The 115,343-nt window shown below is 47.2% G+C and carries 107 protein-coding genes and 2 tRNA genes (1 of these 109 running past the window's edge); 80 read left to right on the top strand and 29 right to left on the bottom strand.

Annotation, left to right across the window (positions count from 1 at the left end; all coding sequences use genetic code 11):
• The 13 genes from Q0323_RS01785 to Q0323_RS01725 all read left to right on the top strand — a co-directional run.
• Positions 1-2,922, top strand: the 3' portion of a protein-coding gene (locus Q0323_RS01785) for a diguanylate cyclase (RefSeq protein ID WP_298050882.1). It extends 1,146 nt beyond the left edge of the window; only the last 2,922 of its 4,068 coding nucleotides appear in the window; its start codon lies off the left edge, out of view; it ends in the stop codon at positions 2,920-2,922.
• Positions 2,919-3,782, top strand: a complete 864-nt coding sequence (locus tag Q0323_RS01780) for an ATP phosphoribosyltransferase regulatory subunit (protein ID WP_298050880.1) — start codon at positions 2,919-2,921, stop codon at positions 3,780-3,782. The genes Q0323_RS01785 and Q0323_RS01780 overlap by 4 nt, the downstream gene beginning before the upstream one ends.
• Positions 3,779-5,029: an adenylosuccinate synthase gene (locus tag Q0323_RS01775; RefSeq protein ID WP_297924678.1), complete on the top strand. Its 1,251-nt coding sequence runs from the start codon at positions 3,779-3,781 to the stop codon at positions 5,027-5,029. Before Q0323_RS01780 ends, Q0323_RS01775 begins: the two co-directional genes overlap by 4 nt.
• Positions 5,030-5,104: 75 nt before the next feature.
• Positions 5,105-5,656, top strand: a complete 552-nt coding sequence (locus Q0323_RS01770; RefSeq protein ID WP_291938351.1) for a DUF507 family protein — start codon at positions 5,105-5,107, stop codon at positions 5,654-5,656.
• Positions 5,656-6,774, top strand: coding sequence for a glutamine-hydrolyzing carbamoyl-phosphate synthase small subunit (carA, locus tag Q0323_RS01765; RefSeq protein WP_298050877.1), 1,119 nt, complete (start codon positions 5,656-5,658; stop codon positions 6,772-6,774). Before Q0323_RS01770 ends, carA begins: the two co-directional genes overlap by 1 nt.
• Positions 6,775-7,580: 806 nt before the next feature.
• Positions 7,581-8,306, top strand: coding sequence for a response regulator transcription factor (locus Q0323_RS01760; protein WP_297894445.1), 726 nt, complete (start codon positions 7,581-7,583; stop codon positions 8,304-8,306).
• Positions 8,307-8,580: 274 nt separating this feature from the next.
• Positions 8,581-11,490 carry a PD-(D/E)XK nuclease family protein gene (locus tag Q0323_RS01755; protein WP_298050874.1) on the top strand — a complete coding sequence of 970 codons (2,910 nt, stop codon included), beginning with the start codon at positions 8,581-8,583 and terminating at the stop codon, positions 11,488-11,490.
• Entirely contained in the window at positions 11,477-14,395 is a 2,919-nt protein-coding gene (locus Q0323_RS01750; RefSeq protein WP_298050871.1) for a RecB-like helicase, read from the top strand. The genes Q0323_RS01755 and Q0323_RS01750 overlap by 14 nt, the downstream gene beginning before the upstream one ends.
• A gap of 115 nt (positions 14,396-14,510) precedes the next feature.
• Positions 14,511-14,936 carry a 50S ribosomal protein L13 gene (gene rplM / locus Q0323_RS01745; protein WP_005869672.1) on the top strand — a complete coding sequence of 142 codons (426 nt, stop codon included), beginning with the start codon at positions 14,511-14,513 and terminating at the stop codon, positions 14,934-14,936.
• 2 nt (positions 14,937-14,938) lie between these two features.
• Entirely contained in the window at positions 14,939-15,328 is a 390-nt protein-coding gene (gene rpsI, locus Q0323_RS01740) for a 30S ribosomal protein S9 (RefSeq protein ID WP_005869670.1), read from the top strand.
• A gap of 99 nt (positions 15,329-15,427) precedes the next feature.
• The gene (locus Q0323_RS01735) at positions 15,428-16,450 is read left to right on the top strand and encodes an OmpA family protein (RefSeq protein ID WP_297941712.1); all 1,023 of its coding nucleotides are present in this window, start codon (positions 15,428-15,430) and stop codon (positions 16,448-16,450) included.
• Positions 16,451-16,515: 65 nt separating this feature from the next.
• The gene (locus tag Q0323_RS01730; protein ID WP_298050869.1) at positions 16,516-17,574 is read left to right on the top strand and encodes an HAD family hydrolase; all 1,059 of its coding nucleotides are present in this window, start codon (positions 16,516-16,518) and stop codon (positions 17,572-17,574) included.
• A 974-nt stretch (positions 17,575-18,548) separates the two neighbouring features.
• Positions 18,549-18,622, top strand: a tRNA-Gln gene (locus tag Q0323_RS01725).
• Between the two features lie 165 nt (positions 18,623-18,787).
• On the opposite strand, the gene Q0323_RS01720 is transcribed toward Q0323_RS01725, so the two are convergent.
• The gene (locus Q0323_RS01720; RefSeq protein ID WP_298050866.1) at positions 18,788-19,249 is read right to left on the bottom strand and encodes a DUF411 domain-containing protein; all 462 of its coding nucleotides are present in this window, start codon (positions 19,247-19,249) and stop codon (positions 18,788-18,790) included.
• A gap of 159 nt (positions 19,250-19,408) precedes the next feature.
• Complete coding sequence (locus Q0323_RS01715) at positions 19,409-19,885, bottom strand: hypothetical protein (RefSeq protein ID WP_298050863.1); 477 nt, start codon at positions 19,883-19,885, stop codon at positions 19,409-19,411.
• Positions 19,886-20,065: 180 nt separating this feature from the next.
• Here Q0323_RS01715 and rplU point away from each other — a divergent pair, with 180 nt between their 5' ends.
• The 30 genes from rplU to Q0323_RS01565 all read left to right on the top strand — a co-directional run bounded on the left by rplU (position 20,066) and on the right by Q0323_RS01565 (position 46,768).
• The gene (gene rplU / locus Q0323_RS01710) at positions 20,066-20,374 is read left to right on the top strand and encodes a 50S ribosomal protein L21 (RefSeq protein ID WP_040303368.1); all 309 of its coding nucleotides are present in this window, start codon (positions 20,066-20,068) and stop codon (positions 20,372-20,374) included.
• A gap of 10 nt (positions 20,375-20,384) precedes the next feature.
• Positions 20,385-20,642 (top strand): 50S ribosomal protein L27, encoded by a 258-nt coding sequence (gene rpmA, locus Q0323_RS01705; protein WP_295151027.1) that lies wholly within the window; start codon positions 20,385-20,387, stop codon positions 20,640-20,642.
• Between the two features lie 108 nt (positions 20,643-20,750).
• Positions 20,751-21,806: a GTPase ObgE gene (gene obgE, locus Q0323_RS01700; RefSeq protein WP_298050861.1), complete on the top strand. Its 1,056-nt coding sequence runs from the start codon at positions 20,751-20,753 to the stop codon at positions 21,804-21,806.
• A 126-nt stretch (positions 21,807-21,932) separates the two neighbouring features.
• On the top strand, positions 21,933-22,274 hold the full coding sequence (locus tag Q0323_RS01695; protein WP_298050858.1) for a hypothetical protein: 342 nt from the start codon (positions 21,933-21,935) through the stop codon (positions 22,272-22,274).
• Between the two features lie 115 nt (positions 22,275-22,389).
• Complete coding sequence (gene fmt / locus Q0323_RS01690; RefSeq protein ID WP_298050855.1) at positions 22,390-23,310, top strand: methionyl-tRNA formyltransferase; 921 nt, start codon at positions 22,390-22,392, stop codon at positions 23,308-23,310.
• A 532-nt stretch (positions 23,311-23,842) separates the two neighbouring features.
• Positions 23,843-24,478 carry a biotin--[acetyl-CoA-carboxylase] ligase gene (locus tag Q0323_RS01685; protein WP_298050852.1) on the top strand — a complete coding sequence of 212 codons (636 nt, stop codon included), beginning with the start codon at positions 23,843-23,845 and terminating at the stop codon, positions 24,476-24,478.
• Complete coding sequence (locus Q0323_RS01680) at positions 24,475-25,266, top strand: AAA family ATPase (RefSeq protein ID WP_177389424.1); 792 nt, start codon at positions 24,475-24,477, stop codon at positions 25,264-25,266. The genes Q0323_RS01685 and Q0323_RS01680 overlap by 4 nt, the downstream gene beginning before the upstream one ends.
• The gene (locus Q0323_RS01675; RefSeq protein ID WP_297900598.1) at positions 25,254-26,117 is read left to right on the top strand and encodes a ParB/RepB/Spo0J family partition protein; all 864 of its coding nucleotides are present in this window, start codon (positions 25,254-25,256) and stop codon (positions 26,115-26,117) included. Before Q0323_RS01680 ends, Q0323_RS01675 begins: the two co-directional genes overlap by 13 nt.
• Before the next feature lie 74 nt (positions 26,118-26,191).
• Positions 26,192-26,614, top strand: coding sequence for a F0F1 ATP synthase subunit B' (locus Q0323_RS01670; protein ID WP_298050849.1), 423 nt, complete (start codon positions 26,192-26,194; stop codon positions 26,612-26,614).
• 10 nt (positions 26,615-26,624) lie between these two features.
• Positions 26,625-27,140 carry a F0F1 ATP synthase subunit B gene (locus tag Q0323_RS01665; protein ID WP_298050846.1) on the top strand — a complete coding sequence of 172 codons (516 nt, stop codon included), beginning with the start codon at positions 26,625-26,627 and terminating at the stop codon, positions 27,138-27,140.
• On the top strand, positions 27,140-27,670 hold the full coding sequence (locus Q0323_RS01660; protein WP_297881233.1) for a F0F1 ATP synthase subunit delta: 531 nt from the start codon (positions 27,140-27,142) through the stop codon (positions 27,668-27,670). Before Q0323_RS01665 ends, Q0323_RS01660 begins: the two co-directional genes overlap by 1 nt.
• 11 nt (positions 27,671-27,681) lie before the next feature.
• Positions 27,682-29,196, top strand: coding sequence for a F0F1 ATP synthase subunit alpha (gene atpA / locus Q0323_RS01655; protein WP_005869639.1), 1,515 nt, complete (start codon positions 27,682-27,684; stop codon positions 29,194-29,196).
• Between the two features lie 12 nt (positions 29,197-29,208).
• Positions 29,209-30,117 (top strand): ATP synthase F1 subunit gamma, encoded by a 909-nt coding sequence (gene atpG / locus Q0323_RS01650; RefSeq protein WP_297883338.1) that lies wholly within the window; start codon positions 29,209-29,211, stop codon positions 30,115-30,117.
• Between the two features lie 11 nt (positions 30,118-30,128).
• Positions 30,129-31,526 carry a F0F1 ATP synthase subunit beta gene (gene atpD / locus Q0323_RS01645; RefSeq protein ID WP_005869634.1) on the top strand — a complete coding sequence of 466 codons (1,398 nt, stop codon included), beginning with the start codon at positions 30,129-30,131 and terminating at the stop codon, positions 31,524-31,526.
• A 10-nt stretch (positions 31,527-31,536) separates the two neighbouring features.
• Positions 31,537-31,941 carry an ATP synthase F1 subunit epsilon gene (atpC, locus tag Q0323_RS01640; RefSeq protein ID WP_291938303.1) on the top strand — a complete coding sequence of 135 codons (405 nt, stop codon included), beginning with the start codon at positions 31,537-31,539 and terminating at the stop codon, positions 31,939-31,941.
• Between the two features lie 2 nt (positions 31,942-31,943).
• Positions 31,944-32,519, top strand: a complete 576-nt coding sequence (locus Q0323_RS01635) for a MotA/TolQ/ExbB proton channel family protein (RefSeq protein ID WP_291938301.1) — start codon at positions 31,944-31,946, stop codon at positions 32,517-32,519.
• Positions 32,519-32,917 (top strand): biopolymer transporter ExbD, encoded by a 399-nt coding sequence (locus tag Q0323_RS01630; protein ID WP_297943721.1) that lies wholly within the window; start codon positions 32,519-32,521, stop codon positions 32,915-32,917. Before Q0323_RS01635 ends, Q0323_RS01630 begins: the two co-directional genes overlap by 1 nt.
• Positions 32,910-33,878, top strand: a complete 969-nt coding sequence (locus tag Q0323_RS01625) for a TonB C-terminal domain-containing protein (RefSeq protein WP_298050842.1) — start codon at positions 32,910-32,912, stop codon at positions 33,876-33,878. Before Q0323_RS01630 ends, Q0323_RS01625 begins: the two co-directional genes overlap by 8 nt.
• 18 nt (positions 33,879-33,896) lie before the next feature.
• Complete coding sequence (locus Q0323_RS01620) at positions 33,897-34,292, top strand: TonB C-terminal domain-containing protein (RefSeq protein ID WP_298050839.1); 396 nt, start codon at positions 33,897-33,899, stop codon at positions 34,290-34,292.
• A gap of 15 nt (positions 34,293-34,307) precedes the next feature.
• A complete protein-coding gene (gene tolB / locus Q0323_RS01615; RefSeq protein ID WP_298050837.1) occupies positions 34,308-35,555 on the top strand; it encodes a Tol-Pal system protein TolB in 1,248 nt (415 codons plus the stop codon).
• 55 nt (positions 35,556-35,610) lie between these two features.
• Positions 35,611-36,084: an OmpA family protein gene (locus Q0323_RS01610; RefSeq protein ID WP_177389412.1), complete on the top strand. Its 474-nt coding sequence runs from the start codon at positions 35,611-35,613 to the stop codon at positions 36,082-36,084.
• A gap of 1 nt (position 36,085) precedes the next feature.
• Complete coding sequence (locus Q0323_RS01605; protein WP_298050836.1) at positions 36,086-36,904, top strand: tetratricopeptide repeat protein; 819 nt, start codon at positions 36,086-36,088, stop codon at positions 36,902-36,904.
• Between the two features lie 50 nt (positions 36,905-36,954).
• Positions 36,955-37,605: a peptidylprolyl isomerase gene (locus Q0323_RS01600; RefSeq protein WP_298050833.1), complete on the top strand. Its 651-nt coding sequence runs from the start codon at positions 36,955-36,957 to the stop codon at positions 37,603-37,605.
• A 9-nt stretch (positions 37,606-37,614) separates the two neighbouring features.
• Positions 37,615-38,559, top strand: a complete 945-nt coding sequence (fabD, locus tag Q0323_RS01595) for an ACP S-malonyltransferase (RefSeq protein ID WP_298050831.1) — start codon at positions 37,615-37,617, stop codon at positions 38,557-38,559.
• Positions 38,556-39,254, top strand: a complete 699-nt coding sequence (locus tag Q0323_RS01590; RefSeq protein ID WP_298050828.1) for a 5'-methylthioadenosine/adenosylhomocysteine nucleosidase — start codon at positions 38,556-38,558, stop codon at positions 39,252-39,254. The genes fabD and Q0323_RS01590 overlap by 4 nt, the downstream gene beginning before the upstream one ends.
• Positions 39,251-40,000 (top strand): ATP-binding protein, encoded by a 750-nt coding sequence (locus Q0323_RS01585; RefSeq protein WP_298050826.1) that lies wholly within the window; start codon positions 39,251-39,253, stop codon positions 39,998-40,000. Before Q0323_RS01590 ends, Q0323_RS01585 begins: the two co-directional genes overlap by 4 nt.
• Before the next feature lie 1,113 nt (positions 40,001-41,113).
• Positions 41,114-42,580, top strand: coding sequence for an aldehyde dehydrogenase family protein (locus tag Q0323_RS01580; RefSeq protein ID WP_298050823.1), 1,467 nt, complete (start codon positions 41,114-41,116; stop codon positions 42,578-42,580).
• 137 nt (positions 42,581-42,717) lie between these two features.
• Entirely contained in the window at positions 42,718-42,933 is a 216-nt protein-coding gene (locus Q0323_RS01575) for an EexN family lipoprotein (protein WP_298050821.1), read from the top strand.
• A 615-nt stretch (positions 42,934-43,548) separates the two neighbouring features.
• On the top strand, positions 43,549-44,913 hold the full coding sequence (locus Q0323_RS01570) for a hypothetical protein (protein WP_298050819.1): 1,365 nt from the start codon (positions 43,549-43,551) through the stop codon (positions 44,911-44,913).
• A gap of 661 nt (positions 44,914-45,574) precedes the next feature.
• The gene (locus Q0323_RS01565; protein WP_298050816.1) at positions 45,575-46,768 is read left to right on the top strand and encodes a thiamine-phosphate kinase; all 1,194 of its coding nucleotides are present in this window, start codon (positions 45,575-45,577) and stop codon (positions 46,766-46,768) included.
• Between the two features lie 239 nt (positions 46,769-47,007).
• On the opposite strand, the gene Q0323_RS01560 is transcribed toward Q0323_RS01565, so the two are convergent.
• The gene (locus tag Q0323_RS01560; RefSeq protein ID WP_298050814.1) at positions 47,008-48,114 is read right to left on the bottom strand and encodes a PQQ-binding-like beta-propeller repeat protein; all 1,107 of its coding nucleotides are present in this window, start codon (positions 48,112-48,114) and stop codon (positions 47,008-47,010) included.
• Positions 48,115-48,364: 250 nt separating this feature from the next.
• On the opposite strand from Q0323_RS01560, the gene Q0323_RS01555 reads away from it, so the two are divergent.
• The 4 genes from Q0323_RS01555 (at position 48,365) to Q0323_RS01540 (ending at position 52,981) form a co-directional block, all read left to right on the top strand.
• Positions 48,365-48,802, top strand: a complete 438-nt coding sequence (locus Q0323_RS01555; protein WP_298050812.1) for a DUF417 family protein — start codon at positions 48,365-48,367, stop codon at positions 48,800-48,802.
• Positions 48,803-49,216: 414 nt separating this feature from the next.
• A complete protein-coding gene (locus tag Q0323_RS01550; RefSeq protein ID WP_298050811.1) occupies positions 49,217-50,257 on the top strand; it encodes an isoaspartyl peptidase/L-asparaginase family protein in 1,041 nt (346 codons plus the stop codon).
• A gap of 549 nt (positions 50,258-50,806) precedes the next feature.
• The gene (locus tag Q0323_RS01545; protein ID WP_298050808.1) at positions 50,807-52,300 is read left to right on the top strand and encodes an RNA ligase; all 1,494 of its coding nucleotides are present in this window, start codon (positions 50,807-50,809) and stop codon (positions 52,298-52,300) included.
• Between the two features lie 84 nt (positions 52,301-52,384).
• Complete coding sequence (locus Q0323_RS01540) at positions 52,385-52,981, top strand: metallophosphoesterase (protein WP_298050805.1); 597 nt, start codon at positions 52,385-52,387, stop codon at positions 52,979-52,981.
• A gap of 578 nt (positions 52,982-53,559) precedes the next feature.
• On the opposite strand, the gene Q0323_RS01535 is transcribed toward Q0323_RS01540, so the two are convergent.
• The 15 genes from Q0323_RS01535 to Q0323_RS01465 form a co-directional block, all read right to left on the bottom strand.
• Entirely contained in the window at positions 53,560-53,760 is a 201-nt protein-coding gene (locus Q0323_RS01535; RefSeq protein WP_298029244.1) for a hypothetical protein, read from the bottom strand.
• A 33-nt stretch (positions 53,761-53,793) separates the two neighbouring features.
• Positions 53,794-54,225: a hypothetical protein gene (locus Q0323_RS01530; protein ID WP_298050801.1), complete on the bottom strand. Its 432-nt coding sequence runs from the start codon at positions 54,223-54,225 to the stop codon at positions 53,794-53,796.
• 293 nt (positions 54,226-54,518) lie between these two features.
• On the bottom strand, positions 54,519-55,616 hold the full coding sequence (locus Q0323_RS01525) for a HAMP domain-containing sensor histidine kinase (protein ID WP_298051018.1): 1,098 nt from the start codon (positions 55,614-55,616) through the stop codon (positions 54,519-54,521).
• A gap of 18 nt (positions 55,617-55,634) precedes the next feature.
• Positions 55,635-56,297, bottom strand: a complete 663-nt coding sequence (locus Q0323_RS01520; protein ID WP_298050798.1) for a response regulator transcription factor — start codon at positions 56,295-56,297, stop codon at positions 55,635-55,637.
• A gap of 460 nt (positions 56,298-56,757) precedes the next feature.
• Positions 56,758-57,291, bottom strand: coding sequence for a DUF1104 domain-containing protein (locus Q0323_RS01515; protein ID WP_298050796.1), 534 nt, complete (start codon positions 57,289-57,291; stop codon positions 56,758-56,760).
• 248 nt (positions 57,292-57,539) lie between these two features.
• Positions 57,540-57,668 (bottom strand): hypothetical protein, encoded by a 129-nt coding sequence (locus Q0323_RS01510; protein WP_298050794.1) that lies wholly within the window; start codon positions 57,666-57,668, stop codon positions 57,540-57,542.
• Between the two features lie 12 nt (positions 57,669-57,680).
• On the bottom strand, positions 57,681-58,226 hold the full coding sequence (locus Q0323_RS01505; protein ID WP_298050792.1) for a superoxide dismutase family protein: 546 nt from the start codon (positions 58,224-58,226) through the stop codon (positions 57,681-57,683).
• Positions 58,227-58,377: 151 nt separating this feature from the next.
• A complete protein-coding gene (locus Q0323_RS01500) occupies positions 58,378-58,959 on the bottom strand; it encodes an ABC transporter permease subunit (protein WP_366939536.1) in 582 nt (193 codons plus the stop codon).
• Positions 58,956-59,348, bottom strand: coding sequence for a substrate-binding domain-containing protein (locus Q0323_RS01495; RefSeq protein ID WP_298051015.1), 393 nt, complete (start codon positions 59,346-59,348; stop codon positions 58,956-58,958). The genes Q0323_RS01500 and Q0323_RS01495 overlap by 4 nt, the downstream gene beginning before the upstream one ends.
• Before the next feature lie 55 nt (positions 59,349-59,403).
• The gene (locus Q0323_RS01490) at positions 59,404-59,658 is read right to left on the bottom strand and encodes a hypothetical protein (RefSeq protein WP_298050790.1); all 255 of its coding nucleotides are present in this window, start codon (positions 59,656-59,658) and stop codon (positions 59,404-59,406) included.
• Between the two features lie 115 nt (positions 59,659-59,773).
• Positions 59,774-60,625: a ModD protein gene (modD, locus tag Q0323_RS01485; RefSeq protein WP_298050787.1), complete on the bottom strand. Its 852-nt coding sequence runs from the start codon at positions 60,623-60,625 to the stop codon at positions 59,774-59,776.
• 2 nt (positions 60,626-60,627) lie between these two features.
• Positions 60,628-61,125, bottom strand: coding sequence for a nitroreductase family protein (locus Q0323_RS01480; RefSeq protein ID WP_298050784.1), 498 nt, complete (start codon positions 61,123-61,125; stop codon positions 60,628-60,630).
• A 681-nt stretch (positions 61,126-61,806) separates the two neighbouring features.
• Entirely contained in the window at positions 61,807-62,475 is a 669-nt protein-coding gene (locus Q0323_RS01475; RefSeq protein ID WP_298050782.1) for a ThiF family adenylyltransferase, read from the bottom strand.
• Positions 62,468-63,247 (bottom strand): 5'/3'-nucleotidase SurE, encoded by a 780-nt coding sequence (gene surE / locus Q0323_RS01470; protein ID WP_298050780.1) that lies wholly within the window; start codon positions 63,245-63,247, stop codon positions 62,468-62,470. The genes Q0323_RS01475 and surE overlap by 8 nt, the downstream gene beginning before the upstream one ends.
• A 419-nt stretch (positions 63,248-63,666) precedes the next feature.
• Complete coding sequence (locus tag Q0323_RS01465) at positions 63,667-64,167, bottom strand: hypothetical protein (RefSeq protein WP_298050778.1); 501 nt, start codon at positions 64,165-64,167, stop codon at positions 63,667-63,669.
• A gap of 68 nt (positions 64,168-64,235) precedes the next feature.
• Here Q0323_RS01465 and Q0323_RS01460 point away from each other — a divergent pair, with 68 nt between their 5' ends.
• The 24 genes from Q0323_RS01460 to Q0323_RS01345 all read left to right on the top strand — a co-directional run bounded on the left by Q0323_RS01460 (position 64,236) and on the right by Q0323_RS01345 (position 87,318).
• Positions 64,236-65,423, top strand: a complete 1,188-nt coding sequence (locus Q0323_RS01460) for a DUF354 domain-containing protein (RefSeq protein ID WP_298050776.1) — start codon at positions 64,236-64,238, stop codon at positions 65,421-65,423.
• A gap of 48 nt (positions 65,424-65,471) precedes the next feature.
• Entirely contained in the window at positions 65,472-65,993 is a 522-nt protein-coding gene (gene greA / locus Q0323_RS01455) for a transcription elongation factor GreA (RefSeq protein WP_298050774.1), read from the top strand.
• Positions 65,965-66,972 (top strand): N-acetyl-gamma-glutamyl-phosphate reductase, encoded by a 1,008-nt coding sequence (gene argC, locus Q0323_RS01450; RefSeq protein WP_298050773.1) that lies wholly within the window; start codon positions 65,965-65,967, stop codon positions 66,970-66,972. Before greA ends, argC begins: the two co-directional genes overlap by 29 nt.
• 43 nt (positions 66,973-67,015) lie before the next feature.
• The gene (locus Q0323_RS01445) at positions 67,016-67,750 is read left to right on the top strand and encodes a UDP-2,3-diacylglucosamine diphosphatase (protein ID WP_298050772.1); all 735 of its coding nucleotides are present in this window, start codon (positions 67,016-67,018) and stop codon (positions 67,748-67,750) included.
• 31 nt (positions 67,751-67,781) lie between these two features.
• The gene (gene serB / locus Q0323_RS01440) at positions 67,782-68,405 is read left to right on the top strand and encodes a phosphoserine phosphatase SerB (protein WP_298050770.1); all 624 of its coding nucleotides are present in this window, start codon (positions 67,782-67,784) and stop codon (positions 68,403-68,405) included.
• On the top strand, positions 68,398-69,405 hold the full coding sequence (locus Q0323_RS01435; protein ID WP_298050768.1) for a transaldolase: 1,008 nt from the start codon (positions 68,398-68,400) through the stop codon (positions 69,403-69,405). Before serB ends, Q0323_RS01435 begins: the two co-directional genes overlap by 8 nt.
• Positions 69,405-70,622: a type IV pilus twitching motility protein PilT gene (locus tag Q0323_RS01430; RefSeq protein WP_298050766.1), complete on the top strand. Its 1,218-nt coding sequence runs from the start codon at positions 69,405-69,407 to the stop codon at positions 70,620-70,622. The genes Q0323_RS01435 and Q0323_RS01430 overlap by 1 nt, the downstream gene beginning before the upstream one ends.
• A gap of 514 nt (positions 70,623-71,136) precedes the next feature.
• A complete protein-coding gene (locus Q0323_RS01425; RefSeq protein WP_298050764.1) occupies positions 71,137-71,718 on the top strand; it encodes a hypothetical protein in 582 nt (193 codons plus the stop codon).
• Between the two features lies 1 nt (position 71,719).
• Positions 71,720-72,922, top strand: coding sequence for a PD-(D/E)XK nuclease family protein (locus tag Q0323_RS01420; protein ID WP_298050763.1), 1,203 nt, complete (start codon positions 71,720-71,722; stop codon positions 72,920-72,922).
• Positions 72,923-72,958: 36 nt separating this feature from the next.
• The gene (locus Q0323_RS01415) at positions 72,959-73,723 is read left to right on the top strand and encodes a hypothetical protein (protein ID WP_298050760.1); all 765 of its coding nucleotides are present in this window, start codon (positions 72,959-72,961) and stop codon (positions 73,721-73,723) included.
• 89 nt (positions 73,724-73,812) lie between these two features.
• Positions 73,813-74,349, top strand: coding sequence for a 50S ribosomal protein L25/general stress protein Ctc (locus Q0323_RS01410; protein ID WP_177388523.1), 537 nt, complete (start codon positions 73,813-73,815; stop codon positions 74,347-74,349).
• 8 nt (positions 74,350-74,357) lie between these two features.
• Positions 74,358-74,915 (top strand): aminoacyl-tRNA hydrolase, encoded by a 558-nt coding sequence (gene pth, locus Q0323_RS01405; protein ID WP_298050757.1) that lies wholly within the window; start codon positions 74,358-74,360, stop codon positions 74,913-74,915.
• Positions 74,912-75,958, top strand: coding sequence for an LptF/LptG family permease (locus tag Q0323_RS01400; protein WP_298050755.1), 1,047 nt, complete (start codon positions 74,912-74,914; stop codon positions 75,956-75,958). The genes pth and Q0323_RS01400 overlap by 4 nt, the downstream gene beginning before the upstream one ends.
• A gap of 45 nt (positions 75,959-76,003) precedes the next feature.
• On the top strand, positions 76,004-77,314 hold the full coding sequence (lysA, locus tag Q0323_RS01395; RefSeq protein WP_298050752.1) for a diaminopimelate decarboxylase: 1,311 nt from the start codon (positions 76,004-76,006) through the stop codon (positions 77,312-77,314).
• Positions 77,311-77,745: a hypothetical protein gene (locus tag Q0323_RS01390; protein ID WP_298050750.1), complete on the top strand. Its 435-nt coding sequence runs from the start codon at positions 77,311-77,313 to the stop codon at positions 77,743-77,745. The genes lysA and Q0323_RS01390 overlap by 4 nt, the downstream gene beginning before the upstream one ends.
• Positions 77,729-78,805 carry a prephenate dehydratase gene (pheA, locus tag Q0323_RS01385; protein WP_298051012.1) on the top strand — a complete coding sequence of 359 codons (1,077 nt, stop codon included), beginning with the start codon at positions 77,729-77,731 and terminating at the stop codon, positions 78,803-78,805. The genes Q0323_RS01390 and pheA overlap by 17 nt, the downstream gene beginning before the upstream one ends.
• On the top strand, positions 78,805-79,914 hold the full coding sequence (gene hisC / locus Q0323_RS01380; RefSeq protein WP_298050747.1) for a histidinol-phosphate transaminase: 1,110 nt from the start codon (positions 78,805-78,807) through the stop codon (positions 79,912-79,914). Before pheA ends, hisC begins: the two co-directional genes overlap by 1 nt.
• Positions 79,904-81,736: a 1-deoxy-D-xylulose-5-phosphate synthase gene (gene dxs / locus Q0323_RS01375; RefSeq protein WP_298050744.1), complete on the top strand. Its 1,833-nt coding sequence runs from the start codon at positions 79,904-79,906 to the stop codon at positions 81,734-81,736. The genes hisC and dxs overlap by 11 nt, the downstream gene beginning before the upstream one ends.
• A 64-nt stretch (positions 81,737-81,800) precedes the next feature.
• Entirely contained in the window at positions 81,801-82,211 is a 411-nt protein-coding gene (locus Q0323_RS01370; RefSeq protein WP_298050742.1) for a Fur family transcriptional regulator, read from the top strand.
• Between the two features lie 48 nt (positions 82,212-82,259).
• Positions 82,260-83,678, top strand: coding sequence for a CHAD domain-containing protein (locus Q0323_RS01365; RefSeq protein WP_298050739.1), 1,419 nt, complete (start codon positions 82,260-82,262; stop codon positions 83,676-83,678).
• Between the two features lie 9 nt (positions 83,679-83,687).
• Positions 83,688-84,416, top strand: coding sequence for a bifunctional demethylmenaquinone methyltransferase/2-methoxy-6-polyprenyl-1,4-benzoquinol methylase UbiE (gene ubiE, locus Q0323_RS01360; protein ID WP_298050737.1), 729 nt, complete (start codon positions 83,688-83,690; stop codon positions 84,414-84,416).
• Complete coding sequence (gene xseA, locus Q0323_RS01355) at positions 84,409-85,575, top strand: exodeoxyribonuclease VII large subunit (RefSeq protein ID WP_298050734.1); 1,167 nt, start codon at positions 84,409-84,411, stop codon at positions 85,573-85,575. The genes ubiE and xseA overlap by 8 nt, the downstream gene beginning before the upstream one ends.
• 10 nt (positions 85,576-85,585) lie before the next feature.
• Positions 85,586-86,662, top strand: a complete 1,077-nt coding sequence (serC, locus tag Q0323_RS01350; protein ID WP_298050731.1) for a phosphoserine transaminase — start codon at positions 85,586-85,588, stop codon at positions 86,660-86,662.
• A 416-nt stretch (positions 86,663-87,078) separates the two neighbouring features.
• Positions 87,079-87,318 carry a DUF333 domain-containing protein gene (locus Q0323_RS01345; protein WP_177388543.1) on the top strand — a complete coding sequence of 80 codons (240 nt, stop codon included), beginning with the start codon at positions 87,079-87,081 and terminating at the stop codon, positions 87,316-87,318.
• Between the two features lie 446 nt (positions 87,319-87,764).
• Here the strand turns inward: Q0323_RS01345 and Q0323_RS01340 are convergent, their stop codons facing one another.
• From Q0323_RS01340 to Q0323_RS01315, 6 genes are all read right to left on the bottom strand, one after another.
• Positions 87,765-88,451, bottom strand: a complete 687-nt coding sequence (locus Q0323_RS01340) for a hypothetical protein (RefSeq protein WP_298050728.1) — start codon at positions 88,449-88,451, stop codon at positions 87,765-87,767.
• Between the two features lie 661 nt (positions 88,452-89,112).
• Positions 89,113-89,616 (bottom strand): flavodoxin family protein, encoded by a 504-nt coding sequence (locus Q0323_RS01335; RefSeq protein WP_298050725.1) that lies wholly within the window; start codon positions 89,614-89,616, stop codon positions 89,113-89,115.
• On the bottom strand, positions 89,613-90,827 hold the full coding sequence (locus Q0323_RS01330) for a radical SAM protein (RefSeq protein ID WP_298050722.1): 1,215 nt from the start codon (positions 90,825-90,827) through the stop codon (positions 89,613-89,615). Before Q0323_RS01330 ends, Q0323_RS01335 begins: the two co-directional genes overlap by 4 nt.
• Complete coding sequence (locus Q0323_RS01325; RefSeq protein WP_298050720.1) at positions 90,828-91,610, bottom strand: ABC transporter substrate-binding protein; 783 nt, start codon at positions 91,608-91,610, stop codon at positions 90,828-90,830.
• Positions 91,607-92,380 (bottom strand): ABC transporter ATP-binding protein, encoded by a 774-nt coding sequence (locus tag Q0323_RS01320; protein ID WP_298050717.1) that lies wholly within the window; start codon positions 92,378-92,380, stop codon positions 91,607-91,609. Before Q0323_RS01320 ends, Q0323_RS01325 begins: the two co-directional genes overlap by 4 nt.
• Positions 92,377-93,345 (bottom strand): iron ABC transporter permease, encoded by a 969-nt coding sequence (locus tag Q0323_RS01315; protein ID WP_298050714.1) that lies wholly within the window; start codon positions 93,343-93,345, stop codon positions 92,377-92,379. The genes Q0323_RS01320 and Q0323_RS01315 overlap by 4 nt, the downstream gene beginning before the upstream one ends.
• 558 nt (positions 93,346-93,903) lie before the next feature.
• Between Q0323_RS01315 and Q0323_RS01310 the strand changes: the two genes are divergently transcribed.
• Both Q0323_RS01310 and kcuS read left to right on the top strand, forming a co-directional pair.
• Positions 93,904-95,985: a carbon starvation CstA family protein gene (locus Q0323_RS01310; protein WP_298050711.1), complete on the top strand. Its 2,082-nt coding sequence runs from the start codon at positions 93,904-93,906 to the stop codon at positions 95,983-95,985.
• Positions 95,972-96,187 (top strand): KCU-star family selenoprotein, encoded by a 216-nt coding sequence (gene kcuS, locus Q0323_RS01305; RefSeq protein ID WP_298050708.1) that lies wholly within the window; start codon positions 95,972-95,974, stop codon positions 96,185-96,187. The genes Q0323_RS01310 and kcuS overlap by 14 nt, the downstream gene beginning before the upstream one ends.
• Positions 96,188-96,578: 391 nt before the next feature.
• Here the strand turns inward: kcuS and Q0323_RS01300 are convergent, their stop codons facing one another.
• The 5 genes from Q0323_RS01300 to Q0323_RS01280 all read right to left on the bottom strand — a co-directional run bounded on the left by Q0323_RS01300 (position 96,579) and on the right by Q0323_RS01280 (position 100,895).
• The gene (locus tag Q0323_RS01300; protein WP_298050705.1) at positions 96,579-97,904 is read right to left on the bottom strand and encodes a hypothetical protein; all 1,326 of its coding nucleotides are present in this window, start codon (positions 97,902-97,904) and stop codon (positions 96,579-96,581) included.
• 265 nt (positions 97,905-98,169) lie between these two features.
• Entirely contained in the window at positions 98,170-98,370 is a 201-nt protein-coding gene (locus tag Q0323_RS01295) for a hypothetical protein (protein ID WP_298050703.1), read from the bottom strand.
• A 121-nt stretch (positions 98,371-98,491) separates the two neighbouring features.
• The gene (locus Q0323_RS01290; protein WP_298050701.1) at positions 98,492-99,103 is read right to left on the bottom strand and encodes an NAD(P)H-dependent oxidoreductase; all 612 of its coding nucleotides are present in this window, start codon (positions 99,101-99,103) and stop codon (positions 98,492-98,494) included.
• A gap of 1 nt (position 99,104) precedes the next feature.
• Positions 99,105-100,640 (bottom strand): glutamine-hydrolyzing GMP synthase, encoded by a 1,536-nt coding sequence (gene guaA, locus Q0323_RS01285; RefSeq protein WP_298050699.1) that lies wholly within the window; start codon positions 100,638-100,640, stop codon positions 99,105-99,107.
• Positions 100,641-100,694: 54 nt separating this feature from the next.
• Complete coding sequence (locus Q0323_RS01280) at positions 100,695-100,895, bottom strand: hypothetical protein (protein WP_298050696.1); 201 nt, start codon at positions 100,893-100,895, stop codon at positions 100,695-100,697.
• Between the two features lie 48 nt (positions 100,896-100,943).
• Here Q0323_RS01280 and Q0323_RS01275 point away from each other — a divergent pair, with 48 nt between their 5' ends.
• From Q0323_RS01275 to Q0323_RS01245, 7 genes are all read left to right on the top strand, one after another.
• Positions 100,944-101,333, top strand: a complete 390-nt coding sequence (locus Q0323_RS01275; protein ID WP_298050694.1) for a hypothetical protein — start codon at positions 100,944-100,946, stop codon at positions 101,331-101,333.
• The gene (gene uvrC / locus Q0323_RS01270) at positions 101,314-103,116 is read left to right on the top strand and encodes an excinuclease ABC subunit UvrC (RefSeq protein ID WP_298050692.1); all 1,803 of its coding nucleotides are present in this window, start codon (positions 101,314-101,316) and stop codon (positions 103,114-103,116) included. The genes Q0323_RS01275 and uvrC overlap by 20 nt, the downstream gene beginning before the upstream one ends.
• Before the next feature lie 165 nt (positions 103,117-103,281).
• Positions 103,282-107,823, top strand: a complete 4,542-nt coding sequence (locus tag Q0323_RS01265; RefSeq protein WP_298050689.1) for an ATP-binding protein — start codon at positions 103,282-103,284, stop codon at positions 107,821-107,823.
• A gap of 14 nt (positions 107,824-107,837) precedes the next feature.
• Positions 107,838-108,218, top strand: coding sequence for a response regulator (locus tag Q0323_RS01260; RefSeq protein ID WP_005869488.1), 381 nt, complete (start codon positions 107,838-107,840; stop codon positions 108,216-108,218).
• Positions 108,219-108,230: 12 nt separating this feature from the next.
• Positions 108,231-108,307 (top strand) — tRNA-Arg (locus Q0323_RS01255).
• Positions 108,308-109,142: 835 nt separating this feature from the next.
• The gene (locus tag Q0323_RS01250) at positions 109,143-111,155 is read left to right on the top strand and encodes a ShlB/FhaC/HecB family hemolysin secretion/activation protein (RefSeq protein WP_298050688.1); all 2,013 of its coding nucleotides are present in this window, start codon (positions 109,143-109,145) and stop codon (positions 111,153-111,155) included.
• 270 nt (positions 111,156-111,425) lie between these two features.
• The coding region (locus Q0323_RS01245; RefSeq protein WP_298050686.1) for a filamentous hemagglutinin N-terminal domain-containing protein at positions 111,426-115,343 on the top strand (3,918 nt) is incomplete at its 3' end.

Here is a 115,343-nt window from a genome sequence, read left to right as displayed (position 1 = left end):
TTCGCGCTGCAAGCAGGCTCGTTTTACGATCACGCCTATCAAACCCAGCGCGCAAACTATGTCAAAGAAAACTATGTCGTAACCCGCCAAGAGACCAAAAATGGCGTCAAAGACCTTTATGTAAAAAAATCTTATATCCGCGACGGAAGTAAAATCTCAACCCTTTTTGTGGTGCTTGACGCGTCAAAATATCGCAGATTTTATGATGAAACTAAGCAAAAATATGAGTATTTAAATCACGCGCCTATCGTTACGCTCGTGTTTGACTACACTTCGGGCAAGATCGTAGATGCGAATAAAAATATAAAAGAGCTTTGGGGCTACGAAGCGGCGCAGTTTTTAAGCGGCGAGATAAGGCTATGGGATTTGCTGGATGAAAAAGATGCGAATGAGGCTAAAAATGAAATTTTAAACCGCTTAGCCGATATGCCTTCAGAAGAGCTAAGCTTTTCTCAAAGCTATAAAATTCGCCATAATGATAATATCCGCTATAGCTACGAAGTGAGCATCTATGTCAAAAAGTCCGCCGCCAGGGCTGCGTTTTATTTTCAAAATATCGACGACGATGTTAAGGCGATCCGCGGCTTGCAGGAGGATTTGGACTTTTACCGCACCGTAATCGAGACTAGGAATTTTTGTACCTGCTTAATCGATCTTGACGCACAGACGCTGTCGTTTGATAAAAATTACTTTAAAATTTTAAAATATCGCGGCAAAAGGTTAAATACTGCGATGAGCTTTGGGGAGTTTAGTTATGAAATTTACTTCGCGGATTTAGAGAATTTCAATAAAATGATCCGCGAATGCACCGCCGGGCTTAGGAGCGATTTTAGCTGCGAATTTCGTCTGCGAAATGCCGCTAATGCCTATACTTGGATTAGTATGCAAGGCTACGTCACTGAAAAGCACGGCTCTCGCTCTCGCCTTGTAAAAACTACGCTCGAAGATATTAGCTCGCGCAAGCAGACGGAGCTGGAGTTAAATTTAAACGCCAACGTCTTTTCGCGCTCGCTAGAGGCGATCTTAATCACAGATGAGAGCGGTCGCGTGCTGCGCGCTAATAACGCCTTTTATGAAATCACCGGCTATAGCGAAAGCCAAACCATCGGCAAAATTCCAAATTTCTTCGCTCCTACAGAGGGCGGGGCAGACGTGATGGAGAGGATTAGAAAAAATCTCGTCGGCAAACAGACCTCCTATAAAGATGAAATTTACGGACTAAAAAGAGGTGGTGGCACCTTTCCTGCGCTATTTACGGCAATTGCGATAAAGGATGATTTTTCGCTTACTTCAAATTTCATCTTGATGTTTACCGAAATTTCGCAGATTAAGCAAAAAGAGAGCGAGCTAGCCAAGATCGCCCATCACGACGCGCTTACCGGGCTTCCGAATAGAGTGTATTTTATGAAGGCTGCGCAGAGATTTACCGCAAACTCGGGCGAAAATTCTAAGCTTATGGCGGTGCTTTTCATCGATTTTGACGGCTTTAAGGCGATCAACGACACCTACGGGCACGAGGTCGGCGATATGTTTTTGCAGGCTATCTCAAAGGCGATGAGTGGGCTACTGCGTAAAGGCGATATCTTGGCGCGCCTCGGCGGCGATGAGTTCGGCGCCATCATCGGCGATCTGCAAAGCAAGGATGCCGCGCATGTGCTATTAGATCGTCTGCTTGGAATTTCAAAGATGAAATTTAATCTTAAAGGCAATGAGATTAGCGCGAGCATCAGCGTAGGCGCGGCGTTTTACGACGGCAGCGAAAAGATCGATTTTCCAGGACTTTTATCGCGCGCCGATAGAGCGATGTATCGCGCCAAAACGAGCGGCAAAAACCGCTACTGCATCTTTGAGCGCGCCGAAGCAGACGAACCTAGCGAGGAAGGGATTGCTGCAGCGATCGAAGAGGGGGAGTTTTTCGTGCTCTATCAGCCGATCATTAGCGGCGCGCAGATTTATGGATATGAGCTGCTTTTACGCTGGGATCGCGGAAAGCGCGGAATTCTTGCCCCGCAGGATTTTGCGCAGATATTAAGCGAGCCTCGATTTGAGTTGCCGATCTCAAAATTTGCGTTTTCAAAGATGATGGAATTTAACGCTCAAACGGGCGCAAACTGCTCCATAAACGTAAGTTTAGCCGTGCTTACAAACGACGAATTTTACGATTTCGTAGCTCATAGCTTGCGAGACAGAGCTAATGCAAAAGGCGAGTTGATGTTTGAGATAACCGATTTTAGCGAGCAAAATTTTAAGGAATTCGCCCCTGCGCGTGGGCGTTATGCAGATCTTGGGGTTAAATTTGCTCTTAATAGCGCAAATAAAAATAATATCCCATTCCTGAATGCCCAGCCTTTTGATATCGTTAAAATCGACCGCGAGCTCTGTCTTGACATAGGCAAGAAAAAAAATGCTATCCGCGCGATGGTGGAGATCACGGGTAAGCTAAAGCGGGAGTTTGGATTCGCTCTCGGCGCTCAAGGGGTCGAAAACGCGCTGTCGCTGCGGCTTTTAAATAATTTGAAATTTAACTATCTGCAGGGAAATTTTATCGCCAAGGCTCTGGATCGCAAAGAGATAGACGCCTTTATCGCGCGCTTTAAAGACACGCCGAAGCTCGCAGCCATCGATAAAGATGAGTTTATCAGCTTCTTAAACGCGCTTGATTACAAAGAGCTTGCTTTAAGCTTCATCACGCGCGGTCAAACGGGCGAGCTTAGCCCGGGAGAATTTGAAAGCTTTAGAGCGAAATTCCGCGAAATTTTAAACAAAACTCAAAACGCCGGCAGCGAAAAATTTGCGCTAAATACAGAAATACGTAAGCAAATTTTAGATATTCTTTCGCTTGATTACCGCGTTTTGGCAAGCTTCATTCAGAGCTTTAAAACGCGGCTGGATCAGTTCATAAGCGATTTGGAGGCAGCATGATAGATAGCGTTAGCGCCGATTTCGATCACGAGATACCTAACGGCTCGAGGCTTTATTTCGGAAAGAGCGCGCAGCTCAAGCGCAAGCTGGAAAATAAAGCGAGCGAAATCCTCGCCAAAAACGGCTTTAGCGAAATTTTAACGCCATATTTTTCATATCATCAGCACCTAAGCGTCGCGCCGCAAAAGCTTCTTAAGCTCTCCGATCCCACGAACCACGAGCTCGCGCTTCGCGCAGACAGCACCGTGGACGTCGTGCGTATCGTGCGCAAGCGGCTGAAAGACGATAAGCTAAGGCGGCTATTTTACGTTCAGCCGACCTTCAAATACCCAAGCGACGAGTTTTATCAGATCGGCGCGGAGCTGATCGGGGAGAAAAATTTGCCTCTTGCGATTAAAATCGCGCAGGAATTTTTTAAAGAATTTGATCTTATGCCCGCGCTTCAGCTAAGCAATATCGAAATTCCGAAAAAAATTTGCGAAATTTTAAACCTGCCGCTTGAAATTTTTGAAAAAGGCAAGATTGAGACGCTGCTTGAGCAAAATTTGCCTTGGCTGGATGCTACGGCTCGCGCCACGTCGCTAAAGGACGTGCGGGCTCTGTGCGCGCAGGTGCCTGAAGAGCTCGTGCCGTGCCTAGATGAAATTTTAAGCCTGGGAGTGGATTACGAGCGCATCTGCGTTTCGCTGCTGTACTACTCTAAAATGCGCTATTACGACGCGCTATTTTTTAGATTTTTAGATGCGGGCGCGGTGTATTGCAACGGCGGAAATTACGAGATTGACGGGCTAAAATCCAGCGGCTTTGCGCTGTTAGTGGATGCTTTGATAGAAAAAATTATGCAAAAGGATGAAAAATGAGCAAAGTTGACGTAGTAATCGGCGCCCAGTGGGGCGATGAGGGCAAGGGTAAGATCGTAGATATGATAAGCGCGAATTATGATTTCGTATGCCGCAGCAGCGGCGGGCACAACGCAGGCCACACCATCGTCATAAACGGCGAGAAATTTGCGCTGCATCTGGTGCCTAGCGGCGTGCTTCATAAAAATATCATCAACATCATCGGAAACGGCGTCGTCATCAACCCCGATGTGCTGATTACCGAGATGGCGCAGTTTGAAAATTTAAAGGGCAGATTTTTCATAAGCGAGAAAGCGTTTTTAAATTTACAGTATCACTCACTGATCGATCAGGCACGCGAAAAGAGCAAGGGCGAGCTTGCGATCGGCACTACCGGCAAGGGCATAGGACCTGCGTATGCTGATAAGATCGCGCGCACGGGACACCGCGTAGTGGAGCTTTTAGAGCCTGAAAGGCTTGCCGAGGCGCTATCGCGCGATTTTGCTTCGCATGAGAGCGTTTTTGAAAAAGCTGGGGTTAAAATTCCTAGCAAGCTTGAAATTTACGATGAGCTAAAGCGCTATAAAAGCGCGCTCGAGCCATACATCGCCGATACCACGCACATGTTGTGGAAGGCGCTTGATTACGACAAGCGCGTGCTCGTAGAGGGTGCGCAAGGAAGCCTGCTTGATATCGATCACGGCACTTATCCTTATGTCACGAGCTCGACGACTATCGCGGGCGGAGCTTGCAGCGGGCTCGGGCTCGCTCCGAAAGATATCGGCACGGTAATGGGAATTTTAAAAGCCTACACCACTCGCGTGGGCAACGGCGCGTTTCCTACCGAGGATAAGGGCCCGCAAGGCGAGGCGATGCGCGAGATCGGCAAAGAGTACGGCACCACGACGGGACGGGCGCGCCGCTGCGGCTGGTTCGACGGAGTAGCTACGAAATACGCCGTGCGCCTTAGCGGCATCGACAAGCTCGCGCTTATGAAGCTTGACGTCCTAGACGGCTTTGAGAGCATTAAAATTTGCCGCGCGTATCGCTACAAGGGCGAGGAGATCGATTATTTTCCGATCGATTTGGAAGCTGCCGAGCCGGTTTATGAGCAGATGCCGGGCTGGGACAGCGTCAAGGGAATTTCAAAATTTGAGGATCTGCCGCAAAACGCGCAAAATTATATCCGCAAAATAGAGGAGCTAAGCGGCGCGAAGGTGGGCTTTATCTCTACCAGTCCCGAAAGAAGCGACACGATAATTTTATAAACCCGGTGAAATTTTAAAATTTCACCCGTTGCGGGCGGCGAGACCGCTCATAGAACTGAATTTAAAGGAACGATCATGCGAATACGACTACCACACGTGCCATATATCGCGCATAAAATAGCGCTAGATCTGCTAAACTCGGGCTGCGTTACGCTTAGTGCGGGCATAGAGCCCGTCGCCAAGGAAGCGGACGAGATCATAAGAGCCGATCTGCAAAAAGAAAGAGCGATAGACGAGCGCGCAAACGAGCTGATAGATGAGCGCATAAGCGAGCTAGATGAGATGAGCGTGAATAAAAAAGATATGTTTTGGCTCATCAAACGCCACATCGCAAACGACGAGAATTTTGAGCTAAATTTCGAGGATCGCTACGGCACCATATCGCATAAAATTTTAGAAACCGTTTGGAAGAAAAATTTGATCGATTACAAAGTCTCGGAAAACAGGCTAAAAACGATAATTTATAACGCGATCGACGAATATCTTAAAAATTATCAAAAGATTGAGGATGCGGTCTATGAAAAGATCGATGGCTACAAGCAAAAATTGATCCCCGGCACCGAAGAATACGAGCTGGTGTTTGAAAAGCTCTACGAAGAGGAGCTAAGAAAACGGGGCATGCTGTAATGAACGCATATATCTACATAGAAAACGGCATCTATCTGCAAGCCAAGGCGTTCGGCAAGGGCGGTAGCGCATTCGGCGAGCTCGTGTTTAACACCTCCGCCACCGGCTATGAAGAGATCATCTCAGATCCGAGCTACGCGGGGCAGTTCATCATCTTTACGATGCCCGAAATCGGCATCGTAGGGATCAACGAAAACGACAAAGAAAGCTCTAAAATCCACGCCAGCGGAATTTTCGTAAGAAATTTTAACAACGAGCCTTCAAATTTCCGCTCGCAGATGAGCTTGGAGGATTATTTTCTTCAAAATGGAAAATTCGGCGTTTACGACATTGACACTAGATTTTTAACCAAAATGCTGCGCGACGAGGGCAGCTTGCGCGCCTTCGTCTCTACCGAGATCAGCGATAAGGCGGCTCTTAAAAAGGCGCTTAGCGAATCTGCGCGCATAGAGGAGATCAACTACGTAAGCATCGTAAGCACGAAGGCGCCGTACAAGCACACATCGGGTCGTTGGGACGCCGCGCGCGGAAGCTACGCTCAGCCCGCAAGCTGCGGCAAAAAGATAGCCGTGATCGATTACGGCGTCAAGCGAAACATCCTAAACGAGCTTTGCGATTTGGGGCTCGGCGTCGAGGTTTTTCCGCACGACGTTAAAGCGGAAAGCCTGATTGCTAAGCTTAAAGAGGGGCAGATCGACGGCGTGTTTTTATCAAACGGCCCGGGCGAGCCTCGCATGCTTAAAGAGGAGATCGCGCAGATCAAAAAGATGGTCGAAGCGCGCGTGCCGATTTTTGGAATTTGCCTGGGTCATCAGCTACTAAGCAACGCGATGGGATATGAGACCTACAAGCTGAAATTCGGCCAGCACGGCGCAAACCACCCCGTGCAAAACCTGCGCACCAAATCGATCGAGATCACCGCGCAAAACCACAACTACAACGTCCCCGAAACGATCGCGCAGATCTGCGAGATCACGCATCGAAATCTTTTCGACGGCACGATCGAGGGCGTGCGCTACAGGGAATACCCCGTATTTTCGGTGCAGCACCACCCGGAAGCCAGCGCAGGGCCTACCGAGAGCAAATATATCTTTAAAGAATTTCTTGAAATTTTATGATTTTTGAAATTTTGCCTGCACTAAATTTTAACGCGACTGCGCGGTAAAATTTTAAATTTGCGGCAAGCTTTAAATTTTAATGCAGTCTTTGCGTCGTGAATTTAAGACTCGTCACAGCCTGGATAATTGCAGGCTGGAGCGGTACGCAAAGCACGCTTTTGCGAACTAAGGATTGCCGCAGTGATTTTGAGCTAAGCGGTTTTTGGATGAAGCGATCTGTGTCAGTCGTGATTTTAAATTTAAACCGGCTGCGCGCCGCATGCTTTTCATTCGTTCGATTATGCGTTCACGTAAGCTTCTAAGTGTGCGCGGCTAAATTCCATGCACTTTAAAGATCAGGCTTAGAGCGTTTAGCCCTTTCAAAACAGATCCTGCGGCACATTTTGCATGGCTTCAAGCCCTTTAAATTTGACGAACCGTTTTGTTGCCGTCAAAAGTTTCGCTAGCAAGCTGCCTTGCCGTTCGTAAAATTTTATCTAACGCCGTTTACCTACTAAAACCTTATCAGCGCTGTTTTTTATTTCTCTCTAAAAGCCATTTGCCTAAAATAAAATTCCACTCCGCCGCGTAGCGAAATTTTACCTACGATAGCTTTGAAATTTTACTTCCAGCCCCTTTTAAATCTCTTTCGCACTGATAAGATTTATCTCGCGTCACTTTAAATTTTGACCATCCCTATGCTGCGGTTTTTACTCACGCTTGTTTTTTTAATCCCGCCCATATTTGCACCTAAAATAAGAGTTGTGTTACTTTATGAAATTAAATTTTTAACTTAACATTATTTTAAGCTCAATAAAAGAGAAAATTTGAAAGAATTTCGTTTGAAATTTCGCCTTGAGGGGTCTGCTATGAGCTGCGCTTTAAAAGAGCTGGACGTCTTGCTAGTCGAGGATGATACTAAATTACTAGCCTCGCTGCATAAGGCGTTTGAGGGTATTTTTAACAACGTTTACAATGCCCAAAACGGGCTTGAAGGTGTAAAAAAATTCAAAAAATTTAGTCCTAATCTCGTCATTACCGACATTCTAATGCCGATCGAGGATGGGCTAGCGATGATACGTCAGATTAAGCAGATCTTTCCGCATGCCCCAATCGTGGTGCTTAGCGGCTTCAGTAGGGAGGAGCAGCTAAAAGGCGTTATGGAGATTGGCGTCGAGCGGTATTACTTTAAGCCGGTAGATATCGCCGCATTTGTGCTAGAGATAAGTGCGCTGATGAAGTCTAAGCTGGACTCTGTACGAGTCGTAAATATGGGCGCAGGCTACGTATTTGACGGGCTTCGCCGTATTTTGCTGAAGGATGGCGAGCAGATCGTGCTTACTAAAAAGGAGCTTTCTTTTGTCTCGCTGCTAGCCAGTCGTGTGGGCGAGCTGGTGCTTTACGAGGAGATCAAGCGTTATGTTTGGACAGAAGGAGCCGTGAGCGATACGGCGCTTCGCACCTTCGTCAAGCGTATCCGCGATAAAGTGGGTGGTGAAATCATAAAAAACGTCCCGAGCCTGGGATACAAGATCGAGCTTGAGCCCGCTTAAATTTGATCGCGTTTTTGCCGCTTTGTAATTTACGGAATCCACTCGTAAAATTTTGCGTTTAAATATGCCGCGATTAATGCGGAGCGAGGTAGAATTCCGCGCCAAAGCACCACAGATTAAAATTTGACGCTCATCCAACTTACTAAATTTGACTTGATAAAATTTAACCTCTCAAGCTTTTCAAAAACTTCTTTGCTTAAAAGCCCAAACTAAAAATTTCTTGCTAAAATATCGCAAAATTCCGCGTTCTGCGAATCGTTCTAAAGGATTTGTTTTGAAAAATTTGCCCTCTAAAAATCTCTTTGTCTACACTAGCTCGCGTGCGCTACGTGCGGCGCTGCAAAACGAGAACGGCGGCGTGCTGGCGCCTAGGATTACGTTGGCGGAATTCTACGAAAAGGCGCTTTTTGTGCCGGATCTTGTCGCTTGCGGTGAGATAGACCGCGCGCTTTTTATGAAGCAGGCGGTAAACGAGAGCAAGCGCGCAGGCGAGAGGCTTAAATTCCCTAACGAGCTTTACGAGTTTATGCGTAACCGCGAGTATCTTTTTGGCTTTTTCAAGGAGCTTGCGACGGAGCGCGTGAGTATCGATGCGCTCGATCTTAGCGACACCTATGCGTGGTACGCCGAGCATTTTGAAATTCTGCGAGAGCTAGCGAGGGCGTATGCAAGGATTTTGCGTGAGCATGGATTTTACGACGAGATCACGCTGCCCGTGCTTTATGAACTAAACGAATCCTATCTGCGCGGATTTGAACGGATAGAAATTAACATCGACGGCAATCCTAGCGCATTTGAGTTCGAGGTTTTTAAGCGCGTTGCAGAGCTTAGCGAGGTTGTGTTGAGCTTTAGAGCCACGACTTTAAATTCCAAGCCTGTGCGCGCGGTGGAGGAGCTTTGCGGCATAAGCCTAGACGCAGGTTTTGCCTACCGCGTAAATCTTGGTACGGGTGAAATTTTAAGCCGCGAGCCGCTAAGCATGGGCGGAGCGGTTGTGTGTAGAGGCTTTGAGCTGCGAAGCTTGCAGGCTAGCTACGTTTTTGAAAAAATTTCATCTTTCGTGCGCTCGGGCATCGCGCCGGAGCGCATCGCGGTAATTTTGCCCGACGAGAGCTTTGCCGGCACGCTGCGGCTTTACGACGAGCGCATCGCAAAGGCTCGCGGCTCGCACCGCATGCTAAATTTCGCGATGGGAGAGAAGCTTGAAGATAGCCTATTTTACGTAACGCTAGAGAAAATTTCGCAGTGCTTAAAAGAAGCGCGCACGCCGAAATTTGGCGTAGATTACCGCGCATTCAAAAGCCCAGGCGGAGGATTTTTGGATATGGAGGATTCCGCGGTACAGCAAAATTTAGCGCTTGGGAATTTCGCTTTGGAGAATTCTATTTCGCAAAATTTTGCACAGCAAAATTCCGCGTTTGATTGCGAAATTTTTTCAAATTCCAAAACGGATTTAAATTTTATGTCTGCGCGAGAGTTTGAAAATACGGAAAATTTTGAAATTCTGCGCGAAATTTCGGCGGAACGCACGAATAGCGCGGGAGAACAAAGCTTTTCTTTGGATTTTACGGAGTTTCAAGAGCCTTTGGAGTGTACGCAGCAGCGCGATTATTCAGCTCGTGCAAAACGGCAAGAGCTTTTAAAGCAGCAAGAGAGCCTAAAATACTCTATACAGCGGGAGCATATAGAGCTTGAGGAAGAAGATGGATATTCAAAAAGCCCTGAGCAGCGCGATCGCTTTAGGCGCTCTAAAATACGCGAGGGCACAGATGAGTATCCGCAGCGCCCAAACCCGCAGGAGCTTGATCTGTTTTTTGCGAGTGTGGGCGTGGATGAGGCGCTTTTTGGCGAGTTTGCGCGCGATTTTGCAAAGCAAGTAAGCTTCGAGCATTTTGAGGCACTAATTGCCAAGCTCGCCTGTTTACCTAAAATTAGCGACGCGCTGCTGCAAGAAAAACTAAAAGAGCCGCTATATCTAATTAAAATTTTGCTTCGAAAATTTAAGGACGAAAACCTAAGCTTGGGCAATCTGATCGATCTTTTTTTGTTAGAAATTTCGCGCATTAAGCTTGATGATGTTCGTGGCGGAAAGGTTACGGTAATGGGGCTTTTAGAGAGCCGTGGGCTACAATTTGACGGCGTGATAATCCCCGATTTTAACGATGATCTAGTGCCAAAGCGCAGTAGCGGAGAGATGTTTTTAAACTCCGCTTTGCGCGCTAGAGCAGGGCTCATCAGCCACGCAGATCGCGAAAATTTACAAAGATTTTACTACGACGGCTTGCTAAGAGGCGCTAAAAAAAGCGCGATTTGCTATCTGCAGAGCGTCGAGAAGTTGCCTTCGCGGTTTTTGAAAAGCTTTGAAGTGCAACAAGACGCGGAATTTTCGCAGGAAGATTATTTGCGGCTTTTTGGGAGAGAGGAATTTAAGCCCGCCTTATGCGGACAAGAAGATCCCGTGGCTCGCCATGATTTTTTTGCCGAGGAGCTGTCGTTTTCGCGGCTGGATACGTTTTTGGAATGCAAGAGGAAGTATTATTACCGCTACGTTTTCGGGCTGAGGGAGGGGCTAAAATTTGGCGAGGATAATGCGCTTTTAGGCAAAATTTTACATACGAGTTTTCAGCATTTATACGAGCGAGCGGGGATGAAATTTAGCATGGAAAAATTCCGCTCTATTTATTCGCAGCTTGCGCGAGAAGCGGGCATCGCGCGCTTTGATGCGGAGCTTGAGCTAAAAGCTGTAGAAAAGCTAGCTAGGCTTTTGGAAGGGCATGAGCAAATTTGGAGCTTTAGCGGTAGTGAAGTATCGCTAAAAGGCGAGCTTGACGGGGTGAGGCTGAGCGGGCGGATCGACCGCATTGACGAAGATAAGGCAGGGCGGAAGTTCATCATCGATTACAAACGTGGTTCAGCTAAAAAACATATGGAAAAATTTCAGCTTACGTTTTATCGCGCGCTTTTAGCCCGGGAGTGCGAATGCGCCTATCTGTCGCTAAAAGACTGCGCGTTTGCAACTCCTAGCGACAAAACGCCTAGCTTAGAAAATCTACGCGAGACGCTAAGCTCTATCGGCAAGGAATTCGCAAGCGAGGTTGCTTTTACGCGCACGGAAGTGGTGCAAAGCTGCGAATACTGCGAATATAAAATCATTTGCAAGGGACAGATCGATGGCAAAATTTGAAAATTATCTGGCGCTTGAAGCAAGCGCGGGCAGCGGTAAGACCTTCAATCTCGCAGTGAGGTTCATCGAGCTGGTTCTAAAAGGCGAGCCGATCAATGAAATTTTAGCGCTTACCTTTACTAAAAAAGCTGCTGCTGAGATGAAAACGCGCATCGTGGAGAAATTTCAAAATTTGCTTGTCGTGCGCGACGGCGCCCTTGTGCCAAGCCCCGAGCTGGAGCAGATTTGTGCTGATTTAGGGCTAAGTGCGGATGAGGTTTTGGCAGCGCAGCAGCGGCTACTGCCTAAATTTTTAAACGAGAGCCTAAATGTCTTTACCTTCGATGCGTTTTTTGCAAAGGCTCTGCGCTCGTTTGCGCTAAATAGCGGCATCGATCCAGGCTTTGAAAACGACGAAAGCATACTAGGCGTGCAGCAGGCGGCGTTTTTAGGCGCGATTTGTAAAAACGAAGCGCTATTAAGAGAGGTCGTGGATTATGTAAGCGACTCAGGAATGACAAAGGGCGAGTTCTTAAATAGCTTACAAAGCATTTGGAGAGGCGATATAAGCATAAATCCGCCCACGCTTCCTGCAAGCTCGGCGCTAGCAGAGATAAATGAAATTTTATCCTGCTTGCAAAAAGCGGCGAGAGATGCGGGCGTAAGCGCGGGAGCCGTAAATGGGCTGAGCCCTGTTAGTGATCTTTCAAAATTATCCTCTGGTTTCATTCTTTCGGCTCTTGCCAACGGCAGTTTCGATTATTCGCGCTCGCAGCTTAAAAAAATTTCGCATCTTGACGGCAAGTTAGCAAGGCTAAAAGACGCCATAGCTCGCGAAATAGCGTGGATGGATGCGACATATGCGGCTAAGCTGGCAGGACTAATTAAAATTTATGCCGAAGCGCTTAAATCGGTGCAGCGCAAAAGCGGCAAGCTCACGTTCGGTGATGTTACCGCAGCCGTGCACTCGCTGCTAAATCCAAGCGCAGAGGCGTTGCAGGGCAACCGCGAGCTTTTGTATTTCAGGCTTGATTCTAAAATCACTCATATTTTAATTGACGAATTCCAAGATACCGATATTTGCCAGTATGAAATCATGCTACCGCTAATCTCCGAGGCGCTTGCTGGCAAAGGGGTGGAAGAGCGCTGTGGCAGCTTTTTTTACGTAGGCGATAAAAAACAGAGCATCTATAAATTTCGCGGCGCGGAGAGAAAAATTTTTGATATATTGCGCGAGCAGTTTAGTCAAATCAAAACGCAGAGCCTGCCGCGCAATTATCGCAGCTTAAAACTTATCGTAAAATTTGTAAATGAGATCTTGCGCGATAAATTTGCGTCTTATGAAGATCAAGTCGCAGCAAATAAGCTAGATAGCGATCTGCCCGCTTCGGTGCTGCAAAAAATCAAGGACTATCCGCTTTCCCATCCACAAATGCCGCTATTTGAGGTGCAAAGCGACGATTACGGCTACGTAGCGGCATTTTCATACGACGACGTGCTAAAGGGGGCTGCGGAGCAAGCGCGCAGACTTGTTGAGGAGTGTGGCGTAAGAGCTGATGATATCGCGATTTTATGCTGGAAAAACGAGCATGTAAGCGCGCTAAAAGAGATGCTATCGGAATTTTGCGAGGTGTGTAGCGGCTCAAATAAGGCCCTGCGTTGCAACGAGCAGGTAAATGCCGTAATTCAGTACGCGAAATTTTGCGTAGGTGGCGATGAAATTTATCTGCGAAACGCCGAAGTGATTTTGGGTAGGCGGCTTAAAAAGATAGCGGTCGATTTGCATAAAAATGCGCAAAAAACGGCAGAATTTATAGCTAGCTCGCTGAAATTAAATTTTGTCGATCCGGATCTACTGCTATTTTTTGAGACGCTGGCAAAATTTAATAGTTTTAGCGAGTATCTGTTTGCAAACGACGAAACGGAGGTATTTGCCAAGGAACAAAGCGGCATTAAAATTATGACTGTGCATAAGTCCAAGGGGCTTCAGTTCCCGCACGTAATCGTTTGCGACCGCATCGGAGGAAAAGACCGGGGCGAGAGCTCAAAGCTCGCGACGGACTATGATTTCGCCACGCATAAGTGGAGGATTTTTTATAAATTTGTGAGCAGAAAGAGCCTGGATACGGAATTTGCAGTATTAATGGATGAAAACGATCGCTCTGCGCATGAAGAGGATATAAACAAGCTCTACGTGGCATTTACCCGCGCCGAACGCTCGCTCATCATCATAAAACGCTCCGAGGCCAAAATAGATCAATACAATTATAGCTTTTTTTCACCTTACGCCAAAAAGACCAAGGGCGCGGGTGTCGTGGAGTGGCTGGATATCCCGGATTTTCAATACGGCTACTTAATCCCAAGCTTCGTAAAATCAGAAGAGCAGTCGCCGCAAAAAAAGATCGCGCTCGTAGCGGGCGAGCCTCAAGGCGCGCAAGAAAAGGCTAGCGGCGGCGAAACGGAGGCGCTAAGCGCGATATATTTCGGCGAGGCGCTGCACTATGCTCTGGAGATGAGCGAAGGCTTTGGGCCGGATGAAATTTTGCGAGGAGTAAGCCTGGCAAGAGGCTGCTACGCTAAATTTTTAAATGACGCGGATTTTGAAAATATCGCGACGCGAGCGCTAGGACTAAGCAAAAACGAGGAATTTTTAGCTCTGATAAAGGGTGCTCAAACTTATAAAGAGATGCCGATTAAAAGCGCGGAGGGTGAACTTTTGCGCGTGGATCTGGCGTGCTTTGGGCAGGATGAAATTTTGCTTTTTGATTACAAAAGCTCCGAAAAATACCTCGCGCAAAACAAAGCTCAAGTGGCGCAGTATAAAAGCGTAATCCGCGAGTTTTATCCGCATGTGCGAGTGCGTGCCTTCGTGCTGGTTCTCGAAGCTGCGGGCGCTAGGCTAATCGAAGTGAATGAAGAAGGATAAAATTTTAAAGCTTAGATGAAATTTGAGCGCAGATAGATTAAAGATAGCTTAAATTAAGCTATACGTAAGGATATTTCTATATAATCACAGCTCAAATTTTAATAAGGCGGAAACCATGACAGAAATTACAAAGCCTAGCGAAGTTAAGCGCGACTGGGTCGTTATCGACGCGACCGACAAAAGATTCGGTAGGATGCTTACCGAAGTTGCGGTATTGCTACGCGGCAAACACAAACCAAGCTACACTCCAAACGTGGATTGCGGAGACTACGTCGTTATCATCAACGCTTCAAAAGCCGTATTTACCGGCAATAACAAAGGCGACGATAAACTTTATCACAGCTACTCGGGCTATTTCGGAAGCGTAAAGAGCGTGAAATTTCAAGACCTGCTTAAAAACAATCCCGCAAAGCTCTACAGACTTGCGGTTCGCGGCATGCTTCCTAAGACGAAGCTTGGCAAGGCGATGATCAAAAAGCTATTCGTATATGAAGGCGGCGAGCACCCTCATACTGCGCAAACAACTAAAAAAGGAAAATAATCATGGCGACAATTTATGCAACCGGAAAGAGAAAAACTGCCGTAGCTAAGGTTTGGGTAAAACCTGGAAGCGGCAAGATCGTAGTAAACGGTATGGATCTAAACACCTGGCTAGGCGGTCACGAAGCGATCAAACTAAGGGTCGTTCAGCCGCTTTTGGCGACTAAACAAGAGACCTCGATGGACATCACCGCGCAGACTTTAGGCGGCGGATATTCGGCTCAAGCGGATGCGCTAAAGCACGGAATTTCAAAAGCGCTTGCCGCGATGGATAAGGATTTTAGGGCGGCTCTCAAGCCAAAAGGTTTACTAACTCGCGATAGTCGCGTGGTCGAGCGAAAGAAATTCGGTCGCCGCAAAGCTCGCAGAAGCCCGCAGTTCTCTAAGAGATAATGTTTTTTACAAATTTGTGGCGAAATTGTCGCAAATTTGTAAATTCTTTAAAAATTTTATGGTAATATTGAATTATAACTTTATTTGAAAGGATGTTTAATGAAGAAAGTTCTACTTGCATTAAGCTTGTGTGCATCCGGCGCATTGTTCGCTAGCGATGCTGATTATCACTGGGAGATCACCCCTACTATTGGCGGAATGACTCATGAGGGCAATATGGATTTGGATTCGAATTTTATGTTCGGTCTACGTCTTGCCAAAAATCTACAAGATTCGTTTATCGATCAAGTAGAGGTTGGTTTTGATTACTCTCGCAATATCGGCGTAGAGGATTTAGCTCACAGAGTAGGCAACGATAAGCCTGACGCTAAATATTATCACATCAATGCTGTAAAAGACTTGGTAAATTTTACCGATAATTTCAAATTATACGGCTTGCTAGGTCTTGGATATATGGATTACACTAAAGACGTTTACAACGATGGCGATCAAGATAGCGGCTTCGGCCAATACGGCTTGGGTCTAAAATACTATATTACCGACAACTTTGCTACAAAACTTGAAGCACGCGATGCTATCAGATTTGACGACGGCAACCACGTATTATTCTATACTCTAGGCTTTGCCGTTGATTTTGGTAAGAGATATGCTGACGCAGCCCCAGCTGCCGCTCCGGCTCCTACAGGCTGCAAAGACGCAGATAACGACGGCGTATGCGATAATGTCGATAGATGTCCAGGCACACCTGCTGGCGTAGTTGTAGATGAATATGGTTGTGAGAAAGTTATTAGATTAAATTTGGGCGTAAATTTCGCTACAGATAGCTCAAAAATTTCCCCTGAGTTTATGAACCAGATCAAAAACGTAAGCGACGTGCTAGTAGCTCACCCTGATTACAAAGTAATTCTAGAGGGTCACACCGATAGCACCGGTTCGAATGCATATAATCAAAAGCTTTCCGAGCGCAGAGCTGCTGCAGTTGGAGGTGCGCTTAAGAGCTTCGGCGTAGATGCTAGCAGAATCACCACTGTAGGATACGGCGAGACTAAGCCTATCGCTACAAACGCTACTAAAGCAGGCCGCGCTCAAAATAGACGCGTAGATGCTAAATTTAGAAAATAATCTTTTCTAGATCCACATAAGCGGGGCTTCGGCTCCGCTTTTTTATATCCAAACTAAATTTTAAAATGCCAAAATTTCAAACCACTCTGCTTTTTGATCTCGATGGTACACTCATAGATTCCACGCCCGCGATATTAGATGGTTTTCATTATGCATTTGCGCATTTGGGCGCCGTAGACCCTAGCGACGAAGCGATTAAAAAGCTCATCGGGCATCCGTTAGAGGTAATGTTTGAGCGTCTAGGTGTGACGCGCGATGTGCAGAATTTCGTGCTCGCCTACAAACAGCGATACGCGCAGACTTTTTTGGATCAGACCGTTCTGCTAAGCGGTGCGTTCGAGACGGTTCGTACGGCGAGCGAGTTTGCAAATTTAGGCGTCGTGACGACCAAGACGTCGAAATTTTCTAAAATTTTATTGCAGCATCTGGGTATTGCGAAATTTTTTGGCACCATCGTCGGGCGAGAGGATGTGCAAAACCCCAAACCAAGCGCCGAACCGATCTTAAAGGCGCTCGAAAATTTAGGAATTTGCGGCGCGACTACTAGCAAAAGCCCGCATGCGGCTTGCGGTAAAACTCACGACGCGACTGCCGATGAAAATACAAGCGCTGCTAGCAGGAGCGCGATTTTGAGTGAAATTTCAGCGCCTGATTTAAAGAGCCTTCCTGCGCTTGATCCTGATCCTAGCAAAGTTTACGAGCAAAATTTAAGCAGCATCGCGAGTCAAAATTCTGATACAATTTTGTTTAAAAATTTAAGCGAAGCAAAGAGCGATAGACATGGGGTTGGCGACAAGAGCCAGAAGAGCGGTGTGGGCATAGATGGCGAGAGCGATAAAGGCGGAGTGCGCGGCAGTAAAATTTATGATGCACATGAGCTAAATTCCACTCCTTGTTATGACAAAATTTGCAGTGACGAAATTCTGCCTTCTGTAAGCCAAAATATCTTTATGATCGGCGATACGCTACTTGACGCCATCGCGGCAAAGTCGGCAGCGGTGCGAAGCGTGGGCGTAAGCTGCGGCTACGGCAGTACCTCGGAGCTACGGGCGCATTTCGAGTTCGTATGCGCGGACGCAAAAGAGGCGGTTGAGCTGATACGCGGAATTTCATCGAAATTTTAGGCGCGACGGAGCGAAATTTTTATAGCTTCGATGCGCTATTTTTACAAATATTTAAGCGAATTCGCGCTCGAGATTTAAAATTCCAATTAATTCGCTTTTTAAACAGCACGCGATATAAATGTCCGCGCTATTTAGCTGGAGAGCAAGACGCTTTCTAAGTGTTCAAACGATACGCGGAGTTAAATTCGCATATTTCTACTCTGGTCTAGCAATAGCCCGTGCCGTATCAACGATGTATGAGAGATTTCACTCTATCCTTCGTGCTTGATCTGGTTCGTCGAATGTTCGGTATTAACGACGTATGGGAAAATTTTGCTACCTCGAGTAATTGTGTTTTATTCATTTTCGGTTTGTATTAACACCAATGTATGAGAAAATTTCACCGCAGTCAAATTTTACGCAATTTCGCAATATCTTTTGAGTTTGCGAACGGATTTTGCAAGAAATTTAATGCAAGCTTCGCACTCAAATTCTGGCTTTGATTTTAGTTTATACTCCACCTTATCGTGATAAATTTTACACTCCGCTTTAGGTGAGCATTTGGTAGGACTTTTGTGCGATCCTATCGCAAGTCTATTTGACGCTTATTTAGGGCGCTGCATTCCGGGTTTTGTCGCAATTATGTTCGCTGCGGATTTTCGGTGCGATTTATATCATTTAAGGCCGCGCCCGCGCCCAGCGAGCACTAAACATATATGTTTTGAAGACAGGCTTATATGCTAAAATTTCATCCTGCGACAAATAGCTCGCAAAGGCGCGGATATAGGATAAACTAGCCAAATTTTAAAATTTAGCTCCGCGGCGAGCAGCCCTTTTATCGGAGCCGATGAAAGCAGCGTTAGTTTTTGCGTTTTAATTTTATCGTTTCGGCGCAGTAGGGCTTTAAATTTAATCTAAAATTTTGCAAAATTTTAAAATTTTGCCCGCTCTTATGCTTTTTTAAAGCAAAATTCTATAAAATACCGCTTCCGCAATGGGCTATCGTCTAATGGCAGGACAACAAACTCTGGATTTGTGAATATAGGTTCGACCCCTATTAGCCCATCCACTTAAATTTTTAATCCCTTTTATCATAGCTAGCGTTTGAAATTAATTTGCGCATCATTTTTGCAGATCATGGCAGCATTTGCCGGCTAAAACAAATTGCGTTGAGCCATAAAATACGCAAAATTTTAGCGAGCTAATAAGTAAGTTGCCGCTTTAAAGCGGCGGATTATTTGATTTTTTCTTTGCCTTTGTAAGTGGCGATGCTTTGATACGAGCCGTCTTTTTTAAACGCTACCACGTCATAGACCTCGGGCTGAGAGCCTTGCTCCATACCTGGTGCTTCTAGTGGCATGCCAGGTACTGCTATGCCGATAACGTCTTTAGGCTTATTTTTTAGTAACGTGCGGATTTCGCCTACTGGCATATGTCCTTCGACTACATATCCGTCTATGATCGCGGTGTGGCAGCTAGCGAGCTCGAGCGGAAGTTTGAACTCATTCTTCTTCTGGATAAGCGGCTCGTCAGCCAGCGAAATCATCTCGACTTCAAAGCCATTTTGCTCCATATATTTTGCCCAGTTGTGGCAACAGCCGCAGCTCTCGCCGTGATAGACCTTGATATGTTCACCCGCCGCCGCATAGCTACCTAATGCCGCTAAAAGCGCACCTGCAAATAAAATTTTCTTCATATTTTGCTCCAGTGATTAAAAGTCCTCGATTATACAATATGTATAGTAAATTTTTAAGAGTGAACCGTAGGATTTTAAGATTAGATTTGGTGAAGCAGTACCCGCTCGTAAGCCGAAATTTTACGAAATTTTAAAATTTCGGCGTCGCGGATAAGTTGGTTATAGGCACTGAGAGAGTGCTGATTTGATAGCAGATTTTGATACGTAGCCTTCCGAGTCGCTGGTAAGTGATACGTCGCAGCCTGGCTTATAGTTTTTCCAGGTGTAGATGTTGCCATTGTCTTCGGTTGTTTTGATGGAGTCTGGCTGTTTATTCCATGCAGAAATTACTTGATTGATATGAAATGCATCGCTGCGGTCTTTCGGCGCATTAGTCATACCTGTGCTGTCGGGCAAGGTCGTTTCGACCATATCGGTGGTGCCTGCGGTGGAAACCTCTTGGACTTTATCATTTACGCCGCCGATATTTGTTTTGCTGCTTTGGGATTTTGTTTGATTGCGTACTCCGCTTGGTTCGTTGGATATATTCCAGTTGGAACAACCGATAAAAAATACCGCTGCTACGAGCGCAGCTATTAAATTTCTCATAAAATTCTCCTTCAAAAATTTCGTTGCGATGTTGCGATAGTAGCACATTTATCTTTAGTTTAAAATAAATCCGAGCCCTTTGAATTTGAAATTTCGTAGGAATTTTGCGAGGCGTTTCAGTAGGAATTTATAAAATTTGAGATAATATTGCAACCTTTCATACCAAACGGGCTTTTAAATTTTGCACGGCAAATGCCTTTTTGGCTACCAAATTTTAAAGGATTTTTGATGTATGCTATCATCAAACACGGCGGCAAGCAGTATAAGGTCGAAGAGGGCAACTACCTAAATTTAGACCATTTTAATGCTGAGCCGAAAGCAAAGCTCGAGCTTAGCGAAGTTTTAGCGCTAAACGACGGCGAGTTAAAGGTAGGAGCACCGTTCGTAAAGGGTGCCAAGGTGGTTTTGGAAGTCGTTTGCGAAGGCAAGGATAAAAAAGTCGTTATCTTCAAAAAACGCAGACGTAAAGATTCAAAAGTAAAACGCGGCTTCAGACGCCAATACACCCGCGTCAAAGTCGTTTCGATTAACGCATAAAGGACAGGAAATGGCACACAAAAAAGGTCAGGGCTCAACCCAAAATAATAGAGATAGTATCGGACGCCGCTTGGGCGTCAAAAAATTCGGCGGCGAGTTCGTTCGCGCGGGCAACATCATCATCCGCCAGCGCGGCACTGCGACGCACCCGGGCAGCAACGTAGGCATGGGTAGCGATCACACGATTTTCGCGTTGATCGACGGCGTCGTAAAATTTGAGCGAAAAGATAAAAATCGTAAAAAAGTATCGGTTTATCCGGCTGCGTAAATATCGCTAAATCTTCGGGGGCGCAAGCCCCTCTTTTAAATTTCATCCGTTTAAAAATTATCTTCAACTCATTTGGCTATAATTGCCGTTTTAAATTTAAGGATAGCTATGTTCATAGACAGCGTAAAATTTAGCGTCAAATCAGGTGACGGCGGCGCAGGTTGTGTCAGCTTCCGCCGCGAAAAATTCGTCATCTCAGGCGGTCCTGACGGCGGCGACGGCGGCGACGGCGGCGACGTGTATTTTAGGGTCGATAAAAACTCTCACACCCTCTCATCCTACAAGGGCAAGCGTGAGTTTAAAGCGCAAAACGGCGCGCCCGGTGAGGGTCGCAAAAAGACTGGCAAAAGCGGCGAGGATCTCTATCTCATCGTCCCTCCCGGCACCAGCGTTTACGACGAGGATAGCGGCGAGTTGGTGCTTGATATGCTAGACGACGGCGAAACGAGGCTGTTTTTAAAAGGCGGCAAGGGCGGGCTTGGCAACGTGCATTTTAAAAGCTCGATCAACCAAGCCCCCGAATACGCGCAAAAAGGTCTCGAAGGGCAGACGCGAGAGGTGCGCTTGGAGCTAAAACTCATCGCCGACGTGGGGCTCGTAGGCTTTCCAAACGTGGGCAAAAGCACGCTAATCTCGACCATCTCAAACGCCAAACCCCAGATCGCAAACTATGAGTTTACTACGCTCACGCCAAAGCTCGGTCTCGTCGAGGTTGGCGAATACAGCGGCTTTGTCATGGCCGATATCCCTGGCGTCATAGAGGGCGCAAGCGAAGGTCGCGGGCTTGGCGTGCAGTTTTTAAAACACGTCGAGCGCACTAAAATTTTACTTTTTATGCTCGATCTTGCGAACTATCGCAGCCTCGAGGAGCAGTTTGACGCGCTGCGGGCCGAGACGGCGAAATTTTCAGAGGGGCTTGCAAAAAGAGACTACGCGATCGCTCTAACCCGCGCGGATGCGGCTGAAAATTTGCAGGAAAAATTTGACGCTTTTTTATCGCATTTGGGACTTTCGGGCACGGCGGGTGAGATGAAATTTAAACAAGATATTTATGAGCTTGACGCCGCTAAGCCGTTTTTTGTGATGCCGATATCTTCGGCGACTGGGCAAAATATAAACGAGCTAAAATTTAACCTGCTTGAACTGCTTAAAAAGGAGCTGTAGATTGCGCCAAAGCCGCGCCGCAGAGGGCTTTTGCGAACACAGGTCTTAAGCGCGCCCGCATAAGCGGTTAAATTTTATGTTTATCGCTCGCAAAAGCCGCAAAAAGATAAAATTTAAGGAGGCGAAATGAGTAAAATTTTTATTCTAGTATTTTTATGCTTCGGCGCATACGGTTGCGATCCCGCCGATTCGGTGCCTTATTTTATGGACTTTAACGACAAGGATCACGACGGCGCGCTGAGCTTGCAGGAGTGGATGGCGAGCGAGGTGCCGTCCGGGCTGAAAGTAGAGCTAAATCTGCGCTCAGGCTCGGAATTTAAGAGGTTGGACGCTAATCATGACGGCAAGATTAGCCTAGAAGAGCTGAGGGCGAAATCCTCTGCAAAGATTGATTGGTCCGAAGATCCGTGCGCCTTTTGGCCTTGGAAGGATCAAGGCGGAGATGAAAATCAATCCGCCGTCAAATAAGGCGCACGAGTGTGAAGCCGGGTTTGCCTCGCAGTCTGCGTAAAATTTATTTCGAGCATGATTAGCGCCTGCATGATCGCTCGCGCCGTGATGTGGCTAAATTTAAAGGAAAAGAATGAATATAGTTTTTATGGGAACGCCCGAGTATGCGGCTAAAATTTTACGCGCGCTTGCGGAGGCGAAATTTGAGATCGCGGCCGTCTTTACGCAGCCTGATAAGCCTGTCGGCAGAAAGCAAATTTTAACTCCTAGCGAGGTTAAAGTTTATGCACAGCGGCATTTGCCCGCCGTGCCGATCTTTCAGCCCGCGACACTCAAAGACGAGGTGGTCGCGGCACAGATAAAAGAGCTAAAGCCTGATTTTATCGTGGTTGCCGCATACGGTAAAATTTTGCCGCAAGCCGTCCTTGATATTGCGCCTTGTATAAATTTGCACGCTTCGATCCTGCCTAAATACCGCGGCGCAAGTCCGATCCAAAGCGCGCTACTAGCTGGCGAAAAGCAGACCGGAGTGACGGCGATGCTGATGGACGCGGGGCTCGACACGGGCGATATGCTTGATTTTGCCTACACGCCTTGCGAGGATAAAACGGCGGCGCAGCTGTTTGACGAGCTGGGTGATCTAGCGGGCGAGCTGATCGTGCGAGTGTTGCGAAATTTTGCAAATTTGACGTCGCTTAAGCAAGATGACGCGCAGGCTACGCACTGCAAAAAAATAAGCAAATCAGACGGGCTTTTTGGCTTTGAGGAAAGCGCAGAGCAAATTTATAATAAATTTCGCGCGCTGACGCCCTGGCCGGGGATTTATCTAGCTAGTGGACTAAAAATTTTGGATTTAGAAATCTTGCGCGAATCTTGCGAGCGCAAATTTGAACGCGAAGGCGAAATTTTAAGCGTCGATAAGCTCGGCTTTTGCGTTTCTTGCGGCGAGGGTGCGGTCAAGATCATAAAAGTGCAAGAGTCAGGCAAAAGGCCCGTGGACGCTAGCGCGTATCTAAACGGCAAGCGGCTAAAGATCGGCGATCTGTTATGCTAGGCGGGGTTTTGAAGGCTCGCGTTTCATGCCACGCTTTTGATGCTATGTGGGGATTTTATTTACGCCGCGCTTTTGGGATCGCGGCGAAATTATGCCTTGGGTATCGCTGCAATCGTAAAGTAAAATTTTACCGCGCGGAATTTCGAAGCGAAGCTCCAAAATCAAGGCTTTATAAAATTTTAAAACCTCGCTTCTATGCTCTAAAATTTTACGCTCACAGGAGCTTGAAATTTTGCCGCCGCAGTTGCGGACTTTACAGCGCTATACCGAACACGCACAGTTTAAAATTCTATGATCGTGCCGCAGAATTTTTGCAAGATAAAGCTTTAAAATTTTATCGAAATGCTGCTGGGAAAATCCGCGTTGCCGAAAAATTTAGCAAGAGCGTAAAATTTCATCGCATAAAATTCCGCTACTTCGTAAAATTTAATCATGCTAAATTTTATCTTGTCTCAAAATTCTATCGCAGCGCGGAATTTAAACGCTTGCAATATCGTAAGGCGAGCCCTTCGTCTTACGCAAGGAGCGGGTTTTGCAAGTAGAATTTGTAGAGCAAATGCCTTCCACGCAGGAGTTTTTGGTGAACGCCGTGCGCGAAGGCAGGATAGCGCCGCCTTTTGCGATCGCCGCAAATCGCCAAAGCGCCGGTATCGGCTCGCGCGGCAATGATTGGGAGGGCGCGAGCGGCAATCTCGCATTTTCGTTCTGTGTCGCGCAGAGCGATCTGCCTGCAGATGTGCCGCCTCAGTCGGCGAGCATATATTTTGCGATGATCATGCAGGAATTTCTCGCATCGCTCGGTTCGCAGCTTTGGCTTAAATGGCCCAACGATTTTTATGTGGATGAGCGCAAAATCGGTGGGACGATGACGAATAAGATCAAAAATACCCTTGTCTGCGGCATCGGCATAAACCTACTCGGCGCGCCCGAATATGCGGGAATTTTAGATATAAAAATCAGCGCAAAAGACGCTATAGAGGGCTTTTTTGCGCTATATGAAAATAAAATCTCGTGGAAGCAAATTTTTAGAAATTTTTCGTTACAATTCCAAAAATCGCAAAAATTTAGCGTTCATCTAGGCGGTGAAAAAATTTCGCTTGCGCAGGCTAAACTTTGCGAAGACGGATCGATCATAATAAACGAAGAAAGGGTTTATGCTTTAAGATGAGTGAAGTAATTACGATTGCCAATCAAAAAGGCGGCGTCGGAAAGACGACCACAGCGGTTAATCTCGCTGCGTCGCTAGCGATAAAGAAAAAGCGGGTCCTACTGATCGACGTAGATCCTCAGGCGAACGCTACGACCGGGCTTGGCTTTAACCGCAGCGACTTTGAATTTAACATTTATCACGTCTTAACAGGGCGTAAGAGCATGTCCGAAGTGATCCAAAAGACCGAACTTGAGTTTATGGATTTAGTGCCGTCAAACATCGGACTTGTAGGTATCGAGCGCGAAGTAAGCGAAGAGAAAGACTTCAAACTAATGCTAAAAAATAAAATTTCCGAGGTTAAGGACAGATACGATTTCATCATCATCGATTCGCCGCCGACGCTCGGTAGCATTACGGTAAATGCCTTGGTCGCAAGCGATAGCGTAATTATCCCGATTCAGTGCGAATTCTATGCACTTGAAGGCGTCGCGCTGATCCTAAATACCGTAAAAGTCGTCAAGCAAACGCTCAATAAAAATTTAAAAATTCGCGGATTTTTGCCTACGATGTATAGTTTGCAAAACAATCTAGCCAAAGAAACAGTCGCGAATTTACGCGAGTATTTTGACGATAAGCTCTTTCGTATCGGCAAGAGTGATGATCTAGTTATTATCCCGCGCAATATTAAGCTAGCCGAAAGCCCAAGCTTTGGCAAGCCGGTGGTTTTATACGATATAAAATCTGCTGGTTCCATCGCTTATCAAGACCTCGCTAAATCCATAATGGAGCAAAAATGGGCAAGGTAAAAAGAGCGCTCGGGCGCGGGCTCGGTGCGATTTTAGACGACGTAGAAAGCTCCTATAACAGGGAGCTAGAAAGTGGAAATGCAGATAGTTTAGTTATCGAAATCGATGTCGATAAAATCGAGCCAAATCCATATCAACCGCGGCAGAGCTTCGATGAGGAGGCACTTAGGCAGCTGAGCGAAAGCATCGCCCGCCACGGGCTTATCCAGCCTATCATCGTTATTCAAAAAGATGATTCTTACGTCCTTATCGCCGGCGAGCGGCGCCTAAGAGCGACGAAGCTTTTAGGCGAGAGTAAAATCAAAGCCGTAGTCGCGGACATAAAATCTCAAAATTTAAGAGAGCTTGCCCTCATCGAAAATATCCAGCGCGAGGATCTAAATCCTATCGAGCTTGCTAAGTCCTATAAGGAGCTTATCGGTGAATACAGGATCACGCAAGAGGAGTTAGCCGACATCATCAAAAAGTCCCGCACACAGATTACAAACACGTTAAGGCTTTTAAATTTATGCTCCGAAGTGCAAGACGCCATAAGCGCAGATAAAATTTCGCAAGGGCACGCCAAGATAATGGTTGGACTTGAAAAAGAGGATCAAATTTTAGCTCTAAATACCATTTTAGGACAGCGTCTAAGCGTAAGAGATACCGAAAATTTAGTAAAAAAGCTCAAAGATAAAACCGTTCCGAAAGAGAAAAAGCCCGGTGCGGAATTTCAAAGCTTCAAGCCTGAGCTTTTAAAGCTAAAGGCCAAGCTTGATCAATTTGGTAAAATAAGTATCAAAGAGCGTAAAATTTCGATCGAATTTAGCGAAATTTTACAAATTTCCGAGTTTTTAAAGAAAATCGGATGATTTTTTATAGTGTATTTTAATTTTTCATATTGTAAAATACGCATTTTGTTTAAAACTAACCTAGAGGAGGTGCGATGCTAGACGTAAGTTTGACCGCCATGATAACGACCATCGTCGTATTTCTGGCTTTGATTTACTTCTTAAATATCAAGCTTTATAGACCGTTACTTTTGCATATGGAAAAGCGAGAGGCTATTATTAAAGAAGATGAGACAAATGCGATGAAAAATGCACAGGATGCAGATGCCGATAAAGCAGAGATCGTAAAAATCATGGATGCTGCGAAGTTGCAGGCTGTTAAAATAAAGCAAGAGGCGATGGATAGCGCGAAGCAGGCTGCCGCCAGAGAAATAGCCGAGAAAAAAGCCGCGATGGAGGAGGATTTTGATCAATTCTTAGGCGGTTTGGATGAGCAAAAACGTAACCTAAAAAATGATTTGCAAGCCAAAATTCCGGAATTTAAAAATGCTCTAAGCACTGCCGTGGCTAAAGTATGAGGTTTTGAGTATGAAAAAATATCTATTTTTATTTATCGTTCCGGCGTTTGTTTTAGCAAGCGGTGGGCACGATGGAGTCAAAGATTACGACGTGCTGTGGCGAAGCATAAATTTCATTTTGTTTTTCGGAATTTTGTTTTATCTTTTAAAAGGTCCCGCAAAAGCAGCATATCAAGGTAGAATCAACGGCATCGCATCTAGACTTGAGGCTAATCAAAAAATTTTAAAAGAGTCCGCAGCTCGCAAGGAACAAGCTAAAAAAGATTTGCAAGATGCCAAGGTTCAAGGCGCAGCTTTAATCGAAACTGCTAAAAAAGAGATTGTATTCGCCGCCGAAAAGATAAAAAATGCGACCGAGCAAGAGATCGCGAATTTGCAAAAATCTTTCGATGAGCAGAAAAGCTTTGAGGCGCGCAAGATCAAAAAAGAGGTCGTAAGCGAGATTCTGGATGATATTTTTGCATCGGATGACATTAAATTCGGTCAAGATAAGCTAGTTAAAATCGTAGAGAAAAAGGTCGGATGATGATAAATAACACCTCAAAAAGATATGTAAACGCCCTTATACTGAGCTATAAAAAAGATGAACTAGGCTCTGTTTTGCAGACGCTCGAGAGCGTCGCGAGCGCATTTAGAATTCCAAAATTCCAAGATATTGTAAAATCTCCGACGCTAAAAGAGGAATCCAAAGTGGAACTTATTGCGTCGTTTATAAAAAATCCAAGCGAAAAAATCGTAAATTTTATTAAACTTCTAGCTAAAAATAGGCGTATTGCGCTAATTCCACAGATAGTCGAGGAACTGCGCAAGAATATTGCGGCGCTGGATAATAAATATTTGGGTAAAATTTATTCCGCTACCGAAATAGACGCCGCAAAAATAAAAGAGCTAGAGGCTAAAATTTCAAAGAAATTTAATGCAGATATTACTCTGCAACCCGTTAAAAGCGAGCTTGAAGGCATTAAGATCGAAGTCGAGGATCTTGGATTTGAGATTAGTTTTTCAGTTGATAGATTGAAACAAAAAATGAGCGAATATATTTTAAAAGCAATTTAAAGGAGTAAAGCGTGGGTGCGAAAATTAAGGCAGACGAAATCAGCAGCATAATCAAAGAGCGAATCGAAAATTTCGATCTTAGCGTTGATATCGAAGAAACCGGTAAGGTCGTTTCGGTCGCAGACGGCGTTGCTAATGTTTACGGCTTAAAAAACGTAATGGCTAACGAGATGGTCGAATTCGAAAACGGAGCTCGTGGTATCGCGTTAAATTTAGAGGAGAGCAGTGTCGGCATCGTTATTTTAGGCGATACTAGTGGTATTAACGAAGGTAGTAGCGTTAAAAGACTGGGTAAGCTTTTGCGCGTTCCGGTAGGTGATGCTCTAATAGGTCGCGTAGTAAATGCCCTAGGCGAGCCGATCGACGGCAAAGGCGCGATAGAGACCAGCGATACTAGATTTGTCGAAGAAAAGGCCAAAGGCATCATGGCTCGTAAATCCGTTCACGAGCCACTTCAAACCGGTCTTAAAGCGATAGACGCGCTAGTGCCGATCGGTCGCGGACAGCGCGAGCTCATCATCGGCGACCGCCAAACAGGAAAAACCACCGTTGCTGTTGATACCATCATCAATCAAAAGGGCCAAGACGTCATCTGCATATATGTAGCAATCGGCCAGAAGCAATCTACCGTCGCGCAAGTCGTTAAAAAGCTTGAAGAGTACGGTGCGATGGATTATACGATCGTAGTTGCGGCGGGTGCTAGCGAGGCGGCTGCACTTCAATACTTGGCGCCATATTCGGGCTGCACTATGGGCGAGTATTTCAGAGATAACTCCCGCCACGCGCTTATCATCTACGATGATCTTAGCAAGCACGCGGTTGCTTATCGCGAGATGTCGCTTATCTTGCGCCGTCCACCGGGACGCGAGGCGTATCCTGGCGACGTATTCTACCTGCACTCTCGTTTGCTTGAGCGTGCTAGTAAGCTAAGCGATGCACTCGGTGCAGGTAGCCTAACGGCGCTTCCTATCATCGAGACGCAAGCAGGCGACGTTTCGGCATATATCCCTACAAACGTTATCTCCATCACCGATGGTCAAATTTTCCTAGAATCTGGTCTATTTAACTCAGGAATTCGTCCTGCGATCAACGTAGGTCTTTCGGTTAGCCGCGTCGGCGGTTCCGCGCAGATTAAAGCGATCAAAAAGGTCTCAGGAACCTTGCGCCTAGATCTAGCTCAATACCGTGAGCTTCAGGCGTTTGCGCAGTTTGCGAGCGATTTGGACGAGAGCAGCCGTAAGCAGCTGGATCGCGGACAAAGAATGGTCGAAATTTTAAAACAGCCTCCTTATTCGCCGCTTCCGGTCGAAAATCAAGTGGTCATCATCTTTGCGGGAAGCCGCGGATTTTTGGACGATGTGCCTACGAGCTCTATTGGCAAATTTGAAGCTGAGCTCTATCCGTATATCGAGGCAAAATACCCTGAGATTTTTGAAGAGATCAGAAGCAAAAAGACCATCGAGAAGGATTTGGAAGAAAATTTAATCAAGGCTCTAAATGACTTTAAAGCGACCTTTGCCGCTTAAAAAGGCTAAATTATGGCAAATTTAAAGGATATAAAACTTCAAATCAAAAGCGTAAGAAATACGGAGAAGACTACCAAAGCTATGAAGCTAGTCTCCAACGTCAAGCTTAAAAACACTAAAGAAGCGGCGATGCGCTCGCGAGCTTATGCGGTGAAGATTAACGAGGTCTTGGGTGAAATTTCTGCGCGCGTTAAAAATTACGTAGGCAATAATTCAGGCAACGACGAAAAACTTAGAATTTTTGATACCACGCGGGAAGTAAAGGTGGTTGATTTGCTGTTTATCACCGCAGATAAAGGGCTTTGCGGCGGTTTTAATATCAACACCATCAAAAAGATCAAAGCTTTGATCGAGGAGCTTAAAGCGAAAAAGATCAAGGTTCGCCTTCGTGCCGTCGGCAAAAAGGGGATAGAGTATTTTGATTTTCAAGGCGTTGAGCTTTTGGAGCGATATATCGGCGTGAGCTCATCTCCATCGTCTGAGAAAGCTAATGAAATCGTCCAAGCCGCGGTCAAGGATTTTAACGAAGGCAAAACCGATGAAGTCATACTCGTCCACAATGGCTATTTAAATATGATTACTCAAGAGATGCGGGTAAATACGTTGGTGCCGATCGGTGAGCCTGCGATTAGCGAGGACGCTTTAAAAACATCTACATTGGAAGTAGAGGTTGAAAGCCCTGAGGATGAAGAAACATTGATGCTAAATTTAATCCAAAGCTATCTTAGCTACAGTATGTATTACGCACTGATAGACTCTTTAGCGGCGGAGCACTGCTCTAGAATGAACGCTATGGAAAATGCGACGAACAACGCTAAAGAGCGCGTGTCGCAGTTAAATTTAGCATATAACAAAGCCAGACAAGGCTCTATCACGACTGAGCTTATCGAGATCATAAGCGGCGTCGAATCAATGAAATGAAAGGAAAACGGATGAAAGGAATAATTTCTCAGGTAATGGGTCCTGTGGTCGATGTCGATTTCAAGGACTATTTACCGAAGATTAACGAAGCTATCGAGGTTAAATTTGACGTCGAAGGCGCTCATCGTAGGCTGATCCTAGAGGTAGCCGCGCACCTTGGAGACAATCGCGTCCGCACGATCGCTATGGATATGAGCGATGGACTTAGGCGAGGGCTTGAGGCCGTCGCTTTGGGTGCGCCTATTACGGTGCCAGTGGGCGAGAAGGTTTTGGGCAGAATTTTTAACGTCACAGGCGATCTGATCGACGAAGGCGAGGATGAAAAATTTGAAACTCGCTGGTCCATTCACAGAGATCCGCCTAGCTTTGAAAATCAAAGCACGAAGAGTGAAATTTTTGAAACCGGCATTAAGGTAGTCGATCTGCTAGCCCCTTACGCGAAGGGCGGCAAGGTAGGCCTATTCGGCGGTGCTGGCGTCGGCAAGACCGTCATCATCATGGAGCTGATTCACAACGTCGCTTTCAAACACAGCGGTTACTCCGTATTTGCGGGCGTTGGCGAGCGAACGAGAGAGGGAAACGACCTTTATAACGAGATGAAAGAATCGGGCGTTTTGGATAAAGTCGCCTTAACCTACGGTCAGATGAATGAGCCGCCGGGGGCGAGAAATCGCATTGCGCTAACCGGTCTTACGATGGCCGAGTATTTCCGCGACGAGCTAGGACTTGACGTTTTGATGTTTATCGATAATATCTTCCGTTTCTCGCAGTCGGGCTCAGAGATGTCCGCGCTTTTAGGACGAATTCCGTCCGCGGTCGGTTATCAGCCTACGCTTGCTAGCGAAATGGGTAAATTACAAGAGCGCATTACTTCTACTAAGAAGGGTTCTATCACCTCCGTTCAGGCCGTTTATGTGCCTGCGGACGACCTTACCGACCCGGCTCCTGCGACCGTTTTCGCGCACCTTGATGCGACGACCGTTTTAAACAGAGCGATTGCCGAAAAAGGAATTTATCCTGCCGTTGACCCACTTGATTCGACCTCAAGAATGCTTGATCCGCAAATCATCGGTGAGGAGCATTACAAGGTCGCTCGCGGCGTCCAGGCAGTGCTTCAAAAATACAAAGATTTGCAAGACATTATCGCGATTTTGGGTATGGACGAGCTTAGCGAAGAAGACAAGCTCGTAGTCGAGCGTGCTAGAAAGATCGAGCGCTATCTATCTCAGCCGTTTTTCGTAGCCGAGGTATTTACCGGAAGTCCGGGCAAATATATCTCGCTAGAGGAGACTATCGCTGGATTTAAGGGAATTTTAGAGGGCAAATACGACGATCTGCCGGAGAATGCCTTTTATATGGTGGGAAATATCGACGAGGTAGTAGCAAAAGCCGAAAAGATGAAAGCATAGGAATTTTAAGATGAAAGAATTTTTGCTTTTAGATATCGTTACGCCCGAAGGGATGGTCTTTTCGGGCGAAGTCAAATCCGTTCAACTCCCCGGCATTACTGGCGAAATGGGTATTTTGCCGGGGCATGCGAGCTTGCTAACGGGGCTTAAAGATAAAAGCGAAGGCGGAGTCGTTGAGATCGTAGATAAAGACGGCAAAAAGCAGCTTGTTTTGGTAAACGACGGATTTTTGGAAGTTACCGAAGAAAAAACTACTATCCTAGCCACTCAAGCCGTAGCTATCGGAGGCGATAGCGAAAGCGCCGTAGCGAAGTCTTTGCAGCGCGCTAAAGATATGCTTGCGTCCATTAGCTCTGATGCGGCAAATTCCGCAGCGATAATGGCTAGAGTTGACGAATTCGCAAGGCAAAGTTAAATATGCTAGATCTAATTTTAAGTTATTTTACGAGAAGCACGTTTATTACGATATTCGTGCTTTCTTGGTTATCCGTCTATTTTATCGTCACTTTTACGATTTTGATCTCCAGATTTGTAGGGCTTAGTGCGTGGCAACACCGCGAAGCAAAGGCACTCGAATCCTTGCTGATGGGCGGTAGGATTTCGCTTTCGGGCTCTATTTTCCAAAAAGTAAATACCGATAAAATTTCAAAAGAAGCCTTGGAAATTTATAAAGGCAAAGCCGAACGTGACTCCACTAGCGGACTTACTTGGCTATCTATCGTCGCCTCTACTTCGCCGTTTATCGGGCTGTTCGGTACAGTTGTTAGCATACTTCACACATTTTCCAAGCTTGGCGGCGGAAATTCAGGCATCGATACTATCGCTCCTGCGATCAGTGAGGCGCTGGTTGCCACAGGATGTGGAATTTTTGTAGCGATCCCTGCATACACCTTCAGCTTACTTATAAAACGCAAAGCATACGAAGTTATGAGCATCATAAATCGTACGGCAGATATTTTGCTATTTAAAGCAAACACTGGAAAAGCTATTTAATGTATAATTTCGACGAAAATCCAGAGTTAAATATCACTCCGCTCGTCGATATTATGCTTGTTTTGCTAGCGATTTTAATGGTCGCGCAAACGGCGATTATCTACGATGAAAAGATTGAACTGCCTAGTGGCTCAAAAGCACAGGTTTCGGAAAATACCGCGGAATTCTTGCTTGTGCGTATCGGCGAAGATCGCAAGGTTTATATCGATAAAAGCTCGATGAACCTGGCAGAATTCCCGGATAATCTCGTATTGCTTAAAGGCACCGGCAAGTATAGCTTGGAAAAACCCGTCTATATCCAAGCCGATAAGAGACTCGTTTACGACGATGTAATGTTTGTTTTAAAGAGCCTAAAGCAGGCGGGTTTTACAAAAGTCGCACTTCAAACAAATGGCTAATTATTCAAATTTTACGGGGGTTAAATACGATAATTTCAAATCGTTTTTAATCGCTCTTTTTGCCTATCTGCTGGTGATTTTTGTTCTTTTATATCAAATTTCAAAGCCGCAGGAAAAATTTAAAAAATATACTGACAATCCCAACGATTATATGGATGTTACTTTTGATTTCGAAATAGATGATAAACTTCCGTCCGCGCCTGAAATCGCTAAAGAAACAAAGCAAGGCGAGTTTGAAAATAAGAATGTGAAGGATGTGCCGGAGGATAAAATTAAGACTACGGCACAAGTAGTTCCGCCACCTCCGGTGCAGGCGAAGCCGAAAGAGCCCGAAAAGCCAAAGGAAGAGCCAAAACCGGAACCTAAAAAGGACGAGCCTAAAGCTGAGCCCAAAAAAGAGGAGCCCGAGCCTAAGTTGGAAGATAAACCTTCCGAAAAAGTAGTAGAGAAAAAAGAGGAAGCTAAGCCGGAGCCAAAAAAAGAGGAAAAACCGAGCTTGAGCGATCTTTTTGGTGGTATTGATATGAAAAAAGTTGAGCAAAGTGCCAAAACTAGCGACGCCGTTCAGAGTAATAAAAAGTCTGATAAAGAAACCGCTACCTCTAGTGCTAAGGATAAAGCGGCATCTAAAAATGCTGTCGTAAAATCCGATAAGCTTGGCGGCAGGACGCAAAGGACGGGCGAGTATAACGCTTATTACGGTGCTATCGGGAAAAGGCTTCAAGTTTTGTGGAGTAGATACGTCGCAACTACGAAAGATGATGCGAGAATTAGGATAATCCTTGGCGCGGACGGACGAGTCGTGGATTATAAAATTCTAGAAATGGGGCGTGAGACGGAATTTAACCAGAAGTTGCGAGATTTTTTAGATAATCTAACGACTCAAACTTTCCCGAAGTCTCCAGACGGAGCGTCGCACGATATTGAAACTACGATGTCCGACGTGATGAAGACAAATTAGAATTTTGTAAGGAAAAGAGTGAAGAGACTTTTTTGTATTTTTGCGTTTGGCTGTATGCTTTTTGCGGCGGATTCGGAGCAGAATTTTACTTATGAAAGAAATTCCGTTTCGCAAAAATCTGGTAAAATTCAAATTTCAAAGGAGCTAGATGCTTATTTTTCGCAGATGGCGTCTAAATTGCAAGCTCTATGGACAGAGTATCAAGCAGGTATTTCCGATGAGGCTAGAGTCCGCATAGAATTTAGCAGCAATGGACGAGTTTTAAATTATCAAATTTTAGAGCTTGGGCGTAGCACAGAATTTAACCAAAAGCTAAGGAAATTTTTAGATGAGCTTCCTAAGCGAAGCTTTCCAAAAGCACCGGATAATAAATCTCATACATTTGAAATGGTATTATCCGACGTAGCAAATTAAATTTAAGGAGAAAAGATGAAGAAACTACTTTTGATTCTTGTATTTTGTAGTAGCGTTTTCGCGGCAGATGCGACTATGTCTATCGTAAACGAAGGGGTAAATCTACCTAAAATCGTCGTTCAAGATGCATCAAACCTTGCAAATTCAGAATTTGGCAACAAATTCTTTAAACTTATGGTGGGCGATCTCAAGGTCGGCGCGACTTTTGAAGTCAGCGACGAGTATCTACAAAGCAGCTATGAAGCGGGCGCTTCCGATAATCTAGGCTCTAGCGGTGCCGCTTTGATCGTGCGCTACGCGGTAAGTGATAAAAGCTCGCCGATGAGCCTAAAAGCCAAAGTGCTCGAAGCGAACAGTGGCAGGGTGATGTACGAGAAGAGCTTTACGCTTTCAAATGCCGAGAAATATCCGTTTTTAGCACATATGGCGGTATCTGAGATAGTCAAGCAGCTAGGGTATTCAAACGTCGATTGGATGAAGGAGATGATTTTGCTCTCTCGCTACACTTCGACGCGTGAGAGCGAGATTATGGTAGCTGACTATACGCTTACCTACCAGCAGGTGGTGCTTCGCGGCGGATTAAATATCTTCCCTAAATGGGCGAGCGCCGCACAGAACGAATTTTATTACACCTACTACGTCAATAAAAATACCCCTGCTATCTATAAATTTAATCTATCCAATGGCAGCAAAAGTAAAATTTTTACCGGTCACGGCATGACAATAGCTTCAGATGTAAGCGCCGACGGCAGAAAGCTACTTATTACGAACGCGCCTAAAGATCAACCCGATATTTATTTATATGATATAGCTTCGGGCAGCGCTAAGCAAATTACCGATTACGCTGGCATTGATGTAAATGGAAATTTTATCGACGGCGATTCGCGCGTGGCTTTTGTTAGCGATCGTCTGGGTTATCCAAACGTATTCGCCACTAGCATAAATGGCGGCAACGTTCAGCAGCTCGTCTATCACGGCAAAAATAACAACTCCATCAGCACAAATGGCAATTACGTTACTTACTCTAGTCGCGACGGCGGGGGCGGATTTAATATATATTTAATCTCTACTCAAACCGATATGATTCGCCAGTTAACGGCTAGTGGCAAAAATATGTTTCCTAGATTTTCTAGCGATGGTGGCAGCATTATGTTTATCAGGCAAGACGGCAGCGGAAGCTCGGTAGGTATTATCAGAGTTAACGAGAATAAAAGTTTCCAATTTCCGTTAAGAGTGGGTAAAATTCAATCGGTTGATTGGTAAAATATTAAAAAATCTCGTGATATAATGACTTCAATTTTTTTTGAAAGGATAGAAAATGAAACATTTAGTTTTATCTTCGATAGCAGTTGCTGCTCTATTATTGAGCGGTTGTTCTAAAAAGACCCCAGAGGCCGATACTACAAGCACAAGTGATGCAGATAGACTAGCTGCTTTGGCATCTCAGATCCAAAGTGAAGTTGGCACTGTTTATTTCGACTTTGATAAATTTAATATTAGAGCCGATCAGCAAGGCACAATCAATAATAACGCAGCTCTATTCAACCAAGCAGGCGCAGAGTCTCTAACCGTCAAAGTTGAGGGTAACTGCGATGAGTGGGGTTCTGATGAGTACAACTATGCTCTTGGTCTAAAGAGAGCTACTGCAGCTAAAGACGCATTAGTTGCTCAAGGCGTAAATGAGAGCAGAATTTCCGTAGTAAGCTACGGTGAGAGCAATATGGCTTGCACAGAGCATTCTAAAGAGTGCGACGCTCAAAACAGACGCGACGAATTCAAAGTTGGATTCTAATTTGAAATTTAAAAATTTCACGGTGGCGGCTCTTTTGGGAGCTGCCACTTTTTTAAATGCAGAAACTTCCGCATTTGATGCTGGCAATATTGATTCAGGCAGCTCTTACGGGTTAACTGAAAACGAACAAGTATTGCGCGATAATCGCAAGCGTATAAGCGAGATGCAAACTAGTGTAGATAATACACGCGAGAGTGTCGAAGGTTTGCGAAGCGTCCTTGAAGGAACAAATTCTAAAATTTCGAACTTGGAAAACAGGGTGGCGGATCTAGAAATTCGTACTACGGGCAAGAGCCAAGGTAACAGCGAGCTAGATCAGATGAAACGAGACATCGCTACTATAAAAGCCCAAATTGCTGAAATTAATAAAAAATTAGGTAGCGGCAGCAGCGTAAAAAAAAACGCTGAATTAGACGCAGGCACTGCTTCAGTCCCTGCTAGTACAAAATCAGATTCCGATTTTAAATCAAAAGATCAAGCTTCAGTATTAAAAGAGGCTGACACTTTATACGCCAAAAAAGACTATTCGGGCGCAAAAGAGCGCTACAATTATTTAGTATCTAAAAATTACAAGCCCGCTAAGGCAAACTATATGCTGGGCGAAATTTCATATTTTTCCGGCTTATACGCAGAAGCGATAAACTATTACAAAAAGAGTATTTCACACAACGAGAGCCAAGACTACACCCCAAAGCTCCTCTATCACACCGCGATCAGCTTCGATAAGATCGGCGATAAAGACAGCGCAAATAAATTCTACAAAGCGCTAAAGGCTTCATACCCAGATTCCAAAGAAGCTAAAGCTGCGCCCACTAGATAACCTAAATTTAAATACAAACTCAAGAATAAAATTTTAAACAGGAGAAAGCTATGGCTAACAACCGAGTTATAAAGATGTATTATGAGCTAAAAGACGGCAAAACCGGCGAAATTTTAGAGTCAAATTTAAACTCCGACCCGATCGCCTTTCTTAGTGGCAAAGATCAAATCATCCAAAAGCTGGAAGATGAAATTTTAAATCTACAAGCGGGCGAGAGCAAAACTGTTCGCATAAGCCCGAGCGACGGGGTCGGCGAGTATAAGCAGGACGCCGTGCAGATCCTACCTAAAGAGCAGTTTGCGGGTATCGATCTGGCGGTAGGCATGGAGCTTTTCGGTCAGGCGGAGGACGGCGCGACTACCCGCGTGAGCGTCAAAGCTATCGGCGAGCAGGACGTTACTATCGACTTTAACCACCCATATGCGGGCAAGGAACTGGAATTTAATATAAAAATCGTCGAGAACCGCGAAGCGACGGCGGACGAAATTCTTACCGGACAGCCGGAGGGCGCGCACAGCTGCGGCTGCGGACACGACCATCATCACGAGGGGCACGAGTGTTGCGGCAGGCACGGGCACGATCACGCGGGAGATCATGAATGCTGCGGAGGCCATGGGCATGCAGACGGTCATGAATGCTGCGGAGGTCACGATCACGGGAAAGATCACGAGTGCTGCGGCGGACACCATCACGAGCATTAGGACTTTTTTATGAAATTTGCTTTTATCTTCCCGGGGCAGGGCTGCCAAAGCGTAGGCATGGGCAGGGAGTTTTATGAGAACTCCGCCTCTGCGTGCGCGCTTTTGGATGAGGCTTCAGACTTTACCGACATTGATTTTAAAAATTTACTGTTTGAGCCTAGCGATAAGCTCGACGTTTCGGAATTTACGCAACCCGCGATTGCATTAAATTCTATGATGGCGCTTGCGGCGCTGCAAGAAAGAGCGGATCAAGAAAAGCTTAACATCGCTCCGCAGTTTTTACTCGGACATTCGCTGGGCGAGTTTAGCGCGCTAAGCGCTGCGGGAGGCATGGAGCCGAAGCAGATGCTAAAGCTAGTAAATATTCGCGGCAGGCTTATGCAGAGCGCCTGCGAGGGCAAAGGTGCCGGAATGATGGTGATCTTGGCTCTTGCCGACGAGGCGGTTGAAAAAATTTGCGCGGATGCGACGAGCGCAGGCAAGCAGGTTTGGGCGGCGAATTATAACTGCGACGGGCAGATCGTGGTCGCTGGCAAAAAAGATGATCTCGCAGCGCTTGAGGGCGAGTTTAAAGCCGCGGGTGCAAAGCGCGCAATGCTACTGAATATGAGCGTCGCGAGCCACTGCCCTATGCTACAAAGCGCCAGCGACGAGCTTTTGGAATTTTTACGCCCCGCGCTAAAAGAGAGCTTTGCCCCCGTCGTCGCTAATGCTACGGCGCGCGCATACACGACGAAATCCGAAGCGCTAGAGCTGCTGAAAGCCCAGCTTATCGGCCCCGTACTTTACAAGCAAAGCATCAAAAATTATGAGGGCGAGACGGACTGCTTCGTCGAGTTCGGCGCGGCGGTTTTAAAAGGGATAAACAAAAAGATCACGCAAAAGCCGACCTTCAGCATCACGGATCTTGCGAGCCTAGACGAGTTTGTAAAATTTGCAAAGGAGAATGGATGAAAGTTGCGATCTTAGGCGCCATGCCCGAAGAGATCGAGCCGCTGCTATCCGCGCTGCGCGAGCGGGGCGTGAGCGTGGAAGCTGTGGAGCACGCGAATAATAAATTCTACGCCGCTAAGCTTAACGGCCACGATCTTGTGATCGCATATTCGAAGATCGGCAAGGTAAATTCCGCCCTGACCGCTACGGTTATGATCGAGAAATTCGGCGCGCGCGCGCTCATTTTTACGGGCGTTGCGGGGGCTTTGAAGCGCGGCATTAAAATCGGCGAAATTTTATACGCTACCTCGCTCGTGCAGCACGATCTGGATATCACGGCGTTTGGGCATCCGCACGGATTCGTGCCGGGAAGTAAAATTTCGGTTCAAACCGATGCGAAGCTAAATTCCATCGCGCAAAGCGTCGCCGAGCAGCTAGGCATCACGCTAAAATCGGGCATCATCGCTAGCGGCGATCAGTTCGTAAGCGGCGAGGAGCGCAAGAGCTGGATCGAGCGGACGTTTGATGCGAGCGCGGTCGAGATGGAGGGAGCGAGCGTAGCGCAGGTATGCGACGCGCTGGGCGTGCCGTTTTGCGTGCTGCGCGCAATAAGCGACGAGGCGGGACACAAAGCCGAGTTCGATTTTGACGAGTTTATGGTAAAAAGCGCGCAAACGAGCGCAAATTTCGTCCTAAAAATGATCGAAAGGTTATGATAAACCTCTCCAAAAAACTACTGCGCCGCGTCGGACAAACCAACGCCAAATACAAGATGTTCGAGTGCGGCGATAAAATTTTACTAGCTCTTAGTGGCGGTAAGGACAGCATGAGTTTGGCGCACGTGCTGAAGCACTTCCAAAGCGTAAGCCCGTTAGATTGGGAGTTTCGAGCTGCCACCGTCACCTACGGTATCGGCGAGGATCTGCGCGAGATAAGCGCCCATTTTAAAGAGCACGAGATCCCCTACGAGATAATCGATACTAAAATTTTTGAATTCGGAAAGAAAAAAATCCGCGCGAACACCACGTTTTGCAGTTTTTGCTCGCGTATGAGGCGCGGATACATTTACTCCTACGCGCTTGAGCACGGCTTTAATAAGATCGCCATCGCCCACCACCTCGACGACGCTGCGGAGAGCTTTTTTATGAATTTTACCTTCAACGGCGCGCTTCGAACTCTCGCTCCGCGCTATGTCGCCGAAAACGGGCTTGTGATCATCCGCCCGTTCATTCTCACGCGCGAGCGTCAAATCGCAGCCTGCGCCAGAGATAACGAGCTTCCGATTATGCGCGAGGAGGAGGTCTGTCCCGCGAGGCAATACGGCGGCAAGGAACCCACCGCTCGCGCCGCTACGAAGGAGCTTTTGGCGCAGTACGAAAAGGCCCATCCGAGGTTTTTTATCAGCCTGCAAGCCGCCTTCGCCAACATCCACGAAGATACCTTTTTCGAGCCTAAATTTTAAAATTTTAGCGGTTTGATCTCTCGGCTAAAAAAGTCTGAACACGGCTTTTGCGGGGACGGAGATTTCGTATACCCGGTTCGATTTTTTGGCTTGAATAAGCCTGATACACGCAGAGCGGTTGTCCTCCCCTGCGCTCAAACGGGTCGCGAGCCGTAGCGCGAGCAGTTGGATCACTGTGTCTAAATTGCGGTGCGGGCGATTGCGCTCCTGAGTATGAGTTGTGCACGAGCCGCGGTGAATAGCTATCTTCCCTACGTCCGATTGCGCTAGAGTGGTTGCACTTCTGCGTCCGAAGCTGTGCACACGAGCCGCGCGAACAGTTACCCCCCCCCCCCCCCATTCCGAGTTGCGCGCCGGAGCGGTTGTGCCCTCTGTGATCGAGAAGCTACGAGCGAAAGCGGGTATGCGCCGCCTGTATCTGCTTCTGCGAAACGCTTGCGGCTGCTTTCGGCGCCGCACTTTCGTCTTGCTCGGATGTCGCCCGTACCAAGCGGAGCCTTACAAGCAAGCGTTATGGGCTTGCAAAGCTTGCGCGAAAGATAGTTTTAGAAATTTTATCTCAAAAATATTTTAGAAATTTTACTCCACAAAATTTTAAAATTTTATGGGCAGGCTATAGTTTGAAGCACAATCGCAGATCCGATCGCCGTACGTCGTAATTTAAACCGCTCGCCCGCTCCGCCAAAGATAGTTTTAGAAATTTATTCCGCAAAATGTTTCTAAAATTTTACCTTACAAAATTTCAAAATTTTAACGAAGCCGAATTCAAAATTCCGACGGAGCCAAATTTTAAAATTTTAACGCAACCGAATTTCAAAATTTAGCAAAGCCGAATTCTAAAATTTCACGCAGCCAAATTCCCGCTCTCGTTTCATAAACGTTACCTTTTGAAATTTCATCGCTCGCGACGACTTAAATTTCACGCCGCTTCTAAACTGCTCAAAAGCCCACGTATCGCGCGCGCAGATCAAATTTTAAAATTTCGCGCACGCCGCGCTACTTCTCAAATTTACACACCACAAAATTTTAACCGATTTTCGCTCCGAAATTTATGCCGCATTAATCGCCGCGGATATATAATATTAAATGTCATATTTCACGTAAGGAGTAAGCATGGCTACAATCCAACCAAGCTATAAGCTTTTCATCGACGGCGAGTTCGTCGATGCCGAAGGTGGCGCGAGTCTAGACGTTTTTAATCCCGCTACTGGCGAGAAAATTTCAAAGATCGCAGATGCTAGCAAGGCGGACGTCGATAGAGCGGTCGCCGCGGCGCGCAAGGCGTTTGAGAGCTTCCGTCGCACCAGCGTTTATGAGCGCAGCGCGCTGCTAAATAAGATCGCCGACGTCTTAGAGCAAAACGCCGAGTTTATCGCGACCGTAGAGACTATCGACAACGGCAAGCCGATCCGCGAGACGCGCGCGGTCGACGTAGCGTGGTCGATCGAGCATTTCCGCTATTTTGCGGGCGTGATCTTGGGCGAGGAGGGCAGCGCCAATATGTTAAAAGAGCGCTATCTATCCGTCGTTTTACGCGAGCCGATCGGCGTAGTAGGACAGATCGTGCCGTGGAATTTCCCGTTTTTGATGGGCGCGTGGAAGCTCGCTCCGTTACTTGCCGCGGGCGATACGTGCGTATTTAAGCCAAGCTCCGAAACCAGCCTTAGCATTTTGGAGTTCATCCGCCTAATCGCGCCGCTGCTTCCAAAGGGCGTCATCAACGTCGTAACCGGCAAGGGAAGCAAGGCAGGCGAGTTCGTCCGTACTCACAAAGGGCTCGATAAGCTTGCATTCACTGGCTCGACCGAGGTCGGCAGAGGCATCGCGCTAGCCGCAGCGCAAAAGATCATCCCTGCTACGCTTGAGCTTGGCGGCAAGAGCGCAAATATCATCTTTGACGATTGCGACTTCGACGTTGCGATCGACGGCGTGCAGCTGGGAATTCTTTTCAACCAAGGCCAGGTCTGCTGCGCGGGAAGTAGGATCTTCGTGCAGGAGGGCATCTACGATAAATTCGTACCGGCGCTCGTGGAGAAATTTAAGCGCATCAAGGTGGGCGATCCGCTCGATCCGAACACTCAGATGGGATGCCAGATCAACAAAAAGCAAGCCGATAAAATTTTAGAGTATGTAAAAATCGGCGTAGAAGAGGGCGCTAAGATCGCCGTGGGCGGCAAGCGACATAGCGCGGGAGAGGCTTTCGTAGAGCCTACGCTACTCGTGGACGTACGCAACGACATGCGAGTCGCGCAAGAGGAGATCTTCGGTCCTGTGGGCGTCGTGATTAAATTTAAAGATCAAGACGAGCTCGTCCGCATGGCGAACGACAGCCTCTACGGACTAGGCGGCGCCGTATTTACGCGCGACATCGCAAAAGCGCTCACGGTCGCACGCCTGCTTGAGACGGGTCGCGTGTGGGTCAATACCTACAACCAGATCCACGCCGGCGCGCCGTTTGGCGGCTACAAAGAATCGGGCATCGGTCGCGAGACGCACAAGATGATCCTGGATCACTACACCCAGACCAAAAACATCTACATCGACACGATCTCTAAACCGAGCGGCTTTTACGAGCAGTAAGGCTTAACGCGGTACTTCGGGCTACGTTTCGGGCGGTTTGCGCCGCCCGAGAATTTATTCTGCTTTAAAAGACAATATAAAAAACGAAAATTAAGTTTAATAAATATACAATTAGGCACCATTTAAAAGGAGAAAAAATGAGACGAATTTTTTTGTTGAGCCTTATGGCTATCGTAGGTTTGGGTCTTGCCGGATGCGGAGAGGATGAACCGAGAACAATTTCTTATTTTAAGGAAAATCCGCAAATAGCTAAAGAACGTATTGCTGAATGCAAAAAAATGGAACGCAGAAGCGAAAAGGTTGACAAAGATTGCAGAAACGCTTCTTTGGGCTTTGAGCAAAGTAAAAACTAAAATGATCAAATTTCTGAAAGTAGTAGCGCAAATGCGCTAATAATGGTCTTTCTGAAGCGGAATTTAAAGAGAGAAAGGGAGCGGAAGTCTTAACGGCGAGCGTTAAGTAGCTTCAATTTTTTCTAATTCTTCGGAATTTTTCCAAATTTCATTGCAGCTTTTGCAGCCGCGTGCGTTCAAACGTCCGATATGACTTTTGTCGCGGGCGGCTTGATAAAAGACCTTACTTGACCTGCTACGCTTACGCAGCGTTTAAATTTAATATCGTTGCGGCTACGCTAAATTTTAAAATTTCAAACTCGCCGTTTAAAGAGCTGTCATCTGTGCGAGTGAGCGTAGGCGGGCGCATGCAAGAGATAGCCTTGGGTGCTGTTTTATCGCGGCCCCCGTTCGCATCAAGTCATACCGAGCCGCGCTAAGCCTCAAAACTCACGCGATTTCTAATTTTGCTATCGAGCCGTACGCAAGCCCGCGCCCAAACTTGCGTGGCTTACTAATGTCGCTCGGCAGAATTTTAAAATTTCATCTAGGCTCGATCCGCTCTACGCAGGCTCCGCTGCCGCGGAATTTAAACTTTGTTTTGCTATAATCGGGCTAAAATTCCAAAGGTCGCCTATGAAAATTTTACCTTACGTCGCGCTCGGCTTGTTTTTTGCGGCCTGCGCGCAGGTCCCGCCGCCTGCCGAAAACACCCATGCCGCAAACGGTGCCTCCGCTGGGGACGTCGCAAATTATACCGGTGCAGGAAATGCCGTCAAAAATCCCGCCCCGTCCGAGATTTCCGCTCCAAAAAACACAGCCTCCGCGAATGTCGCCACTAAAAATTCCACCGCGTCTTCTATGCGCGAAATTTGGGGATTGCTAGAAAATGCCGATCGAGCGCTGCTTGCCAAAGAGATCTCTCGCGCCGAAGAGCTTGCCGTGCGGGCACAGGAGCTTAGCGAGCTAAAGCACATCGAAGTAGGGCGGATTTTTAGCAGATTTGTCCGCGCGCGCATCGCGCTGCAGCGCGGCGATACCGACGCCGCGATCTCGCTAGCGACGGACGCGAGCTCCATGCAAAGCGGGGTGGCGGAGATATATGCCGATGCCGTAAATTACGAGAGCGCTTATACATTCGGGCGCATCTACGAGGCTCGCGGCGATCGTAAGGGCGCTGTGCGCGAGTATGGGCGGGCGCTGTTTGTTTGGACTATGTTTTTACAGAGCGATCCCGTGCGTGCGGAGGAGATTTTCGCCCGACTGCAAACGCTCACACCCGATCCCTACGAGGCCGAAGGCAGAGCTAGCGGCGCGTGCGAGTATCTGCGCGCTAAGGCTGGCTCCGCTTTGAATGAGCCGGCGCCCGAGCCCAAGCGTCGTGCACTGCGAGATTTGGCCGAATGGGAGGCGCACTGCTTGCATCTGCGCCCGTTTATAGAGGACGGATCGGACGAGCGCGCGCGTAGGGCTTCGCTCGCGCGGGATTACGCGCAGCTGTATGCGGGGCTGGGCGAGTGTGCCGCCGCGCTAGAGCATCTGCTTGCCGCAGCGGAGCTTTCGGATGCGACGGAGCCCGATACGGGCGGGCTTTATCTACAGATCGCGCGACAATTTTTGGCTATTTACAAAGAGGCGGGCGCGAGTAAAATTTCTGCGAGCTATGCGCAGAAAAATCTAGCCGCGGCGCAGGATTACGCGAACAGATCGGTAAAGCTCTACGAGAGCATGCGCGGCACCGCCTACGAGCACTCGGGCTACGACGGACACGAAATTTTAGGCGAGATCGCGATGATACGCGGCGATCCGTCTGCGGCGCTGAGACATTTCGCGGCGATGAGAGACGATGCGGCGGCGCTTTTTGCATATCAGCAGCTGCCGGCTTACAAGCAGGCTCTGGCTCACGCGCTAGAGCTGCTCGCGCAGTGCTACGATGCGCTAAAAGATAGCAAGAACAAAGCGGCGGTTCTGCGTGAGCTTAGGAAGCTAAAGAAGGGCTAGCGGGTTGCTAGGCGACGGCGTTTCGCAAAATTTTGCCGATGCGCTGCGATGAAATTCGGCTTGGGGCGTTGCGCGGTTTGAGCGCTTAGGGCGTGGCAAAATTTTATGTCGTTTGAGGGCGGTGCGGGCCTGCGGCAGATTAAGACCGCATGACGGAGCTCGCGCTTTTGAAGCCCTATTTTGAAAGCGAAATTTATACCCGCGCCGTAGATTCGAAGCGGTATCCGTGCCTGCGCGGCGATTTGTCTTCGCATCGCATCGTCTTTGTATCGCGGCCACTAAAAGTCGCAATTTCGCCAGTATATGAAGCTTTGCGAGCGCTTTTGAGTGCGCTATGAACGCGGTTCGGTGTCGCGCGCGAGTTATAGCTGGCTTTGGGGACTACTTGTGCGTCAGTCGGGCGCCGTTTTATCGCAGACCTCGTCCGTATCAAGCCGCGTTAAAGCCCCAAAGCTCACGCGATTTCTAATTTTGCTATCGAGCCGCACCGAACCGCAGCCAAACTCGCGCGGCGAAAATCTAAATTTACGCTATAATCTTGCAAAGCGGAGCGTAGAACTCCTGCTGCGCGTGCGCGACGAAATTTAAACAAAGGCCCGCAAATTCGGGCTTCTTAGCTTTCGCGTGGCTGCGGCGTAACGCTAAATTTAACGGAGGGCGCATGGATAAAGAGCGGTATATTTTTGAGAAATTTAGATCGAAGTTTAGCGGCGATGATTGCGCCGTAATTGGCGAACGGGCGTATTGCAAGGACCTTTTTGTCGAGGGCGTGCACTTTCGCCGCGGCTGGCTGAGCCTGCGCGAGATCGGCGCAAAGGCGATGCTCGTAAACATCTCGGACATGATCGCGACGAACGCGCGCGCCAAATACGCCCTGCTGGGGCTCGCGCTGCCGCGCGAGATCGGCACGCGCGAGATCGACGAGCTGTGCGCGGGCGTGAGCGAAACGGCGCGCGAGTGGGGTATACGGATCATCGGCGGCGACACGATCGGCTCGGATCGCATCGCGCTTAGCGTGAGCCTGATCGGCAAGTGCAAGCGCCCCGTGTTTCGTAGCGGCGCGCGCGTGGGCGATCTCATCGCGCATACGGGCGAGCTAGGTAGCGTCGGGCGCGATCTGGCGGTGCTTTTAAGAGATGAAATTTCGCTTGCTAGCTCGCAGACGCAAAACCGAAACGATAAAATTTCGTCGGCGCAAGGCTCAAGCGATGAGGTACGAAGCTCGGGCGATAAAATTTCACCTGCGTGCGCCGAGCTACAGAGCCTGGATGCCGAAATTTCTGTGCAGAATTCTACTGCGGAAAATTCTACGAGGAATTTCATGACGCAAAATTTGGGCGCGGGAAATTCTGCAGCGCAAGAGAGTCAGTCTGCGAGCCGCGCGCCGCAAAATTTCGCAGCGAATTCTACGGCGCAAAGCCTCGCATGCGAAAATTCCGTGTCTCAAAGCCCCGCATACGAAGGCTCCGTGTTTGATCTGCGTGAGGATCTGCGCGCGCAAATTTCAAAGAATTCGCGCTTCGTCAGACCCGTCTTGCGCGATAAGTTTTTTTACAAGGCGGCGAAGCTCATCAGCGCGGCGATGGATATTAGCGACGGGCTCGCGCAGGATCTGCCCCGACTGCTCGAGGCTAGCGGCGTGGGTGCGCGCTGGATCGCCCGCCCTAGCGAGGCTGCGCTGCAAAGCGGCGAGGAGTACGAGATTTTGTTCAGCTTCGCGCCGAAGTTTTTGCCTAAAATCTACGCAATTGCCGCTAAGGCGGGCGTCGCGATCAATATTATCGCCGAGGTTTGCCCGCGCACGCCGCAAAGCTCGATGGAATTTCGCGGCAGCTCACACCACTTCGAGTCTTGAAATTTGCCGCGATCGCTTTAAATTTTAAGGCACGGGGTTTGGATTTCAGTTCGAAACGACGCGCCGGGTGAATAAATTTTACTTAGCGAGCGGGTCTGTGGCGATTTAAAATCGGACGCTTTTGGGTCATGACCGCGCCCCGCCGAACTAGGTAAATTCCATATCCAAAGCGTTCGACGCTTCAAGCCTTGCGTTTAAATTTAATCTACAACTATAAGCCGAATTTTAATCTGTCCAATTTAAATATCCGCGCAAACCGCATACATCGCGGCTCCGTCGTTTGCCACGGCGTAGAGGCGACCACCGCTTACGAGCATGATCTGATCCGAGCCGAATTGAAACTCGCCGAATTCCACTTCTTTTAAGATCGAGCCGTCCTCGGCACTGATCAAAACAGGCTTGCCGCGGCGATCTGCGAGTAAAATTTTATCCTCGCACCACGCGAAACGCTCGGTGCCGCCGGTGTCAAGCTTAAAGATCACTTCGCCGCTTGTCGCGTCTACGGCGTATAGGTGCCCGCCCTTGCCTGCGGTGCCGAAATACAGCGTCTCGCGACCATACCGCTTGTCTTGCTCGCTAAAATGCGACGTCGCTCCGCCGCGCAGGCAAACGGGCGTATATAGATACGCGCCTAGCTTCAGCCGCCAAAGCGTTTTACCTTTTGCGGCCGCTTTTTTGCGGGTCGGCTTGCCGCCATTTGAAATTTTATCTTTCGCCTCGCTGGTTTCATCGCGCGGATCGTTTTTGCTCGCTTTACAAACAGCTGCTGCGCCGCTATTTTCGGAGAAATTTTTTAAATTCTCGCCCGCCGCGCCGCTAGAATTTAGCGTGCTACCTAAATCAGCCGCCGCGCCGTTTAAATTTGACCCGCCTTGCGAGGCTCTGCACTCCATCATAAAGGGTGAACTCATCCGCACGGCAAAGCCGTCAAATTCGTAGGTTCGCACGTCGTTGTAGATCTGCTTCACGGGCGCAGGAGCGTCGCCAAGCTCGCTCATTTCGCCGTCTTGTATTTTGATGAGCTTTGCGGGCGAATCGACGAAGCCCTCGTAGTATCTCGTATTTAGCACGAAGTGGCCGTCCTGCAGGTAACAAAGCGCAGAGGCGGCAGAGAAAATTTCGCGCTGCTCGTAGGCAAGCACAGATCTTTTATGTTCGCTAAAATCGCGTGAAAATGTATCTAGTAGCACGTAGCCGGGCGTTAACTTCGAGAGGGTGTTTTGTTCGCTAGGGGCCGCGAAAGCAAAATGGACGAAAGCAATCCGCTCGCCCATCTCGTAAATGCCCGTCACACCGTGTCCGCGAAACTCCACGCCCTGCATCGCAAGAGGATATGATTTTAGCATTTGCAGCTCCTTAAAATTTGAAGCGATTATAGCTTAAATTTGGGCGCGAATTTTAAAATTTTGTATGCACGTTGAAATTTTACGGCGTGCACGTTAAATCATACGATGCACACGCTAAAATTTTACGGCGCGCGGCATGGAATTTCAAATTTTGCGGAGCCGCGGAATTTGGAATTTGAAATTTCGCCCCTTCACGTAGCCTACACGCAAGCCCGCTATCATACCGCTACAAAATTTACAAAGGAGCCGTATGAGGGAGATCTTAAAAAAATTTGTCACAGGCGACGCGGATATTATATTCGCCAGACTTTCCGTTATCATCGTGCTTGCCGTGATGGGCAACTACAAGTGGTTTGAGTTCGAGGTGGAGGCTTTAAAGCCGCTTTTTTCGCAGACGTGGCTTTCGTTTTTGCCGTCAGCGCTCGGGGACGCTGGCGCGAGCTATTTTTTGGGCGTGGTGGAGACCGTGGGTTATCTCTCGCTCATCGCGGGCTTTTTCAAGCCGAAGGCGGGCATCGTGGGCGATCTCATCGTGATCGTCATGGCGCTGACTACACTCAGCCTACTGCCGCAGCTAGGTAAGATCGACGGCTTTATCTTTAAAGACCTTTTCTTGCTAGGCCTTGGCTTGGTACTGCTAAAATACGACCTGACGCGCCTTTGCCGCGGAGAAAAAAGCTGCGATTGAGCCGTCAAAACATACTGGCGTCGGTTCCGACGCAACACTAAATGATCGCGCACGGCGAGTTTGAGGCGTTTAATTTGAAGCCTGCTTTGCTAGCCGGTTGGCGCTTGAGCCTGCTTGCTCGCATAGCGACGTTTAAAATACGACCGCGCTAAAATTTTATGACGCGCGGTTGAAATTTATCGAGCTGCGGTAATTAAATTTTGCCAACGCACAAACTCAAAATTATAAAATTTAAATTGACCTATCAGATTGTGCCACAAATTTAGTCGCGTTAAATTTGACGGCGAAAGCTTAATCCTAAGCTCAAAGCATTAGATTTAGATCCGGCCGAATTCGCGTTTGATTAAGCGAAACGAAAAGCGCAAAGTTATATCATTCCTTAGAAATTCTCCAATTTTTTCGAAAGGATGAGATATGAAGCACTTTTCACTCTCAAAGGCCGTTTTTATGGCGGCTAGTCTGGCCCTGCTCGGGCTAACGGCTGCGAATGCGCAGGAGAAATTTTCCCCAGTTATCGTCATTCACGGTGGCACCAGCGGGCTTGATCTAACCAAGGAGGAATTTAAAATCCGCGAGGAGCCGATGAACCGGGCGCTTTTAGCGGGTCAAGCCGTGCTTGAAAAAGGCGGTAGCGCGATGGATGCGGTAACTGCGGCGATAATGGTGCTTGAGGACGATCCGAATTTCAACGCGGGCAAAGGCGCGGTATTTACAGCCGACGGATTTAACGAACTCGATGCCTCGATCATGGACGGCTCGACCAAAAAAGCGGGCGCGGTCGCGATGGCGCGGCATATCAAAAACCCTATCCTAGGCGCCAGGCTCGTGATGGATAAGACGTGGCATACGCTGGTTGCGGGCGAGGGAGCCGACAAGCTCGCTAAAGAAAACGGCCTAGAGATGGTGGATCAGAAGTATTTTTTCACGCAGTTTAGATACGACGCGCTACAAAAGGCCAAAGAGAAGCAAAAGCTGCTACTTGATAGCGAAAAGACAAAAAAGACGTCGTTAAATTTACACGAGCGCCCGTACCTTGGCACCGTAGGCGCGATCGCGCTGGATAAAAACGGCAACCTAGCCGCGGCGACCAGCACCGGCGGCATGACCAACAAAATGACCGGCCGCATCGGCGATAGCCCGATAATCGGCTCTGGAACCTATGCCGACAACGACTCGGTGGCGGTTTCTTGCACCGGCACGGGCGACATCTACATGCGCGTAAACGCCGCACACGAGGTCTCAGCTCTGTATAAATACAAAACGCAAGACGTGCAAAAGGCCGCCGAAGAAGCGGTAAGCCAGGTCAAAGCGCTCGGCGGCAGCGGCGGTATCATCTCGATCGACAAGCATGGACACACGGGCTTTGCGTGGACGAAAGATAAGCTCGGCATGTATCACGGTGAAGCAAGGCTCGGAGACAAACCGATCGTCTACTGGCCGCTAGGAGACAAATAAGCGTATTTAGCCCCTTTGCGGGGCTAAATTTAAATCAAATAGCGAGGATAATACGCTTTTTATCGCACGTCTATCAAATTTGGCGCCTTTATCAATCAAGCGCTTCGGCAAGGCAAATTCGGTCAAATTTTAATTTCAGCACCTCGGCAAAGCGCGAATTTCTATTTATTTAAAATTTTAAACCACATTTATCACTACCTTTTTCTCGTATTCAAATTAGTCAAAACAATAAATTTTATGCTTCGATAAGCCCATAAAGAGATCAAATTTGATCCTTCTGTAAATTTGAGCTTTGAGATTCAAAATTTAAACTGCCCGGTGACTCTACTGCAAATTTTATCCTTGCTCAATTTCGTGCCCGAAAGCGCGCATTGGTAGCGAGCTCGCACAGATACGGACGCCGCGCCGTCTAATTCGTGCCTCAAAACTGCGCGAGCTAAGCGGCAAAAATCGACTCTGTAAATTGAATTTTACCGAAATCCATATTTCTTGATACCAAAGCGCTCAAATTTCAGGTAGAATATCGCCACATAAAATCAAGGCGGTAAAATGAGAAAATTTATAGTCGTTCGCGGACACGCGGGCTCTGGTAAAACGACTTTCGCAAAAGAGAAAATTAAAGAATTTAAAAACGAATATCCGCAGGCGCAAATTTATCATCTGGAAAACGATATGTTTTTAACTGATGAGGCGGGGGTTTATACTTGGTCGCCGAAGCTTTTGGAAGACGCGAAGCGCAAGGTCGCCCGCGAGATAAAGCAGGCGTATAAATTTGCTCTGGAAAACAAAGCTAAAGACGTTCTTATCGTGCTTAGCAACGTGAGCGCGCGCACCAAAGAGCTGCTAAGCCTAAAAGAGCAAGCCGCCCAAAATGGATTTATTTTCGAATGCTTTAGAATGCAAAATTTCTTCGCCTCCGAGCACGGCGTCGATGAAGATACCGTGATAGCTATGTTTATCAAGGTCGCAAACAACAAAATAGAGGGCGAAATTTTGATCCCGCCCGTTAATCCTATGAGTGAAAGCGTAGCGCAAAAGATTAAAGACGCGGCGGCTCTAAATAGGCGCGATCTGCCCTTTGATGCGGCGCAAAACACCTACGTAACGAAAAAATATATCGCCGCTACGCAAGATAAAAGGCTCTGGAGTGCGCGTCAAAGCGAGCTTTATCCCGAGCTTCGCACCTACAAATACTCAAAACGCGTCTTTTTCAAAGCCGATTGGGATAAGGCGCTGCTTGAGATGCGCGGACTCATAATGGACGATGATCTAAATATCATCGTGCGTCCGTTTAAAAAGGTCTATAACTACTCGGAATTTACCTCGCGCAAAAGCCTTTATCCTATCGATATCACAGACGATACGCCCGTGCTTGCCGTGCGAAAGGTAAACGGCTTTTTGGGGTGCTGCACCTACGTAGATACCCACGAAAGCGGCGCGAGCTTTAACCGCCGCGTCATCTACTCCACGACGGGATCGACCGATAGTAGATTTGCGCAGATGGCGCGCGAGCACTGCTGTAAATTTGAAGAGATTTTCAAACGCTATCCAAATAAAACTTTTTTATTTGAGATCACCGACGAGAGCGACCCGCACATCGTAGAAGAGGAGCTTGGAGAGACCTTTATCGGACTTATCGACGCTAAAACCGGCGCGCAAGCAAGCGAATTTGAGCTAGATAAGATCGCTGCAAGCACTGACGGAGCACTAAAAAGACCTTTTTATAAAGAGGGCGAGCAGTATCTAAAAACGAGCTTTGCGGAGCTAAAAAATATAGTCAAAGAGGCGAAATTCGAGGGCTTTATGGTGTATATTCCGAGCCAAAATGATTTTTGCTTTAAGATGAAAACGCCTTATTATCTCGTGAATAAATTTTTCGCTCGCAGTAAAAACGAGGCGCTTTCCGGCAAACTGGATAAAACCAAGCTCGATGAGGAATTTCACCCATTGGTCGATCACATTAAAGCAAACGAGCGAGAATTCAAATCCCTTGACGAGCAGGGCAAGCTAGGCTTTATAAAAGAATTTTTAGAAAGAATTTAACGATTATCGCGCGAATATTTGACGCTGCGCAAATTTGCGTAAAGCTCAAATTTGATGTAGCGATTAAAGCTTAAAGGGAAAATGATGATATTTTTTACCTCCGATTTGCATTTTTATCACGGCAATATTATGAAATACTGCCCTAAATTTAGGAATTTTAACGACGTAGCTGAGATGAATGAAAAGCTAATAGAGCTCTGGAATACCGTAGTGGGGCCGGAGGATACGGTTTATGATCTGGGCGATTTTGCATTTTGTAATAAATTAAAGGATCTAAAAAGCGTCGTGCGTAGGCTAAACGGCTCGCATGTGCTGATTTTAGGCAACCACGATACGCTCATTAGCCAAAACAAAGAAGCGCTGCTACGCGAGCTAAAAGACGACGGAAATCCTATCTTTAGCGATATCCTGCACTACAAGGAGCTAAATTTTGACGGCGGCACGGGCGTGATGAAGGATGGCAAAACGGGTATGAGCATCTGTATGTTTCACTATCCCGTAGAGGAGCACAACCGCGCTTCCAAAGGTTCTTTTATGCTTCACGGACACTTGCACGACCGCACTTCCAGCCTAGAGGGGCGCATACTAAACGTAGGCTTTGACTCGCACGGCAAAATTTTAAGCTTAGATGAGATCGTGCAAATTTTAGGGCAAAGGCAAATCCCGACAAGATATTCGTGATCCTGGCTAAACACGGGCAACGTAGCATTGATTTAAGCGTAGCTGCGAGTGCTTGGCTCGTCCTTGTTACGCGAAATTTTATTTGCGCTGCCATAAAATTTTTATAGAATTCGCACGAAAGCTCACTGGCTAGTGCGCGCCAGCTTAATCCGCGCTGCTACGAAGTCCATTTACGACCAAATAAAGCTTTGCTTGCCTTGCTAAAATTTTATCTCTAATCTTGGCAAATTTTGCTTGCATTGTTACGAATTTTACAAGTTCTACGTGCCATTATTAGGCTATGGCGGCGTAAATTCTTTACGAAATTTGAGGGAAAAATTTATCCAAAAAATTCAAGTGCAAAATTTGAACTATGAATTTTGTGCGCGGATTTGCGCCGCAAAATTTGTGTGCAAAATCGTGCTTGAAAATCCTATTTAAATTTTTGGCGCCGCATTCTGCCAAGGCGCGAAAAATTTCGAAGCTTTTAGAATTTTGGCGCGCTCTTACACAGCCTAGAGTTTAAAATTATCTGAGGACGACGTCCGCTAGCTCTAGCGCGCACGTATCGGTGCGTTGCGAAGCAAAAAAGCTCATCGTTATCGTAGAGAGTAGCCTAAGCAGTAAATAAGAGCATTGAACTCATCGCTACCGTCTATGCTTAGCGTAAAAATCTGGCTAAACGGCGTGACATAAAAATATAGCGTGATATCTCCGCAGCGGTTGGATAAGGCGCTAAAGTGCACTTTTTCAATTGGGAATTTTGTGCCGTTTTGAGTGATTAAATTTTTATCGCTCACATAAATTCCCTTGTACACGGCATCCCAAAAGACCTACAAAAATACCATTATCATGCAAAAGCCGACTAGCAGGATAGTTATATTAAAAACTAGGCCGTATTCTGCTTTAAAGCATAGCGCGAGCACGCCTAAAACGGGGATTAAGACTAGCAAAGCAGCGATTAGTTCAAGCCCGCTTCCGCGCTTTTTATACTCGTATAGGATATATTCATCTGCGTCCAGCTGCACTTTGGGCGCGAGCGGGATACGCACTGCGTAGCGAAAGCCAGCTCCGCAGCCATGCAGCAGCTTCTCGCTCCATGCTTCAAAGCCGCTTTTTGCCGAGATTCTTACGCGCCCTGTCGTACTAGCGTTTGCCGCGTCGCTTGCCGCCGTATCGCCTTCTGATGCTATGCCAGCCGCAGCCTCTAAGCCAGCTTGCTTAAACTTGGCTCTTTTATAACCTACCTCATCAATATTTATCATTGTTCCATCCGGTGAAATTTGTGGCTATTTTAGCGGACGGCTACGTAATTTCGGATAAATTCCACGGCGCGAAATTTTATAAAATTTCATATGACCTACGCTATGTATTCTGCAAACCGATTGGCGAAATTTTGCGAGCGCGACCGGATTGCATGCGTAAATTCCGCCGTCAAATTATAACCTAGTGCAAATTTTTACAAACGGAATCGCTGGCTAAATTTAAACCTACGCGGTTAAGCCTAGCAAGCCCGCCCGCTAAAATTTCATTCGCGCAGAATTTCATTTGAGTAAAGTTAAAATTTCACCTCAAATTCCGTCCAGTCCTCGTTGCTATCGCACGAAATTTTAAGCCCGAGCTCGTCGCAGTATTTTTTAACGATAAAAAGCCCGATGCCAAAGCCGCCGTTGCGCTCGTCAAAGCGGGTGTAAAGCTCGAAAATATGCGGCAAATTTTGCCGCGCGATACCCGCGCCGCTGTTTTTGATGCGAAGCGAATGCTCGCGCAGGCTCACCTCGACGCAGCCGAGCTCGTCGCAATATTTTATCGCGTTGCCAAGCAGATTATCGATGATCTTTCGTAGCTTAAACTCATCTGCGCAAAAGGCTACCGGGCGCAGATTGGCGCTTAAGCTTATGCGCTTTTGCTCCGCAGAGACGCCGAAATACTCTATGCGGCTTTGCAGTAGCTCGCCTAAATTTACCTCTCGCCCGCTGCCGCTTTTGTTTAAGCTTAGCGCGGTTAGATCCTCAAATAGCGCGTTTATCGTATTTGCGCCCGTCTTGATATTACCCAGATATTTTTTCGGCTCGGTTTCAAAAAGCTCGATACTCATCAAAATCACGCTAAGAGGTGTCTTTATCTCGTGTGTCGTGTCGCGGATGAAGCCATTTAAAAACTCGATCTTTTCGTAAAGCGGGCGCAGCGAAAGGCGGATGATAAAATACGCGATCAGCAAAATAAGCGCTAAAACAAGCGCGCTCGCAGCTAAAATTTTAAGCTTTAGCGCCGCTAGCTTGCCCTCAAGCGCCTCCGTTTTGATCGCTACGTAATACTCCGTGCCGTCCTTGCCGGTGAGATTAAACTGCTCGATCCTGCCAGACCCCTCCATATACACGCGCGGTGCGTCATCCTTCGGCTCAAAATCCCGCGCGATCTCATCGCTGCTATTCAGATCCGCCGCGTATGCCTGCATGGCGTCGAAATCGCTCTCTTTTAGGCGTCCGCCGCGTGCGAGCTTAGCCTCTAAGCCGTGCTTGAAATCTCTGATCGCAAAGGCATCGCGATCCGCGATAAAAAACTTCTCCCGCTCGTAAAATACGCTGCTTACCAGCGCCAAAAACAAGACGCTAGTAAGCGTGTAGAGCAAAAAAATAGGTAGAATTTGACGCATTTTGGACACGGCGCGCTCCTAGAGATATTTGTAGCCGAGCTTGGAAGCATTTATGATGCGATCCTTGCCCAAAATTTTTCGCAGCTCCGCGATATAAACGCGCAGGCTAAGCTCGCTCGGACTCTCGTCGTAGTCCCACAGCGCGGCGAAAATTTCATCTTTGCTAAGGAACTTATCGCGGTTTTTTAGAAGCAGCGCAAGAAGCCTCGCCTGCTTTTGCGGCATCGGCACGGCTCTTCCGTCGCGATAAAGCGCGTGCTGAGCCATATCGAAGCTAAAGCTTCCGCCGATATTTTCGCGTCCGGCGGCGTTGTGGACGAAGGTGCGCTTTAGTAGATTATCCGCGCGCAAAGCCAGCTCTTTTAGCTCAAAGGGCTTTTTGAGGTAGTCGTCGCAGCCGCTTCTAAAGCCGTTTTCGACGTCTTGCAGAGTGTTTAGCGACGTCGTGAAAATGCACGGTGCGCCGCGCCCTGCCTCGCGCAGCTCGCGAAGTAGCGCAAAGCCGTTGCCGCCGATGATTTTGACGTCGAAGATCCACAGATCGAAGCTCTTTTCGTACGCTAATGAAAGCGCCTCGTCGTAGCTTTTGCTGCCGCTTACCTCGTGCCCCGCGCCGCGCATGTAGGTGCACATCATGTCTAGCAGCATTCCCTCGTCCTCGACGATCAAAACTCTTGCCATAGCCCGCCTCCTTGCGTAGAATTTTTGAAATTATACCCTGTGAAATTCCACGTAAAATTTAATTGCAAAATTTCAGGGCAAAATTTTATCGTGGCGAAAACGGCACGTCTTGGCTCAAGAGCACGCTTCGTAAATTTAGATTTCTCGCCTAGTAATTAATTCGCGCAGTGCGCCAAGCGGTGCAAGAGGCTAAAATTTTACGCCACGGAATTTTAAAATTTATAGGCAAAGTACGGGAGTTTTAAAATTCTGCCACTACGAAATTTTAAAATTTCACATCCTAAAATTTCGCCGCGCAGAATTTCAAAACCTCGCCTGCGCCGATAAAATTTTGTGAAATTTCATCGGTGCTATGCCGCATAAGCTTCAAAGCTAAATTTTAAAATTTCTACGCCGTGATCTGTTAAAACAAAATTCCGTGCAAATGCTGCGCGGAACTAAATAGCTTGCGCACGGACGGCTATTGCTGCGTCATAGGGCACACAGCGTCGCCAGCGTTTTGATTGCACGGCATCCCGTCCCTCGGCGGCATTGCCGGACCCGCGCCGTCGCCCATTCCTCTAGGCGGCATATGGCCGCACTCGCCGGAAGCAACCTGCGATCTGTGCGGACAGAACCCATGAGCGGGCCTTTTAAATTTGCCGAAATTGCCTCGGTCTTTAAGCTCGATATCCAGCCTATCCGCCTGCTCGACGCTTAGCTTGCCCGCCTGGGCGTTATAGTTTTTTCTAAACTCGTCTAGGAATTTCTCGCGATCCTCGACGCTCATAGCGTCCAGTTTCTTTTTAAACTCGGTCTTAAATCCGCGCTTGAGATCCCTTGCCTGCGCCCTTAGCTCGCCTGCGCGCTTGTCGATCTCAAACGCCGCTTCGCTTAAGCTCTTGGCGTCCGCGCCGGCGATCGAGGCATTGATCTGCTCGGGAGTGCTATTTTGAAAATCTGTGGCGAACAGCACGCCCGCGACTAAAACGCTTGCTAAAACAATCTTTTTCATTTTCTCTCCTTTGTGAAAGTTGGCATAATTGTAGGAAAAAGTCGTGAAGAAAAAGTTAAATGAAGCTCACGCCGCCAAAATAGCTCGGCGCCGTAAATTTAGAACTTTGATTTAAATTTGAAAAATTTTACGCCGCTGCGGCAAAAACAGGGTGTAATGCGTGCAAACGGAGTTAAATTTTAAAATTTAAGCGGGAAGGGGGCGCAGCGCGTAAATTTAACACAAAATTTCGCGCTGCATAAGTTATGTCAAAGCCCGCCGTGCGTAAATTTAACGGCAAAGCGGGCGTATCTCGGCGCTGCGGACGGCGAAATTTCGTCGCGTAAATTTAACCGCAGGGCTGCTAAATTTAGAGATTGCGGATAATTAAATTTCATCCGCAACGAAGCCTATTTTATAACGCCGCAGACCATTCTAGCGCCGCCGCCGCCAAGCGGCTTTGGATGGTCGCTGTGGTTATCGCCGCCTACGTGAACCATCAGCGAGTGGCCCTTTAGCTCATCTAAGCTCTTGATCTTCGGAGCTAGCACCGGATAGACCGCATTGCCCTCGGCATCGACGAAAAGCGCAGGCAGATCGCCCTTGTGGCCACTATCATCCCAAGCAAACGAGTGCTTTTTGGTATCGCTTGGATCCCAGTGGCCGCCCGCTTTCATGCCTAAGCCCTTCTCGGTCGCGCCGCAGTCGGCATTTTGATGCACGTGAAAGCCGTGCGCGCCGCTAGCAAGACCTTTTAAATTCGGGAAAAACGCCACGCCGTAGTTCGTCTCGACCGCTACGACCTCGCCTACGCTCACGTTACCCTTCTCGCCTAGTTGCTCCATAGCAATGACGAGGTGCTTGCCAGTCTTAGGGTCGAAATTTTGCATATCGCCGTGCTCGTGAGCGATCAAGGCGCTTGCGACTAAAATTGATGAAATTAGAAATTTCTTCATGATAAATCCTTTAAAATGAAATGCGAGTGCAATTTTATCTAAAAATACTTAAAAAATAATTTTTCTTATTTAGATAAATTTTGCTTTTTATCTAAAAGGCTTATCGCGAAGAATAAGATCAAGCTGAAAATTACGAGTAAAACGCTTAAAATCAGCGCCGCTCGTTCTCTCCGTCATACACGGCATTGTAGATCGCAAGACCTAGCGTATCGGTTTTACCCACGATATTTCCGCCCAGTATCAGCGTGATGCCCACTTCGCCAAGCCCGCGCGAGAGCGCTAAAATAAGCGCGGAGCCTAGCGTTTTAAGTGAGCTAGGAAGGATGACGAGGAGGAAAATTTGAGCTCTGTTTTTGCCTAAAATTTGCGCGGCTTCGATTAAGCTTTTCGGAAATAGCTCAAAGCTTGCGCACACGGGCTTTACAAACAGCGGCTGCCCCACCAAAAACGCCGCAAGCGCCAAAGAAGAAAAATTAAAAACGATGTCTAAATTTAACGCAGAGCCGATAAATTCACTCTTTCCAAAGATGTAAAGAAGCAAAAATCCCGTCGCAATCGGCGGGAATATGAGCGGAAAAATCACTAAAATTTCGACGATCTTTTTAAATTTAGCTTTGCTGAAAGCTAAAAAATAAGCAATCGCAAGCCCTGCCGTAATCAGCAACAAAAAGCTGCAAAACAGGGCTTTAGCGCTTAGTATCAGAGGATGCGCGATCCAAGCGATGTCGCTCATTTAAGACCGAATTTTGAAAAAATCTCTTTTGAGCAGTCCGATTTAAACTCCTTCATTACCTTTTCGCAAAGCGCCTCATCGCCGCACGCGCTAAGCCTTGCGATGCCGATAAATGCGGGGCTGTAGAGGCTCTCGTCGATGTAGATGATCGAGCCGAACTCATCTTTTTTGGCGACTGCTTCGGTGCTGTTGATAAAGCCCGCCTGCACCTCGCCGTTGATGACGTAAGCGACTACCTGCGGCACGCCCGCGACGGCTAAAATTTTATCTTTTACCCCATCCATCTTGGCGTTTTGCAAAAACTCGTTCGTCCTGATACCGTAAATCGCCTTTTTAGGATCCGGCATCGCGATCTTATCGAATTTTGCGATCTCTGATACGCCCTGTATTTTAATATTTTTCGGCGTTACTAAAACTAGCGTGCCGCGCCCGATACGCTCAAATTTAGTGATATTTAGATCGCTTTTTTTTCAAAAACGCCTCGTCGCCCACGATGAATGAAATTTTATTCTCGCGCGATTGAATGACGAGCTGGCCGAGGTTGGCAAACGATCCCGCCACGTCCATGCCCTCTTTTTTCAAATTTTCGATCACGGCCGAGACGGGCTTTTTGTATCCGCCGCCAGCTGCGATTATCAGCTGATCCGCGCAGAACGAAACGCTTGCCGCAAGCGCCAAAATAAATGCAATTTTTTTCATGAAAATCCTTTTTTTGAAATTTTAAGAATTCTACAAAATATACTCTTATTTATTAATAAATCGCATTTTTATGCCCTATTTTAGACTTCCGCGCCTTAAATTTAAAATTTAATATTTAGATAAATTCTATCTTTCCGCCTAGATCGCACACGCCCTGATTCCAAACCGCCGAGCTTACGAGCACGTCCGCGCCGGTAGCTGCAAACTCTGCGCAGTTATTTTTATTTATGCCGCCCGCAGCGCAAATTTTAATCTGCGGCGCCGTTTCATCTCGCCTCAAAACGCAGGCTCTAAGCTCGCTAGGGCTCATCTTATCGCACATTATCGCATCAGGCGCGTATTTTAAAAGCTCGCTAAATTCGCACTCACTCGCCACTTCGATCATGATCTTTCGCTCGGGCGCGCGCTCTTTAAATTTAGCGATCTGTGCGCAAAACTCGCTAAAGCTTGCAAACGCGCGGATGTGGTTTGAAAAAAACAGAACGCTGTCGTGCAGCCCCATGCGGTGTATCGTTCCGCCGCCCGCGATCAGCGCATTTACGCAAAGCTCCTTCGCAAAAGGAAAGCTCTTGCGCGTCGCACCCAGCACGCAGCGCGGATTCACCTCTCGCATCAGCGCAACCATCTCGTGCGCGTAGGTCGAAATTTTGCAGGAGTACTCAAACACGATCTGAACGATCTTCCAAGCTTTATGCAGGCTCTCGAAGCTCCCCCGTGCGCTAAAAATTTCTTCTCCCGCACAAAATGCGCTTCCCTCACGCGCTAGATGCTGCGTCTCGCAACCAAAGCGCGCCGCTACTTCCCGCGCGATCTGCCCGCCGCTGAAGATCAGATCCTGCCTCGTTACGATCGAAAGCCGCGCGGGCGCGTTTAAATCCACGAAGTCTTGCAAAAGCTCGGTCGTAAGGTCCAAAAACGCGCCGTCGCTAGCGATTAGATCGTCGATTTTACTCTGCGAAATAAACATATCTAGCCTACGAAGTGAATTTTAGCGGGCTCAAAGCGCGAATGCGCCTTTGTGACGCGAGACGGAAAGCCCAAAGGCATAATGCAAAACGCCTCCAAATGTCCCGGTAGATCCAAAATTTCTCTTACGCGCTCCATTGCGTAAATATCGGGCGCTACGCCCAGCCACGTGGTGCCAAGCCCCAAATGGTGCGCCGCTAGCCAGAGATTTTCTGCCGCACAAGCGCAGTCGTAGCGAGCGTAGGGCTGGAATTTTAAGCCGTTTTTGCGCGTGCAGACCACGATTGCAAGCGGCGCGTCCTTCGTGCAGCCGCCGTAGGTGCCTACGCTGCTAAGTAGCGTAAGCGCGGTGCGATCGCGCACTACGTAAAACTCCCATGAGCGCTGGTTGCCTGCGCTAGGGGCTTGCATCGCGGCTTTTAGCACGAGCTCGATCTGATCGTCGCTCGGCATTTTTTCGGTAAAATTCCGCACGCTCGTGCGTGTAAAAATTTCATTCATCGCTGCTCCTTTAAATTAAATTTCTAAATTCCGCTTTTTGCGAGCGGTAAAAAATGGAATTTAGAAGTAGGCTTGCCGCTGCGTTTGCTTGAGCCCTGCTTACACTTTACGCTTATTTAGGCGCTACGCGGCGGCTGATGCGCGCAGATTTGGTTTTGCTTGCCTGAGCGCGCCTCTTTTTGCATCGGAAAGCGTAAAGTCGCGATAGAATTTCAAGCCTCATCGCTATGAAACACGCCGCATAGGATAGCTGCACGAACTTAATTCAATCAAAATTTCGCTCACGAGCAAGCTCGCGACCCGCCTATTTAAATTTTAATCCTAGACCGCTATTTGGCGCCCGCTAAAATAACCCGCCGTATAGATTGACCTACGTGCGTAGCTTGCGCGGTCCTTAAATTTCATCTCGCACGCAAGCCTGCGCCGATCTTTGCGGATAAAATTTTATCTTTCGCTGCAAATTAATTTTCACCTTCGCGTCGAGCAAATTTTATCTTCATCGCCTGGTAAAATTTAACTTTTGCCGCTTTGTATTTTAACCGCACGCGCGCCGCAAAGCACTTGCCGCGCCGTACCGCATGCAAAGCGCGCTCGGATCATCAAAAGCTCAAAATATCTAAAATTTAACCGCCAAGCACGACTAGGCGGAGCCATGCGCCGAAGCGCTATGAAATTTAAGCGTTAAGCCTGCTCGCCTATCAGCCTGCGCACGACGTAGCTTGCGATGAAAAGCCCGAAACTAGCGGTCACGCCCATGAAGCTACCCATCGATGTGACGCGCGGCGGCTCGCTCGAGCAAACGACGTCAAAATCGCCCGCAAAGCCGCGCTTTCGCAGCTCAGATCTGATCTTGCGCGCGAGCGGATCGCCTTGCGTCCGCCAGATTGAGCAGATTTCGATTCTAGAGGGATCGAGCCTCTTTGCGCCGCCCATCGAGCTTACAAATCCTACGCCCGCCTCGCTGCAGCGCAGCGCAAGCGCGATCTTGGCGGGCACGTCGTCGATCGCGTCGATTATGAAATCAAAATGCGCCAGATCAAATTCCGATAAAAATTCCTCATCGATCCTAGCGGCGATCGGGATTACGCCTTTAAATTTGCGCGCAAAAACCTCGCATTTTAGCTCGCCTAGGCACTCGCTTCCAAGCTGGCGGTTTTGATTAGTGATCTCGAAGCGATCGCAATCGATCACGCTTAAGCTTACCGCGCCGCTGCGGTACAGCGCCTCTATCGCCGCTCCGCCCACGCCGCCGCAACCGCATATTAAAATTTTAGCGCTTTGCAGCCTTGCAAAATCCTCGCCGAAAAGCAGGCGCGAGCGCGAAAAGCGGTCTACTACAACTTCACTCATTGTTTTTCATCCACCTTTCTAGCGCGCTCATCTGCTCGTGCGCGGTTAAATTTAACTTAATCGGACTTAACGTCGCCCGCCCCTCAAAAAGTACCGAAATGTCGCTATTTTCGTTTTTGCTTGCATCAAAACTGAGCGTAGATTTGCCTAGCCAATAATACTCCATCCCGCGCGGATTGCGGTTTAGCTGCGCGTCGGTATCGTAGAGCTTCTCGCCGCACGGAGCAACCGAAAGCCCCTTAAAATCTTGCTTTGAGACGGCAGGGACATTTAAATTTAAAAACTGCTTCGGCGGCAGAGGAAAGCCTTTTTTAAAGATTTTCTCGACCAGTTCCACCGCGAGCTCGCACGCGAGATCAAATCCGTATCGCTGCAGCGAATCCGTGACGTAAAACTGGCTCACCGCAAGCGCAGGAATGCCTTGCAAGACCCCCTCCATCGCGCCTCCGCACGTGCCCGAATAGGTCACGTCCTCCGCGACGTTGGCGCCGTGATTTATGCCGCTTATCACAAGATCGGGCTTGCGGTTATACAGCGCGCGGAGCGCCAAATACACGCAGTCTGCGGGCGTAGCGTCATCGAGTTTGAAAAATCCGTCGTCAAGCTTGATAAATCTAAGCGGACGCGTAAGAGTGAGTGAGTGCGAGCATGCCGATTTCTCCGAGCTTGGCGCTACGATGGTGACGTTTGCGACCCCTCTTAGCGCGCTTGCGAGTTCCAAAAGCCCGCGCGCTTCGAATCCGTCGTCGTTAGTGATTAAAATTTCTTTCATATTCTCTCTTTAGCTAAAATTTCATGACAGACCTATCAGAGCGGAATTCTATCTGCAAAAATTCTAACGCTTAATTCTTTACTATGCAAAAATTGCTATTTAGCTTGCGTGGCATAAAATTCCGTCGCGCCAAATTTTTTAATAAAATTCCATGCGAACTTAAATCGCAAAATTCATAGAAAAATTCCGCCTTTTTGCTACGAAATTTTATCTTTTTTCGCTACAAATTTTTATAGCTTTTTATAGCCTGACACGCAATTTCATCGCCTAAATTTCGCTTCCAAAATTCCTTAAATTTGGTGGTCGTGCTCCGCAACTTGCCGCAAAATTTGTCTTTTAAATTATCGTAAAATTTTACACCACGAAATTTTGCTTTCGCGCCGATGCAAATCCGCGGCATAAAATTACGCTAGACTTATCTATAACCCTGCTTCGCGGCATATCTCCTCGCTTACCTGCGAATCAAGTAGATGCGAGCTTGGATAATCGTAGAAAAATCGGTGCACTTCACGCACTCCGCTTCGCAATAAAGCTCGCGTACTAGGTGCGTTGCAGTCATTTTCGGTAATATCCTTGGTTAGCAATTTGAGATATTTTTGCCGATCGGAGCTTTTCAGGCTCGCCCAGCCAGGGCTTAGCGAGTAGGCATAGATCAGATCGCTTCCTTGTGCGCTAATTTCTTCGAGGAAGGCAAACTGTGCCACATTAACGTGGGGCTTGGCGCCGCCTACGTCTGCTGCGATCTCGCTAGCTGCGGCTTTAGCGACGAGTGCGGGCGAGCCTAGCTTACTAAGCGCCTCAAAGCGTGCAGTTACTGCGGGATCCTCGGTGACTTGACGCTTTTGGTATTTAGCCGCGCCGCAACCGCCTAGCAACATCACGAACGCGCCGCATAGCGCTAAAATTTTAAAATTTTTCATCTTAAATCCTTTGTCGGCTTAATTTTAGCACATTTTGCTATAATTAACAAAAATTTAAAAGGCTAAATTTGAAATATTTAATCTCTTGCCTAGAGCCCTCTGCGAACCTCCATTTTAAAGGGGTTTTTGAGCATCTTAAAAAGCTCGATTCCGCTTGCGAGATTTGCGGAATTTTCGATGAAAAGTTGGGCTCGCCGATATACAAAAGCAGCGAGTTTTCGGCGATGGGTTTTATAGAAATTCTGCCGCTAATTTTAAAAGCCAAGCGCGCGGTAGCTCAGATGACGCGGCTTGCGGCGGAGTGCGATCGCGTGCTTTTGATCGATTCGCCCGCGTTTAATCTGCCGCTTGCTCGCGCGATCAAAGAAAGCGGCGCGAGCGCGGAAATTTCATATTATATCCTGCCGCAGGTTTGGGCATGGAAGCCGCACAGAGCGGAGAAGCTGAAGGCATTTTGCGACAATCTACTCTCCATCTGGCCTTTTGAGGCGAAATTTTTCGGCGCGAATTGCGAGGGAGATAAGGGCGCCGTGCCGCAAGAAGCGGAAAGCAAAGACGCTGCACCACAAGAAGCAAAAGATAAAGACGCTGCGCAGAAAGAGAATGCCTCGCACCCGAGCGAGCTAAGCGCCAAAACTGCAAAGTACTCTTTCGTGGGGCATCCGCTGCTTGATGAGATAAAATTTCAAAAAACAAGCTACGAAAAGCAGGGCAAGATCGCCTTTATGCCCGGCTCGCGCAGGGCTGAAATTTCAAGACTAATGCCGATTTTTAGAGCCCTTGCGCCTAAATTTGAAAATAGCGAGCGAATCTTGATAGTCCCGCCGCATCTTATGGATCAAAGAGATGAAATTTACGGGTCTCTGGACGGCTTTAGCATCGCAAACGATACTCCCGCCACGCTTAAGAATTGCGATTTCGCCTTCATCTGCTCGGGTACGGCGACGCTTGAGGCAGCGCTCATCGGCACTCCGTTCGTGCTGTGCTACAAGGCTCGCGCGTTTGACGTTTGGCTCGCGCGAAAACTCGTAAAGCTAAAGCACGTGGGGCTTGCGAATATTATTTTTGATTTTTTGGGCGAGGAGCCTCTGCACGAGGAGCTTTTGCAATCCGAAGTAAGCGCGCAAAACCTACTCGCCGCATACGAGCGCTGCGACTCCGCTAAATTTAAACTTGCGAGCGAGAAGCTGCGAGATTATCTGAAATTCGGCTCCAGCGAAAACGTGGCAAAAATTTTAACGCAGCCTGCGAACTAAAATTTTAAGGCTAAAGCTTATATAATTTGATAAAAAGAAAGGAAGATTATGACGACCGAACCAATGACGCTTTACGGATATGAAAAGATCACTTCCGAGCTCAAGGAGCTTCAGAGCGTGAAGCTGCCCCACATCGTGCAGCAGATCGACATCGCGCGCGGACACGGCGATCTGAAAGAAAACGCCGAGTACCACGCAGCGCGCGAAGAGCAGGCGTTTTTGCTCTCGCGCATCGCCGAGCTTAGCGATATCGTCTCTCGAAGTAAAATCATCGATCCCTCCACCTACGAGCACGACCGCGTAAAATTCGGCTCCACCGTTACCTTTATGGACGTGGAGACCGAGCGGGAGGAGGTTTACACGATCGTAGGGCTTAGCGAGGCGGATATCTCGCGCAAGCTCATCAATATCAACACGCCGCTTGCGCGCCAGCTTTTAGGCAAAGCCGAGGGCGATGAGGTAGTGCTTCAGCTACCATCAGGCACACGCGACGTAGAAATTCTAAGCGTCGAATATAGGCCGATCAAATTTGGAAAAGAAGATGAAAAAAGCGGGAATCATCGGCGTTAGCGGCTATACGGGGCTTGAACTGATTAAGGCTCTACTTTCCCATACGAGCTTTGAAATTTCATATTTGGGCGCCTCTACGCAGGGCGAGATAAGCGAAATTTTCCCGCAGCTTCGCGGCGTGTTTGAGATGAGCGTAGAAGCTGCGGACGCTCGCGTTGCGGCACAAAGATGCGATCTTATTTTCTTGGCGCTGCCGCATGGAAAAGCGATGGAATTTGCCCGCGAAATTTTAAAATTTAAAAGCGTCAAGGTAGTCGATCTATCGGCTGATTACCGCCTAAGTCGCGAGCTTTACGAGAAAAATTATACCGCACATTTAGACCCGCAAAATTTATCCCACGCCGTTTACGGGCTGCCCGAGCTAAATCGCGAAAAGATCCGCACGGCGCGACTTACCGCAAATCCTGGCTGCTATCCTACCTGCTCTATTTTGGCGCTCGCGCCGTTTATGCGGCTACTCGATCCAGATACCGGCGTATTTATCGACGCAAAAAGCGGAGTAAGCGGCGCGGGCAAGGCTCTTAAGACAAGCAGCCATTTCGTAAGCGTAAACGAAAACGCGGGCGCCTACTCGCCGATCTCGCATCGCCACGCAGACGAGATCAAAGAGCAGCTGGAAATTTTAAAAGGCGGCGAATTTAGCACGCTTTTCGTGCCGAATTTGCTGCCGATTACGCGCGGAATGCTGGTTAGCGCGTTCGGCGTACTGCAAAAGAGCGTGGATGCAGAGGCGGTGCTGCGGGAGTTTTACGCAAACGAGCCTTTCGTGCGCGTCCGAAGCGAGCCCGTGAGTATAAAAAACGTCGCAGGAACGCACTTTTGCGATATTTTTGTAAAAACTGCGGGCGATAAAATTTGGATCAACTCGGCGATCGATAATCTTTTGCGCGGAGCATCGTCGCAGGCGGTCGCAAACGCAAATTTAATGTGCGGATTCGCCGAAGCTACGGCGTTGCCGCGTATCGCACACGGAATTTAAGCGATGAGCTTTTCGCAAAAAACTATCACGCGCGGGAGCCTAAATGCAAAATGATCAAATTCAGACGATAAAACCCGGCGCGATCTTTATCGGCGATGCGCACGCGGGCGTGAGCAGGCCGCAATTTTTGAAATTATTGCGCGCGCTGAAGGCTGAGTCTACGCCGCCGCCTCAAATTTTTATGATGGGCGATATGTTTGATTTTTTGGCAAACACGACCTATACGCAGCGCTTCTACAAAGAGGAGATCGCGCTAATAAACGAGCTGTCGCAAAAATGCGAAATTTTTTACTTCGAGGGCAACCACGATTTTAATCTGCGCGAAATTTTCCCCCGCGCAAAAGTTTATCCGAACGGCGCGCAGCCCGCTAAATTTATCTGCGAGAGCGGCGAAGCGGTGCAGATTGCGCACGGCGATCTGTTTTTGCCGCGTCTAACGCAGTTTGCGCTGCTTTCGCTACGAAACAGAGCTTTTCTGAAATTTATGGACCTGCTCGATCGCGCTTTAAAATTTAAAATTTCAAAGATGATCTTAAAATCGCAAGAGGGAAAAAACCTCTACAGAAAAATGCCGGATTTTAAGGCCATAATCGCGCCGAAGATCGATTTTTACGCGGCAAATTTGATCATCGAGGGGCATTATCATCAAGATGAAATTTTATATTTCGGCGAAAAAAAATATATAAATTTATGCTCGTTCGGGGCCGAGAGCAAAATTTACGAGGTCGCAAAAAGCGAAAAATTTATGCTAATTCCAAAAAACTTAAACTTAAATTAGCTATAATTCCTAAATTTTTGCGAGGATATTTATGATAAAGCTTTGTGTTTTCGACTTTGACGCGACGCTGATGGACGGCGAAACGATAGGTTTTTTCGCCGCTAAAATGGGCACGCAGCGACAAGTTGGCGAAATCACGAAGCGCGCGATGGCGGGCGAGCTTGATTTTTTCGAGAGCCTTAGCGAGCGCGTGGCGCTGATAAAGGGCATGAGGCTTAGCGATGCTAAAGCTATCGCGGAAAGCCTGCCTTTTGTTTGCGGCGCTAGCGAGATCATCGCGTATCTGAAAAATAAAGGCATAAAAGTGATCGTCTTTAGCGGCGGATTTCATCTAGCCACCGACGCCGCGCAGAAAAAACTGGGTTTTGACGCGAGCTTTGCGAACTATCTGCATGAAAAAAACGGAATTTTAACCGGGCTTTTCGGCGGCGAGATGATGTTTGGCTACTCAAAAGGCGCGCTGCTTGCGCAGCTTAAATCGCTGATGGGTCTGAAGACGAGCGAGGTAATGTGCGTGGGAGACGGCGCGAACGACGTTTCGATGTTTCGCGAGGCGGGACTTAAAATCGCCTTTTGCGCGAATGAAATTTTAAAAAGCGAGGCGAGCGTCTGCATTGAAAAAAAGGATTTGAAGGAGATTATGAAATATGTATGATAAAGCCCTAAATTTCAGCCTTTGGTGCGACTTTTTGGAGCGCGATTTTATCGATAAAGATTTCGACGAGCTGATCAAAAAAGGGATAATTAACGGTGCGACTTCCAATCCCGCGATCTTTAAAAACGCGATCCTAAGCTCCCCCGCATACGATGCAGCTAAAGAGGAATTTAGAAAAAAAGAACCTAAAAAGCTGTATGAAATTTTAGCTACCGCGGATATCAGAAGCGCAGCGGAGAGCCTGCTTAAAAATTTCATTAACGGCGATGATGGCTTTGTGAGTATCGAGGTCGATCCGTATTTCGCAGACGACGCCGAGGCGATGTATCGCGAGGGCAAACACCTATACGGCACGATCGGCATGCCAAACGTAATGATCAAAATCCCTGCGACCAAGGCAGGCTACGAAGCGATGCGCGATCTATTAAAAAAGGGGATCAGCGTAAACGCGACTTTGGTTTTCTCGCCGGAGCAGACCGTAAAATGCATCGAGGCGATAAAAGAGGGAATCGCGGGCTTTCGTCGCTACTTCCCGAAGGCAAATTTACCAAAAACCGTAATTAGCATCTTCGTTAGCCGCTTCGATAGGTTACTAGATGAAAAAATGGCTGCGGCGGGTCTTCCTATCGGTAAAATCGGCATAATGAACGCCGCGAAGTGCTACAATATCATCGCTAAAGAAAATTTAAACTACGTAAAGCCGCTGTTTGCGAGCACGGGGGTAAAAGGAGACGATCTGCCGAAGGATTATTACGTAAGCGAGCTAATGTATCCGGGCTGCGTAAATACCGCGCCGCTTGAGACCATAGAGGCTTTTGTAAGCGGCGATCAAAAACCCAAAACGCCGCCGAGCGATGAAGAGATAGAGCATTTTTTTGCCCGAGTAACGGATGCGAAAATCGATATGAAAAAGGCGTATAAAAAGCTGCTGGATGACGGGCTAGTGGCCTTTGAAGAGGCATTTAAAGAGATAATAAAAACACTTAAAAAGGAGAAATGATGGCGGGTTCTATAGATTATTCGCAGTATCAAGTTGACGCTTCTACGCTGGATTTTAAGCAGCGAGATAGGCTAAATAAATATCTGGAATTTTTGATCCAAAACGGCGGCAGCGACCTTCATATCAAATCGGGCGCGGTTATTAGAGGGCGTATACACGGCGAGCTCGTAAAATTCAGCAAGACGCCTTTTTTAAAAGAGGATGCGATGACGCTAGCCAAGGAGCTTCTCATCACGCGCTTTCCTGAGCTTATCGAGAAAAAGAGCGTGGATTTTACCTACAAGCTAAACGAAGATTATCGCTTCCGCGTTAATATTTTCTTTCAGATCGACGGTATCAGCGCGGTTTTCCGAACGATCCCGGTTAAAATTCCAGAGATCGACGATCTAGGTTTGCCACCCTCGATCAAAGATATTTGCGACACGGCTATGCGCGGCGTCGTGCTACTTACTGGACCTACGGGAAGCGGAAAGACGACCACGATCGCAAGTATGATAAATCGCATAAATAGGCAAAGAACCAGCCACGTCGTTACGATCGAGGATCCCGTCGAGTTCGTATTTAAAGACGATAAATGCATCATCAATCAGCGCGCTATCGGCGAGGACTGCAATAACTTCGCAGATTCGCTTCGCGCCGCGCTGAGAGAGGATCCAGACGTTATATTCGTGGGTGAGATGCGCGATTTAGAGACGATCGAGACCGCACTTCACGCCGCGGAAACGGGCCACTTAGTGTTTTCGACGGTGCACACCATCGATGCGAAAGAGACGGTAAACCGAATCATTGCGATGTTTGAGCAGGCTGAGCAGGAGCGTATCCGAATGACGCTAGCGTCCGTCCTAGAGGCGGTCATCTCTCAGCGTCTTGCCCGTACTATCGAGGGCAAGCGCGTAGCCGTCGTTGAAATTCTACGCAAAAACACCCGTATTAAGGATATGATCTTGGACTCGCGTGACGATGAAATTCCAGACGCGATTGCCGACGGTCGCAACACCTACGGTATGCAGACCTTCGATCAGCACCTGCTCGATCTTTACAGAGACGGCGTCATTACCCGCGAAGAGGCGCTAGATAAGGCCTCTAAGCGAAACGACCTCGATCTACAGATCAAAAACGTGGACCTTGCCAAAAAAAGGGATTTGGCAGCAGAATCGGGAGAGAGCGCCGAGGAGATGCTCGCCGGCGAAGTCGTACAGCTAAAAGAGATCCGCTAAGTCGCAAATTTTAAAATTCTAAATTTTTGCGATTTAAAATTTTAAAGAATTCTGCCTGCCGCCGCGCGGGCGGAATTTAATTCGTTTGCCCACTGCTACGCGGGTATATACTACCTTAAATTTCGTTTTAAAATCTCTAGAATTTCGATTAAAATTCCACGTCCGATTAATCTTATAAAATTCCTATTCATTTAATCTTTGATAAACAAAATTTCAACCAAATTTTAGGGGGGGGGGGGGTATAATTACGCATATTTTTTCTATAAGGAGTAGGAAATGCCGGCTAAGAACCGAATGAGCTCTAACAAAACAAAAAGAGCAGGATGCAATAGGACTCATGCCCAAAAAGCGGGCGACAAAAAACGTCGCAAAAAGAAATAATCTCGCGTCGAAATTAGTCGCGAAATTTTATCTAAAAAGTACTGAGGTCTTAATGCTTCGGCGCTTTTTAGAATTTAAATCGCGCAAGCGATCAAATGAATAAAATTTTAGAATTTCATTGCAAGAGAATTTTATGAAATATGAGATAATCGATGTACATACCGCACTAGAAATCGTTTTTAAAAATTTTAAATGGGCGCTACTTATTGGAATTTTGCTGTTGCCGTTAGGAGTGGGTGCCGTGATTTTAGTGCTTTTGCCGTTTCAAAGCATTTTGATCTACAATAAAAACAAAAGATACCTGATCGATATGCAAACAGGTAAAATCACTTTCCCTAGAAGCGACGTTGAAAATAGCATTGTAGCTGTTTTGCTCTGCGCGCCGTATTGGAATTTAATGCGCAGCAGAACCGTCACGGCAGATCAAATCGAGGATATGCGCTTAGAGAAAAAAGAGGTAAAAAGCGCAAATATTTTTAAAATTTTCCTAGCGGTGACTAAATTTTTTAGGATGAGTTCCAAAAATGCTAAAACAGCTAGATTGGGGCGGCGCATTAATGACATCCAAACAAGATATTATCTCTACGTCTTAGGAAACTTCGGCTCGACGGGATTATATTTTTACGATAAACAAAAGCGCGACGAGGTACGCAACGCCATACGAGAATGCGTGCGTAAATTTAGCGCTAAAAATATAGATAGGAATTTATTCTGAGATGATAATTATAAATCGAATGTTTTCGGGCGGCTATTTGAACGAGAGCTTGGGGCACGAAATCATCAATCTTTTTAAGGCAGACAACGGCAGACACTACATCTACGTAAATCCTTACGGCACGATAAACGAGGATGCGAAGGATGCGCACAAAGTTCTTTTAGTGCGCGCTATCTCGAAACATTGTTTTGAAATTTTAGCTTGCGCTAGCGAGTTAAGGCTGCTTTTGAGCGATGAGCTTTTTGTCTGCGGCAGAAAGCGCGGCGCTAAAGAGGAGCTTAAAAGACAATCCGAAATGATTGAAGCACAAAATATCGCTTACGGCGGCGTGCTTCTAAACGAGCTATTTGAAAGCGAAAACGATAGCCCCAATGCGGCGTATATAACGTTTGAGACGTCGAATTTTAAAAAACCAAAATTTAAATTTTACATCGTTGATGACGAGAAATTGATAGATGAAACGCACTTTTTCGTGCCATTTAAATTTTTCTCGCAATCTTTGAAGCAATATGTCCGCTACGAAAGCGTGCCGGATAAAATTTTTGCGCCCGAGCTTTGGCAAGAGAAGGATACTACGAAGCGGATCGGGCTAAATGAAATTTTAAATTTCAAAGCTAAAGAGCAAAATATCTTAGAGATAATCGGCAAGATGGACGATGAGTTAAGCTTTTCAAATTGGATAGTCTATTATTTGCGAAACGATACGAAGCTATTTTTAAAATTTGCGAGCGAAATTTTACGGCTAAACATAAGCGAGGACGCGCAAATTTTAAGAGAATACAAAAATATAGATATTTTTATAAAAGATAAAAACCACGCAATCGTCATCGAAAATAAGATCAAATCCGGCATCAACGGGATAAGACACGATTTGCAAAGCGGCGTAATACGCTCTCAGCTAGATAAATATTCAAAGATTGCCGATAAGCAGGATTCAGGCGGCAGGGCAAAGTGCTTTTTGCTTCTACCTGATTATAGCTATGCAGATAGGGAGTTAGCGAAATTTGGTGAGTATGGGCGCTATTCGGTCATAAGATACAGCGCGCTTTTAAGATTTTTTGAAACTTGCGAGTGCGGCTTGAAATTCTACGACGAATTCAAAGACGCGTTGCGAAAACATGCGAGCGAATACAAAAAGGATTTTTACGAAATCATGAGGGAGCGGCTAATTATGATAATTTTGCGGCATAAACAAGGTGCGTGATAAGTCACGTATTTTTTAAAAAATAAAGGAGAAAAAATGGAAACCGTTCATAACATAGTTTCGGTGCTAACACCAATTACTCTAGTTATACTTATAGCACTTTTTATCAAGTGGAGAAGAGCATTTCGGAATGCAGCTATATTTTTATTTATATTAAGCTTAGTGAGCTTTTTAATTACCGATTGGCTTGGAGTAAATATAGATATCGCAGGGCTTATAAGTATGAGTATTTTTATTGGTATATCAATAATGATGTATTCGGGTGTAATAAAAGATGAAATGGAAGCTAAAGAGAAAGCCGAAAAAGAAAGACTGGAAGCCGAGGAAGAAGCAGAAAGAAAGCAAATAAGAGAAGAAAGACTAAAAAGAGAGGCTGAGGAGGAGGCTAAACGAAAAAGGATCCGAGCCAAAGAGGAAGCTGAAAGGCAACGACAAATAGAAGAACATAAAAAAAATTTTGAGCGTTTAAAAGAAACAATAATGCAAATAGACGATGAAAAAGAATTAGATGAGCTTAAAGAAAATGGCAAAAAAATCAGACTAGTAGTAAAAAATATCGAAGAACAGGGGGAAGATTTCAAAAGAACAGAATATGAATTTCTAAGAAAAGCTGAAAAATACGGCGCAAATTTAATCTTGATAAAAGAAAAAGCCTTAAATAAAACCCAAGTAGATACCGGCGAGCGCGAAGAAATAGAGACGATAACTAAAACAGGGCAGCCGAGAAAGGTAAAAAGAGCCGTTATGAAGGATGTGGAATTCTATAAGATTGTGGGTGATTTTTATAAGATGGCGGATTAAATCCGCCTTTGAATTCCAATAAGCGATTAAATAGATTTAAAGCAACATTTGGCTATTATCACGCTTCATTTTTTCACAAAGGAAACCTAATGTTAGAAGGTATCGTTAGAGATAGTATCGGTAAAAGGGCTTCAAAATCCCTAAAACGAGATGGTTATCTAATCGCTAATATTTATGCGAAAGGATTTGAAAATATTAACGCAGCGTTTAAGGTCAATGACTTTATCAAAGCTATGCGTGCAAAAGAAGATCTTCCCTTCGAGGTTAGCGTGGGCGGTAAGACATATCGCGTTATAGTGCAAGAATACCAAAAACACCCCGTCACAAATACCCTAACTCACGTAGATTTGCGAGTAGTTCAGGATGACGTCGTAAGCAAATATTTAGTGCCGGTTAAGGTAACTGGCGTCGCTAAAGGGCTAAAAAACAAAGGTATCTTGGTGCAATCCAAGCGCCGTATCGCCGTAAAATGCGCCGGCAAAGATCTACCAAACGATTTTACGCTCGATGTGAGTGATCTTGATGTAGGCGATTCGCTTTTGATCCGCGACATTCCGGTAAAAGAGGGCGTCAGCATCATCCTAGACGGCTCGGTAGCGGTAGTCGGAGTTACTTCGGCTAAATAGGGGCGCCTATGATACTGATCGCAGGACTTGGGAATCCTGCTCAGAAATACGCAGACACTAGACACAACGTCGGTTTTATGCTAATCGACGAAATTTTAAAGACGGGCGGCTTTAGCGAGCTTGGTTCGTCTAAATTCCAAGGCGAGCTTTTTAAAAAGGGCTCGCTTCTTCTTTTAAAACCCCAAACTTTTATGAACTTAAGCGGCAACTCCGTAAAGGCCGTGAATGATTTTTACAAACCGGAGCGCATCATCGTGGTGCACGACGATATAGATTTGGATCTGGGCGCCGTTAAATTTAAAAAAGGCGGCAGTAGCGGCGGGCACAACGGCATCAAATCGATCGATGCGCTAATCGGTGCGGATTACGAGCGCGTGCGTATCGGCGTGGGCAAAAAACAGCAGGGGCAGGACGCGGCAAATTTCGTACTCGGAAATTTTAACGAAAGCGAGCGCGAGAAGCTGAGTGAAATTTTACCCTATGTCGCGCGCGCGGTAGAAGAGCTCATTTGCTCGGATATAGAGCAGGTCGCGCAAAAATTTACGATTAAAAAGGCTAGGGTGTGAAGTTATACGTAAAATACGCGGCTCTTTCCTATCTGAAGTATTTTTTTATCCTGCTAATAGCCCTTGAGTGCTTTTATGTAGGCATCGATGTGCTTACTAATCTCAAAGATTTTCCTTCAAGCGCGAATACTGCTCTTTTGTATATCGCTCTAACCGCAGCGGTCGCGCTTAGCTACACGCTACCGCTAAGTCTTATTTTTGCGCTTATTTTGATGGGCTTTAATATGATCCGTAGCAACGAGCTGGTGAGCTTTTATGCGCTTGGGGTTAGCAAAAACGCGCTGATAATCCCTCCATTTTTGATCGCACTTGCGATTACCGCGAGCTTTATAGCTTTAAATTCCACCTCGTTTGCATACGCATTAAAATTTCAAAAGAATTTAACCGATTTATCGCCTACGGGGGGAGATATGTTTTTGAAATTTGAGGGTAAATATATCTACATCAAAGCTCTAAACGGTAAAAACGCAAATGATATAACAATCTTTAATATAGGGGATAACTCCGTTGCTTCACGCTCGCATGCAAGCTCTGGCGAATACGCAGGTAAAATTTGGCATCTGCGCGACGTAAATACTACTACTTTACCAGCGCAGCTTAAACTTGGAGGAAGTGGATTAAAAAGTAAGCTTAGTGCGCAGAGCGAGGCGCTTAAGGGCTTTGATCCAAGCTCGATTGCGAGTGTTTATGATACGAGTAATGTATATTCGATCAGGGATGCTTTGCGTTCGATCCGCACCTTTTCGCATCAAGGCGTGAATATCTCCACTATAAAAGCAAGCCTTTATAATATGATATTTTTTCCGTTGTTCGCGCCCTTGGCGGTGTTAGTGCTGTATTATTACCTGCCCGTTACGGGACGATTTTTTAATCTTGCGCTACTAAGCTTTGGATTTTTTATCGCTACGCTATGCGCTTGGGGCGTGCTTTTCGTGTTAATTAGGTTTTCTCTCAACGGCGTCATCATCCCAGAACTTGGCATTATCGTGCCCATAACAGCGCTATTAGGCTTTGCGGCATTTTTAGTTTTTAAGCATCGTTAAGCCTTGATTTGTTAGAATGGCGCAAAATTTATCGGTGGAAATTCTATGGATTATTCAAGTTTAGCCCGCAAATACGGCACTCCTTTATACGTTTACGATTTTAACGAGATACAAAAGAATTTTATAGCGCTCAAAGAGGCCTTCGCAGCGCGCAAATCGCTCGTCTGCTTCGCGATTAAAGCAAGCTCTAATTTAAGCATTTTAAAATTTCTATCGGATCTGGGCAGCGGCTTTGATTGCGTCAGCATCGGCGAGCTGCGCCGCGCGCTATATATCGGCGCAAAGAGCTATAAGATCATATTCTCTGGCGTCGGCAAGCAAGATAGCGAGCTCGAGTTTGCGCTAAAGTCTGACATCTTGCTGATAAATTTAGAAAGCGAGGCCGAGATGCTGCGCCTCGAGCAAATCGCGCAAAAGCTAAATAAGCCCGCTCGCATCAGCATCCGCGTAAATCCAAACGTCGATGCTAAGACCCACCCCTACATCTCCACGGGGCTAAATGAGAACAAATTCGGCGTCAGCATCGAGACTGCGCGCAAGATGTATATCTACGCCAAAAAGAGCAAATTTTTAAATCCCGTCGGTATCCACTTTCACATCGGCAGCCAGCTTACGGACATCTCTCCGATCTGCGACGCGGCAAAGATCGTAAGCGATCTGTTGCGCGAGCTGCGAGCCCTTGAGGTCGATATAAAATTTTTCGACGTGGGCGGCGGCATCGGCATCCGCTACGAGGATGAAAAGCAGATCGTGCTCTACGACTACGCGCAGGGGATTTTGCGCAGCCTAAGCGGGCTAGACGTCACGATCGTGTGCGAGCCCGGGCGCTTCATCGCGGGGGCTGCGGGGGTATTTCTTACCCGCGTGCTTTACGAAAAACAAAACTGCGGCAAGCGCTTCGTCATCGTTGACGGCGCGATGAACGATCTCATACGCCCGAGCCTCTACGGCGCGCACCACGCCATCGAGATCGTTAGCGCTTCGGAGGGTATGAATTTAGACGAATCCGGCGCGAGCGAAGTAAATTTAGGCGGCAGGGGCTCGGATCAAACAAGCGGTTCGGGCGCGGATGAAAAAATTTCAAGCGTAAATTTAGCCGCAGCGAGCCTCTGCGACGTCGTGGGCCCGATCTGCGAAAGCGGCGACTTTCTAGCCAAAGCGGTGAGCCTGCCTAGCCTGCAAAGCGGCGATCTGCTCGCGATCAAAAGCGCCGGCGCCTACGGATTTTCGATGTCGAGCAACTACAACACCCGCTGCCGCGCCGCTGAGGTCGCGGTTTACGACGGGCAGGACCGCCTGATTAGAAAGCGCGAGAGCTTTGATGATCTAATCGTGCTCGAAAAGGATCTCGTATGATCCGCGCGGCGAGCCGTCTAAAACAGGGCGCGATCTTAAATTTCAAACCCGAGCGTGCAGCGGTTTTAAATTTTAACGCCGCAACGAGCGCGGCCCTAAATTTTAAACGCACCGCCGCTTTAAATTCCAAGCCCAAATGCACCCGCGCTTTAAATTTCAAATCTAAACAAAATGCGCCTCTAAATTTTACGGCAAAACAAAGCCCCGTTTTAAATTTTAACCGCGCCCCTTTAAATTTCAGATCCCGCTGCGACGAATTTTATCGCGCCTTCTTAGCGCGCGGAAGTTGCGGCGCGGCAATCGCAAGCGATGAAATTCTAAGATCGCGCGGTCAAAATTTCAAAGCGTGTCGCAAAAGAGGCGTCGTGAAATTTTTAAAATCGAAATTTAGGGGCGAGCAAAAGGAGGGCTATGATGCAAAACATCGATGATCTGCGCGTTTGTATCGATAGGCTGGATGATAAAATTTTGCGCCTTATTGACGAGCGCATGGGGTTTGTCAAAAAGATCGGCGAGCTGAAGCAGACCGCGGGCAGCGCAATCTACCGCCCGGAGCGCGAGCGCTCGATCATCAGCAGGCTGGACGGCGGAAAGGCGCGAAATCTAAGCAAAGAGGCGATCGAGGCGATATTTTTTGAAATTTTTTCGGTTTCGCGAAATTTAGAAAAGCCGCAGATCGTCGCGTTTTTAGGGCCTTTCGGCACCTATTCGCACCAAGCCGCCAAGAGCCGCTTCGGCGCGGTAAGCTCCTATCTGCCGCTCTCGAACATCGAAGCGGTCTTTAAGGAGCTTGATAGCGGCGAGGCCAAATACGGCGTCGTGCCGATCGAAAACAACACCGAAGGCGCGGTGGGAGCAACGCTTGATTGCTTGCGAAAATACGAAGGCGTCAAGATCGTCGCCGAAATTTATATGGATATCCACCACTGCTTTGCGAGCCACTGCGACGACGTAAGCACGGTGGAGCAGATATTCTCGCATCCACAAGGATACAATCAGTGCCTTAAATTTTTAGACGATCACGGCCTTAGCGGCGTTAAATTTACCGCGACCAAATCGACCGCGCTTGCGGCGCAGATGGCGGCTGCCACGCCGCACTCCGCCGCGATCTGCTCCAAGATCGCCGCCGATCTTTACGGCGTGCCGATGATGTTTCAAAAGATCGAGGACAACTCCGCCAACCGCACGCGCTTTTTCGTGCTGAGCGACTTTAAAAACCAGAAGAGCGACCGCAACAAAACGAGCATCCTAGCCAAAACCGACGACCGCCCGGGCGGGCTCGTGGACTTTTTGCAGATGTTTCGCAACGAGGGGATAAATTTAACCAAGCTCGAAAGCCGTCCGGTCAAGCTTAGGGATTTTAAAAGCGTCTTTTATATCGATTTTGAGGGGCATGTGGATGACGAACGCGTGGCGCGCGTGCTGCAAAACGCGCAGAAAAATGGCCACGAAATCACCTGGCTGGGAAGCTATATAAACGGAGGGGAGTGATGAAATTTAACGAATTTGTAGAAAATCTAAGCAATTACGAAGCGGGCAAGCCGATCGAGCTTGTGGTGCGGGAGTTTGGTATCCGCAAGCAGGACGTGCTAAAGCTTGCCAGCAACGAAAACCCCTTCGGCACTAGCGAGGCGGTGCAGGAGGCGATCGTGCAAAATGCCGCCTGTGCGCATCTTTACCCCGATGATTCGATGTATGAGCTAAAGGGCGCGCTCGCCTCGAAATTCAGCGTAGAGCCGCAAAATATCATCATCGGCGCGGGCAGCGATCAGATCATCGAGTTTGCGCTGCATGCCAAGCTTAATTCGCGCCGCGCGATACTGCAAGCGGGCGTCACTTTCGCGATGTACGGCATCTACGCAAGCCATTGCGAGGCTAAAGTTTACAAAACGAGCGCTCAGGAGCACGATCTAGCCGAGCTTTTAAAAATTTATAACGCGCACAGGGATGAAATTTCGGTCATCTTTTTGTGCGTGCCGAACAACCCGCTTGGCGAGTGCTTGGATGCGGAGGCGGTGTATAAGTTCGCCGGTAGCGTGGATGAGGACGCGCTTTTGGTGATAGATGCCGCATATAACGAATTTGCGGCGTTTAAAGATGAACGCAAAAAGCTCGATCCGAAATTTTTAATTCAAAATTTTAAAAACGTGCTCTATCTAGGCACCTTCTCGAAGGTCTACGGACTGGGCGGTATGCGCGTAGGCTACGGTGTCGCGCCGCGGCAAATCATAAGCGCGCTTTATAAGCTGCGCCCGCCCTTTAACATCACGACGCTTAGCCTCGCAGCGGCGATTGCGGCGCTAGAAGACGAAGCTTTCGTGCAAAAGAGCCTGCAAAACAACGCCGCGCAGATGAGCCGCTTCGAGGATTTTGCGCGCGAGCGAAATTTGGAATTTACCCCTAGCTACGCAAATTTCATCACGTTTAAACTTAACCCGTCGCTAGATAGCAGCGAGCTTTGCGAGCAGCTTCTGCGCCGCGGCATTATCATTCGAAATTTAAAAAGCTACGGGCTAAACGCCGTGCGTATCACGATCGGCACGCCTGAGCAAAACGATCGCGTCTTGGGCGCTTTGGGAGAAATTTTAAGTGGATATTAAAAATAAAAGCCTAGAGGAGCTACGGGAGCTCTGCACGCAGATCAGGGCGCGCATCATCGAAGTCGTGAGTAAAAACGGCGGCCATCTAAGCTCAAACATGGGCGCGGTCGAGCTCATCGTGGCGATGCACTACGTATTCGACGCCGCGAACGATCCGTTTATCTTCGACGTAAGCCACCAAAGCTACGCACACAAGCTCCTAACGGATCGCTGGGAGGAGTTCGGCTCGCTTAGGCAGTTCGGCGGTATCAGCGGCTACACTAAGCCTAGCGAGAGCGAATTTGATTACTTCGTCGCAGGACACGCCTCGACGTCGATCTCTTTAGCCGTGGGCGCGGCAAAAGCGATAAGCCTAAAGCACGAAGATCGCGTGCCGGTCGTGCTCATCGGCGACGGCTCGATGAGCGGCGGCATGACCTATGAGGCGATGAACGAGTTAGGAGATCTGCGCCTGCCCTGCATCATCATCCTAAACGACAACAAAATGAGTATCAGCAAGCCCATCGGCGCCTTTAGCAAATACCTAAGCCAAGCGATGGCGGGCGAGACCTATCAAAAATTTAAATCCCACGTAAGAGAGCTGCTCTCCCACGCTCCGCAAAGCGCCACCTATATGGCGAAGCGCTTTGAAAATTCCTTAAAACTCATCATTCCGGGGATGTATTTTGAGGAGCTGGGGCTCGAATACATCGGCCCGGTGGACGGCCACAACCTAGCCGATCTCATATCGGCGCTAAAGACGGCAAAAAGCGCGCGCAAACCCGTCGTCGTGCACGCTCAAACGATCAAGGGCAAGGGGTATGACAAGGCCGAGGGCTATTTGGAGAGTTGGCACGGCGTAGGGCCTTTCGACATTCAAAGCGGAGAATTTAAGAAAAAATCCGCCGCCAAAAGCGCCACGCAAATTTATGCCGAAGCGCTTTTAAATTTGGCCGCTAAGCATGAAAACGTCGTGGGCGTAACCGCCGCGATGCCAAGCGGCACGGGTATGGATAAGCTGATCGAGAAATTTCCGCACCGCTTCTGGGATGTAGCGATCGCCGAACCTCACGCGCTAAGCTCGATGGCTGCGATGGCGCGCGAGGGTTTTAAGCCGTACGTTACGATATACTCGACCTTTATGCAGCGCGCATTCGATCAGATCGTCCACGACGCGGCGATTATGAACTTAAATTTAGTCCTTGCGATGGATCGCGCGGGCATCGTGGGCGAGGATGGCGAGACGCACGAGGGGGTCTTTGACGTAAGCTTCTTAAACGCTATCCCAAACGTCAGCATGTGCGCGCCGCGGGACGAGGCGAGCTTTAAACGAATCATCGAGTACTCCTACGCGCATGAGGGGGTTTTGGCGATCCGCTATCCGCGCGGAAGCTTTATCTTGGACTGCGACGAGACCGGCGCGTATGCGATAGAGCTTGCAAAATCGGTGTTTTTAAAGCGCAGCGATAGCGCGCACGTAGCGCTGATCGGCTACGGAAACGGCGCAGGTAGGGCGTATAAAACGGCTGAGGCGCTAGAAGGGCAGATCGAGGCGGACGTCGTAGATCTAGTCTTTGCAAAGCCTTTAGACGCTGAGTTTTTGCGAAATTTATCTTGCAAGGATAAAATTTGGTACGTCTTTAGCGACAACGCCAAAAAGGGCGGCGTCGGTGAAATTTTAAGCGCATTTTTGCAGGAAAATGAAATTTCGGACATAAAGATCGTGAGCTTCGAGTTCGGCGATATGTTTTTGCCGCACGGAAAGACCGCCGACGTAGAACGCAGCTTGGGCTTGGACGTGCAAACTCTATCCGAGCGAATATTAAGTGATAAAAAATATTAGTTAATATCAACTTTGTTTAAAGTAAAATTTGATAATATCACTTTAAAATTTTTGAAGGACAAAAATGAGCCACGTAGAACTACTCAAAACCTGCGGTTTGAAAGCAACTCCGCAAAGATTATGTATCCTAAAGGTACTTGATCGCCACGAGCATCCAAGCATAGAGGACCTATACGAGGGGATCAAAGAGGACTATCCATCTATTTCGCTAGCGACGGTTTATAAAAATTTAAACACTCTGCTCGACGAAGGGGTCGTAGTCGAGGTCAATGCACCGAACAAAAAGAGCCGCTACGACATCTATCAGATGCCGCATATCCACGTCGTGTGCGAAAAATGCGGTAACGTGATGGACCTTTTCATGGACGATGCCTTTAATAAGGATGTTTTGAAAAACATCGAGCGCAAAGCGGGCAATTTCATCCGCAAGCTAAATATCACGACAACGGTCGAAGACTGCGAAAAGTGTAGATAGTTTAAAGAATTTTCTGCTATCATTACCCACTTTATTTTTGGAGCGGGTATGCAAACTAAGCGTAAATTTTTATTGAGCGATGATTCGATTATGCGGACGCTAGAGCGTGCGGGGCTGAAATGTCGCAAGGTAAAGATCGCTTGGTTTTATACCTCGTTCTACCCCGAAATTTACTACATCCGCCAAAACGACGAATGCTCTTTGCACCACAAAAAAGAGGATCTCGACAGACAAACTCTAAATTTTAAAATTTCAAAAGATGATTTCAAAGAGGCTTTAAAAAGCAGGATCGCTCGCATCGTGCAAAAAAACCGCTACGGCTTTGCTAACGACGAGGCGGAGTTTTGGTTAGAGCTTTACGGCGGCGAGCTAAGCACGCTCGTGATTTTACGAGCGAAATTTCAAAGCGAGGCAGCAAGCGCAAATTTTGATTTTGTAAAAACCTTCGGCAGCACCGATTTTTGCGAGATCACCGACGATTACCGCTACAAAAGCCGCTATCTAGCACGCTACGGCATACCGCCGCGCTCGCTTGATTTCGCGCACGCTCGCAACGTTTTTAAAAAATTTAGCCGAGTTAAATTTTTCGCTCCGCCCTATGCAGACAGCGTTAAGCTCGCGCGCTTGGCGCTTGAGTTAGCGTGGACGAGGGCGTGCGCCGCAAAGGGCGAGTATCAAAAAAACCTCGCCCCCGAAGCTCTTCACGAGCTGCGCGTACAGATCCGTAAATTTAGAGCCGTTTTGAAGCTATCCTCGCCGCTTTTCGAAGCCGAAAAAAAGGATGAAATTTTAAAACTACTCGCAGGATTTATGAGCCGCACCAATCAGCTGCGAGACCTTCACGTTTTTGCGGAGTTTTTAAAAGCCGATGACGCGCCTGCAGGCTTTTTGCAACAGCTAAATCTTATCACAAAGCGCTCTGAGGATAAAATTTTGGAATTTCTTTCTAGCGCGGAATTTGCAGATTTAAACGGCGCTATTAGCGGCTTTTTAAGCGGCGCGGACGGCATCTACGCGCGCAGCGAATATGAAAAAATTTCAAAAAAGTTCGCCTCTGCCCGCCTTTGCAAGCTGATTAAAAGCTTGCGCGCGGAGCTAAAAAATTTACAGCAAGGCTCGTCTCTGCAAGCATTTCACGACGCGCGCATAGGGCTAAAGAGGCTGCGATACGCGCTTGAAATTTTTGCAAGAAGCTTTGATGAAGGCTGCGTCAGGGGGCTATTTAAACGCACCAAGGCCGCCTGCGAGGATTTCGGCGCGCTGCAAGATATCAGCGTGTGGCAAAATTTCATCGCGATCTATCAAAAAGCAAGCGATAAAAGCGGCGTCGCGTTTGCGTATCTGCTGGCTCTGGACGCCCGGCTAAACGACCGCCGCGCCGAGCTGGAGGAAAAAATTTTAAATGAAAAAGAGGCTCTTTTGCGCGCGCTGAAAAGATCGCTGCGTAAAATCAAAGCATACGAATAAGGAATACCCGTGCAAAAACAGGAAAAAATCATAAAGATGTTCGATCAGATCGCGCCTACCTACGATCTGGCAAACCGCGCCATCAGCTTCGGCGTAGACGTTTCGTGGCGCAAAAAGGCGGTCGAGCTGACGCTTGAAAAGCTTAAAGGAAAGCTCGTGAGTATCGTCGACGTCGCGTGCGGCACGGGCGATATGATAAGCTCGTGGCGCGACGGCGCGGCGCAGCACGGCGTGCAGATCGAGCGGATCGTGGGGATCGATCCGAGCGAAGGGATGCTAGAGGTGGCTAGGCAAAAATTTCCCGGCTACGAGTTTATCAAAGCAACCGCGGGCGTCACGACGCTAGATGATGCAAGCGTGGATATTTTAAGCATCAGCTACGGCATAAGAAACGTCGTGGAGCTGGACGTAGCGCTTGCGGAGTTTAATCGCATCATCAAACCCGGCGGCTCGCTCGTGGTTTTGGAATTTACAAAAGCCGCAAGCGGCGGGCTCGCGTTTAAAATCAGAGATTTTTACGTGAGTAAAATTTTACCCAAAATCGGCGCCTTCATCTCGAAAAACAAAGAAGCCTACGAGTATCTGCCAAGCTCCATCGGTAGCTTCCTAGACGCCGCGAGCTTTAGCGAAAAGCTCAAAAACGCGGGCTTTGAGCTGCGCGTGCAAAAGGGCTTCAGCTTCGACGTCAGCACACTTTTCATCGCGGAGAAAATCGCGCGGAAGAGCGACGATGCTTAGCGTAAGCGAGCTAAATGCCCAAGCCAAGGCACTTTTAGAGACGAGTTTTGGCTTCGTCGAGGTCGAGGGTGAGATATCTAAGTTTAGAATTCAAAGCACGAGCGGGCACTGGTATTTTACGATCAAAGACGCAAGCGCAGCGATCGATTGCGCGATGTTTAAATTTAACGCCGCGCGGATAAATTTTATCCCAGCCGTCGGGGATAAACTCATCGTAAGCGGCAAGGTCTCGCTATACGCCCCCACGGGCGCATATCAGATTCAGGCATCAAACATCCGCAAAAGCGGCGAAGGCGAGCTAGAAGCGGCGTTTGCCGCGCTAAAAGAAAGGCTTAGCAAAGAGGGGCTTTTCGATGCCGCGCACAAAAAACAGCTTCCGAAATTTGCCCAAAGCATCGCGATCATCACGAGCGCGGGCTCAGCAGCGCAGGCGGATATGCTTCGCACGGCACAGGACCGCTTCGCGCTTTGTAAGATCGATCTGTATAACGCGCTAGTGCAAGGCGAGGGCGCGCCTGCTTCGATCATAAGCGCATTGCGCGCAGCCGACGAGAAGGGCTATGATGCGATCGTCATCGCTCGCGGCGGCGGCTCGCGCGAGGATCTGTGGTGCTTCAACGACGAGGCCTTGGCGCGCGCGATCTACGCGGCCAAAACGCCCGTCATCTCGGCAGTTGGGCACGAGATCGATTTTAGCATCAGCGATTTCGTAGCCGATCACCGAAGCCTCACGCCCACCGCCGCGATGATCGATCTGCTGCCCGATATTTGCGCGATCTTTCAGAGCCTAGACGGCGTAAGCGATGCACTTGATAGGCTGATAAAAGATAAAATTTCATCCGCACAAAACGTGCTGAGCCTCGCAGCTTTAGAGCTTAGATCAAAATCGGTCGAGCCAAAAATTTCAGGCTCGCTTGCCAGGCTTTTAAATTTCGAGCTTAAATTTAAAAATTTCATCGGCTCTAAGCTAAGCGCTGCAGAGCATACGCTAAGTGCCAAAGATGAGCTTTTGGCGCAAAAGGCGAAATTTTTTGAGATCACCAAAGACCTCGTTCAAATCCAAAAGGACGGCAAAACGGTGAGCTTGGGCGAGCTTGCCGCGGGCGATGAGTTCGTCCTTTGCTCGCAGCAGCTCAGCAAAAACGCAAAAATCATCTAAAGGAGGCAAAATGGATAGAGTAATAAATTTTAGCGCAGGACCTAGCACCATCCCGCTGGGCGTGCTAAAGCAGGCGCAAGAGGAGCTGCTAAACTACGCAGGGCTCGGATTTTCGATAATGGAGATCTCGCACCGCACAAAAATTTTCGAGGAAGTCCTGCATAGCGCGATGAGCCGCGTGCGCGATCTCTACGGCTTTTCGGATGATTTTACGATTTTATTTTTGCAAGGCGGCGCGAGCCTTCAGTTCGCGCAGGTGCCGATGAATCTATACGCGGGCGGCGTCGCAGAATACGCCAACACGGGCAACTGGACGAGCAAAGCGATCAAGGAAGCGGGCGTGCTCGGCATAAACTACCGCGTGGTCGCAAGCAGCGAGGAGAGCAAATTCGACCGCATCCCCGAGGTTAAATTCTCTGACGACGCCGACTACGGCTACATCTGCTCAAACAACACGATCTACGGCACGCAGTATCCGCAGCTACCACAGTGCGCCTGCCCGCTCGTAGTCGATAGCTCGAGCGATCTGTTTTCGCGCCCCGTGGATCTTAGCAGCGTAGGAATGTTTTACGGCGGCATTCAGAAAAACGGCGGTCCCGCGGGCGTTACGATGGTGGCGATCCGCAAGGATCTGCTGGACCGCGCAAACCCTAAAACGCCGATGATCCTGCGCTACAAAACGCAGGCGGACGCGGACTCGATGAGCAACACCCCGAATACTTTCGGAATTTACATGCTAAATTTAATGCTCGGCTGGATCAAGGACGAAATCGGCGGGCTCGCGGCAATGCACGAGCGCAACAAGCGTAAAGCGGCGCTACTTTACGGCGCGATCGATGCTAGCAGCGGCTTCTACCGTGGCCACGCGCAAAAGGACAGCCGCAGCCTGATGAACGTGAGCTTTAATATCGCAGATGCCGCGCTTGAGCCGGTTTTCGTCGCGCAGGCGGAGACGGAGGGGATGATAGGGCTTAAAGGACACCGCGTTTTAGGCGGCATCCGCGCCTCGATCTACAACGCGATAAACTACGAGGATGTTGAAAAACTAGTCGCTTTTATGAGCGAGTTTGCGCGCAAAAACGGTTAGCGGCGGTTAAATTTAGAGGGTTTGGGCGCGGCTCGCACTTATAGACGAGATCGTTTAGGATCCGCGCTTACCTTGTCGCTGAGCTAGTTATTTGCCATAGCCCTCGCTTTTATAGCCGGTATTTTACGGCAGAAATAGCTTTGATGCGGCTTGGATTTCGCTGCTAGAATTTTATTGAAGGCAAAATTTTATGATGTTAAATTTTGCATTGGATGAAGTCTGATGGCTTTGATTTTGCAGCGGCGAGCGGACTTGGCGCTGCTGGGATTTATTAGGTAGGATTTAACATTTAAAACGCTATTATCGGTGTTCGAGGATGGAAGGCGGTTTATTGATTTAGGCGCAAGTTTAGCGTATCTGGCGTCTAAATTTAAGCTTAATCCTAAAAACGGGCAAAATTAAATGAAAGGATTTAAATGAGTTTTAAGAGATTTTTTGCAGTAGCGCTTGCGGTGGGCGCTTTCGCTTCGGTGAGCGCAGAGGCTAGCGCTGCTGGGGATTTTTGTATTAAAAATGGCGGCGAGCTGATCGTCCGCAAAGACGGCAACGGCGTGGATTACACCGTTTGTAAGCTGCCTGACGGCACTATGATCGACGCTGAAGAATTTTATAAAACAGGCGGTGATTTGAGTAAATTTAAGAGCGTAAATCGATAGAATTTTATCGCTTGCGAGATTTGCGGCAGCGAAATTCCATAAAATTCTGCGTCAAAATTCCTCTTTAAAATTTAGATAAATTCTAACTAGCAAGCGTTAGTGCAAGTAAATTATTTGGGTACCTCATACAAAGTGAGGGCAGCAGGGTGATGGAAGAAATTTAATTATCCAAACATCAACGATGTGCGGAGATTTTGCTCTAGCAAGGTGCTGAAAGCGGCGGCTACGCAAAGCAGAAATATTTTAAGCGATTTGACGCAACGTAGACAACCTGCTAGATTGCTTGATTACGACGCAGGTTTTTTTGGATATGCGATAAGCGTTTGTGCCCATACTTGCTGAACTTAAATTTTAGCCGTTCGTGGACGTCGCTCCCTTCCTTTTTTTGAAAGACTCAAATTTTAGTCGCCTGTGAGCGCCCATTCGCTTCCTTTGCCTGCGTAAATTTAGCGCGTGAAAACCACGACCTCGCCGCGCTCAAACGTGATCTGCCGTCCCGCTAGATACAGCTCGAAGTAGGGCTTCAAAAAGTCTTCCTGCGGTCTTTGCGCGTAGTTTGGATACTGCAAATACGCCGAGAGCAGGTAGTCGCAGTTGATCGAATAGTGCGCCTCGCCGAGCACCCATAGCTTCGCATCGAGTTTCGGCGAATCTATCATCCACTCCATGATCGCCTCGTAGACGGCGTCCGCAAGCTCGTCTTTGTTATATGCGAGATCAAAGCTCTCCTGCACGCGCGCGGATTTTATCTGCTCAAGTATCTTTAAAAGCTCACTCTTGCCGAGAAACTCTGCAAAAATTTTTAGATTATGAACGTACGCTAAAGCTAGGCTCTTAAGCGCTTCGCCACCAAATTTCGGATCCTGTGGTGGGCAAAAATACCTGGGCGCCACGCCTTGATCGAACGCCTCCCGCGTCTGCTGCGCCGTGACTGCGTAGATCGGCATTATACGCACTTGCAGCTCGGTGCCGTTTTGCAGCGGTGCAAACACTGCATCTACGCCCGCGCCGTCAGGCATAAAGCACTGAAAAAGCCCGTAAAGCTTATCCTGTAGATCGATCTCTTTGCAATCTAAGCTTAAATCTAGCTCCGCAGCCTCGTTAATGCGGCTAGCGTACTCGAAATTCGTCATTTTCGCCCCTTTAAATTTTGACCGTCAAAGCGTTTGTGTGGAATTTACCTAAATTTTGCGCATTTTCCGAATTAAATTTACGCGCGATAAGACTTTTGTAGAATTTAAAATTTAGCGGTTCGGTTTAGATTCGGTACCGCGGCAAAGCGGGTGGAGCGATTGGCGGCGGCGGGTTGTCGTGCGGGCGGTTAGTAGCGGCAGATGGGTATCGCGCGGCGGGAGGACGGCGCCCGACAGCAACACCTGTGACACGTGACGACAGGGGTAGCCGACGATCGCGACCGCGGCGCTCGCAGGCCACTTGCTTGCAGAAACGGATTTTTAACGCTCAGGCCGTCGCAAAATGGTGGGCGGTATATTGGATGACGGCACGACCGCGGTATTCGCGGGTCGGTCACTCGCAAAAGCGCTTTTCGCGTTCAGAGCGCGCATTAGCGACGCAAAGTCGGCGGCATTGTTTGATCTATTGCGCGCGAAATGAAATTTTATCGTTTAAATTTTAGAGCAAAACCTGCGCCTGCAGCGGCAAATTTGCTTGTAGTAATGAAATTTATCGTCTAAATTTAGTAAAAAATAAAATTCCAAATCGCGCGTGAAGTAGTTTGAAATTTTATCTGGCTTTGCTTCGCCGCGCAGCGGTTTGCGCGGCTTACTTTAAATTTTATTCTATCCCCGCAAATGCTGCTTTTGCGTCCGCCAGATCCTTCTCGTCCGGGTGTTTCGCAGCCTCTGCCCAGCGCGCAAGTCGCTCGGGGGTAATAGGGTGGGGCGAGTTACCGCCGGCCGCCATTTTGCGCATCATTTCAAGTAGATTCGGATCGATTGCGCCCTGGCAGGCAAACTCCCTTATGATCTCGTTGCCGTTTGCTTTAAGCCCCTCTTCAAAGGTATCTAGGCACTTGCGCGAGTGCTCGCCGTCCGGCTCCGCGCCCAGAGTCATAAAAACGCCAAGCTTCTTGCCGTGAATCTTGCGTAAAAAGCGCATAAATTTCGCCTCAGCTTCGCCTTTATCGACATAAAAGCCCAATGCAATGAAGTCGTAGTCATTGACCTCGCCCTCGAAATCGCGGAAATTTAAGCTTTCGCAGCCTAGTTGTTCGGCGATCGCGTCGCCTACCTTTTTCGTGTTGCCCGTTTGCGAGGTGTAAAGCACGATTTTTTTCATACAAAATCCTTTTTCATAATGTTTGCTATCTCTTCGTTGATGTTGTTGCCCCAAAAAACTCCATCCAAGTTTAAGACCGATTTTCCATCCTTAAGCTCCAAAAGCCCCCAGCTCTCAAATTCCTTTAGTTTCTGCAGCGCTTCGTCATAAACGCTCGCGCTTAGGCCGTCTTTTAGCGCGTTTAAGCTTACGATCGGGTACTGAAAGAGGCTGCAAAGCACGCCGTATGCGCTTTCGCGCTCATTGGTGCGCGAGATCATCTTATGTCCCGACACGCCGTAAATTCCGAAGCCCGCTACGTGTCCGCCTGCGCCGTTGCCGATAGGAAGGACGTCCGTGCCCTTGTGGCTTAGCTTGATGTAGCCGTAGTTATCGCGCCCTTTGCGAGTAAGCTTGGTAAGCTCCAAAACCTCGAAATTCCCGCTTTGCAGTAGCGCCTCTGCAAAGGCATGGTGCAGCTTTTTATCAGTCGGCAGATCGTAGTAGGAGGTGTCGATCTTTTTGGATAGCTCCGAGCCTTCGAAAAACATCAGCGAGTAAAAGCTAGCGCTATCTAGACCTAGCTCATTTACATAGCGCGCGTCCTCTAGCGCTTCCTCCACGCTTTCGTTCGGGAAGTTGTAGATGATGTCGCAGCAGAGCATGCCGTCAAATTTTTCTCTAAGATCCTTCAGTCGCTCGATTGCGCGAGCGGGCTTATGCACGCGGTTTAGAAGCGCGCGCCCCTGTCTGCTGAAGGTCTGTACGCCGATGCTAAAGCGGTTCACGCCGAAGCTTTGCAGGGCGAGCGCTTTTTGCGTATCTAGATTATGCAGCGTAGTTTCTATGCTGATCTCGCAGTCGTCCGCGATCTTAAAATTTTTATGCAGCGCGCCCAGAACTTTTTCAAAGTGCGCTTCGCTAAATACGCTCGGCGTGCCGCCGCCGAAGTAGATGCTTTTAACACTTTTGGTATCGAAATAGGGCATCTCGCCGTAGTCTTTGATCTGGCGGATTAAAAATTTAGCGTATTCGTCCAGCTCGTCGCCGAGTTTGGAGCGCATCATCGAACAAAACGAGCAGATATTATCGCAAAAGGGCACGTGCAGATAGATCACGCAATCGCCGTCTTTTGCGGGCTGCTCCAGCGCGTCGAACAGCTCGTTTTCGCTTGCGGAAACGCTCTCGAAAAGTTTGGAGCGGTGGTGGGATTTAATGCGTTCTTTAAACATCTATTTCGTTGCCTCCGCGTAAATTTCATCCACCGTCTCGCCGATCTGCGGGCTGCCCCGCAAGATGAGCGTCGGAGCTTTTAAAATTTTGCCCGATTTTACGGCTTTGGTATTTTTAAGGATCGGATTTGCCTTTAAAAAATCCTCCGTCTCGCCGCCCACGACGACGATTATATCGGGGTTTTGCTCCAAGATGTATTCGGCAGATACCGAAGGCGTGCTGCCTTTTAGACCGTCTGCGATATTTTTGGCGCCTAGGCGAGCGAAGATATCGCCGATGAGGGTTTTGTCGTTAAAGGCCATAGTGGCGTTTGAGCCGAAAAATAGCGCTACTTTTTTGCCGCGAAGAGCGGGTTTTTCTGCAAAAATTCCATCCATCCGCGCGCAAATTTTATCCGCCTCGCTCTCTTTTTTTACGATGGCCGCGACCTTCTTTACGTTTTGGCAGATGTCTGCGGTGGAGTTTGCATCCATCGCAAGGCTCTTAAGTCCTAGCTTTTGTAGATTTTCGCTAACGCCTGCGAAGTGGAAGCTCGTAATAACCAGATCAGGCTTAAGCTCGACGATCTTTTCCATATTCGGCTTGACGTAAGTGCCTACGCTGGGTAGTTTCGCGGTTTCAGCCTGCGGGCGGATCTTGCTCATCGAGGTAGTTGATATCGCAGCGATCTGATCCTGCGCGCCTAAAGCGTAGATGATCTCGACCGCGGCGGGATCAAGTACGACTAGACCTTTGGCGAATACAAAGCTCGCCGCAGTCAAAGCTATAAGAATTTTTTTCATAATTTCTCCTTTTTGGGTAGTATAAACTTTACCCCGTTTTCTTCTATTATTAAAGCTTCAAAGCCGTAAATTTCTTTTATGATCTGCGGCGTAAAAAGTTCGCTCGCACTGCCGCGATATCTCACTACGCCATCTTTTAGCATCAAAATTTCATCGCAAAAAAGCGAGGCTAAATTTAGATCGTGTAGCACGATGACGCTCGTTAAATTTAAAGAGCGCGTCAGGTTTTCGCAGATGCTCATCGCCTCGATGGCGTAGTTCATATCTAGCGCGCCCGTGGGCTCATCGAGCAGTAAAATTTCAGGCTCGCTGACGAGCGCTCTAGCAAGCAGCACGCGCCCGAACTCCCCGCCGCTTAGCTCAAATGCGCTACGCTCTAGGAATTTTTTCACGTCCAAAAGCTCTGCCATTTGCTCCACTTTAGCGTGATCGCTCGCATCGTAGCCGCTAAAGGCGCTTTTTAATCGGCAAAATCTGCCCGCAAGTAAAATTTCTTTCACGTTTAGCGCGGCTGCGAGGGCTGTTTTTTGCGGCACGAAACCGATTAGCGCCGCAAGCTCTTTTAGGCTATACTCGCTTGCCTTTTTGCCGTTTATTTCGATGATCCCGCTTGCAGGCTTTAAAATTTGCAAGATGTTTTTTAGCAAAGTGCTTTTGCCGCAGCCGTTGGGACCCAAAATCCCGTAAAATTTCCCCCGTTTTAAATTTAACTCGATGCCTCGCAGAATCGCCCGCTTGCCGTAGCTGAAGTTTAGCGCCGAAATTTTCATGCATGCTTCCTAAACGCGAGGTATAGAAAAAAGGGCGCGCCGAAAAAGGAGGTCACCACGCCGATCGGAATTTCTACCGGCGAGAGGGCATTTTTAGCGATTACGTCGCAAAAAACCAAAAAAACTCCGCCGGTAAGCGCGCTAGCAGGGATCAGCACGGCGTTACTCGCCGTATGAAGCGCCATGCGAAGCGTGTGCGGAATGATGAGCCCCACGAAGCCTATCATCCCCGTAAATGCGACCGAAAAGCCGATGATGAGCGAGGAGACGATGAGTAGGCTCTTTTTGGACTTCTCGACGTTGAGTCCGAGCGACTTTGCCTCCTCGTCGCCGTTTAAGATGATATTTAGCTCGTGGCGCTTCGCGTAAAAATACGCCATGCAAAACAGAAGCGGCGGCAGCAAAAGCGCGATCTTTTGCCAGTTGGCGCCGCCTAGATAGCCCATCATCCACGCCGTAATCCTAAAACTATCCTCTCCGATTAGATAGACCGCGAAGGATGTAAATGCGCCCAAAAAGGACGATACGGCGATGCCTACGATCAGCAGAGTCGAGATCGAGCGGGTATGGGCTGCGAGCTTAAAGATCACGAGCGAAAGCCCGCTGGCGGCCAAAAACGCGAAAATTCCGTAAAAAACGTCGCTAAGCCCCAGTAGGTAGGCTATAACCGCGCCGAAGGTCGCTGCCGAGGCGATGCCGATGATGTAGGGATCTGCAAGCGGGTTTAAAAATACGCTTTGCACCACCACCCCCGAAGTTGCCAGCAGCGCGCCTATTAAAATTCCAAGCACGAGGCGCGGCAGACGCATTTGCGTTAAAATCAGCTCCTTGGTTTCGTCTATCTCGCCGAAGGTGAAAAATTTTGCGATGTCGCCTAGCGAAATGCTTGCCCCGCCGCTACTTACGGCTACCAAAGCAAGCAATATGAAAGCTACGATTAGAAAGAGATAAAATTTAAAGCTCATAGCCCACCAGGCGAACTATACGCGCAGATTTCATCGCGGCGGATATTTTTAAAATTTAAGCGGCGTCGGGAATTTATGCAGGCGGAATTTATAAAATTCTCGCGGCTGGCGCAATTATTTTTGAAGCTTGCATAGCTTTTGATATCAGCGCGAAAAAGTACGTAGCCGCACACCTGATTCGGCATAAATTTCCTCCTAAAAGTATTCGCGATTTTTATTAAGAAATTAAAATCGTTATCATGGGATTTTATCGCTTGATTTCTTAAACCGCGATAAATTCCGTAACGGCTAAGAGCTGTGGAGTTAAATTTGGGGCGATTAAATGTTAAAATTTCGCGCGTCTCCAAGCCGTCTATTTAAATTTAAAATTCAAAATTTAGGCGTTAAATTTAAACGCCGAAAGAGCTCTTTTTAATTTCGCAATTCAGCTTTAAATTATAAAAACGCCGATAAAATACGCACTAAATTTTATTTAACGAGCCCCGCTTTAAAGGCGCAAGCCGTTTTGTTAAACGACGAATTGCGCCAAAGCCGCTCGCTAAGTTTTAAGGAGTGAGCATGAAATTTTGGCAAAAGATCCTTTGGGCGGCGGTCGCCGTCATAGGGGCGTGGTGTTTCGGCGTACTTGCGCTAAATAAAGGCGAGAGCATCAGCGCCGTCTGGCTCGTAGTGGCCAGCGCGTGCATCTATCTGATAGGATACACCTTCTACGGGCGCTTTATCGCGTATCGCGTCTTTGAGCTGGACGATCGCCGCGCAACTCCTGCAGTGATCCGAAACGACGGACGAGATTACGTCCCTACAAACAAATACGTCCTTTTCGGGCACCATTTCGCCGCTATCGCTGGCGCAGGACCGCTCGTAGGTCCTGTAGTGGCCGCACAGATGGGCTATCTGCCCGGCACTATTTGGCTTTTGGTAGGCGTCGTGCTCGCAGGCGCGGTGCATGATTTCATCGTGCTCGTGCTCTCCACGCGACGCGGCGGCAAGAGCCTCGGCGAGATGATCAAAGATGAGATGGGCAAGCTCACCGGCGGCATCGCGATGATCGGGATTTTTTTCATCATGCTGATCATCGTAGCAATCTTGGCGATGGTCGTCGTAAAGGCGCTCGCAAACTCGCCGTGGGGGCTTTTTACGATCGCGATGACGATACCGATCGCCATATTTATGGGAGTTTATATGAGGTTCTTGCGCCCGGGCAAGGTCAGCGAGGCATCGATCATCGGCTTTGTTTTGCTGATGCTTGCGCTTTGGGGCGGGCATTACGTTTCGATCGATCCGTACTGGCACGACGTTTTTTCACTAAAGGGCGAGACACTCGCACTTCTTACTATCGGCTACGGCTTTATCGCGGCGATCTTGCCCGTGTGGCTGCTGCTTGCGCCGCGCGATTATCTAAGCACCTTCCTTAAGCTCGGCGTCATCATCGGCATGGCGGTCGCGATAATTTTCGTCGCGCCCGAGCTTAAAATGCCCGCTACGACGAAATTTATCGACGGCACGGGTCCCGTTTTTGCAGGCCCGATATTTCCGTTTTTGTTTATCACGATCGCATGCGGCGCGATCTCGGGCTTTCACGCGCTGATCTCCAGCGGCACGACGCCTAAGATGGTCGAGCGCGAAACCCACACTCTTTTCATCGGCTACGGCTCGATGCTTATGGAGAGTCTCGTAGGCGTAATGGCGCTCGTAGCGGCGTGCATCCTAAGCCCGGGCGAATACTTCGCTATCAACTCGCCCGCCGCTGTACTTGGAAAAGACGCGGTAAGCGCCGCGGCGTATATAAACTCTATCGGATTTAGCATTACGCCCGAGCAGATCAGCGCCTTGGCTTCAAACGTCGGCGAAACCACGATGATGAGCCGCACGGGCGGCGCTCCTACCTTTGCGATGGGGCTAACGATGCTGCTGCATCAGATCATCGGCGGCAAGGAGCTGATGGCGTTTTGGTACCATTTCGCGATTCTGTTTGAGGCGCTGTTTATTCTAACCGCGGTCGATGCGGGCACGCGCACGGGGCGCTTTATGGCGCAAGAAATTTTAGGCAACCTCTATAAGCCCTTTTCCGATACCAAAAATTTCCTCTACGGCATCATCGCGACGGTGATCTGCGTGGCAGGCTGGGGATATCTGCTCTACAGCGGCGTTACCGATCCTATGGGCGGAATTTACACGCTGTGGCCGCTTTTCGGCGCGTCCAATCAGATGCTCGCGGGCATCGCGCTGCTGCTTGCGACGGTGGTGCTTTTTAAAATGGGCGAGCAAAAATACGCCTTCGTCACGATCGCTCCTGCGATTTGGGTGCTTATAACCACGCTTTATGCGGCGATCTTAAAGCTGATGCCGGCTAACGGCGAGCGCGTGCACGACGCGGTAAGCCACGTGGCTATCGCGCAAAATACCGCCGCCAAGCTCGCTAGCCTGAGCGATCCCGCCGCGATTGAAAAGGCGCAGGCTATCATCAGAAATAACGTCATCGACGCCGTGCTATGTGCTCTTTTCGTCGTTGTTACGATCGTAGTCATCGCCCAAACGATAAGGATGTGCCTTAAAATTTCAAAGGGCGGCGCGAACGAGGGGTATTTCAAACTAGCAGAAAGCGAGCACGTAGATAGGGGCGTTTATGAAAAAGCTTAAATTTAACCCGCTCGCGGCCCCGAAGGCCGTGGCAAAATTTTTGGCGCGCGCAGATGCCGCGCTTGCGCCGCTCATCGGGCTCGGCGATTACGAGGGCTATCTGCGCCATTTCAGAAACGCCCATCCTGACGAAGTCCCGCTGAGCAGGGCGGAATTTTTCCGCGCGATGCAAGATAGCAAGGCAAAAAACGTCAAGTGCTGATAGCGGCGAAAGGGCGCGGTCGCGCCGTACAAATCGTCGTTGATCTGAAATTTTAAATTTGATAGGGTGCGGGCGAGCGAGTCATGAAATTTAGCCCGCTGCTAGGGATCAAATTTTGCGTATACCTCTTTGAGATTGCGCTTTAAATTTGCTGGCACTTAGGGCGTTAAGATTTGTCCTTGCCGTCGCGCTGTACTCATCGCTAGCCGCGCCGTTTTGCAACGGTCTCGCCTGTATGTCGTAGAATTTTTAAACGGGTATTTCCGCGTCTTGGTAGAATTCTATATAAAATTTTTGCAAAATTTTTAGCAAACCTGCCTTAATTAAAGGCGTGAAATCATAGCTGCAAATTTTAAATCAGGCATATATGCGTGCTTGAATGGACCATGGCTTAGATCTCATAACAGGTTAAAATTTGCTCCGCGTCCTCGTCGTAAGCGTTATCGACTAGTACGAGATCGCGGGCGCACTCGGGTGCGCGATGTCTGCGTTTTTCATTTTTACCGGGAGCGAGGAGTGAATATTCAAGGTTTTCGATGCCGCGGTCGCCTTCGGGCATTAAATTTTGCTCGGCAAATGCGTCCTTTTGCTCCGCTTCGTATTTTGCGCTCGCAGCCCGGCAAGAAGCAGCCGTAACGACGCCTAAAATTCTCGCGCCCTTTTGTTTAAATTTATACGCCAGCACGGGCTTTGCCGCGAGATATTGGACCTGCTCGCCGAGTTTAAATTTAAAGGGATCGTCGTACTCAAATTTATCCGTCGCTTCGCATCCGGATTTGCTCGTCTCGTTCCGTGTAAATTTATCCGAGCCGCTGCAATTAAATTCGTCCGCTTCGTCGCATCTAAATTCCTCGGCTTTATCGTGCGCAAATTTGCCCAAGCCGTCGTGCTCACCGCTCCCGAGGTCGCCCAAGCTGCCGTGCTTAAAGCCGCCCGTCTCGCTACGCAGATCAAGAACCTTCAGCTCATTCGGCTCGTTTATAAAGTATCCGCGCCAGCCGTCTGATCCGTCCGCCGCAAGCTCGAATTTATCGAAATCAAAGTCCAGCTTCACGCGGAATTTAACGTTAAAATTTGCGTCCGTAAAAACTAGCTCGTTAGCACCCTCGTTTTCGCCCGCTTCGCCCACGCGAATGCAATATCCGCCTTCCGCGCGCTGCGCCTGCGTCATAGGGCAAGTTTTGGCGATGATTTTAAGCTCGCAACCGCTCAAATTTAAGCCGTAAATTTGACCCGAGCGCGTAAAAATCAAGAAATTTAGCTCATCCTGCTTAAAAATCGCCGCGCAGCCCTTTAATCGCTTTCGCGTGCCCGTCTGCGTCTCAAAATCGTAAATAAAAAGCGTGTCGTCGGTCGCCGTAATAGCCTTTTTATCGCCGCCCTTGCTACTTAACGCGATAAAATTGCCGTATTTTAGCACGCCCTTTTTATGCTTTGAGATGAGCGCGAGATCCGCGGCGTTAAATTTATAAATCGTGTCAATAAGGCCCAAAACTACGAGCGTGCGGCCGTCATCGTCAAAGGTCGCGGCGCGAGTAAAATCGCGGAAAGGCGCGCCGGCTAGCTGCTCGCCGCTTTCGAGCGAGAATTTTCTAAGCTTCATCTGCTTTTGTTCGTCGTTATCGCCTACGTAAAATGCGCGATCGCCCTTTATCAGGATATTTTCGCCGATATCTCGAAGCCTGTTTTGAAGCCTGTTTTGCCATAAAATTTTCATCCATCGCTCCTTTTGTTTGTGCGCAAAGAACACAGCGCGATTTATCGCTTTTAATTTTGGCTAGCGGTTTTTCAGCGCGCATGCTAATACTTGAATTATTGCTTTTAAATTTACGCTATTTGCGCGGCGCTCGGTACCGATTTAATTGGCATTTCAGCCGTGCTTTGCAGGCAAATTTATCCGCGCAGCGTTTGGACCGGGCTAGAAAGAAATTTAACCGCGCGCTGTTTGAGCGAAACCACAAAATTAGCCTCGCAAATTTAGATCATTTTTTCGGTTTATTTTCTTTGATATAGTCCACGGCGATACGCTGGCAGGCGATCTTGTCGCTCTTTTCGAGGCATAAAGTCTCCAGCTCCTCACGGCTGAAATTTTTGTAATCTTTGATCGTCTTTTTGCCGCCGCCGCCCATCACGAAGTATATGAGAGCCGCTAAAATCGCCATCGCTGCGATTAATCTAAGCATATTTGCCTCCTAAATTTCATAGATTTTGCGCCAAATGTGCGAGCGAATTCGGCGCGCATCTGTTTAAATAGGCAGTCAAATTCTATGCCGTTCGGATTTTGCGAGCAGCACATTTTTAAATTTAAAGCAAATTAATCTGCTTCGGAAAGTACCTATCCAGCGTCTGCACTACCTGCTCTAACCAGACCTTTCGCTCAGCTTCGTCGCTATCTGCGACCACTCTAAACATCAGCCGCTCAAAGGTTTTCACGCCGCAAAAATCAAAAATGCAGCTTTTCCAAATTTTTTCCAGCGGATCGCCGAATATCTCGTTTTCTCTTGCCTCAGGGGTGTTGGAGGTGTTGAAAACTAGGGCGGCTTCAGCCTTTAAAAGCCCTATCGGAAGCCCGCCACCGTTATCACCTGGCGCAAAATCGTAGGCTACTCTCTGCCTTAGCACGCGGTCGATCCAGCCCTTAAGGATGGCGGGCGGCTCGCCCCACCAATTTGGATGTACAATCACGATGCCGTGGGCGTTTGCGATATCTTTTTGATGCGCTTTTAACAGCTCGTCGTCGCTTTCGTCGCTCACGAGCTCAGCGCCGCTAAGGATTGGGTTAAATTTCTCCTTATATAGATCGTGAAATTTAACTTCGTAGCCGCTATTTTGCAGCTTTTCTACCGCTGCATTCGCGATTGCTGCGTTTAGGCTTTTTTCGTAAGGGTGTGCTAAAATGATGCAGATTTGTTTCATCTTACTCCCACTCTATCGTTGCAGGCGGTTTGCTCGAGATGTCGTAAACTACGCGGTTGATGCCGTCTACTTCGTTTATGATGCGGCGAGAGACATTTTCTAGCAGATCGTACGGCAAGCGCGAGAAGCTAGCCGTCATACCGTCGCTAGCGTCCACCACGCGCACGCACACGGCGTTTTCATAGGTGCGGTTATCGCCCATGACTCCCACGGAGTGCACGTTTAGCAGCACGCAAAACGCCTGCCACGTTTTATTGTACCAGCCGCTTGATTTTAGCTCGTCGCGCAGGATCACGTCGGCTTTGCGCAGTAGCTCGAGGCTCGGCGTATTTACCTCGCCCATTATGCGGATCGCAAGACCCGGGCCAGGGAATGGATGGCGGAAAACGACTTCGCGCGAAAGACCTAGCTCAAGCCCCAGCTGGCGCACTTCGTCTTTAAAAATTTCGCGCAGAGGCTCGATCAGTTCAAATTTCATATCCTTAGGCAGGCCGCCTACGTTGTGGTGGCTTTTGATCGTCTTGCTTGAGCCTGCGACCGAGCTTTCGATGATGTCGGTGTAGAGCGTGCCTTGGGCTAGAAATTTTACGTTTTTGTGTTTTGTCGCTTCTTTGCTGAAAACTTCAATGAAGGTCGCGCCGATGATTTTGCGTTTTTGCTCCGGATCGACCACCCCTTTTAGTCTGCTTAAAAATAGCTCGCTGGCATCGATCACGTCCAAGCTCACGCCGAGTTTGAGCCTAAACATCTCCTCTACCGCCTTGCGCTCGCCAGTGCGAAGTAGTCCGTTATCGACGAAAACCGCTATCAGGCTCTGTGGCACCGCATGCGCCAAAAGCGCCGCTACGACCGAGCTATCCACGCCGCCGCTTACCGCGCAAAGCACTTTGGCGCTGCCTACGCGCTCTTTTATTTTGATCATCTGCTCTTTGGCGAAGCTGCCCATATTCCAAGTGCTGGTTATTCCGCAGATCTCTTTGGCAAAATTTTTTAAAATTCTATCGCCGAACTCGCTGTGGCAGACCTCCGGGTGAAATTGCAGCGCGTAAATTTTACGGGTCTCGTCACCAAATACGCACCACTCGCTCTCATCCGAGCTTGCCATCACCTCAAAGCCCTCGGGCAGGCTCTCGACCTTGTCCGAATGGCTCATCCAGACAGTAGAGTTATCCTCCACGCCGCCAAATAGCCTGCTAGCGCGAAGCAGTTTCAAAGAGGCTTTGCCATACTCTTTTTTATCCGCAGGCACGACGCTGGCGCCAAATTTATGCGCGATGAGCTGCATGCCGTAGCAGATACCTAAAATTGGAATTCCAAGCTCAAAAATTCTATCGTCGCAAAAATACGCATCTTTGGCGTAAACGCTAGCGGGCCCGCCGCTTAAAATAAGGCCTTTGGGGTTTTTTGCTTTTATCTTATCGATCGGTGCGTCGTATGCGATCAGCTCGGTGTAAACGCCTTGTTCGCGCAAGCGCCTAGCGATCAGCTGGGTGTATTGAGAGCCGAAGTCCAGCACTAAAATGTCTGCCGTTTGCATGAAATTCCTTTGTAAAAATTTTTAAAAGTATAACAAAGCAAAGCTAAAAGTAGGCTATTTATCGCGTAAAATTCTAACGCCGCCTTTCGTGTCGTTTGTTTTGTTGCCATCTGCGGCGGATGCCTTTGCGTTCGCGGTTTGCTTATCTGCGTCCGAGTAAAAAGGCGGTGCTTTGTATCCGCAGCCGCTAAGCAAAACTAAGATAAAAAATGCTAAAATCCGTCTATGGAAAATGCAAGAGAAATAATCGCTCATATCAGAAAAGATCCTTTATATGCCAAGATGCGAGAAAGAGGCGAGTTTTTGGCGATTTTGCCGCTTAGTTGGCAAAGGCTAATCGCTTTCATCTACGTCAAAGATGGCATTTTGATGATAGCCGCGAAGCACCCGGCGGGGCTTTGCGAACTAAAACGCGATAGTAATATAAATTTAATAAAAGACGTATTAAAGCGCTTCGTAGCCGCTAGAGAGACGGCGGAGCTTTGCGGCGTCCGCGATATAAAATTTTTTGTCGCAGATAGAGTAATGAGCAGAAGAAGGGCGCAAATTTATAAAGCTCATTTGCGCCGGGATGGCGAAGCTTTATCTTTGGAGCGCGCAAAGGGGGAGTTTAAAAACAAAATCCAAGATCCGCAAATTTATAAAATTTTTGAAGAGATAAGAGGGTTGATCCTTGCTAATAGAGGAGATTAAGAGCCTGCCTGCTAGCCCCGGCGTGTATCAGTACTTCGATGCCGCGGGCAAGCTGTTATACGTCGGCAAGGCTAAAATTTTAAAAAATCGTGTCAAAAGCTACTTCTCTTTCACGCCCGCTCTCGCGCCGAGCCCGCGCTTAAGCGCGCGCATCGCCAAGATGATAAGCGAGGCTGTGCATTTAGAATACATCGTAACGCCCAGCGAAAGCGACGCGCTGATACTGGAAAATTCCTTCATCAAGCAGCTCAAGCCCAAATACAACATCCTGCTGCGCGACGATAAGACCTATCCATATATCTACGTAAATTTAGACGACGATTTTCCGCGCTTTGAGATCACGCGAAAGATTGTAAAGGGCAAAAATATCAGATACTTCGGTCCCTATTTTCACGGCGCGAAGGAAATTTTACAGACCCTTTACATGCAGTTTCCGCTCGTGCAGAAGAAAAATTGCGTCAAGGGCAAAAAGGCCTGTTTGTTCCATCAGATCGGGCGCTGCGCCGCTCCGTGCGAGGATAAAATTTCAAAGCAGGATTATGCTCGTATCGTGCAAAGCGCGCTTGCGGCTCTGAAAAATCCGCAAAAGATGGTGCCGCAGCTTCAGGATCGGATGGCGCGGCTCGCGCAGAGAGAAAATTTTGAGGAAGCCGCGCAGATCCGTGATAAGATTGAAATTTTAAAGCAGATGAACGTAAAGGTCGAGGTCGATCTGGCAAAGCTCGATGATTTCGAGGTCTTTGCGATTGCTGCACGCGACGGGCTCGTCTGCGCCGTGCATTTTAGCATACGCGAGGGTAAAATTTCAGCCTCAAGCTCGCATATAATTAACTGCAAAGCCCCAAGCGCCGATGATATCGCAAACGCTTACAAGCAGATGATCTTAAGCGCCTTTCCTGCCGCAGCTCCCGTGGCGTGCGCTAAAATTTACGTTTACGACGAGTTTGACGACGCGGATCTGGTATGCGAAATTTTATCCAAGCGGCACGAAAGAGCGTTTAAAATTTACGCGCCGAAAATCGGCGAGAAGCGTAAAATTTGCGAGATTGCATATCAAAACTGCGAGATCAATATCAAAAAGCATCTAAAAACGCACGATTACGCATTTTTGCAGGAGCTGAAGGATTATTTTAATCTTACGAATTTGCCCGTAAATATCGAAGTTTTCGACAATTCGCATATGTTCGGCGCCGCGGCCGTGGGAGCTATGATAAGCTTTCAAGACGGCGAGTTTAACAAGCAAAACTACCGACACAAGCATCTTAGCTCAAATAACGACTACGATCAGATGCGCGAGTACCTAACCAGCCGCGCGCTTAAATTTGACGAGCTTGCAGCGCCCGATCTGTGGCTCATCGACGGCGGAACGGCTCTGCTAAACTTGGCGGAGGAAATAATCTGCAGCGTCGGAGCAAACGTCGATATAATCGCTATCTCTAAAGAGAAGATCGACGCTAAAGCCCACCGCGCAAAGGGAGCCGCGAAGGATAAAATTTGCACGAAAGGCGGGATTTTTTCGCTGCCGACGGACGATAAAAAATTGCAGTTTTTTCAACGCCTGCGCGATGAAGCGCACCGCTTTGCGATCTCGTTTCACCAAAAGAGCAAACGCAAGCTCGATCTGCAAAGCTCAAAGCTGCTAAGCTTGGGCGTTAGCAAAGGAAGTCTGAAGAAGCTTTTGGACTTTTACGGCGATTTTGAGAGCATTTATGCGGCGAGTTTCGATGAGATCAGATCACTTACTAATATTCAAACCGCTGAAAAAATTTTAAACAATCATTAACGAAAACCTAACGCAAAAAGCTATATTTAAAGATTTGTTTAGTAAAATCACCCATTAACTTTGCAGGACGGCTAAATCGTCTCCGCCTAGCGTGACGGAAGCGACTTCGTTTCTCCGGTTGAATAAAATTTAACGTCGCGTAAGCTGCGCTTTGAAGGATTTTGTATGAATTTAAATACTACAAGTGCTTTGAGACTTGTTAGCGGTATCCCGTTACTTTTGATTTTCGCGTTTGCATCATATTTCTTGTTTATCTCTTTGCAGGATTACGCCAGAGTGGGAATTTTGCAGCAGCAAATTGCTAAAAATAGCAACCTCGCGGCGTTAGTAGAGCAGGTAGATAAAGAGCGCGGTATCACTTCGGCGTTTTTGGGTAGCGAGGGAAACCCCGGTATGGGAACCCTTCTATCGGGTCAACGTAAAAAAACCGACGATGCGCTTGCAAAGTATAAAGAAAGCAAAAATATCAGTGAAAATGTCGTAAAAAAGACTATTTTTGATATTTTCGCTTACGGCACCGGTAATGACGAGCTTTTGGCTGCCGAGACCGATATAGACGGTTTATTAGACAAACTTCCGCAGGTAAGAAGGGATGTCGATGCTCAAAGCAAAAGCTTCGGTGAGCTTTTCAGCTCATATTTTCAAAAATTCGATGATGATGTAAAAACAATCCAACGAGTGCTAAGAGAGGGTCTTGTAAGCTCAAATATTACCGTTTGGACGGTTTCGTTGCTTAATACTTATGAGGCGATGGATGCCACCGCATCGGAGCGCGACTATATTATCGAATACATCATCGGTAGCAAGGCTATGAATCAGGCACAGCTAAGGACTTGGGCTAGTTTCAACCTATCTAGTTCGCTTCCTAATTACTACTTCTTGCCGGAATCGGATGCTAGAGCCGCGATTTTAAAAATTCTAGACGGAGAGGAATTTCAAAACGCATTAAGAGAGACTGCTAAAATTTCAGCCACATTGCAGCAAGAAGCGGATGAGGGACACTATAGCGTACCTTTTCAAGAGTGGTTTGCTTCTACTACACTTAAATATAAAAAGCTAAGTGAAATTTCTGAAAAGATCAATGCTGAGCTTGCGATGCATGCCGATACTTACCTAGCGCAAAGGCTAAGAAACCTATTTATTGCTCTTGGTATATGGGTTTTAGCGGCTATTTTGGTCGTTTTTGCCTTGGGTATTACAAGACGTTTAAGACAGAATGTTACCGACCTCGGCAACGTGCTTAGTCGAATCGGCGATTTGACGAATCAGCACGAGCATATCGACGTTAGGACTAGCGAGGGTGTTAACAAGGCATATTCGCTTATAGAGGATGCGCTCGATCTGATTGCGTATCAAAAGGGCGCTGCGGAGGATGCCAACAAGGCAAAATCGATCTTTTTGGCCAATATGTCGCACGAGATCAGGACGCCGCTTAACGGCATCATCGGCTTTACGGAGCTTCTTAAAAATACCGATTTGGATGAGGAGAAGCGCGATTACGTTGATACCATCGAAAAATCGTCCGAAAACCTTCTAACGATCATTAATAACATTTTGGATGTTTCCAAGATCGAAAGTAATAAGGTCGAGCTTGAGGATATCTTATTTAATCCTATCCAAGATTTCGAAAGTGCAGTTGAAATTTACGTCGCCAAGGCTGCCGAAAAGAATATCGACATCCTGCTCTACATCGATCCTACACTCGTGCACCACCTATACGGAGATATTACGAAGATCAAAGAGGTTCTTATCAACCTCATGTCCAATGCGGTCAAATTTACGCCTGAGCACGGCACTATCGTGGTTGAAATTTTAAGAGAGCCTAGTAAAGCTCCGGGAGAGGCGATCGTAACGTTTAGCGTTGAGGATACCGGTATAGGAATTTCTGAAGACAAGCTCGCAAATGTATTTAACGCTTTCTCTCAGGCTGACTCTACGATCACACGCAAATACGGCGGAACAGGTCTTGGACTTACGATTTCGTCTAAATACGTAGCGATGATGGGCGGTAAGCTTCAGGTCAAATCTACCGTAGGAAAGGGTACTAGATTTTACTTCACTCTTGCTTTTAAAGAGACTCAAAAGACTGATGCGGACGCAGTATTTGAAAGCATCAAAGGGTTAAATTTTGCGCTTTTAGCCGATAGTGCCGATACGATGTATAATGATATCGTTAAAAATTATATCAGCAAGCTAGGCGGTAAAATTTCGATATTTAATACAAACGCGCAGTTTCGCTCAGCGCAAAATAATAACAAATATGACGCTCTTATCACTAGATTTAAGAATTACGGCGAGGTTAGCGATATATTGAGTATGCCTACGATCTTGACTCTTAAGCCAAAAGAGCTTCAAAGCATTAGTATTTCAAATTCTAAAATTTTTACCCTCACAGAGCCTTTTAACTTAACCAAATTCGTTAAGACGCTAGATAAAATTTCAAAATCCGGAATTGCTCTAAATAGATCGGATTTTGCTCCACAGACGCATGAGATTAAGCTGGATGCCGAGGTAGAAAAGCCTATCGTCGCTGATGAAATGATTATGGAAGAGCCGGTAGTAAAAGAAAGACCTATTATCAACAAGCTTGATGAATTACGACATGCTACTACTTCGTCGGCAGACGAGCTACGCGCTATCTTGCAAAGTAGAAGGCGTACGCATGATGCCGAGGCTCATTCTGCGCATAAAGAGGAGGCTGTTAGTAAGCCTAGTATTGCTCAAGAGCTCAAAAAAGAAGCCCCTAAAGTAGAAGAGCCGGTCATTAAGCCTATAGATATCGAGCCTATGAGTGATATTAAGATTGAAAAGACAGAGCCTGAATCGCCAAAGATCGATATTGATATTCCTGAAATAGTAATTCCGCGCGCAGAAAAGCCAAAAGTAGAGTCTTCAAGCACAAAGGATGCCCAGACCGATATCGATGAGCCTATATCTTTGGAAATTCCTGATGATTTTGTGGGGCTCAAAACACATGCAACGCAGACCCAGGCTCCTAAAGCCGAAACTCCTAGCATTGATCTTTCTGATATCGAAATAGAGCTTCCTAAGATTAAAAAAGAGGAGGAAGAAGTAAAGGCTGAGCCTGCGAAAGTAGAAATTCCAAAGGCTAAGGTTGAGACGCCTAAGGCTGAGATTGAAATTCCTGATATAGAGATCGATCTTTCAGATATCAAACCGAGTGCCAAGGTGCAAGAGCCTACCAAAAAGGTTGAAATTCCAAGCGTAGAAGAAGAAATTCCGGTAGCCATTAAAACCGAGTCTGAAATTCCTATCGCTAAAGCTTCGAAGCCTGATACTTCAAGTGTTTCTGCTCATGAAGATGAGGCTCCAAATGTTAAACTTTCAGAACCTGAAATTCCAACTGAAAATACAATCGAACCAGAACCTATCGCTGTTGAGCCAGAGCCGGTAGCAATTGAGCCTGAACTAAAACCTATAGAGCCAAAACTTGAAGAGATTTCAAATATCGAGTCTGAACCGGTAACGCCAGTAGTAGAACCGGCAGCTCAAAATATTCCTGCCGAAGAGCCAAGTATTGAGCCGGAGTCGGTGTCTATTCCAAAGACAGAGCCTGCTACTCAAAACGTTCATGTCGAAGAGCCGGAGATTGAGCCTGTTAGCGTAAAAGTTGAACCGGTAGTTATCCCACAACCTGAGGAAGAGGAGATGGTCGAGGTACCCGTCACCGTATACGAAGACGAGCAACAGGAAGAAACCATTATGGTCGAAGAGGATGTCGAAGTCGAAGAAGAGGTTGAAGTGCCGGTAGAGCGAAATCCTGCCGATGAAAATGTACCTTTGGTCAATAGAAAATATAACGCCAAAATCCTTATTGCGGAGGATAATGAGATCAATCAAAAGCTTATGAAGCATACGTTAAATAGCTTTAATATGAATTTGACGATAGTCGAAAACGGACTTTTGGCGCTGGAAGCCAGAAAAGCTAATAACGACTATGATCTCATATTTATGGATATTTCGATGCCTGTTATGGACGGTATCGAATCTACAAAGCAGATCAAGCAATACGAACACGAGAATAATCTCCGCCACATCCCGATCGTGGCTGTTACTGCCAATGCGCTAAAGGGCGATAGAGAGAAATTTATGGCGGCGGGGCTTGACGAATACTGCACCAAGCCGATCAAAAAGGATATCTTAGCTCAAATGCTAGATAATTTTATCGGCGATAAACGATCTGATGCAGCGCCAGCCGGTGGAACTACAAAGAAGCTGGTTAAAAAGCTTGTCAAACGCCAGGTGCCTAAGACTGTCATTAAAACTGTCAAAGTGCCAAAGACGATAATGAAGCTAGTTCCTAAAAAAAGCATAGTTTCTGATGACGTAGTGAAAGCTAAGGGCGCGCGTGTGCCGACAAAAGATATACTTATATGCAAGGCAAACATTATGGAAAGTAAAATTTTTGCCAGCATATTAAAACATCAGTATAAAGACGTAGAAATTGCGGGCAATTTCGACCAGCTTATTTCTATGGCGGCTACGGGCAGCTATAAGCTTGTTTTGATTGATAAAAAGCTAGCAGGGCTAGACTTAGCGGCGCTAGAGAGCTTGCGCCGAAAAGCGCCTGCGACCAAGCTAGTGTTGTTTTCTAACGACAACGATGAAAATCCACTATTTAGCGAAGTCGCTAGCTACAATATCACCAAGTCGGGTCTTGAGAAACTCGCACAAAAATATATATAAGGATGAGGTCTTAAATGAGAGATTTGAAAGTTTTAACGGTTGATGACGACGCTATAAATTTAAAGCTACTTGAAGTTATGCTAAAAAAATACGGCAAATTCCAAACCATACTCCAAGCCAAAAACGGTTTGGACGCCCTTGCCGTACTCGAAGTTCAGCCCGTTGATTTGATTTTATTAGATATCGTAATGCCTGTGATGAATGGGCTGGAATTTTTAGATAATCTTCACGCTAGAGAAAGTATAGCTCATATCCCCGTCATTGTCCTTACGACGGACGAGACCGCTAAACGAGAGGCTTTAAATAAAGGTGCTTATGACTTTATGACAAAGCCCATCAACGACAAAGATCTTCACAAAAAACTAGACGACGTTATGAATATTATCGGCGATTAAATTGCCGATTTTGTCCTCGTAGCTCAGTAGGATAGAGCGCAAAATTCCTAATTTTGAGGCCACAGGTTCGAATCCTGTCGGGGACACCATCTATCAAATTTTTCCCCTATTTTTAGTTTTTTGATTTTTTTTAAAAGCCCTGTTTTACGGCTTTTCCAAATTTTTTCAAAAAATTTCAAATACTAAAAACGCTAGATTATACAGGTAGTTTAAGAGAAACCACTATATATTAAAAATGTATATTAGCTCTAAACTCTTTGAAAACTTTTATAATCTCTCCTATGAAAATATATGAAATTTTAAAGTATAAACGGTTATGAAAGTTTTTTCTAAGAACAAAGACGATCTAGTTTTTAAAACAGACCCCCGATAAAGTTATCTAGCTACATTATCCACTTTTTTGTGCTTTGCTTTTAAAATTTTGTAATGCATAAGTTGCTCCTTTGCGATAGATTTAAAGATTGCCACTCTTATTATAACGTGAGAATAAAAAATACCGGGAAATTTTATTGTTTATAGAAGCCCCCTTGTTTTTCAGAAATGCCGTCGTTTCTTATAGAAAAGGCTTGGTAATAAAGAATGGTAAAATCTGATATCGCGGATGTTTTGAGGGGTTGAAAAATAGGGAATTATGAAGGGATAAGGCGTTTGTTTTTAGATTGGGTTTTACCTGGAAGGATTTTTACAAAACGATCGAGATTCTGGGCATAATAAAATTTAAAATCTCAATTAGCACTAAAATCCAAGAGATCTTATCCGAAAATTTAAAAAATTAATGTACTATTGCCAATTTTAATTGATAGCTCCTAGCGGAAGACAAAGCCTATAAAAAGCGAATATATGCCAATAGATGCTTTTGTCATGCTTAAGCTATAAAGTTTTCTTTTGCGGCGATATTCCGATCGTAAAAAATAGGTGCAATTGATGTTTGATCAAAAACCGTTATTCTATTATGACGATAGTAAATTTAAAGGAGCCACTTTGCAACCCCGCGGCGTCAAGCTTAAGCTTATTCTAGCTTCTATCTTTATAGGTTTAAGCTTAGCTCCTAAAGCGATTATGGCTACCCCTGCCGATATTTCTGGCGCCATAAATTCTGAGGAGCAAAGAATAAGATCAATTAGACAAGGCGCCGAGGATCCTTTCATAACGATACGCAGCGAAGAGTCTCGCGCTTCAAGCGCAACCGCGGAGCCCAAGAAAGCAGGAATTTGCTTTAAAATTTATGAGATCAAACTGATTAACGCAGAAGCGCAAGATGAGCAGAAAAGTAGCGCAGATTCTAAATTTAACGAAGCAGATTACGAATCTAAAAACAAAGATGATCCAAAAACTCCAGCCGTCAATCCCAAAGACGGTGCTGGCTCAAGTATTCCTACCTTTAAGTCGAATGATGAAAACTTGGGGCGCGCGAAAGTAAAAACTTCCGCTAAGTCCATTGGTCCTACCTCGAATTCCGATCATTCAGTTCCGCCGGGGTTTGAAAGAATTTTAAACTCAACCCTAAAAGAGCTTAAATTTAAAAGCGGCGACTGCTTGGGAGGCGATGAAATTCTAGCTCTGGCAAGAGCGTATAACAATAAAATCATATCCGCAGGCTTTATCACTACGTCCGTTTCCATCCCCCAGCAAAACATCTCCTCGGGCACCCTTCTTTTAGCTCTGCATCCCGGACGCATAGGCGAGATATCGCTTGAGCCCGGCTCTGAAGCCAAGAACCAAAGAAGTATCTTTACCGCATTTGGCGGCGATAAGAGGGGAGAGTTTTTAAATTTAAGAGATCTGGAGCAGGCTATGGAAAATTTCAATGCCGCTTCAAGAAGCGAGGCGGAGATAAGCTTAAGCCCTTCCGCAAAGCAGGGCTACTCCGATATCAATATCTCTAAGCAACAAAGCTCTCCTTTGCTGCTTAGGCTAAGCGCGGATAATCTGGGCTCCAAATCTAGCGGCAAATACCAAGGCACGGTTATGCTTTACGGCTTAAATTTACTTGGATTAAACGAGAGCGTATTTGCTTCTTACGGTAGGAATTTTTTAAGAGGAGATAAAAAATCTTTAGGGGATGATAGCAAAAGCGGCAGATCGGCTAACTACTATGCGGGCTTTAATATACCTTTCGGATACTTCTCTCTATCCTTTTGGCAGAACAGATACACCTACGATCAAATAGTGCCCGGAGCTTATGAGCTTTATATCTATAGCGGAAGCAGCGTTAGAAGAAATTTGGATCTTAACTACGTATATTTTAGAAATCAAAACTCCAAAAATTCTCTGTTTTTTAGAATTTGGCAAAAAAAGTATAAAAACTATATACAAGATTATGAGCTTAGCAACCAAAGAAAGCGTGAAGGCGGCTATGAGGCAGGGCTAAAATCCAAGGTATTCTTTGATAACTCTTCGGTAGAGATGATGCTTTCGTACCTAAAATCTACGGGAGCGTTTAACGCTCTAAGAGCGTCCGATGAAGACTTCGGAGGCGGGAGCTCTAGATATCATTTGATAAACGCTGCGTTAAATTTTAAAACCAAATCTTCCGCTATCCCTTTAAGCTACGAGTTGGAACTCTACGCAAGAAGAGCCAGCACCCATCTTAGCCCTATAGATAGGCTAAATATCGGCGGATACTATAGCGTTAGAGGATTTGACTCTCAGATGAGCCTGCTTGGAGATAGCGGCTTTTATATAAGAAATACCTTGGAATATAAGTATTTTAAAAATAACGGCGTTTACCTGGCCTTTGATGTCGGCAAGCTTAGCTCTAGGGGAAAAGATTATCCAGCAGAGGGCGAAATGCTTAGCGGAGGGGGTGTAGGTCTGAGAGGAAACATCTCGGGCTCTTTTACCTATGATCTTTTGGCGGCTTTTCCTATCAGCAAACCGGAAAATTTTAAAACGGATAGTCCTGCTTTAAATTTCTCTTTAAGCTACGACTTTTAAATTTATCGTTTAAAAATTTAGCGAAATTTTATCGGCGCTTATCGCGGCATTTAATATAAACGAAGACTATATAACTCTTAGTAAATTTTACTAACTATTTTAGCGCAGATACGCCGTACTAAGAGCCGAGAAATAGCAGTCCTGCGCCCAAATCGAGCCCTAAAACAAATTCAAACAAATTTTAAATAAAATATTTGAAATTTACTATTTTTTTAAGAAAGTATTCAAGAAATTTAAGATATAAACCCATCGCAAACGGAGGTTATTAGTATGCAAATTTTATGTTTAAGCTCTATTTTTAATGGCACAGGGCGTCTTAGCACCCCTACTGATACAAAAGAATATTTCGGCGTCTTTACCCAAGCAAAGAAACGCCTTGCCGCTCTTTTGCTTATTGGTTTGCTGGCTCCCTGTTTTTCATATTGCGAGATAATACCCGATAACTCCGCTCCCGTAAATCATAGAGCTTCGGTATCTCAAACTCCGAATGCTCCCGCCACTCAAATAGATATCGCCTCTCCTAACGATAAGGGGATTTCTATCAACGAATACTCTAAGCTTAACACTCCTAAAGAGGGCACGGTATTTAATAACTCTCAAGCAGGAGCTATAAGTAAAACTGCAGGCTTCATACCGCCAAATCCGAGGCTCAATCGCGGCGAGGCTAAGCTTATAATCAATCAGGTAAACTCGCCTCTTCCTTCAAATTTACAGGGTAATATTGAGATAGCGGGCAGAAAAGCCGATCTTATCATCGCTAATCCTAGCGGCATCAACGTAAACGGCGCTACCATAATAAATGCCTCCTCCACTACGTTAAGCACCGCCACGCCCACCTATGAAAACGGGCATCTTAAATCTCTAAACATAAGCAAGGAAGGCTCTATAAATATAGGAGCGGACGGCCTAAACGATAACGGAGATTATCTAAACGTAATATCTAATAGCCTAAAGCTGGAGGGTAAAATTTACGCAAACGAGATCAACGTAGTAGCGACTGACGGTAAGGTATCTTTAAAAAATACAAACTCCGGATTGAGGCAGGATAATCTAAAGATCGAGCAAGAAGGAGGATCGCATCCCAAGGGCGTATCCATAGACTCCTCAGCCCTAGGAGGAATGTACGCGGGCAAGATAAATATAATATCTACTAAAGATGGAGCGGGCATCAATAATAAAGGGGCTATCTTGGCGGACAGCTCTTTAAAGATAGACGCTAACGGAGATCTGATAAATGAAGGAAAGCTAGGTTCTAACGGACAGACCCAAATCAGCTCAAAGACCATCTCCAACCAAAAGGGCTCTAAAATTTCAGCCTCCAATCTGGGTATAAAAGCCTCCTCGGTAGAAAACAGAGGAAATATACAGGCTAATACTCTAAAGATAAAAGCGGATAGGCTAGATAATATAAAGGGCTCCATAAGCTCAAGCTCTGCCTTAAAGATAGAGGCTAGAAGCCTAAGCAACAAAGATAGAGCCGTAATAGGAGCGGCTAAGAGCGAAAGGCTAAATGAGCTGGGCTTGGACGATACCAAAGACCCTTCCAAAGTGGGAGTTATTCCTCCTTCCAAAAACGAGCTTAGCATAATAAGCGCGGATCATATATCAAATATAGGCGGAGCGATACTTTCAAACGAAAGCTATTTGGATATAAAAGAGAGTCTCTTAAACGATAATAGCCTAATAGTATTAAGGGCGTTGGATTCCGAAATTCCAAATTTTTATAATCTTTCAGGTTCTACCTTTATAGTGCAAGAGGGCTTAAGCTTGCGCGGCAACAATCTACGCAACGAAAGCTCAAAGATCATCTCCCTACGAGGCGCTCTTTTAGGCTACGACAACATAGATAACTCTAAAGGCTCTATCCTAAGCGGAGGAAATTTAATCATAAATAAAGGCGCTCTTAATAATGAAGAGGGGCTAATAAGCTCTAAAGGGGATCTCGCTTTAAACCTAGATAGTCTAAGCGCTTTAGGTAAGCTAAGCTCTGACGGTAGTTTATATCTTGGGCTAAAGGACGATTTGACCTACAACGGAGGGATCTACGCAAGCGGCGATATATACTTAAACCTACAAGGAAATTTTATCGCCTTGCAAAGGCTGATTTCCAATAAAGATCTGATTATAAACGCAAAGGGTATCAAAAACGAAAGCATCATAGCAGCGCTTGGGAATTTGGCTTTAAAAGCAAAGGAGCAAATTTTAAATTTAGGCTCTTTAATCGCGCGCGGCGAGCTGATAACAAACTCTGAAAGCCTAATAAACAAAAAAGCCCTCGTTTATGCGCAAAACGGCATGGCTTTAAACGCTAAAAATATCATCAATCAAGACGCGTCCAATATACTTAGCGGAGGGGATATAGTTATAAATACGAGCTTTCTTAGCAACGAAGCGCTATCTAACATCATCTCTCAAAGAAATTTAAATATTTTTAATGAAAGAGGTGGGGAGGGCAAGGCTGACGAGATAACCAACGCCTCCTCTTTGATATATGCAAGGGGCACTCTTAATATCGGTGCTAAAAAGCTAAACAACCGCTCGGTTAACGAGCTCGCAAAGAGGGTTCAAAGCACCGGTTATAATATAGATTTTACCTGCAATGGTGACGGTTGGGGTTGCAGCGGCGTAGCCATACCTTTAAAGGTCAATGCAGCCGGGATAAAAGAGCGCATCCTTAAGCAAAATCCTAATATTAGCCCAGACGAGCTAAACGCTAAGATCATGGAGGAGCTTAGCGAGCAGGATATGAATCTATACGTATTAAGCTTATATAAAAACACCAGGCTTCCGGGGGAGGATACTAGGCTATATGATGCTATAACGTTAAATTTAAAAGATAATCTTTTCGGCATAAGAAGAAGTAAGCCTCATAAGAAGGAGAGATTAAGGCAGATAAGCTACAGCATCAATAAAGAGTATATAACGGAAGATAGCCTAAGTAAATTTATGGGCTCAAACATAATCTCCGCAGGGGATAGCAACCTTAACATAGATGAGCTAAATAACGATAAGAGCGTAATTTATGCCTATAACGATCTATCTTTAAATGTAAAGAGCCTAAACAACCGCTCTTTAAGTCTAAATCATAGTATAACGAGCCAGGCGGAGTATAGATGGAAACATAAAAGCCACGGCGGTAAAGGTGGCTATAGCGATCAAAAGAATATCTACTACTCCCAGCCTGCTATTATCTCCATAATAGGAGCTAAAAAAGATATAAAAGGCTATGCGGGGGATATTTCAAATTTAAACTCACACGGGCAGATAAACTCTAGTAACGCTCCTACTCTTATAAAGGAAGCTTTTTCTAAAATAGATTACTCTTTAATAGGCAAGGGGCTCGGTAATCCTAACGCTTTAAATCTCAATAAAAACGATCTTGCGCCTAGCCTTAATAACGAAGCGGATATGCAAGATATCATTAGACCTAGCTATATAAACAATCTCTTTTCGCCTATAAGCAGTAAATTTTATAATACTTTCTACGTTTATAGCGAGCTGATACCGGATTTTTCATATATGCACAATAAGCTAAGCTTGCTTTATGATAAAAAAAGGACCTCCTTGAACTCTTTGGAGGAAGATGACGGCACTCTACTTAGCTCCGCACCTTCTTTGATATACGCAGGAGGCAGCATAGATCTAAGCGTAAACGGCGATCTTAGAAACGAAGGGATAATCTACGCGGGATCAAATATGAGCCTCAAAGCGGGCAGCGTATCAAATTTAAACTCCGCCTCCATCATCGCCGCGAACGCCCTAAGCATATCGGCCAAAAAGGATATAATAAACGCATCCTCTTTGATACAAGGACGCAGCGTAAGCTTAAACGCTGGCAGAGATATAGTACATAAAACTCTAAGTAAAGAGATAAACTTAAATAGAGCCTACGGCGATCAAAGCAGCACCTATATAGGCACTATCTCAAATATAAAATCTACCGAGGGCAGCGTAGCATTAAATGCAGCTCGTGATATAACCGTAACTGGAGCAAGCATAGACTCGGCTGCAAATTTAATCCTAAACGCCGCAAATGACGTAAATATAAATAGCGCAAAGGAGAAGCTAAGCTATAACTTTAAAAGCAAAGGGGGATATTATAAAGAGGATATCGTTAAGAATACAAGATCCAAGCTTAACGCCAAAGATAATATCTTAATAAAAGCGGACGGTATAGCCATAAGCGGA

The organism is uncultured Campylobacter sp. (assembly GCF_938030145.1).
GTDB lineage: Bacteria > Campylobacterota > Campylobacteria > Campylobacterales > Campylobacteraceae > Campylobacter_B.
This window is presented reverse-complemented; position numbering and strand designations above follow the sequence as displayed.

Bases quoted from the DNA above. Each gene is read 5' to 3' on its own strand.
- Q0323_RS01780 (WP_298050880.1), top strand. From the start codon at position 2,919: ATGATAGATAGCGTTAGCGCCGATTTCGATCACGAGATACCTAACGGC.
- Q0323_RS01775 (WP_297924678.1), top strand. From the start codon at position 3,779: ATGAGCAAAGTTGACGTAGTAATCGGCGCCCAGTGGGGCGATGAGGGC.
- Q0323_RS01770 (WP_291938351.1), top strand. From the start codon at position 5,105: ATGCGAATACGACTACCACACGTGCCATATATCGCGCATAAAATAGCG.
- carA (WP_298050877.1), top strand. From the start codon at position 5,656: ATGAACGCATATATCTACATAGAAAACGGCATCTATCTGCAAGCCAAG.
- Q0323_RS01750 (WP_298050871.1), top strand. From the start codon at position 11,477: ATGGCAAAATTTGAAAATTATCTGGCGCTTGAAGCAAGCGCGGGCAGC.
- rplM (WP_005869672.1), top strand. From the start codon at position 14,511: ATGACAGAAATTACAAAGCCTAGCGAAGTTAAGCGCGACTGGGTCGTT.
- rpsI (WP_005869670.1), top strand. From the start codon at position 14,939: ATGGCGACAATTTATGCAACCGGAAAGAGAAAAACTGCCGTAGCTAAG.
- Q0323_RS01735 (WP_297941712.1), top strand. From the start codon at position 15,428: ATGAAGAAAGTTCTACTTGCATTAAGCTTGTGTGCATCCGGCGCATTG.
- Q0323_RS01730 (WP_298050869.1), top strand. From the start codon at position 16,516: ATGCCAAAATTTCAAACCACTCTGCTTTTTGATCTCGATGGTACACTC.
- Q0323_RS01720 (WP_298050866.1), bottom strand. From the start codon at position 19,249: ATGAAGAAAATTTTATTTGCAGGTGCGCTTTTAGCGGCATTAGGTAGC.
- Q0323_RS01715 (WP_298050863.1), bottom strand. From the start codon at position 19,885: ATGTGCTACTATCGCAACATCGCAACGAAATTTTTGAAGGAGAATTTT.
- rplU (WP_040303368.1), top strand. From the start codon at position 20,066: ATGTATGCTATCATCAAACACGGCGGCAAGCAGTATAAGGTCGAAGAG.
- rpmA (WP_295151027.1), top strand. From the start codon at position 20,385: ATGGCACACAAAAAAGGTCAGGGCTCAACCCAAAATAATAGAGATAGT.
- obgE (WP_298050861.1), top strand. From the start codon at position 20,751: ATGTTCATAGACAGCGTAAAATTTAGCGTCAAATCAGGTGACGGCGGC.
- Q0323_RS01695 (WP_298050858.1), top strand. From the start codon at position 21,933: ATGAGTAAAATTTTTATTCTAGTATTTTTATGCTTCGGCGCATACGGT.
- fmt (WP_298050855.1), top strand. From the start codon at position 22,390: ATGAATATAGTTTTTATGGGAACGCCCGAGTATGCGGCTAAAATTTTA.
- Q0323_RS01680 (WP_177389424.1), top strand. From the start codon at position 24,475: ATGAGTGAAGTAATTACGATTGCCAATCAAAAAGGCGGCGTCGGAAAG.
- Q0323_RS01675 (WP_297900598.1), top strand. From the start codon at position 25,254: ATGGGCAAGGTAAAAAGAGCGCTCGGGCGCGGGCTCGGTGCGATTTTA.
- Q0323_RS01670 (WP_298050849.1), top strand. From the start codon at position 26,192: ATGCTAGACGTAAGTTTGACCGCCATGATAACGACCATCGTCGTATTT.
- Q0323_RS01665 (WP_298050846.1), top strand. From the start codon at position 26,625: ATGAAAAAATATCTATTTTTATTTATCGTTCCGGCGTTTGTTTTAGCA.
- Q0323_RS01660 (WP_297881233.1), top strand. From the start codon at position 27,140: ATGATAAATAACACCTCAAAAAGATATGTAAACGCCCTTATACTGAGC.
- atpG (WP_297883338.1), top strand. From the start codon at position 29,209: ATGGCAAATTTAAAGGATATAAAACTTCAAATCAAAAGCGTAAGAAAT.
- atpD (WP_005869634.1), top strand. From the start codon at position 30,129: ATGAAAGGAATAATTTCTCAGGTAATGGGTCCTGTGGTCGATGTCGAT.
- atpC (WP_291938303.1), top strand. From the start codon at position 31,537: ATGAAAGAATTTTTGCTTTTAGATATCGTTACGCCCGAAGGGATGGTC.
- Q0323_RS01635 (WP_291938301.1), top strand. From the start codon at position 31,944: ATGCTAGATCTAATTTTAAGTTATTTTACGAGAAGCACGTTTATTACG.
- Q0323_RS01630 (WP_297943721.1), top strand. From the start codon at position 32,519: ATGTATAATTTCGACGAAAATCCAGAGTTAAATATCACTCCGCTCGTC.
- Q0323_RS01625 (WP_298050842.1), top strand. From the start codon at position 32,910: ATGGCTAATTATTCAAATTTTACGGGGGTTAAATACGATAATTTCAAA.
- tolB (WP_298050837.1), top strand. From the start codon at position 34,308: ATGAAGAAACTACTTTTGATTCTTGTATTTTGTAGTAGCGTTTTCGCG.
- Q0323_RS01610 (WP_177389412.1), top strand. From the start codon at position 35,611: ATGAAACATTTAGTTTTATCTTCGATAGCAGTTGCTGCTCTATTATTG.
- Q0323_RS01600 (WP_298050833.1), top strand. From the start codon at position 36,955: ATGGCTAACAACCGAGTTATAAAGATGTATTATGAGCTAAAAGACGGC.
- fabD (WP_298050831.1), top strand. From the start codon at position 37,615: ATGAAATTTGCTTTTATCTTCCCGGGGCAGGGCTGCCAAAGCGTAGGC.
- Q0323_RS01590 (WP_298050828.1), top strand. From the start codon at position 38,556: ATGAAAGTTGCGATCTTAGGCGCCATGCCCGAAGAGATCGAGCCGCTG.
- Q0323_RS01585 (WP_298050826.1), top strand. From the start codon at position 39,251: ATGATAAACCTCTCCAAAAAACTACTGCGCCGCGTCGGACAAACCAAC.
- Q0323_RS01580 (WP_298050823.1), top strand. From the start codon at position 41,114: ATGGCTACAATCCAACCAAGCTATAAGCTTTTCATCGACGGCGAGTTC.
- Q0323_RS01575 (WP_298050821.1), top strand. From the start codon at position 42,718: ATGAGACGAATTTTTTTGTTGAGCCTTATGGCTATCGTAGGTTTGGGT.
- Q0323_RS01570 (WP_298050819.1), top strand. From the start codon at position 43,549: ATGAAAATTTTACCTTACGTCGCGCTCGGCTTGTTTTTTGCGGCCTGC.
- Q0323_RS01565 (WP_298050816.1), top strand. From the start codon at position 45,575: ATGGATAAAGAGCGGTATATTTTTGAGAAATTTAGATCGAAGTTTAGC.
- Q0323_RS01560 (WP_298050814.1), bottom strand. From the start codon at position 48,114: ATGCTAAAATCATATCCTCTTGCGATGCAGGGCGTGGAGTTTCGCGGA.
- Q0323_RS01555 (WP_298050812.1), top strand. From the start codon at position 48,365: ATGAGGGAGATCTTAAAAAAATTTGTCACAGGCGACGCGGATATTATA.
- Q0323_RS01550 (WP_298050811.1), top strand. From the start codon at position 49,217: ATGAAGCACTTTTCACTCTCAAAGGCCGTTTTTATGGCGGCTAGTCTG.
- Q0323_RS01545 (WP_298050808.1), top strand. From the start codon at position 50,807: ATGAGAAAATTTATAGTCGTTCGCGGACACGCGGGCTCTGGTAAAACG.
- Q0323_RS01540 (WP_298050805.1), top strand. From the start codon at position 52,385: ATGATATTTTTTACCTCCGATTTGCATTTTTATCACGGCAATATTATG.
- Q0323_RS01530 (WP_298050801.1), bottom strand. From the start codon at position 54,225: ATGATAAATATTGATGAGGTAGGTTATAAAAGAGCCAAGTTTAAGCAA.
- Q0323_RS01525 (WP_298051018.1), bottom strand. From the start codon at position 55,616: ATGCGTCAAATTCTACCTATTTTTTTGCTCTACACGCTTACTAGCGTC.
- Q0323_RS01520 (WP_298050798.1), bottom strand. From the start codon at position 56,297: ATGGCAAGAGTTTTGATCGTCGAGGACGAGGGAATGCTGCTAGACATG.
- Q0323_RS01515 (WP_298050796.1), bottom strand. From the start codon at position 57,291: ATGAAAAAGATTGTTTTAGCAAGCGTTTTAGTCGCGGGCGTGCTGTTC.
- Q0323_RS01510 (WP_298050794.1), bottom strand. From the start codon at position 57,668: ATGAAATTTAATTATCCGCAATCTCTAAATTTAGCAGCCCTGCGGTTA.
- Q0323_RS01505 (WP_298050792.1), bottom strand. From the start codon at position 58,226: ATGAAGAAATTTCTAATTTCATCAATTTTAGTCGCAAGCGCCTTGATC.
- Q0323_RS01500 (WP_366939536.1), bottom strand. From the start codon at position 58,959: ATGAGCGACATCGCTTGGATCGCGCATCCTCTGATACTAAGCGCTAAA.
- Q0323_RS01490 (WP_298050790.1), bottom strand. From the start codon at position 59,658: ATGAAAAAAATTGCATTTATTTTGGCGCTTGCGGCAAGCGTTTCGTTC.
- modD (WP_298050787.1), bottom strand. From the start codon at position 60,625: ATGTTTATTTCGCAGAGTAAAATCGACGATCTAATCGCTAGCGACGGC.
- Q0323_RS01480 (WP_298050784.1), bottom strand. From the start codon at position 61,125: ATGAATGAAATTTTTACACGCACGAGCGTGCGGAATTTTACCGAAAAA.
- Q0323_RS01475 (WP_298050782.1), bottom strand. From the start codon at position 62,475: ATGAGTGAAGTTGTAGTAGACCGCTTTTCGCGCTCGCGCCTGCTTTTC.
- surE (WP_298050780.1), bottom strand. From the start codon at position 63,247: ATGAAAGAAATTTTAATCACTAACGACGACGGATTCGAAGCGCGCGGG.
- Q0323_RS01465 (WP_298050778.1), bottom strand. From the start codon at position 64,167: ATGAAAAATTTTAAAATTTTAGCGCTATGCGGCGCGTTCGTGATGTTG.
- greA (WP_298050774.1), top strand. From the start codon at position 65,472: ATGACGACCGAACCAATGACGCTTTACGGATATGAAAAGATCACTTCC.
- argC (WP_298050773.1), top strand. From the start codon at position 65,965: ATGAAAAAAGCGGGAATCATCGGCGTTAGCGGCTATACGGGGCTTGAA.
- Q0323_RS01445 (WP_298050772.1), top strand. From the start codon at position 67,016: ATGCAAAATGATCAAATTCAGACGATAAAACCCGGCGCGATCTTTATC.
- serB (WP_298050770.1), top strand. From the start codon at position 67,782: ATGATAAAGCTTTGTGTTTTCGACTTTGACGCGACGCTGATGGACGGC.
- Q0323_RS01435 (WP_298050768.1), top strand. From the start codon at position 68,398: ATGTATGATAAAGCCCTAAATTTCAGCCTTTGGTGCGACTTTTTGGAG.
- Q0323_RS01430 (WP_298050766.1), top strand. From the start codon at position 69,405: ATGGCGGGTTCTATAGATTATTCGCAGTATCAAGTTGACGCTTCTACG.
- Q0323_RS01425 (WP_298050764.1), top strand. From the start codon at position 71,137: ATGAAATATGAGATAATCGATGTACATACCGCACTAGAAATCGTTTTT.
- Q0323_RS01420 (WP_298050763.1), top strand. From the start codon at position 71,720: ATGATAATTATAAATCGAATGTTTTCGGGCGGCTATTTGAACGAGAGC.
- Q0323_RS01415 (WP_298050760.1), top strand. From the start codon at position 72,959: ATGGAAACCGTTCATAACATAGTTTCGGTGCTAACACCAATTACTCTA.
- Q0323_RS01410 (WP_177388523.1), top strand. From the start codon at position 73,813: ATGTTAGAAGGTATCGTTAGAGATAGTATCGGTAAAAGGGCTTCAAAA.
- pth (WP_298050757.1), top strand. From the start codon at position 74,358: ATGATACTGATCGCAGGACTTGGGAATCCTGCTCAGAAATACGCAGAC.
- lysA (WP_298050752.1), top strand. From the start codon at position 76,004: ATGGATTATTCAAGTTTAGCCCGCAAATACGGCACTCCTTTATACGTT.
- Q0323_RS01390 (WP_298050750.1), top strand. From the start codon at position 77,311: ATGATCCGCGCGGCGAGCCGTCTAAAACAGGGCGCGATCTTAAATTTC.
- pheA (WP_298051012.1), top strand. From the start codon at position 77,729: ATGCAAAACATCGATGATCTGCGCGTTTGTATCGATAGGCTGGATGAT.
- hisC (WP_298050747.1), top strand. From the start codon at position 78,805: ATGAAATTTAACGAATTTGTAGAAAATCTAAGCAATTACGAAGCGGGC.
- Q0323_RS01370 (WP_298050742.1), top strand. From the start codon at position 81,801: ATGAGCCACGTAGAACTACTCAAAACCTGCGGTTTGAAAGCAACTCCG.
- Q0323_RS01365 (WP_298050739.1), top strand. From the start codon at position 82,260: ATGCAAACTAAGCGTAAATTTTTATTGAGCGATGATTCGATTATGCGG.
- xseA (WP_298050734.1), top strand. From the start codon at position 84,409: ATGCTTAGCGTAAGCGAGCTAAATGCCCAAGCCAAGGCACTTTTAGAG.
- serC (WP_298050731.1), top strand. From the start codon at position 85,586: ATGGATAGAGTAATAAATTTTAGCGCAGGACCTAGCACCATCCCGCTG.
- Q0323_RS01345 (WP_177388543.1), top strand. From the start codon at position 87,079: ATGAGTTTTAAGAGATTTTTTGCAGTAGCGCTTGCGGTGGGCGCTTTC.
- Q0323_RS01340 (WP_298050728.1), bottom strand. From the start codon at position 88,451: ATGACGAATTTCGAGTACGCTAGCCGCATTAACGAGGCTGCGGAGCTA.
- Q0323_RS01335 (WP_298050725.1), bottom strand. From the start codon at position 89,616: ATGAAAAAAATCGTGCTTTACACCTCGCAAACGGGCAACACGAAAAAG.
- Q0323_RS01330 (WP_298050722.1), bottom strand. From the start codon at position 90,827: ATGTTTAAAGAACGCATTAAATCCCACCACCGCTCCAAACTTTTCGAG.
- Q0323_RS01325 (WP_298050720.1), bottom strand. From the start codon at position 91,610: ATGAAAAAAATTCTTATAGCTTTGACTGCGGCGAGCTTTGTATTCGCC.
- Q0323_RS01320 (WP_298050717.1), bottom strand. From the start codon at position 92,380: ATGAAAATTTCGGCGCTAAACTTCAGCTACGGCAAGCGGGCGATTCTG.
- Q0323_RS01315 (WP_298050714.1), bottom strand. From the start codon at position 93,345: ATGAGCTTTAAATTTTATCTCTTTCTAATCGTAGCTTTCATATTGCTT.
- Q0323_RS01310 (WP_298050711.1), top strand. From the start codon at position 93,904: ATGAAATTTTGGCAAAAGATCCTTTGGGCGGCGGTCGCCGTCATAGGG.
- kcuS (WP_298050708.1), top strand. From the start codon at position 95,972: ATGAAAAAGCTTAAATTTAACCCGCTCGCGGCCCCGAAGGCCGTGGCA.
- Q0323_RS01300 (WP_298050705.1), bottom strand. From the start codon at position 97,904: ATGAAAATTTTATGGCAAAACAGGCTTCAAAACAGGCTTCGAGATATC.
- Q0323_RS01295 (WP_298050703.1), bottom strand. From the start codon at position 98,370: ATGCTTAGATTAATCGCAGCGATGGCGATTTTAGCGGCTCTCATATAC.
- Q0323_RS01290 (WP_298050701.1), bottom strand. From the start codon at position 99,103: ATGAAACAAATCTGCATCATTTTAGCACACCCTTACGAAAAAAGCCTA.
- guaA (WP_298050699.1), bottom strand. From the start codon at position 100,640: ATGCAAACGGCAGACATTTTAGTGCTGGACTTCGGCTCTCAATACACC.
- Q0323_RS01280 (WP_298050696.1), bottom strand. From the start codon at position 100,895: ATGAGCGATTATTTCTCTTGCATTTTCCATAGACGGATTTTAGCATTT.
- Q0323_RS01265 (WP_298050689.1), top strand. From the start codon at position 103,282: ATGAATTTAAATACTACAAGTGCTTTGAGACTTGTTAGCGGTATCCCG.
- Q0323_RS01260 (WP_005869488.1), top strand. From the start codon at position 107,838: ATGAGAGATTTGAAAGTTTTAACGGTTGATGACGACGCTATAAATTTA.
- Q0323_RS01250 (WP_298050688.1), top strand. From the start codon at position 109,143: ATGTTTGATCAAAAACCGTTATTCTATTATGACGATAGTAAATTTAAA.